The sequence below is a fragment of the Pacificimonas aurantium genome (genome assembly GCF_020092905.1).
In the GTDB taxonomy this organism is placed as follows: Bacteria; Pseudomonadota; Alphaproteobacteria; order Sphingomonadales; family Sphingomonadaceae; genus Pacificimonas; species Pacificimonas aurantium.
In genome coordinates this window covers 1,189,267-1,302,107 of the sequence record NZ_JAGSGB010000001.1, presented here as the reverse complement: position 1 = coordinate 1,302,107, position 112,841 = coordinate 1,189,267, and the positions used below count along the sequence as shown (strand labels likewise).

Below are 112,841 nucleotides of genomic sequence, written 5' to 3'. Positions count from 1 at the left end.
CGGAGCTACCAACCCCGAACAGCTGTTCGCAGCGGGCTACGCGGCCTGCTTCGGCAATGCCGTCATCCATGCGACGCGCGCCGACGACAAGAAGGTCAGGGACGATGATGTGGATGTCACGGCGACGGTCAGCATGAACCCCGCCGGCGCTGGCGGGTTCGCGCTCGCAGTTGCGCTCGATGTCGTCATTGCCGGACTGACATCGGAGGAGGCCGAGGACGCCGCTGCGCGGGCCCATGCTGTCTGCCCCTATTCGAACGCGGTAAAGGGGAATATTGACGTGGAGATCAATATAGCGGTCAAATAGGCCGCAGAGGGGAGGCGAACATCGCAAAGCAGCAGATGAGCGGAGTCAGATCCGGACCGGAAGAGCTGGATATCGAAAACCGGCCGGACCAGGCGGAAGAACTGTTGAGGCTCGACCGGCAGGTCTGCTTCCCGCTCTACGCCGCCTCCAACCTCATAAATCGGCTCTACCGCCCGGTTCTGGCCGAGCTGGGGCTGACCTATCCGCAATATCTGACCATGCTTGTGCTTTGGGAACGCAGTCCGCGCACCGTCGGCGAACTCGCCGCCGCGCTGCATCTCGACGGCGGCACGCTCACACCACTGTTGAAGCGTCTGGAAGCCAGCGGTTTCGTGACGCGGACGCGAGACGTGGAGGATGAACGGCGCGTTCTGATCGAGTTGACCGCGCAGGGGCGGACGTTGAAGACCCGCGCCGCCCAGGTACCGCTTACCCTGATGGAGGGGTTCGAATATTCCGAAGAGGATGCGGACAATTTGCGCGAGACCGTTCAGGATCTCGTGGCTATGCTCGCCGATCGTTCCCAGCGGCGGGAACGCAGCTGAGCCGAAGCGCAAGGGGGACGCGCCAGGGACGCATTCGGCCTCTTTGAAAGAGAGGCGCGATGAGCAAGAATATCGTTATCCTGATGGACGGGACGTCGAACCAGATCTCCCGCGACCGTACCAACGTGCTGCGCATGTACGGCATCCTCAGAAAGAGCGACGAGCAGCTGGTCTACTACGACCCCGGCGTGGGGACGTTCGCCCGCGACCATCCCTATTTTGCCCGTCTCGCCAAAATGAAGGAGGTGCGCGACCTGGCGACCGGCTGGGGCCTCGATGAGAATGTGAAGCAGGCCTACCGCTTCCTGATGCATAACTATAGCACCGGACCGCGTGTGGACGGCGGGCATCCCGACCGCGACCGAATCTACCTGATCGGGTTCAGCCGGGGGGCCTATTCCGCCCGGGTACTTGCAGGTTTCATCAACGCGGTCGGGCTGATCGAACCCCGCAACGAAAACCTGCTCGACCATGCGTACAAGGCGTACAAGCGGATCGGCGAACAGGACGACGACAGTTTCGCCGAGGTCCGCCTCTATGAGCGCGTCCTGGCTCCGGACCGCCCGCCCATCCGCATGCTGGCGCTATTCGATACCGTCTCCTCGGTCATCGAACATTTCGCGCTGAGAACCCCCTATGCCTACACGAGGACCAATCCCAGCGTGCAGACGGTGGCCCATGCCGTCGCGCTGCACGAACGGCGGCGCATGTTCCAGCCGGAGCTGTGGCCTGTCGGCCAGCCCTATCGCGGCAACCCGTTTGCGCCGCCTCTGGGCGAACAGGATGTCCGCGAAGTCTGGTTCGCCGGCGGTCACGGCGATGTCGGCGGCGGGTATGCCGAGGCTGAAAGCGCGCTCGCCAAAGTGCCGCTGGTGTGGATGATAGAGCAGGCCCGCGAATGCGGTCTGGACTTCGTCACCAGCAGCGTGAACGCCGTCGTGCATGGCACTGACGACAGGCATATCGCTCCCGATCCACTGGGAGCCGCACACGATACCATGACGACATTCTGGAAGGCTGGCGACGCTCTTGTTGCGGCTTTGGGCGCCTTGGGAGCGATCGAGCCGCGACCTGGCGGACCCCGGCACGTGCCGGACGGCGCCATCGTCCACGGCAGCGTTCCGAAGCGCCTGGCAGAGCTGGGCGAGCCGACGCCCAACCTGCCGCAACACTACGACGTGGTGGCCTGAGCCCGCTCGGGATCCAAAGGCATGTCGATCGCCACCTCTACACCGGTGGGCGGGTACTCGACTGCCACCGTGCCGCCGAGCTGGCGGGCGAGAAGCCGTTCCAGCAGCACCGAGCCGAACCCTTGCTGCGTGGGAGCGCTGACCGGGGGGCCATCCGATTCGGTCCAGGAGATGTGCAGCGTACGGCCCTCCTAGTCCGGGTGGACATGCCAGTCCACCTCGACATTACCCTTATCGCTGCTGAGCGCCCCATGTTTCAGGGCATTGGTCGTGAGCTCGTGGACAGCGGTCGAGAGCGCCGCCGCGCGATCCGCGTCGAGTTCGATGTCGGGTCCGCTCAGACGGACGCGCAGGCCATCGTCATAGGCCTCCGTCTCGGTCCTGAAGATGGTCTCGACACTGACCGTGGTCCACTCCCCGCGCGCGAGAAGGTCGTGCGTCCGGCTTAGCGCGGCGATTCGCGCGGACACGCTTTCCTGCAGCTCGTCGATCGTGGAGGAAGTGCGCAGGGCGTAGCGGATGATCGACTGCACCGTCGCGAGATTGTTTTTCACCCGGTGGTGCAGTTCGCGCACGAGAAGCGCCTGCTTCTCTTCCGCGTTTTTGCGATCCGTCAGGTCTACGGACACGCCGGGAAACCGCACCGGGCGGCCGGTGTCGTTCGTTTCGCAGCGTCCCTCGGCCAGGACCCAGCGAACGGTCCCATCCTTCTGCTGCAACCGATATTCGGCCGAAAACTCTCCGCGCCGCTCGATCGCCTGCTCAATCCGCTCTTTCACCCAGCCGCTGTCGTCGGGGTGCAGGCTGCCGAGGAAATTATCGAGCGACAAACCCTCGCGCGCCGCGGCCGGCTCTACCGAATAGAGTTCCGCGAAACGCTCGTCGGTAAAGATGAGATCGTTGACGAGGTCCCAGTTCCAGGTTCCCACGATGGCCGAGGCGTTGACCGCCATTTCGAAGCGGGCGTCGCTCTCCCGCAGGCGCGTGCGCGCGTTCGCGAGTTCGATCGCGTTCCAGACCCGCTCGGCAATTTCGGCGACCAGCCGAATGTCGGCATCGCTCCATATCCGCGGCTCTCTCGCCGTGACGAAGAAGGCGGCAACGAACTCACGATTCTGCAGGATGGGCGCGGCAAGGAGGGCTGCGATGTTCTTCTCGCGCATCTTCGCAGTGCCTCGTTCGCCGAGAGCATCCAGGTGGCGCTCGTCATAAACGACGGTACGCCCGGCCCGCAGCGTCTCGAGGAGTTTTTCGTCCATGGTCCTGGCGCGCTGCAGCGCCAGCCGTCGCGGCAGTGCGGGCTCTCCCGGGCCCAGAATTTCGTACCCGCCATCCTTCTGGTGAGCGAGGGCCACCGAAACGCCGGGCATGGGTTCGCTCAGGACTTCGGCGGCGCCTTCGACAATGCCCTCTGCCGACATCTCCTGTCCCAGCCGGTCGACAAGCTGAAACAGCAGCGACAGGCGGCGCTCCTCCTGCACCTTGTTCGTGGTCTCGCTTCCGGAGTTGAAGACGCCCACGACGCTGCCGTCCTCACCGCGGATCGGCGTGAAACTGTAATTCCAGAAGGTTTCCTCGGCGAAACCGTAGCGCTGCATCGGCAGCAGCTGGTCGAACGTCGCGAACCCCTCCCCGTCCAACACCTGGCCAAGCTGCGGTTCGATGATGTGCCAGATATCGGACCAGACTTCCTTGGCCGGCTTTCCAAGCGCTGACGGGTGACGGGGGCCTGGAATTACGGACCAGGCATCATTGTAGAGAAGCCGCAGCTCTTCGCCCCAATAGATGGCCACGGGAAAGGCGGAGTTCAGGCAGATGCTGAGCGCGGACCGTAGCGATTGGGGCCAGCTTTCCAGCGGACCGAACGGGGTCGAGGCCCAGTCATGGGCTCGCATGATCTCGCCCATTTCCCCACCACCGGAAAGAAACGGAAACTTCCTGTCCACCTATCGTGCCTACTCAATTCGGACGCCAGCAGCCGCATACCCCGCGGCCGAGGGAAATCATGCAGCTAAGGGCTTAACGCAGGTTTACGTCTCACCCTAGCGCAATCTTTCCCGATGATCCGTGGGCGGAGGCTCAGCGAGCCGGCCTCAGGCGCAGCAGGCGCCCGCCTTCGCCGCCACGTTCATCCTCCAGCACATATAGCAGGCCGTCGGGACCCTGCTCGAGTTCGCGTATGCGCTGGCCCATGTCGTAGCGGTCGAGTTCCCTGACAGCGCCAGGCTCGAGGGCAACATTGATGATGGCCCGGCTCGAAAGGCCGCCGATCAGCCCCGTGCCCTGCCAGCCGGGAAAGGCCTCTCCGTCGTAAATGACGAAACCGGCCGGTGAGATGACGGGCGTCCAGCTTTCCTCCGGATCGTCATATTCGCTGGTGGTATCATGGTCGGGAATGTCGCGGCCGTCATAATGCTGGCCGTTCGAAACGCGCGGCCAGCCGTAATTGTGGCCCGCTTCGACCAGGTTCACCTCGTCCCCGCCGCGCGGACCCATTTCGTGAGTCCATAGCCGACCCGCCTCGTCGAAGGCGATGCCGAGCAGGTTGCGATGGCCGTAGGACCAGATCTGCGGCGTCACTCCGGACTGGCCGGCGAAGGGATTGCCCTCTGGAACCGAGCCGTCTTCGTTCAGGCGGATGACCTTGCCCAGATTGGCCTCGAGATCCTGTGCGGGCTCCAGTTTCTGGCGGTCGCCGGAGGTGATCCAGAGATAGTCCTCGGGACCGAAGGCGAGCCGGTGGCTGTAATGGCCGCGCCCGGTCACCTTGGGAGCCTGCCGCCAGATGACTTCGGCGTTCGTAAGGGAGCAGCCTTCGACACCCTCGCAGTCCAGCGTACCGCGCATAACGGCGGCGCCCCGCGTATCGCCATCGCCGGCCTCGGCGAATGAAACATAAAGGATATTGTTGTCGGCGAAGTCCGGGTGCGGAAGCACGTCGCCCAGGCCGCCCTGCCCGCCATAGTCGACCGTTGGCATACCGCCGACGCTGCCCATCTGCAGCCCGGCATAGCCCGAAAGCTGCACGATCTTCATCGTGCCGGGCTTTTCGGTGACGAGAAGCCGGCCATCCGGCAGGAAGGTCATGGCCCAGGGTTCGTCGAAACTGCCCAGCTCCTCGATGGAAAAAGGATCACCGTCCGCGACCTGGTCCGTTTCCTCTGCGCTCGGCGGATAGGTCAGACTGGTCTCGGAATCCTGCGCGGCGACGTCTTCGCCACCATTGCATGCCGCCAGCGCGAGCGCTGCCATCGATGTGATCGTGCGAAGCATTGGGGGTTCCCTCCGGCCTTATGGATAGTCTTGCCGAACTGAACGCCTGCGCCTATATTCGGTTCATCTTCCACATGGGTAACCTTCTGGAAGTCGGCCCGGAGCCCCGGACCGGCACCAGAGGCGCTTGCCCGCACAACGGTTGGAAACGAGGCACGCCCTGGCCGATATCGAGGCCCTGACAGCAATGATCGAACCCGTTGTCACGCGGCAGGGATTCGAACTCGTGCGCGTGCAGATGATCAATACCGAAGCCGGTCCGACGCTGCAGGTCATGGCGGAGGACGAAGCCGGCCTGCTGCACATCGATCAGTGCGCCGCGCTCAGCCGCGAGATTTCGGAACTTCTCGACGAGACCGATCCCATCGAGGGCGAGTATAATCTCGAAGTGTCCTCTCCCGGCATCGACCGACCGCTGACGCGCGCCAAGGATTTCTCCCTCTGGTCGGGCCACAAGGTGCGGATCCAGCTGGTCGAGGCGGTCGAAGGCCGCAAGAAGATGCAGGGTACGCTTCTGGGCATCGACGGCGATGCTGTGAAGGTGCGCCTCGAGGATGGCAGCGGACAGGAATTCCTGATCCCCCGCAGCGAGATTCACAGCGCGAAGCTCGTGCTGACCGACGACCTAATCGCGGCGACGCAGCCGCAGCAGATGAACTGAGGACGAGACGACCATGGCAAGCTCAGCCGTTACCGCGAACCGCGCCGAACTCCTGGCGATCGCCGATGCCGTTGCGCGCGAGAAGTCGATCGACCGCATGATCGTCATCGAGGCGATGGAAGAGGCCATTCAGAAGGGCGCGCGCGCCAAATACGGCCAGGAAAACGACATTCGCGCCAAGATGGACCCGAACACCGGCGAAGTTCGCCTGTGGCGCGTCCTCGAGGTCGTCGAAGCGCCTGAAGAGCCGTTCACGCAGGTGACCCTCGAAAAGGCTAGGAAGATCGATCCGGAAGCCGCGCTCGGCAGCCTCGTCATCGACCCGCTGCCGCCCATCGAGTTCGGCCGCATCGCAGCCCAGGCGGCCAAGCAGACCATCGTCCAGAAGGTCCGCGATGCCGAGCGCGAACGCCAGTTCGAAGAGTTCAAGGACCGCATCGGCGAAATCACGACGGGCATCGTGAAGCGCGTCGAGTTCGGCCACATCGTCGTCGACCTGGGGCGCGCAGAGGGCGTCATTCGCCGCGACGAACAGATTCCGCGCGAGAATCTGCGCGTCGGCGACCGGGTGCGCTGCTACATCAAGGATGTGCGCCGCGAACCGCGCGGGCCGCAGATCTTCCTCTCCCGCTCGGCCGGCGAGTTCATGAAGAAGCTGTTCGCGCAGGAAGTGCCGGAAATCTACGACGGCATCATCGAGATCAAGTCGGTCGCCCGCGACCCGGGCAGCCGCGCGAAGATCGGCGTCATTTCCTATGACGGCAGCATCGATCCCGTCGGCGCGTGCGTCGGCATGAAGGGCAGCCGCGTGCAGGCCGTCGTGCAGGAACTTCAGGGCGAGAAGATCGACATCATCCCCTGGTCCGAGGACACCGCCACCTTCGTCGTCAACGCGCTGCAGCCGGCCGAAGTCGCGAAGGTCGTCATCGATGAGGACGAGAACCGCATCGAAGTCGTCGTTCCGGACGACCAGCTCTCGCTCGCGATCGGCCGCCGCGGCCAGAATGTGCGTCTCGCCAGCCAGATTTCCGGTCACCAGATCGACATCCTGACCGAGGACGAGGAATCCGAGCGCCGGCAGAAGGAATTCACCGAGCGCTCCGAGATGTTCCTGGAAGAGCTGGAACTGGACGAAACACTCTCGCAGCTGCTCGTTGCGGAAGGCTTCGCCGAGCTGGAGGAAGTCGCCTATATCGAGCGTGACGAACTCGCAGCCATCGAAGGGCTGGACGAGGAAATCGCCGAAGAGCTGCAGAGCCGCGCGCATGAGGCGCTGGAGCGGCGCGAGGCCAATTATCGCGAGAAGCGCCGCGAGCTCGGCGTGTCGGACGACCTGGCGGAAATCGACGGACTGACCGAGAAGATGCTCGTCACTCTCGGCGAAAACGGCATCAAGACGCTCGACGATCTTGGCGACCTAGCGACCGACGAACTGATCGGGCGCGGCAGTCGCAATGCCGGCATTCCGGAAGGTTTCCTGCGCGGCTACGACCTTAGCGAGGAAGACGCCAACCGCATGATCATGGCGGCGCGCGCGCACTGGTTCGACGATGAGGAGGAGGACACGTCGTCCTCCGAGGAGGTCGCTCATGCGGACAGCGACCAATGACCCCCAGCGAACGTGCATATTAAGCGGTAGGCAGGCCGGCCCGGATCAGCTGATCCGGCTGGCGCTCTCTCCTGACGGGCATGTGCTCCCCGATCCGGCCGCGAAGGCGCCGGGGCGCGGGGCCTGGATCGGCGTGAGCGCCGAAGATGTTCGCAGCGCGCAGGGTTCGGGCAAGCTTCGCGGTGCGCTCGGCAGGGCGTTCAAGGGCGATGCGCGCTCGGTTCCCGACGACCTGGCCGCGGCGATCGAGGAAGAACTCGCACGCCGGGCGTTCGACCGCATCGGTCTCGAAACCCGCGCCGGACATCTGAGCTTCGGCTTCGAACGCGTGCTGTCGGCAGCGCGCAGTGGCGATGCTCGCCTGCTGCTCCATGCGGCTGATGCCGCCGATGACGGCGTGCGCAAACTGGACAGCGCCTTGCAATCGGGCCGTCCGGGGGCCAAGTCAATCCGCCTACCGGCCGGCCGGGAGCGTCTCTCCATGGCGGTCGGGCAGGCGAACGTGGTACATGCTGCTTCAACGAACGCTGGAGCGGCGACGCGTATCGAGGCTGCCACCGATCGGTGGCGAGCCTTTTGCGGCCTTGAGGAAAGAAATGGCGGGCGCCCAGCGCCGGCCATGTAGGTTATGTGAAGGACTGTATGAGCGACGAAAAGAAAACCCTCGGCACCCGCAAACCCCTCGGCGTCAAGAAGACCGTCGATGTGGGCAAGGTGCAGCAGCAGTTCTCGCACGGCCGCAAGAAATCGGTAGTCGTGGAACGCAAGCGCCGCTTCGTGAAGAAGCCGGGCGAGCAGGAACAGGCGAAGGAAGAGCCGGCGCAAGACGCCGCACCTGAGGCGGCACCCGAGCGGCCGAAGATGCCGGAAGCGCCGAAGCCGCCTTTCACGCCGAATCCGTCCGCGCCGCCCGCGCCGCCGAAGCCGGCTCCCAAGGCGAAGGAATCCGAGGAGGCACCGGCCGCCAAGCCCGAGACGGCGCCCGAGCCTTCTCCCCAGCCCTCCGAGGACGCGAAGCCCGCGGCCGAAACCGCAGCTACCGAGGCGCCTGAGAAAAAGGCCGAGGCAGCGCCCGGGAAGAAGGCCGAGGCAGCGCCCGCTCCGGCGTCGCGCCAGCGCCGTCCCGCCCCGACGCCGCCGCAGACGCAACTGTCGCGCCGCGAACTGCAGGACAAGCTGCTGCGCGAGGCCGAGGAAGAGCGCCTCCGCTTCGCCGAGGAAGCGCGCCGCCGCGAGGACGAACGGCGCCAGAATCAGCAGGAAGAAGAAGCCCGCCGCGCCGAAGAGAATCGCCGCCGCGAGGAAGAGGAGGCCCGTCTCGCCGCCGAGCGCGAGAAGGCCGAGCGCGAAGCTGCCGAACGTGCTGCCGCGCAGCCCGAACCGGCGGCAGAGCCTGAGCCCGACCGCAAGAAGGAAAGCCGCAAGAAGGACGACCGCAAGCCGGCCCCGTCCCGCGGCGGACGCGGCGAGCGCAAGTCCGGCAAGCTGACCATCTCCTCCGCCACGCGCGGCGAAGACAGCCGCGTGCCGTCGATGGCCCGGCTGCGCCGGATGCGCGAGAAGGAAAAGCGCGAAGGCCAGTTCAACCCCGCCGAGGCGAAGAAGCAGGTTCGCGAAATCGTTGTTCCCGAAGCGATTACCATTCAGGAGCTTGCGAACCGCATGGCCGAACGCGGTGCGGACCTGGTCAAGAAGCTGTTCGAGCAGGGCGAAATGGTCACGGTCAACCAGACCATCGACCAGGACACTGCCGAACTGCTGGTCGAGGATTTCGGCCACAAGGTGAAGCGCGTCAGCGATGCCGACGTCGAACTCGGCCTCAGCCGCAGCGAGGATGACGAGGCCAGCCTGCAGCCGCGTCCCCCGGTGGTGACGATCATGGGCCATGTCGATCACGGCAAGACGTCGCTGCTCGATGCCCTGCGCGGCACCGACGTCACGCGCGGCGAAGCCGGCGGCATCACGCAGCATATCGGCGCCTATCAGGTGACCCCGAAGAATTCGGGTCCGATCACCTTCCTCGATACGCCGGGCCACCAGGCCTTCTCCGAGATGCGCGCGCGCGGTGCGAACGTGACCGACATCGTCGTGCTGGTCGTGGCCGCCGACGACGGGCTGATGCCGCAGACGATCGAGGCCATCAACCACACGAAGGCCGCCGGCGTGCCGATGATCGTGGCCATCAACAAGATGGACAAGGAAGGCGCCGACCCCACCCAGGTCCGCACGCGCCTGCTCGAGCATGAAGTGATCGTCGAGGAAATGTCCGGCGACGTGCAGGACGTCGAGGTCTCGGCGCTGAAGAAGCAGAATCTCGACAAGCTGATCGAGGCGATCAACCTGCAGGCCGAACTGCTCGAACTGAAGGCGAACCCAGACCGGGATGCCGAGGCCACCGTGGTCGAGGCGAAGCTGGACAAGGGCCGCGGGCCGGTTGCCACCGTCCTCGTCAACAAGGGCACGCTGCGCCGCGGCGACATCTTCGTCGTCGGCGCCCAGCAGGGCAAGGTCCGCGCTCTGGTCGACGAGCATGGCAAGCAGGTTAAGGAAGCCGGACCGGCCAAGCCCGTCGAGGTGCTCGGCCTGTCGGGCGTTCCCATGGCCGGCGATACGCTGACCGTCGTCGAGAATGAGAGGCGCGCCGCCGAAGTGGCGGAATACCGCGCCGAGCAGCTGAAGAAAAAGCGGCTGGCGACGGCGCCCACCAGCGTCGATGCCATGTTCGGTGCGCTTGCCGACAAGACCGAGGAATATCCGGTCGTCGTCAAGGGCGACGTCCAAGGCTCGGTCGAGGCGATCGTCTCCGCGCTGCACGAGATTTCGACGGACGACATCAAGGTTCGCGTGCTGCATTCCGGTGTCGGTGCGATCACCGAGTCGGATGTCACGCTTGCTGCCGCCTCGGGTGCGCCCATTTACGGCTTCAACGTCCGCCCGAACGCCAATGCGCGTCAGGCGGCGGAAAAGCAGGGCTCAGAGCTGCGTTACTACGATGTCATCTACGACCTGATCGACGAGACGAAGGCCGCCATGGCCGGTCAGCTGGGTCCGGAGCGGATCGAGAATGTCGTCGGCCGCGCCGAGATCAAGGAAGTCTTCCCCGCCGGCAAGACCGGCAAGGCCGCCGGCATGCTGGTGACCGAGGGCGTGTTGAAGCAGGGCATCCGCAGCCGCATCACGCGCGACGACGTCATCATCTATAACGGCAAGATCGACAGCCTTCGCCGGTTCAAGGACGATGTCGACGAAGTCCGGGCGGGTCTGGAATGCGGCGCCGTGTTCGAGAACTTCAAGGACATCAAGGCAGGCGACTTCCTCGAGACGTTCGAGATCGAGGAACGCGAACGGGTCCTCTAGTCGATGCCGCTTTATGCCGCCCTGTTCGGTAGCCTGAACACGGGCGGCAACCGGCTCAAGATGAGTGAACTCGTGACTTGCTGTCAGGCGATTGCGGGCTTTCGCAACGTCTCCTCCGTGCTTGCGAGCGGCAACCTGCTGTTCGATCATGAAGGGGGCTCGCTCGCCGACCTTCAGAAAGACCTGACCGAAGCGGTCCGGGCGGAGTTCGGCTTCGACAGCCATGCGGTGGTTCGCGACCGGGACGGCCTTGCGGCGGGCCTCACGGGCAATCCCTTTGCGGCGGATGGCGATCCCAAGTTCGTCCACACGCACTTCCTGCAGGAGGAGGTGGACGAGGCCCGTCTCGCGAAGCTGGCTGAGGCCAATCCAGGGCGGGAGCGACTGGCGAGGGGCGGCGCTGACATCTACATCGATTTCGTCGATGGAGTGGGACGCAGCAAGCTGACCCGCCCCTTCCTGCACCGCCATCTGGGAACCGAAGGCACCGCCCGGAACATGAGCAGTATCGGGAAAATTCTCGCGAAGCTGGACGAATAGACATGCGGCACAATGAATCCGAACAGGGCCGGTCGGTCCGCCTGCTGAAGGTCGGCGAGCAGATCCGCCATACCCTTTCCGAGGTCCTTCAGCGGCGCGAAACAAACGACCCCGATCTCGACGCCATGATTATTTCCGTCTCCGAAGTGCGGGTCTCGCCCGATCTTCGCCATGCCACCGCCTTCGTGAAGTCGATCGGCGGCGATGACGAGGCCATGCTTGCCGCGCTGAAGCGCAACGTGAAGCCGCTGCGTGGGCAGGTGGGCCGGTCACTGACGACGAAATACACGCCCGAGCTGAAGTTCCTCCTCGACGAAAGCTATGAGGAAGCCAGCCGCATCGACGCGCTCCTTCGGTCACCCGAAGTCGCCCGGGACCTCGACGACGACGAAGACGAGGAGCCCGGTCACGGCGCCGCCTAGTCCGGCGGGTCGGTGGAGGTCCGGTCACGCTGGGTTCAGCCCCTGTCTGTCATGACAGGATCATGAAGACGATCCTCGCTTGCGCGGCCGCGCTGGCCGTACTTGCCGTCTCCCCGGCAAGCGCCGAGACAGGAGACCCGGCGTCACCTTACGGCGAAGAAGCCCGTATCCCCTTCGCCAATCATGGCGGCATCCGGAATTTCCGGGTCGTGGACCGCGAAACACTGCTGATCGAAGGACGCGGCGACCGCTGGTACCGGGCCGAATTATTTGCCCCCTGTTTCGGCCTCCGCCATTCGCTCGCTTTGGGCTTCGACACCGACTTCAGCAGCAGTTTCGACCGGTTCGGCAAAATCGTCACCCGCGATCAGACCTGCCAGGTGCGCAGCCTGGTGCGCATTCCCGATCCCGACCTGCCGCGAGATGCCGCGGAGAACGACCCGAAGGCGGGATAACGGCTCCGACCGTCTCATCCGGCGCTTGACCGGCGAGGTGCGGCGGGCCACCTCGCCCGCCTGATGAGCGCCCCTTCACCCCCTCCCACCGGCTCTCCGGCCTCCCTTCACGGCTGGATCATCCTCGACAAGCCGCTCGGCATCACCTCTGCCCACGGTGTGGCGAAGGTGAAGCGGCTGATGCGCGCGGAGGGACTGAAAAAGCCGAAAGTCGGCCATGGCGGCACGCTCGATCCTCTGGCGACCGGCGTCCTTCCCATCGCGCTCGGTGAAGCCACCAAGCTGACCGGGCGCATGCTGAACGGCGACAAGGCCTACGACTTCACCATCGCATTCGGGACGGCGACCGCGACCGACGATGCCGAGGGCGAAATCGTCGCGACGAGCGATGTTCGGCCGACATGTGCTGAGGTCGAGAGCGTCCTTCCCAGCTTTACCGGACCGATCCGGCAGCACCCCCCGGCCTATTCGGCGCTGAAGGTAGACGGCGAACGCGCCTATGCCCGCGCGCGGCGGGGCGAGGATGTCGACCTGCCCGCCAGAGAGGTAACGGTGCATGCGCTCGGAACCGGTGACGCTTTGCCCACTGGCCCTCTCGACGCGATCACGCTCTCGGCGCGGGTCTCGAAGGGCACCTATATCCGGTCGCTGGCGCGCGACATTGCCGATGCGCTCGGGACCGCGGGTCATGTGTCGATGTTGAGACGCACGCAGTGCGGCCCCTTCGACCTTGAAAATGCGATTTCAGTGGACATGTTGGAAAGGCGCGCTAGGGAGCGCGGCCTTGGAAGCATGGTGCTTCCGATGACGGCAGGGCTGGACGACATCCCGGCTTTATCCGTCACCCCCCGAGAGACCGACAGGCTGATGCACGGCCAGCGGCTCGAGGGACGTCCCGAACCGGACGGCAGCTACATCGCGATGGACGGCAACACGCCCGTCGCGCTGGTTTCGCTTTGCGAAGGCACCGTCAGCATCGACCGGGGCTTCAATTTCTAGCTTATGTAAGGAGGCACGATGTCGATCACGCCGGAGCGCAAGGAAGCGCTGATCAAGGAACATGCCCGCGAAGAGGGCGACACCGGGTCCCCCGAAGTGCAGGTCGCGATCCTGACCGAACGGATCGCCAACCTGACCGAGCATTTCAAGGACCACCACAAGGACAACCACTCGCGCCGCGGTCTTCTGATGCTGGTCAACAAGCGCCGGAAGCTGCTTGACTATCTGAAGAAGAAGGACGAGGCGCGCTACCAGGCGATCCGCCAGAAACTGGGTCTGCGCCGCTAGGGCGAGACCGACGAATTCCGACGGGCGCCCCCGCGTGAGGGCGCCCGTTTCGTATCCGATCACGCGAATGTGAAGGCCGGCGCCGCCATGGGGGCGCGCACCGGTAGTAGGCAGCCGGGCGGGCATATCAGCTTCGTTTTCCCGGCTAACAGGAAAGACGAAGACATATGTTCGATATCCATAAAGTAGAGACGCAGTGGGGCGGCGAGACGCTGACCCTCGAGACGGGCCGTATCGCCCGTCAGGCCGACGGCGCGGTGCTCGCGACGCTCGGCGAAACCGTCGTCCTTTGCGCCGTGACCGCCGCCAAGTCGGTGAAGGAAGGCCAGGACTTCTTCCCGCTGACCGTCCACTATCAGGAAAAATTCTCCGCTGCGGGACGCATTCCCGGCGGCTTCTTCAAGCGTGAAGGCCGCCCGACCGAGCATGAGACGCTCACCAGCCGCCTGATCGACCGTCCGATCCGCCCGCTGTTCCCGGAAGGTTTCTACAACGAAATCAACGTGATCTGCCAGGTCATGTCCTATGACGGCGTGAACGAGCCCGACGTGGTTGCCATGGTCGCCGCCTCTGCCGCGCTGACGATTTCCGGCGTGCCCTTCATGGGCCCCATCGCCTGCGGCCGCGTCGGCTATGTCGACGGCGAATATGTCCTCAACCCCAGCCGCGACATCGAGGGCTCCAGCCTCGACCTGGTCGCCGCCGGGACGCAGGACGCCGTTCTGATGGTCGAGAGCCAGGCACAGGAACTGCCCGAAGACGTGATGCTCGGCGCGGTCATGTTCGCCCATGAACATGGCAAGGGCGTCATCGACGCGATCATCGAGCTTGCCGAGAAGGCCGCCAAGGAACCCTGGGAGCTGACGCTGCGCGACGAGCAGGCCGAAGCCGACAAGGAAACCATGCGCGCTGCCGTCGGCAGCAAGATCGCCGACGCCTACAAGCTGACGGCGAAGCAGGACCGCCAGGACGCGCTTTCGGCTGCCAAAGAAGAGGCGATGGCCGCTCTCGGCGACGACCTCGACGCCAACCGCAAGTCGAAGGCGAACAAGAGCTTCAAGAAGCTCGAAGCCGAGATCGTCCGCGGCGGTATCATCAAGGACAAGACCCGCATCGACGGCCGCAAGCTGGATCAGGTTCGCCCGATCGAGGCCGAAGTCGCCGTCCTGCCGCGCACCCACGGCTCGGCGCTGTTCACCCGCGGCGAAACGCAGTCGATCTGTACGACGACTCTCGGCACGGCCGATTCCGAGCAGATGATCGACGCCATTTACGGCATCAGCCACGAGCATTTCCTCCTGCACTACAACTTCCCGCCCTATTCGGTCGGTGAAGTCGGCCGCTTCGGGGCGCCGGGCCGCCGCGAAGTGGGTCATGGCAAGCTGGCGTGGCGTGCGCTGCGCGCTGTCCTGCCGACGAAGGAAGAGTTTCCGTACACGATCCGCGTGATCTCCGACATCACCGAGTCGAACGGGTCTTCCTCGATGGCGACCGTCTGCGGCGGATCGCTCGCCATGATGGACGCCGGCGTGCCGCTGAAGCGGCCGGTCTCCGGCATCGCCATGGGCCTGATCCTGGAAGAAAGCGGCGAATTCGCCGTGCTTTCCGACATCCTGGGTGACGAGGATCACCTTGGTGACATGGACTTCAAGGTCGCCGGCACGTCCGAGGGCATCACCAGCCTGCAGATGGACATCAAGGTCGCGGGCATCACCGAAGAGATCATGAAGACGGCGCTCGACCAGGCGAAGGGCGGCCGTGCGCACATTCTCGAGAAGATGGAAGATGCCCTCGGCGGCGCCCGTGAAGGCGTGTCGAAGCATGCTCCGCGCATCGAGACGCTGACGATCGCCAAGGAGAAGATCCGCGACGTCATCGGCACGGGCGGCAAGGTCATCCGCGAAATCGTCGCGGAAACCGGCGCCAAGGTCGATATCGAGGACGACGGCACGGTGAAGGTCTCCTCCTCCAATGCCGACGAAATCGAAGCCGCGATCAACTGGATCAAGGGCATCGTCGAAGAGCCCGAAGTCGGCCACATCTACAAGGGCAAGGTCGTCTCCATCGTCGACTTCGGCGCGTTCGTGAACTTCATGGGCCAGAAGGACGGCCTGGTTCACATTTCCGAGCTGAAGAACGAGCGCGTCGGCAAGGTGACCGACGTCCTCGAGGAAGGCCAGGAAGTCTATGTGAAGGTGCTCGCCGTCGACGATCGCGGCAAGGTGCGCCTGTCCATGCGCGTCGTCGATCAGGAAACCGGTGAAGAGCTGGAAGACACCCGTCCGCCGCGTGAGGAAGGCGACCGCGAGGGCGGCGACCGCAAGCGCCGTGGCCGCGGTGGACGCGGCAATGACCGTGGCGGCGACCGCGATGGTGGCGACCGTGGAGGCGACCGGGGCCGTGGCCGCGGACGCCGCGACGACAAGAAGAGCGATGACGACGGCGCCGATGCGCCGCTGCCGGACTTCATTTCCGGCGGCGACGACTAAGCGTCAGCCCCGCAGCTGAAACGAAGAAGGGGAGGCCTCACCGCCTCCCCTTTTTTGTGAATTCCGCTCGCGGTCTAACCGCGCAGCCGCGCCCGGGCATCGTCCATCAGCGGGACGAAGCCGGACAGGAACCCGTCGAACTCCGCGTCCGACACGCTGCGACCGTCGAGGAAGCGCGGAATGTTGTAGGGATCCGTCTCAGGCGTAGTCAGGCCGCTCTCGCAGGTCGTGGCCGACACGACCCCGAACTTTTCCAGTGCACCGCGCACATCTTCGCGCAGGATCCCGCTCGGAAAGCAGAAATGGCTGAGCGAGTTGCCAGGCACACCCGCCCGCACCAGCGCATCGCGATTGTCGGCAAGCTCCGTCACCACATCCTCGCCCAGCTTATGACGATGGGTGTGGAGCTGGATATCGAGCCCCTTGGCGCGGACCTCTTCCAGTTCGGCGGGCGTCATCAGGTGAAACTGCCGCCGATGATACCAGTCGAGCGGCACACCCACCGCCTCGCTATAGGCAAGAAGCGCGCGCTCTTGCTCTTCGGCGGAGCGGCTGTTCAGGTCGCTGGGCGGCTCGACGGCAGTGGCCGCGGCAGAGGTCAGAAACTCCAGCGTCTTGTTCGGGATGGGCGCTTGCCGCTCCATATACCAGGTCGTCATGTAGAGCGTGGCCGGCAGCCCGTAGCGAGCGAGCGTGTCGGCCATGATCGGTGTCGCCGCCCAGCCGTCGTCGATCGTGATCGCCGCCGCTCCGCTGGGCAGGCTGCCATCCTGCAAGCGGGCAAGAGCCTCGCCCAGCGGCAGGACCGGGCGACCGCTTGCCGACAGCCGCTTCATGCGGCGGTCGAACAGCCTGGGCGGAATGAACAGCCTGTCGCCGAATTCATAGCCGGGAGTCACCCACAACCCATGATAGCACAGGACTCTCAGGGACCGCCGGGTCAGCCGGTTCGTCAGGGCATAGACGCCCGCTGCGCGCCCTAGGTTGAAGAGAAGCTGCTTCACTTGATCTCACACCTCGTGCGGCGGTTCCGGGCGGCGATGGCTCACCGCCCAGTTTGGCCGCCCCTCAGCGGAGTTCAAGCCCTTCCATGTCCCCAGCCTTGCGCCACTCGGCGAGCAGCTTGTTGAAGGCGTTTATGCCCCCGGGATAGGGCGTGTTCTGCAGCGCCGCGTCGTCAGGCTGGCCTTCATGATTGTAATAGCCGGGCGTACATTCGGCGAGGAAGTCGCGGTTCGGCGCCGCAGCCGCCATTTCGCGGATCATGTCGACCCAGGCCGTCTCGGCCTCCTTCGACACCTCGACGATATGCGCCTGCCGCTTCTGCGCTTCGTCGATGATATAGCCGATATGGATGGCAAGATCGTCGAACATGTTGGTCATGTTCGGGGAAAAGCCATTCTGGTTCACGCCGATGTTGAACCAGTTGGGGAAGCCGTGGCTTGCCACGCCGTGCAGAGTGCGGATGCCCCCGCCCCAGTGATCGAACAGCGACACGCCCCCGCGACCTTCGATCTCGAAATCCATGCGGCGCGTAGCAGCCGTCGTAATCTCGAAGCCGGTCGCATAGATAATGCAGTCCAGCTCGATCTCCTCGCCATTCGCGACGACGCCCGTCTTCGTAATGCGCTCGACGCCCTTTGCGTCGGAGACATCGACCAGGTGGACGCTGTCCTTGTTGAAGGCGGCGAGATACTGGTCGTTGAACGTCGGCCGCTTGCAGAACAGGCGGTACCAGGGTTTCAGCCCCTCGGCCTTTTCCGGGTCGCCGACCTCCTCGTCCACGCGGGCACGGATGTCGTTCATCTTCTGGAAGTCGGCGATCTCGGTCATTTCCCTGACCGTCTCCGGGTCAAGCTTGCCGCCCTCGGCGATCCGCTGCTGGGCGATGAAGCCGATCCGGTGGGCAAGGTCGGTCCAGCCATCATTGACCAGATCTTCCTGCTGCGGCTCCCCGAAGATGATCGCGGCGAAATTCTCGCGCCGCTTCCGCTGCCAGCCGGGCTCCAGGCTGTCATACCAGTCCGGATCGGTCTCGCTGTTGCGGCGCAGGTCGACCACCGACGGGGTGCGCTGGAAAACGTACAGTTCCTTCGCATGTTCGGCGACGTGCGGCACGCACTGGATCGCCGTCGCGCCGGTGCCGATGACCCCCACCCGCTTGTCCGCCAGCTTCGTCAGCCCGCCGGAATGATCGCCGCCGGTATAGTCATAGTCCCAGCGGCTCGTGTGAAAGCTGTGCCCTTCATAGTCCTCGATGCCCGGGATGCCCGGCAGCTTCGGGCGGCTGGCCGGCCCCACGGCGGTCACGACGAACCGGGCGCGGATGTCGTCGTCGCGGTTCGTCTCGATGCGCCAGCGCTTCAGGTCCTCGTCCCAGCGCAGCGCCTTCACGCGCGTCTGGAAGATCGCATCCTTGTACAGGTCGTAATATTTCCCCACCGCCTGGCTGTGCGCGAAGATTTCCGGAGCGAAGGAATATTTGTCCTTCGGCATGTACCCCATCTCCTCGAGGAGAGGCAGGTAGCAGTAGCTCTCGATATCGCACTGGGCCCCGGGGTAGCGGTTCCAGTACCAGGTGCCGCCGAAGTCCGACCCGGTTTCGATGATCTTCAGATTGTCGAAGCCGCGCTCGCGCATCCGCGCCGCCGCCATCATGCCCGAAAAGCCGCCGCCGATGATGGCGACGTCGATCTCAAGGTTCAGCGGATCGCGGGTGAAATCCGGGTCGGCATAGGGATCGTCCTCGGAATAGGACGCGAACTTCCCCCCCGCCTCGACATATTGATTTTCGCCGTCCTGCCGGATGCGCTTGTCGCGTTCATGCCGGTACCTCTTTCTCAACTCGTCCGGATCGAAGTCGAGAGATTCCTTGAAATCGGTGGCCATCTTCATCCTCCCCAGGATGCTGCGTACAGGGAGGAGCATGCGCCCGGTGGGCCGCGAAGGTCACCGCGCGGAAATGGCAGCCCTCACTAGAAAGTGAGGCGCAGTCTTCTAATCCCTACTCCGAGGACGCCGAGGGCGAACAGGCCGAGAGGGTAAGGCGCCGGGACGTTCGACAGGCGCCCGACGGCGATGCCGCTGATCGAGGAGAGGTAGGACGAGGTAACGAACGGCGACAGAGCGCCCGTGCTGCCGTCGATCCGGTAGACGGTGCTGCTGGGGCCGACCGAGAGGAAATCGCTGCCGAAGGCGTCGACATCCTCGGTAATGATCGATTTGAAGACCGCCGCTTGCTCCACCACGCCGTTGTCGCCGAGTTCGTAAATCAGGCCATTGCCGTTGGCTGCCACGTAAAGCTGCCCGGACTTGGGATCGACGCCGAGACCATGGGCGTGAAAGGACAGGCGCCCGCCCGGCAGGTCCACCGCCTGGCCGGTCGCCAGATCGTAGGCCTCGACCGTCTGCTCGGCCTCCAAGATGCCGTAGAGCCGGCCGCCCGAGACCGCCCCGCCCTGGAACCCATATTGGCCGGACAGGACGACGCTGGTCGCGCCGGTCGCCACGTCCATGCCGATGACCTTCGATCCGTAGCGGTCTAGGAGCAGAAGACGGCCGAGGTCGACGTCATAGGCCATGCCCATGACCTGGCTGACCGGAATTGCCGGACCGACAGACCCGATGACACGCTCGACGCCGGTGAAGCTGTCATACTCGGTGACATTGCCCGCCTGGTCGGAAAGATAGACGATCGCCGCAGACGCGGGACCGCCCGTCGCCAGCGCGGCAAGCGCCGCCAGGGCCAGCCAGACAATCTTACGCACGAACAGCATATATCCGCTGACAAGCAAGAATCTTGCCACGTCGAGAAAACAACGCCTTAGGCAGGATTATCCTGGTCAATGGTAAACCCTGCCGACGGTCTAGCGGCCCTCGAAGCTCGGCTTCCGCTTTTCCAGGATCGCGCTGACGGCCTCCTTGTGATCCTCCGTCTGTTGCAGCACCCCCTGCATGACGGCGGCCTCGGCGAGACTGTCCGCCAGCGACTGAACCTGGGCCTGCCGCATCAGGCGCTTCGCCTCGCGCAGCGCGCCGGGTGGCTGGCTGGCAATCGCCTCGGCAATTTCATGCGCGCGGGTCAGGAGAGCTTCGTCCTCGACCATTTCGGTCACCAGCCCCCAGTCGAGCGCCTTCGGCGGCGCGACGCCCTCTGCCGTCAACAGCATGTGCATGGCGCGCGGATAGCCGATGACGCGGGGAAGCAGCCAGGCTCCGCCGTCGCCGGGAATGATGCCGACGCGAAGGAAGCTTTCCGCAAAGCGTGCGCTCTCCCCGGCAATGCGAATGTCCGCCATGCAGGCAAGGTCGCAGCCCGCGCCGATCGCATGGCCGTTGACCGCCGCGACGACGGGAACGGAAATCTTCTCGAAGGTCAGCGGAATACGCTGGATGCCGCGCCGATACCATTCGGCGATCTCCAGCGGCGTCTTTTCCGCCGACAGCTTGCGGATCTCGTTGAGATTGCCGCCGGCGCAGAAGCTCTTGCCCTCGCCCGTCAGCACGACGCAGGACACGCCCTCGTCGGCATCGGCCCGCTCGAGCGCCGCGATCAGCGCTTCGATCACATCGCCTGCGAGAGGATTGCGCATGTCGGGGCGGTTCAGCGTCACCCGGACCACCTTGCCGGACTGTTCGTAGAGGACGGGATCGGCGGTCGCTGCACCGGCGTCGGACATGGGCGGGATACCTTTCGGGCGGGGATTGGTGAAGACGCTGCCTATAGGAGGCCGTGCGCCCAGCGGTCCACTGGCGCTTTACCGGGTGAGCCGCAGGGCGGATGCCGCCTCCGCCTCAGTCGGCGGGCTTTACTCGAAGCTGGCGCTCGGGTCGGGTTCCCACAACTCGATGGCATTGCCCTCGGGGTCATGGATGCGGGCGAACCGGCCGACGCCCGGCGCATCCCATTCCGGATCGGTCAGCACCTCTATGCCGGCAGCGTTGAACTGCTCCAGCAGGCTGTCGAGGTCCGATACGCGCAGATTGATCATGAACTGGCGGTCGGCGTCGAAATAGTCGCTGTCCGCCTTGAAGGGCTGGAAGACCATCGGGCCGGCCAGCGTATTCCAGACATATTCATTGCCGTGACGTTCGCCCGCCGGGCCGAACCCGCCGCCCATCCCCAGATGCTCGCCGTACCAGGCCTGCAAAGCCTCCGGATCCTTCGCGCGAAAGAACAGGCCCCCTAGTCCCTCAACCGGCATGTTCCGCCTCCCCAGCCAGCATAAGCGTGCGCCGCGCCTCCTCCAGGTGGAGCCGCTCCGTCATGCGTCCCTTCACCTTTAGCACACCCGCTTCGGGCTGGGCAGCGAAAGCCGCGACGACCGCGCGCGCATGCTCCAGCTCTTCTTCGGACGGCGAAAAGGCGCGATTCGCGATCTCGAGCTGAGAGGGATGGATCAGCGTCTTGCCGTCAAATCCGAGCAGGGCGCCGTCGGCACATTCGGCGGCGAGTCCCTCATCGTTGCCGATATCGTTGTAGACGCCGTCGAGCGCCGCGATGCCGTTCGCCCGCGCGGCCAGCACCGTTTGCTGAAGGGCGACGCGAAAGGCATCCCGTCCCGGGGTTATCGGCGCGTGCATCTCCTTCGCCAGGTCGTTCGTGCCGACGACCAGCGCCGCAAAGCCGGAGGCCGCAATCCGGTCGGCCTCGAGGACGGCGCGCGGCGTCTCGATCATGGCCCATTGCACCATCCCGTCGAAGCGGTCGGCGGCGGCCTCCACCTTCGGAAAGAGGACGGCATCCGGCCCGGCATCGCGCGCCATGATCAGGTCCTCTCCGTGCCAGGGGGTGCCCGCGCCGTTGATACGGATGACGACCTCGCGCGGACCATATCCGCCCGCGCGAACCGCCTCCGCCACCAGCCGGCGCGCCTCGGCTTTCTGATCGGGAAGCACGGCGTCCTCCAGGTCGAAAATCACGACGTCCGCGTCCAGCGTCTTCACCTTTTCCAGCGCACGGGCATTGCTGCCGGGCATGTAGAGGCAGGACCGGCGGCGGCGAAAGGAAGCGGAAGTCTGGGTCATGCGCTGGCCTTTTGGGGGGCTGGCTGTTGGCGGCTACCCCCGTTTAGGGCAGGGCGGCACAGACAGAAAGCCACAGCGGAGCAGCAGCCATGAAGACTCGCATTACCGAAATGTTCGGCATCAAGCATCCCATCGTCCAGGGCGGCATGCACTATGTCGGCTTTGCCGAAATGGCAGCCGCCGTCTCCAATGCTGGTGGCCTGGGCATCATCACCGGCCTGACGCAGGGAACGCCCGAGAAGCTGGCGAACGAAATCGCGCGCTGCAAGGACATGACCGACAAGCCCTTCGGTGTGAACCTCACCTTCCTGCCCGCGGTGAACCAGCCCGACTATCCGGGCCTCGTGAAGGCGATCATCGACGGCGGCGTGAAGATCGTCGAGACTGCGGGCAACAATCCGCAGCAGGTCGTCGGCCCGCTCCACGATGCCGGCATCAAGATCATCCACAAATGCACCAGCGTGCGTCACAGCCTGAAGGCGCAGTCGATCGGCTGCGACGCGGTCTCCGTCGACGGGTTCGAATGCGGCGGCCATCCGGGCGAAGACGATGTCACCAACTTCATCCTGCTGCCGCGCGCGGCCGATGAGCTGGAAATTCCCTTCGTCGCCTCGGGCGGCCAGGCTGACGGCCGCAGCCTCGTCGCCAGCCTCGCCTTCGGTGCGGACGGCATCAACATGGGCACGCGCTTCATCGCCACCAAGGAAGCGCCGGTGCACGAAAATGTGAAGCAGGCGCTCGTGGAGGCCTCCGAACTCGACACCCGCCTTGTCATGCGTCCGCTGCGCAATACCGAGCGCGTCCTCACTAACGATGCGGTCGAACGGCTGCTGGAGAAGGAAAAGCAGCTCGGCAGCGACATCAAGTTCGAGGACATCGTCGAGGAAGTGGCCGGCGTCTATCCGAAGATCATGTCGGACGGCGAAATGGACGCGGGCGCCTGGTCCTGCGGTCAGGTCGCGGGTCTGATCTACGACATCCCGACGGTTCAGGAGCTGGTCGACAAGATCATGAGCGACGCCGAGAGCATCATCCGCGAGCGGCTCGCCGGCCTGCTCTAGAGACCTCCATCCGCGGGGTGAGCGGCGCATGGCCGCTGCCCCCCCGCGAAAGGAGAGGTTCAACACGGTTCCCTTTCGCGCACAGTCCGGCCGCGAAAGGGGATCCTATATGAAAACGCTCGAACTGGAGCGGGATGGCGGCGTCGAACGCGTGACGCTCGACCGTCCGGACAAGCTGAATGCACTGAACAGGACGATGGTGGACGAGCTGCGGGACTATTTCCGCGGGCTCTCCGACCGGCCCGAGGTGCGGGTCGTCGTCCTGCAGGCGAACGGCCGCGCCTTCTGCGCGGGGCTCGACCTTGCCCCCGAGGGCCGCGAGGAAAAGGGCGTCGGCACAAACGGGCCGCACCAGGGCCTCGCCTGGCAGCGCCGCATCGCGGAAATCTACATGGCGATGCGCTACTGCCCGCAGCCGATCATTTCGCTGGTCAACGGCGCGGCCTGCGGCGGCGGCTTCTCGCTGGCGCTGGCCTCGGACATCCGCATTGCCAGCGAGAGCGCCCGCATGAACTGCGCCTATATCCGCATCGGCCTCGGCGGCTGCGACATGGCTTCCTCCTATTTCCTGCCGCGGCTCGTCGGCGCTTCGCTCGCGTCCGAATTGATTCTCACCGGCAAGTTCATCGACGCGCAGCGCGCGCATGCCCTCGGCCTTGTCTCCAAGGTGGTTCCCGATGCCGAGCTGAGATCTGCAGCAGACGAGGACATCGACCTGATGCTGACGACGAACCCGCTCGGACTGCGCATGTCGAAAGAGGCGATGCGCATGAACTTCGACGCACCCAGTCTCGAACATGCCATCGCGCTCGAGGATCGGCAGCAGATCCTCTTGTCGCAGACCGAAGACGCAAAGGAAGCCGGCCGCGCCTTTTTCGAGAAGCGCCGCCCGAACTGGAAAGACGCCTGACATGACCGACTATGCCCTACCCAACGTCAGCCACGATCTTAGCGGCGAGGTCGCCATCGTTACCGGCGCCACGTCCGGCCTTGGCCGCCGCTTCGCGCGCACTCTTGCAGCCGCCGGCGCGAAAGTCGCGATTTCCGGCCGGCGCGAGGACCGGCTTTCCGAAGTGAAGGCGGAGATCGAGGCAGATGGGGGCACCTGCCATGCGGTTCGCTGCGACGTAACCGATGCCGACGATCTGAAAGCGCTCGTTCAGGCCGCGGAAGACGCGCTCGGACTGGTCACCATCCTCGTCAACAATGCCGGCATCCCCGATGCCCAGTTCGCAACCAAGATGGAAGTGGAGCTGATCGACCTCGTCCTCGACACCAACGTGCGCGCGCCCTTCATCCTGTCGGCCGAGGTCGCGAAGCGGCTAATCGCGGCGAAACGAACGGGCCGTATCGTCAATATCTCCAGCGCTGCGGCCTTCAGTTATGGGGGGCACGGCGCGGCGCTCTATTCGGTCAGCAAGGCGGCGGTGGTTCGCATGACCGAGACCCTGTCGGTCGAGTGGGCCCGCTTCCGCATCAACGTCAATGCCATCGCGCCGGGCGCCTTCCATTCGGAAATGCTCGCCGGAATGCTGGAGCGCGTCGGCGACATGTCGAAGAGCTTCCCGCGCGGCCGTATCGGCGAACCGCCCCAGCTCGATTCCACATTGCTGTTTCTCTGTTCACCCGCGTCAGACGTGGTAACGGGAACGGTGGTACATGCGGACGACGCACAGGGCCCGCGCTAACCGGCGCCGACTTGCAAGGGGACTTTGACCGATGCTTACCAGTCGCCTCTCCACCATCGCGCTGATCGGCGCGCTGGTTGCCGCCGGGATCGTCGTTCTGGCCGGCCCTCTCCACCGGTTCGGGGTCCCCTTCGGCACGGTGTTTTCCGCAATGCAGATCGCCGCGATTGCCGCGGCAGCTTTCGCGATTCTGGGCATTATTGCCCTGATCCTCGCCTTTGCGCGGAAGAGGCCCAAGACCGCCGCCATCGCCGCGATCCTGATTGGCGGCGCCGGGTTTCTCGCCCCCGCCTCGATGGCGGCGCAGGCCGGCAACCTGCCCTTCATCCACGATATCACGACCGACACCGACGACCCGCCGGCCTTTGTGGACGTGGTTCCGCTGCGCGCCGATGCGCCCAACCCGGCCGCATATGATCCTGCCGTCGCGGAGCAGCAAAAGGCCGGTTATCCCGACATCGTCCCCCTGCACCTCGACATGCCGCCCGAAGAGGCGTTTGCCCGTGCCCTGGCGGCGGTCGAGGAGTCGGGCTGGGAACTTCACGCCGCCGAACGCGATGAAGGACGTATCGAAGCGACGGCAACGACAGCCTGGTTCGGCTTCAAGGACGATGTGGTCGTACGTGTGCGGCCCGAATCGGGTGGCTCGGTCGTCGACGTCCGGTCCAAGTCCCGCATCGGCCAGAGCGACCTGGGCAAGAATGCTGCGCGTATCCGCGACCTCCTGACAAGGATCGAGACTGGCTGATGCTGAACGACGCGACGACGAACCTCGCTGACCCGCCCCGCTTCGTGTTGCAGGAGAACGGACCGAAGCATTTCGATCCCGACATTGCGGGTGAGCATTCGCAGATCCACCCGGACCTCGACACTCTGAGCGTGGCGGCTCCGAGAGAGGCCGTCTACGATGCGGCCCTGGCGCTTGCGAAGGAAGAAGGCTGGCAGGTCATCGCGCGCGACCCGGCGGCGGGCCAGTTCGAAGCTGTGGCGACGACTCGCATTCTCCGCTTCAAGGACGATGTCGTCGTCCGTGTGCGCGGCGACGAAACGAGTGCCGAGGTGGACATGCGGTCGAAGAGCCGGGTCGGCAAAGGCGATTTCGGCGCCAATGCCAAACGGATCGGCGCGTTCCTGTCGAAGCTCGACGGGAAATTTCCCTGAGCCGCAAATTTCCCTGAGGCCGGGCCGTGAGCCCGAAACGGGCTTCCGGAAAGTCGTCGGCGTCGGGGATCTGGGGTCTCGCGGCGCTGGTCGGGCGCCGGTTGCCGATCGCTAGTCGTCGATCAGGTCGGCGTCGAGATCGTCCTCGTCGGTCTCGGGCAGCGAAATCATGTCCTCGGACCCGAAGCCGCCCTCGCCCTGCTCATAGCTTTCGAGATCCGCCTGCTGATCGAAACCAGCAAATCCGTCTTCCTGCTCGGTCCAGAAGCCGTCGTCGAACATGGGCATACACTCCCTGACAGCCCGCTCGCTTCAAGAACCGGCAGGTACGGGCGGGGGTTGCGCAGTTCGTCGCAAAGGCAGGTGTTTCACGCCCGGGCCAGCTACCTCATGCAGCGAACCGTCATTCCATATTCCGGCGGCAGGGGCTCCGGGCGCGGCAGCAGGAATTGCACCGCCTCCGGCGTCACGGTGTGATAAATGGTGCCGTGAAAGAGGTCGGGCCGCGGATTGATGCAGATGCCTTCGCCTTCGGGCAAAGCTGCCGCGAAACGGACGAACCCCTCGCTGGTCGCGCCGCCTTCATTCGCCGTTGCGAAATAGAGCGGGGGCCGCTCGCCGCCGCTTGCAAGTAGCTCTGCCGCCCCGCGCGCAAGCGCCTGGTCGGACCATTGCAGGCTGGGACTGATCGCTGCGTAGGCATCGAACATGCCGGGATCGCTCAGCCAGGTTTCCACGACGAAGTGCCCCGCTGCGCTCTCTCCGATCAGCACGTTCGGACCGTCGGCCCGGAAATTGGCCTCGACGAGAGGGACGACCTCCTCGCGCAGGAACGTGCGAAACTCCGCGCTATCGCCAGCGGTCGGCCAGCGTTCGCGCTCGCTTGCGTCTTCGGTTTCCGGCAGCAGTTCGCGCTGCCTGTCCTGCGTCTCCACGCCGACCACGATGGCCTCGGCGTTGCGACCCCAGAGGGCGCCCAATTGCACCGTACCGGCGACATGCAGCAGGTCCTGCGCCGTGCCGCCATCCAGCAGATAGAGCACCGGATAGCGCGCATCGGGATCCTCGCCATAGGTCGCGGGCAACACGACGTTCACCTCCCGGCTCTCGCCCAGGGCCACCAGTTCGAACGTCTCCCCGATGACCAGCGGATCGGAGGCGGGCGCTGCCGCCGCCTCGCCATCCTCGCGCGCGATGTCGACGATACGCCGTTCGGTCAGGTCCCACAGGCAGGTCGCCTCGATCAGCGGCCGGATCGACCCGCCCGCATAGGCTTCGCCCTCGGCAGCGCATTGCGCATCGCGAAAGCTCAACCAGGCGCGCTGGGCCGGCAGGAGGCGGGCGCGCTCTTCCTCGCCAAGTTCGGTCCACGCGTCGTTGAGACGCGCATCCGCATCCCGGTAGGCCCGCGCCGCGCAGGCATTCATCTGCAGCTGGGTCTGCGCATCCTCGCAGGCCAGGCTGGGCTGGGCGGCAAGCGCCGCCAGCGCGGCAGTCAGCGTCGCCAGGATCATTCGGCGGCTTCCTCCAGCCCTTCGGGCGGCACATTATGGCCGAGCAGGCGCAGCACCTCTCCCGCCGCGTCGACCAGGTTCGTACCTGGCCCGAAGATCGCCTGCACCCCCGCCTCGCGCAGGAACTCGTAATCCTGGGACGGGATGACGCCGCCCGCGATGACCTTGATGTCGGAGCGGCCGCGCTTCTCGAGCAGCTTGATGAGTTCCGGGATCAGCGTCTTGTGTCCGGCGGCGAGACTAGAGGCGCCGACCACGTCGACATCTCGCTCGATCGCCATGTCGGCCGCCTCTTCCGGCGTCTGGAACAGCGGCCCGGCAGTCACGTCGAAGCCCAGATCGCCGAACGCTGAGGACACCAGATTCGCACCGCGGTCATGACCGTCCTGACCCATTTTCGCGACGAACAGGCGGGGGCGCCGACCCAGGCGGCGCTCGGTCGAATCGACGCCTTCCTTCAGGTTCTCCCATTTCTTCTCGCCCGCATAGGCACCGCCATAAATCCCCTTCACCGGCGTCGGCATGGTGTCATAGCGGCCGAACGCATCCTCCATGGCGTCCGAAATCTCGCCGAGCGTTGCGCGTTCGCGCGCCGCATCTACCGCCAGCGCTAGGAGGTTGCCGTCGCCCTTCGCGCCGTCGCGCAGCGCGTCGAGTGCAGCCTGGCACTTCGCTTCGTCGCGGCTCTCGCGGACCCGGTCGAGACGGGCGATCTGGGACGCCCGGACCTTGTGGTTGTCGACGTCCAGGATGTCGATGTCGTCTTCGCCCGGCAGGCGGTATTTGTTGACGCCGACGATAACGTCTTCGCCGCGGTCCACGCGGGCAGCGCGGGCGGCTGAGGCCTCTTCGATCATCGCTTTCGGCCAACCGGCGGCGACTGCCTTCGCCATGCCGCCTTCGCGTTCGACGCGCTCGATGATCTCCCACGCCGCGTCGACCATCTCCTTGGTCAGCGCCTCGACATAGTAGGAGCCGCCGAGCGGATCGACGACGTTCGTCATCCCCGTCTCTTCCTGCAGGATGATCTGCGTGTTGCGGGCGATGCGGGCGGAAAAGTCGGTCGGCAGGGCGATGGCCTCGTCGAGCGCATTGGTGTGCAGCGACTGCGTGCCGCCGAGCATCGCCGCCATCGCCTCGACCGCCGTCCGCACGACGTTGTTGTAGGGGTCCTGCTCCGTCAGCGACACGCCGGAGGTCTGACAGTGGGTACGCAGCATCTTCGAGCGTTCCGACTGCGCGCCCAGCTGCGTCATCGCCCGGTGCCACAGCGTCCGCGCCGCCCGCAGCTTCGACACCTCCATGAAGAAGTTCATGCCGATGGCGAAGAAGAAGCTCAGACGCCCGGCGAACTTGTCGATGTCGAGACCCGATTCGACGCCCGCTTTCACATATTCCATGCCGTCGGCGATGGTGAAGGCCAGCTCCTGCACCTGCGTCGCGCCGGCTTCCTGCATGTGATAGCCACTGATCGAGATGCTGTTGAAGCGCGGCATGTGGTCGGCGGTGTAGGCGAAGATGTCGGAAATGATCCGCATGCTCGGCTCGGGCGGGTAGATATAGGTGTTGCGGACCATGAACTCCTTCAGAATGTCGTTCTGAATGGTCCCCGAAAGCTTCTCGGGCGCAACGCCCTGCTCCTCCGCGGCGATGATATAGAACGCCATCACGGGAATTACCGCGCCGTTCATCGTCATCGACACCGACATCTCGTCGAGCGGAATCTGGTCGAACAGGATCTTCATGTCCTCGACGGAGTCGATCGCCACGCCCGCCTTGCCGACGTCGCCCGAAACGCGGGGGTGGTCGCTGTCATAGCCCCGGTGGGTGGCGAGATCGAAGGCGACCGACAGGCCCTTCTGACCGGCGGCGAGATTGCGGCGGTAAAAGGCGTTCGATTCTTCCGCGGTCGAGAAACCGGCATATTGCCGGATGGTCCAGGGGCGCCCGGAATACATCGAGGCATAGGGCCCGCGCGTATATGGCGGAAATCCGGGAAGCCCGGGGTCGAGCCCTTCGACATCCTCCGCCGTGTAGAGCGGCTTTACGGTGATGCCCTCCGGCGTTTCCCAGTTAAGGTCCTTGCCCTTCACTTCCTTGTCGGCCTGGGCCTTCCAGTCCTTTACGGTCGGCTTGTCGGACATGGCGAATTCTCCACAACTTCGTTTCTCGCGTCGGCATATCGGGCCGGCACTCTCCCCACTACCCCAACTAAAGAAGGGTGATTGCGGCTCCGGCCTGTTTCCGACAGAAGCGGTAGCTGGGGGCTTTGTGAGGCGTAACAGAGGGTTTTTAGAGATCCGTCCCACGGTCGTCATAGCCGCGCTAGCCGTCCTCGGCCTGCCCGTCGCGCCTGGAGCCGCGCAGCAGCCTCTTCCTGACGCGGAGGTAGAAGGCGACGTTCCGGCGTCTGAACCGGGTCCCGGCACAAGCGGAACGGCGGACGCTGACGACGTGCCCGAACCGGTCGAGCCCTCCATCGGCGACGACGAATTCGGCGACGCGCTGCCCGACCTCGACGACGATGCCTTCAGCGACTTCTCGCGCTCGCTCGAGCGGGCCGAGCGTCCCATCCCCGTCGCAGAAACCGAGCTCGCCGCGGAGGAGAGTGAGGCAGAGGCGGCAGCGGCGGAGGAGAATGGGGCTGAGGAAGTGGACTCCGCCTTCGAAACGATCGAGCCGGTCGAGATTCGGGAGGACGTTCTCGCACAGCCCCTCGTTCCCCTGCAGGAACTCCAGGTCACGGACCTGGCGGAGGCGGAGGCCGTCGAGGAAGATGCTCCGCTGCCCGAGGTGCGCTACTATCTCGCCATCGAGGGGCTCGAGGATGTCGGGCTGGAAGGCGAATTTCTGGACGCCTCCGCACTCGATGAAGGCGACGGATCCGCCGACAACGCGGCAATGCTCCGCGCCCGCGCGAATGCGGACGAGGAGCTGGCAAAGCGGCTGCTGGATTCGCGCGGCTATTTCGACGCAGCGGTCGGCGCCGAAGTCATTCTGCCGCCCGAGCCCGATGGCCGCTACCGCGTGCTTCTCGCCGTCAGCCCGGGCGAGCAATATACCTTTTCCGACGTCAGCATCGTCGGCGAGGACGAGGCGATCCCGCCGCGCCTCGTGTCCGACAACCTGCCGATCGAGGCGGGCGATCCGATCGTCGCCGACGAAGTCATTTCCGCCGAAGCCTCCATCGACCTTGTCTTTCCGTTCAACGGGTATCCCTTCGCCGAGGTGGAGCAGCGCGCCATCCTGCTCGACGAGGAAACCAAGACGGGCGACTACGTCCTGCCGGTCGATCTCGGCCCGCGGTCCCGCTTCCGCAACATCGAGACCGAAGGCGACCTGGCCTTCGACCAGGAGCATGTCGAACTGCTCGCGCGCTTCGACGAGGGCGATCTCTACGATGTGCGCATGGAGGACGACCTTCGCGAGGCGATGATCGCCACGGGCCTGTTCAACAGTGTCAGCATCGAACCTCTGAACACGCGCGACTATAACGAGGACGGCACCATGGCCGTCGACCTTCTGGTCCGCCAGGATGCCGGGCCGTCCCGGACGCTGTCGGCGGAGCTCGGCTATGGCACGGGAGAAGGCGCTCGCATCGAGGGCGGCTGGACCCACCGCAACCTGTTCCCGCCGGAGGGAGAGCTGGACCTGCGCGCGACCGTGGGCACGCGCGAGCAGGGCGCCGCGGCGATCTTCCGCCGCTCGAATGCCGGTGAGCGGGATCGCACCGTGCTGCTTGGCGTCGAAGCCGGTCGCAGCGATTTTCCGGCCTATAACGCCTATACCCTGTCGCTGCGCGGCCGGGTCTCGAAGGAATCGACGCCGATCTGGCAAAAGCGCTGGTCCTACGCCTATGGCGCCGAACTGATCGCGACGAACGAAAGCCAGGACGGCGACCCCGCGATCTTCGATTTCGACACGGCCTTCCTGATCGGCGCCGTAAGCGGGCTGGTCACCTACGATGCCTCCAACAGCCTTCTCAACCCGACGAAGGGCTGGAAGGCGTCGCTGCGCCTGTCGCCGGAGGCGGCTCTCGGCGGCGGCGATGTACGGCCCTATATCGTCAGCCAGGTCGACCTGTCCGGTTATTTCCCGGTCAGCCAAGACCTTACCATCGCCGGACGTGTTCGGATCGGCAGCATCAACGGCATCTCGCGCGACGAGATCGCGCCGTCCCGGCGTCTGTACGGCGGCGGCGGCGGCTCGGTCCGCGGCTACGGCTTTCAGGAGATCGGACCGGCGCGGGTCGAGATCACGCCGCCGGACCCGGACGATCCCGACGATACCGAGCCGGATATCGATTATCAGCCTATTGGCGGGCGCAGCGTCAACGAGGCGGCAATCGAAGCGCGCTACCGCTTTGGCAATTTCGGCGTCGTGGGCTTCGTCGATGCCGGCCAAGTCTATACCGAACAATATCCGCAGTTCGGCGACCTGCAATATGGCGCGGGTATCGGCGGCCGATATTACACCAATTTCGGCCCCTTTCGCCTCGATCTTGCCATTCCTCTGAACAAGCAGCCGGGCCAGAGCGACTGGGCCGTCTACGTTTCTATCGGGCAAGCCTTCTGATGGCGGAGACCGATATCTCTCCGGCCGAAGATCCGCGCCCCGACGAAGCCGAGGACCGGGAGGGGCCCGCCCTTCTGAAATGGGTCTTGATCGTCGTCGGCGGGCTCGTGGTTCTGGCGGCACTCGCAGCAGCCCTGATCGACACGGCGGCGGGCCGCCGCTTTCTCGTATTGCAGCTCGACGGGTACACGCTGTCCAGCGGTCTCACCATCAATCTCGAGCGGATCGACGGCTCGCTCTACGGCGACGCCCAGATCGAGGGCCTGCGCCTCTCGGACCTCGACGGCGAGTTTCTGGAAGTGCCGCGCGCACGGCTCGACTGGAACCCGTTCAGGCTTGTGTCGAACCATGTCGACATCGATGCGCTGGAAGTGCCGCAGGCCCGCCTCGACCGCCTGCCCCGGCTCAATCCGTCGGAGGATCCCGACGCACCCCTGCTTCCCAATATCAACATCGACATCGACCGGCTGGAGATCGGAAGTCTGGTCCTCGGCCCGGAAATCACCGGCCAGACTCATGCGCTCGCCGCGGAAGGCGAAGTCCATATCGCCGGCGGCCGGGCCCAGACCGACCTTCTGATCGAGGCGCTGAGCCGGGAGGGCATGGCCGGGGGCGATCGTCTTTCGCTGGTTCTCGACGCTGTGCCCGAAGAGAACCGCCTCGACGTCGATGCGTCGCTCGACGCTCCTGCAGACGGGCTGCTCGCCGCATTCACCGGCCTGTCAGAGCCGCTGTCGCTGCGGGTCGATGGTGAGGGAAGCTGGCAGGACTGGGAAGGCGTGCTGGCGCTGGAAACGGGCGGCAACGAAACCGAGCTGGCGCTGACCGCTGCCGACGGGACGATCACCGCCGAGGGAACGGCCGCGCTCGCCCCCTTCCTGCCCAACTCCGTCCTACAGAGGCTGGCGGGCGATACGACCGAGGTCGACCTGACCGCGGCGCTCGGCGAGCGGCGGGCGGATATCGAGTTTGCGCTCGCCTCGTCCGCATTGACGGCGAGCGGCGGCGGCGGGCTCAATTTCGCCGACGGCCGGTTCGAGGACGGGTTCTCGCTGTCGTTGAACCTCCTTGAGCCGCAGGCGCTCAACGACAATGTCCGCGGAACCGACGTGCGCGCGGATGTCGGGCTGTCGGGCCGCCTCTCGCGCCCCGAAATCGACTTCGACGCCAGCGCGTCCCGTTTCGGCCTCGAGAGCGTGGGCTTCTCCGGCCTGCGCGCAGTGGGCCAGGTGCGCATCGACGAAGGCGGGGCGGCCATCCCGGTCACCCTGACCGCGAACACCGCCACGGGCCTGACCGACTTCCTGACGCCCCTGACGCGCGACCTGGAAGTCGCAGGCACGTTTCGCGTCACCGGCACGGCGGCGACCGCGCCCAATCTCAGCGTTCGCTCCGACAATGCCGCCGGGCGCCTGGCGCTGGCCGTGGACCTCAGGGACGGCAGCTATGACGGCAATTTCACCGGGCGCGCGCCGCGGTTCACCTGGGATGTTTTCGGTATCTTCGATGCGCGGGCGGATATCGACTTCGGCTCTACCGACTCCGGTGAGTTCGCGCTCAGCGGCCCGATCAGGGCGCGTTCGCTTCAGCTCAACAACGCGATCCTGGCGCAGCTCGCCGGCGGACCTGCGACCGTCACAGGACGGCTCGTAGCTCCCGGAAACGGCCGCTACGGCCTTGAGAATATGCGCGTCACCGGCCCGGATATCGAGGCGGAGGGGTACGCGAGGTACCTGCCGAACGGGCAGCTCGACGTGGTCCTTTCCGGCGAAAGCGCGGCCTACGGTCCGTTCACCGCCACGGTCGGCGGTACGGTGGATGCCATCGCCATCGACGTGAACGCCGCCAACCCTGTTTTCGGCCTGCCCTTCCGCGACGTCACGGCAGCAATCCGCGGAACGCCCGACGGATATCGTATCAGCGCACGGGGAATGAGCGATTTCGGTGAAGCCACCGTCGAGGCGATTTATACGGATGATGGTCGCATCCTGTTGGAGTCGGCAAGTCTGGCCGGCATCACGGTCACGGGCGAGCTCGAACAGACGCCGGGAGGGGCCTATGCCGGCACCTTGCGCGCCAGCGGGAACGGCCTGCGCGGCAGGATCGCACTGGACGAGCGCGCCGGCGGCCAGTTCGCCGATATCGAGTTGACCGGTCGCAACCTCAATTTCGAAGCCGCAGGCGAGCTTCCCGATCTCGCCATCGGCCGGCTCGGTGTCGACATGACCGTGCAGATGACGGACGGCGTTCCGGTCATCGAGGGGCAGGCAAATCTCGCCGACCTCATCTACGGCACCACTCTCGTCGAGCGGGCGCGGGCCATCTTCGACTATGAAAACGGTCGCGGCGCCGTCGGGCTGGTCGCCGATGGAGAGGCGGGCCTCCCCTTCGAACTGGCAGTGAATGGCCGCTTTACCCAGACTGCCTTTCTGGCGGCGATCGAGGGCGAGCTGTCGGGCCAGGACTTCCGCACCGCCGAGCCGCTCCGTCTGGTGGCACAGGACGGCGGCTACCGGCTTCTGCCGACGCGAATCGTCACCGACAGCGGGGAAATCAGGCTGGCGGGCCGCTATGACGAGGGGCTTGTCGCCAAGCTGCGAACCGACGATTTCGACCTCGCCATGATCAACGCCTTCCTGCCGTCGGGTGGCTTTGGCGGTCGCATGAGCGCGAGTGTCGACTGGCGGCAGGAGACGATGGCGTCGTTCCCGGAAGCCGAACTGCGCATCGCTCTGGACGACTTCCAGAGGTCCGGCACGGTGGCCGTCTCCGAACCCGTCGACGCCAGCTTCCGCGGCCAGCTCGATGCGGATGGCGGCCGCATGACGGGCGAAATCAGCGAGCGTGGGCTCAACATCGGCCGGGTGCGCGTGGCGCTAGAGCCCCTGCCGGCCGACGAAGGGCCATGGCTTGAGCGGCTGATGGGCGCACCGCTATCGGGCGGACTGCGTTATAACGGTCCGGCGAGCGCACTGTTTTCCTTCGCCGGGCTGGCGGGCCAGTCGCTCGACGGCCCGCTTGCCGTCGCTGCCGACTTCACCGGCCAGGTCGAGGCACCCGAGCTGAACGGGTCGCTGTTGGCGAACGGCCTGACCTATGAGAACGAGACCTACGGCACGCGCATTCGCGGCATCGAGGCGCGCGGTACCTTCACCAATGACGGCTTCGTGCTCGAACGGCTGCGCGGACAGGCCGGCGAAGGCACGGTCAGCGCAGAGGGGCGCGTAAGCCTCTCCGCCGCCGAGGAATATCCGATCGACATCACGCTCAGCTTCGACGAGGCGCAGCTTGCCGAGGCGGACAATCTCGCCGCCAGGGTCTCGGGCGACCTCAGCATCGTCAACGCTCCCGGACAGCAGGCCATGATCAGCGGCGAACTGACGATCCCGGAGGCGCGCTACCGTCTGGTACGCGGCGGAGAGGCCGAGATCGCCACGTTGGAGGGTGTGCGCCGCCGCTCCGAATCCCGCCTCCTTGCCGATGCCGGCCCGACGGTGGAGGCGCCCACCGATCCGGGCGACTGGGCGCTCGACATCACGATCAGCGCGAACAACCGCATCTACGTCTCTGGCATGGGCCTCGAATCCGAATGGGGCGGCCGCTTCGATATTGGCGGCACGGCCTCCAATTTCCGTGTGGGCGGGGAAGTGAACCTGGAGCGGGGCACGTTCAGCTTTGCCGGACAGCGCTTCGAACTGGTGCAGGGCGCAGTCCGTTTCGTCGAGGGCGAGGACCTCAACCCGATCATCGACATCCGCGCCGAAACCGACATCGACGACATTACCGCGATCATCGACATTACGGGCCGCGCCTTCAATCCGCAGATCAGCTTCTCCTCGTCCCCCGCCCGGCCGGAGGAGGAGGTCCTGGCGCTGATCCTCTTCGGCGGCCCGCCGTCGGAACTTGGCGCGATCGAGGCCGTGCAGCTTGCCGCATCCTTGAACAGCCTTCGCGGGTCGGGCGGCGGTCTCAACCCGCTGGGCGAACTCCGCCGCGCCACCGGATTTGACCGCCTGCGCGTGCTCGGCGCGGACGAGGCCACGGGCCGCGGCACGGCGCTCGCCGTGGGCGCCTATCTCGGCGAGGATGTCTATCTGGAAGTGATCACCGACGCGGAAGGCTTCACCGCGACGCAGATCGAGGTCGCGCTGTCGCGTGCCTTCAGCATCCTGTCGACCATTTCGACGAGCCGGGGCCAGAGCGCTGGCGTGCGCTACTCGAAGGACTATTAGCGGGGAAAACTGCTTACAAAGTCCGCGTCCCTAGCGGGCGTTAATATCCCCGCTCGGTGTCGACGAAGTTGATGAGTTCCTTGCCCGCGCGGAAGCGCGACAGGTTTTCGAGGAACAGGTCGGTAAGCCGATCCGGCATGGTCGTCTGGCTGCGGCCCGACAGATGCGCGGTGATGATCGTATTTTCCGCATCCCACAGGGGATCGTCACCGGGCAGCGGCTCGGGCTCGGTCGGATCGAGCAGGCCTCCGGCGATCTCGCCCCCGTCCACCGCGGTCTTGTAGGCTGTCTGGTCGATCAGCGAGCCGCGACCGATGTTGATCAGGTGGGCGCTCTTCTTCATCGCCCGAAGCTCGTCGGCACCGATCATCCCGCGATTTTCTTCCGTGCCCGGCGCTGCCAGGATCACGAAATCGAAATCGCCGAGCCGCGCGCGCCAGTCGTCCGGACCCAGCACCCCTTCGGTCGGATCGGGCTTCGAGCGCACGACGGTGACGTCCGCGCCCACACCGCGAAGTTGGCGGGCAATCTCCTTGCCGATGTGGCCGTAGCCGATCAGCAGAACTTTCGCCGACGAGACTTCGACCGTGCCGAAGGGCTCTTCGCGCCACTCCTTGCGGTCGTGCATGCGCACCACGCCGGGAAAGCCCTTGGCAAGGGCATAGACGCCCATGACGGCCCACTCGGCCACCGGCACCGCGACCAGTCCGACCCCATTGGTGAAGGTAATTCCCTTCTCCTGCATCAGGTCCAGCGGATAGCGGTCCACGCCCGCGAAGCAGCACGAGATCCACCTCAACCGGTCCGCCCCCTCGATCACCCGCCGGACATCGTTTTCGGGCGCGAGCAGGTCGAGTTGTGCCGCATCGGCGCCCTTCACCGCCTCGGCGGCTTCGTCGACGGTCTGGAACCACGCCGCCTCCACGTCGGAGGGCAGGCGCGGTTCCATGGCGTGACGCCAGAAGGCGGACAGGGCGAGCTTCATTGGCCTAGTATCCCGATTCCCGGGCCAGCAGATTGGCGTGGTAATTGGCGTCGCCGAACAGTTCGGACAGGACGCGGCCACGCTTCATGTAGAGACCGATGTCATATTCGTCGGTCATCCCGACACCGGCATGGAACTGGACGCCCTCCTGCACCGCCAGTGTGGTTGTCCAGCCGGTCATGGCCTTGGCAACATGCACCGCGCGGTAGGCCTTCGTGCCGTCGGGCTGCTCGTCCAGTAGCTGCTGCGCCTTCAGGACCGCGGCCCGCGCGACTTCCAGTTCCGCATACAGATGTGCGGCCCGGTGCTGCAGAGCCTGGAAACTGCCGATCGGCACGCCGAACTGCGTCCGCTCCTTCAGATAGGTGTAGGAGATGTCCGCAGCGCCCTGCCCCACGCCGAGCATTTCGGCCGAGGCGCCCGCGCGTCCCGCCGCCAGCATCGCGGACAGCGGCCCCCAGCCCTGGTCGACCTCGCCGATGACCGCATCGGCATCGACTTCCACACCGTCGAACTCGACGACGGAGGCGAGGCTGGCGTCGGTCAGGCGGCGGGCATCCGCGCTCATCTTCGCCGCGCCCTTTTCGACCGCGAACAGCGTGATCCCGTCGGTTTCGCCGGCCGATCCCCCGGTCCGGGCCGCCACGATCAGCAGGTCGGCGACATGCCCGTGCACCACGAACTGCTTGCGGCCCGACAGCTTGAAGCCGTTACCGGAGCGTTCGGCGCTCATCCGCGTCATGGCGGGATCGTGCTTCGCCGTTTCGTCGATCGCGAGCGCGGCGACAGCATCGCCGGCGGCGATCTTCGGGAACCACTTCTCGCGGTGATGTGCCCCGCCTTCCTTCAGCGCGGCGACCGCGGCGATCCCCGTTGAGAGCAGCGGGGACGGGGTCAGGTTCTTGCCCACCTCTTCTAGCACGACGCCGGCCTCGACATGGCCTAGGCCCAGCCCGCCATCATCCTCGGACATGAGGATCGAAGAGAATCCCATCTCCGCGAAATCCTTCCACAGGGCAGGGTCGTACCCGGTCTTGTCGTCACCGTCGCGCAGCTTGCGCATATGGGCAACGGGCGCCTTTTCGCGGACAAATCCTTCTGCGCTGTCGCGCAGCATTTCCTGATCTTCGGTAAGGTAAAGTGCCATCTCGATCTCCTTCCCCTCTCGGCGAGGGGGCGGGGTGCGTCCCCCGGTTGCAATGGGTTCACATCCTGCGGCGGGGGTGCGGGAGGCCCGGGGCGCGGGCCTTTCTCGCTCCCCTGCGCAGGGAGGAAAGAAGCGCTACGCCGCTGGCAGTTCCAGGATGCGCTTCGAAATGATGTTCAGCTGGACTTCGCTGGTGCCGCCTTCGATCGAATTGCCCTTCGAACGCAGCCAGTCGCGCGCCTTCTTGCCGCCATTCGACTCTTCCGACTCCCATTCCAGCGCGTCGGTGCCGCCGGCCGCCATGACCAGCTCGTTGCGGCGCTTGTTCAGTTCGGTGCCGTAATATTTCATCATCGACGGCTGGGCGGGGTTCGCTTTGCCCGCCTTCCATTCGTCGGCGAACCGCTCCGCCTGCGCCCGGTAGGCAGCGGCGCGCACTTCGAACATGGCGATTTCCGCGCGCATCAGCGGATCGCGCAGGCGACCGTCATCCTCTTCGCCGATGGCGGCGAGCGCCACCTCGGGAAGCGTCTGGCCCTTGCCGCCGCCGCCGAGACCCATGCCCGAAATCATCTCGCGTTCGTGGCCCAGCAGATATTTGGCGACGTCCCAGCCCTTGTTCTGCTCGTAGACTAGGTTCTTCTTTTCCGCGCGCGCGTCGGAAAAATAGGTCTCGCAGAAAGGCGAGGAGCCGGAGATCAGTTTGATCGGCCGCGCCTCGACGCCCGGCTGGTCCATGTCGAACAGGACGAAGCTGATACCCTTATGCTTCGGCGCGTCGGGGTCGGTGCGCACCAGGCAGAAGATCCAGTCGGCCTTGTCGGCATAGCTGGTCCAGACCTTCTGGCCGTTGATGATGAAATGATCGCCCTTGTCGACGGCCTTCGTTTGCAGCCCGGCCAGGTCCGACCCGGCCCCCGGCTCCGAATATCCCTGGCACCAGCGGATCTCGCCGCGCACGATGGGCGGCAGATGCTCTTTCTTCTGCGCCTCCGTGCCGAATTTCAGCAGCGCCGGGCCCAGCATCCAGATGCCGAACGAGGAAAGCGGAGGCCGCGCGTTGATGCGGCTCATTTCCTGCTGCAGCACTTTCGCTTCGCCTGCCGACAGGCCGCCGCCGCCATATTCGCTCGGCCACATCGGGGCGGTCCAGCCCTTCTCCGCCATGCGCTCCAGCCAGACCTTCTGCGCCTCGCTCTGGAAGGTGAACTTGCGTCCCCCCCAGCACTGGTCCTCGTCGCCGCGCACCGGCTCGCGCATTTCCGGCGGGCAGTTGTCTTCCAGCCAAGCGCGCGTTTCTGCGCGGAAGGTTTCCAGGTCAGCCATCTTCATATCTCCCAAGTTTTGGCGCGGACCATAACGATACGGATCGCTGCGCGCGCCCGTTCTATTTTGCTAGCGCCGCGGCAATCATACGCGCCGCCCCAAGCGTCGTGAAATCCTCGTAGCGCGGCCCGATCACCTGTATCCCGATGGGGAGTCCATCAGACGACCGGCTCACCGGCATCGCCGTTCCCGGCAGGCCAGGATAGTTGCACAGCCCCGCATAGGCGAGTTGCAGCCCCCAGGGGCTCGCCTCCCCGTTCACCTCCACAAGTCGCGACTCGCTATTGCCGTCGTCGATGGGGAAGGCGGTAATCCCTGCGACCGGCGCCACCACGATGTCCACGTCTTCGAACAGGCGGTCCCAGGCTCGGCGTGCGCGCGCCTGCTGGTCCAGTTGCTGCCACCAGTCCTCCACCGACGGCATGGCAACGCCGTCTGGCAGCGGCTGGCCCCGCCCCAATGTGGTGAGGAGGAGGCGCAGATAGTCGGAGTGAAGGGCAGCGAGATCGGGCCAGGCAGCGTCGCAAACGATGGTTGCGCCGGCATCGCGGGCGGCGCGCGCCGCTGCCTCGACGGAGGCGAGAATTTCGTCCCCGCACGGCGCGGTCGGATGCACCCCCAGCACCGCGATCCGCGTCCCGGCAAGGGTTTCGACGGCGGCGGGCGCCAGGGGATGCCGGGCGGTCAGGCGCAAGGCGAGTTCCAGATCGGCAGGGTCGCGGGCAAGCGGCCCGCCCACCCCCATGTCCGGCTCATGACCGTCGGTCCCCGGGAACAGATGCCCGTCCATCGGCACGACGCCATAGGTCGGCTTATGGCCCCACACACCGCAGAAATGCGCGGGCACGCGAATGGAGCCGCCGATATCGCTGCCGAACTCCAGCGGCACGTAGCCTGCGGCCAGCGCCGCGGCGGCACCGCCTGAGGACCCGCCGGGGCTGAAGCCGTGGCGATGAGGATTGTGAGTCGTGCCGTAAATGCCGTTCTTCGACTGCCAGTCGGCCAGCATCGGCGGGACGTTGGTCTTTCCCAGGATGATCGCGCCGGCAGCCCGCAGACGCCGCGCAACGAGCGCATCCTCGACCGCCGTGAAGCCTGCCAGTGCGTCCGAGCCCCAGGTGGTGGGCAGCCCGGCAAGGTCGTAGCTTTCCTTGATCGTCATGGGCACGCCGGCGAGCGGCAAGTCCGCCAGGGCTCCCTGTCGGTCCAGCGCATCGGCCTCTCGCCTTGCGTCTTCGAACCGGCGGACGACGACGGCGTTCAGCTCATCGTCGCGGGCTTCGATTCGGGCAATCGCGGCATCCACCTCGGCGCGCGCACTCGTCTCGCCGCGCTGCACCGCCGAGGCGGTTTCGATCGCCGTCATCTCCATTGCGCCCTCCCCAGGGACTGTCCGGCAAAGGCGCCGCCCGTTGGCGGACGGCGCCTCTCCGTTCATCAGTTGAAGGTCTCGCCCTTTGCCGCCTTGTCCTTCAGCAGCGCGGACATCTTCAGCTCGGGCATCTTGTCCGCGTGCTTTTCCAGGCCGCCGACGATGGTATCGAGACCTTCCAGGTCCGCCCAGAACATCGGTCCGCCGCGATAGCGCGGCCAGCCATAGCCGTAGACCCAGACCACATCGATGTCGGAGGCGCGCTGCGCCATCCCTTCCTCCAGGATCAAGGCGCCCTCGTTCACCATCGTGTAAATGGTGCGTTCGCGGATCTGCTCGTCGCTGATCTCGCGCTGCTCGACGCCTTCCTTGTCGGCCCACTTGCGGATCAGGTCTTCGACGTCCTGGCTCGGCGTCCCGCGGCGGTTCTCGTCATAGTCATAGAAGCCCGCCCCGGTCTTCTGGCCGCGCCGGTCCATCGCGCACAGTTCGTCGCGCAGAGACTCGATGCGATTGGGATCGCGGTGCCAGCCAATGTCGAGCCCGGCGAGATCGGCCATCTGGAACGGACCCATGGGCATGCCGAATTCCTGGTGCACCCGGTCGATGTCCCACGGCTTCGCACCCTCCAGGATCAGCTTGTTCGCCTCGCGCTGACGCGGGCTGAGCATGCGATTGCCGATGAATCCGTGGCAGACGCCGGCAACGACGGCGACCTTGCCGATCTTTTTCGAGAGCGCCATCACCGTCGCCAGCACGTCGCCGCGCGTTTCCGCGCCGCGCACCACCTCGAGCAGCTTCATGACGTTCGCCGGCGAGAAGAAGTGCATGCCGAGTACATAGCCCGGCCGTTTGGTGGCCTGCGCGATCTCGTCGACGTTGAGGTAGGAGGTGTTGGAGGCGAGGATCGCCCCGTCCTTCACATGCGCGTCGAGCTTCCCGAAGACATCCTTCTTCACGTCCATGCTCTCGAAGACCGCTTCGATGACGAGGTCGCAGTCGGCAAGGTCGGCATAGTCGAGAGTCGTCGACAGGCGGTCCATGGCCGCTTTTGCCTGCTCCTCGGACATGCGCCCGCGCTTCACATTGCCGGCATAGTTCTTCTGCATGACGCCGGTGCCGCGGTCGAGCGCCTCCTGCTTCATCTCCAGCATGGTGACGGGAATGCCGGCCGACAGGAAGTTCATCGCGATGCCGCCGCCCATCGTGCCGGCGCCGATGATGCCGACCTTCTTGACGGGGATCAGCGGCGTGTCCTTAGGCACGTCATCGATCTTCGCCGCCTGGCGCTCGGCGAAAAACAGGTGCCGCTGGGCTTTCGACTGATCGCCCTGCATCAGCTTCATGAACTCCTCGCGCTCGACCTTGATGCCCTCCTCGAAGGGCAACGTGGCGGCGGCGTGGATGCAGCGGATGTTCGCGGCCGGAGCGTCGAAACCCCTGATCTTCCTGTGGTTCTTCTGCTTGAAGTCCTCGAAGATCTGCTCGACCTCCGTTGCGTCGGGCAGCTTGTCGGTGCGGGCGGAGGTTGCCGGATGGCTGTCCTTCTTCGCCATCTCCTTCGCGAAGGCGATGGCGGTTTCGGCGAGGGCATCCTCGTCCGCCAGCTTGTCGACCAGCCCGATCGCTTCGGCCTCCTTCGCGCCGATCGGCTTTCCGAAAACGATCATGTCGAGCGCCTTTTCTACGCCCACGACGCGCGGCAGGCGCTGCGTGCCCCCGGCGCCCGGTAGCAGCCCCAGATTGACTTCCGGCAGGCCCAGCTTGGCCGACGGCACGGCGACCCGGTAGTGACAGGACAGCGCGACCTCCAGGCCGCCGCCGAGGGCGGTTCCGTGGATCGCGGCGACCACCGGCTTCGACGAAGCCTCCATGGCATCCAGCGTCTCCGGCAGGTTCGGTCCCTGCGGCGGTTTGCCGAATTCGGTGATGTCGGCGCCGGCATGAAAGGTGCGACCGTCGCAGCGGATTACGATCGCCTTCACGGCGTCGTCCGCAAGGCCTTCCTCGACGCCGTCCTTCAAACCTTGCCGGACAGCTGCACCCAAGGCATTGACGGGCGGGTTGTCGCTGACGATGACGAGGACATCGTCATGGCGCTCGGTTCTTACGGGACTGGTCATGTTCGGGCTCCCTTCGGAAAGTTGTTTGGGCCCCTTCATGTGCGGCGCGCGGCAAGAGTCAACGGGAAGAGGCTGAACCTGGCTCTCTGATCCACGTTGATCCGCCAGACGATTCATCCGCGCCAGGTTCGGCCCTTCAGGATTACCACTATGCCCCCATATCCCTTTCTTCGCCGCTGCATGCTGCTTCTGCTCGTCCTGCTTCCGGCAGGCGCGGCGGCGCAGAATTTCAGCGGCGTGTCGTCGCCTACGGTCAGACCCGGAGAACGCGGTTTCCAGCTGCGTAGCTCGTTTCTTCCTGCCGATGACGGCGCGGACGCGCGCTACGGTTTTCGCGTGCATTATCAGGAGGCCCTGACCGACACGCTGCGTGCACGGGGCAGCGTTGCGGTCGCCGACCGCGGCGCGGGGTCGCTCGACGTCGACGCTGTGAAGCTGGAGCTGCAGAAGCAGCTGTCGGCCAATTTCGGCATGCGGCTCGATGGCAGCCTTGGCGGTAGCGGACGGAACGACGCCGCCGCGCTGAACTTCTACGCCCAGCTACCCGCCACCGACGCGCTGACGCTGCGCGGCGTTGTGCAGGTCGCCCGAGAGTTCGGAGACACACGGCGCGACGGCCTGCAATTCCAGACACGCGGCGCGGCGGTCTACCGCCTCTCGGACAGCCTGACATTGTCTGGCGAAGCGTTCGCGAGACACGGAAAGCTTGGCAGCGGCGGTGCCGACGATTCGATTCAGGCGGGCCCGCGGCTGGCCGCCGTGCTTGGCGACGGCTGGACGGTCGAGCCGCAATGGCTATGGGGCGCGACAGGTCCCGTCCCCGACAACGAACTGCGCCTGTGGATCGGCCGCCGCTTCTGACCTGCGACCGATCCGGTGCCAGCCGTCAGGCGTAGCTTTCCGTCATGGCTGCGTAGATCAGCGTCGTCAGTTCACGGCGCACGTTGAACTGCATCGACGGGCCGACCTGGGTCATGAAGACCATGATCACCCGCTCGACCGGATCGATGAAGAAGGCGGTGGAGAAATAACCACCCCAGGAAAATTCCCCCGGCGACCCCGGAACTAGGCCGCGGTGATTGTCCAGCTTCACGGCGAAGCCCAGGCCGAAGCCCGTGCCGTCATTCTGCGTTTCCGAGAAGAGCGACTGGGAAATCTGCGGCAGGTCGACCCCGCCCGGCAGATGGTTCGACGTCATCAAGCCGATGGTCTTGGGCGACAGCAGGCGATGCCCGTCCAGTTCGCCGCCGTTGAGATAGGCCAGGCAGAAGCGGTGATAATCCTCCGCCGTCGATACCAGGCCGCCGCCGCCCGACAGCAGCTTGGGTTTCTTCGCCCACGCGCTCGACCCGCGCTTATCGAAGGCGTGATTCTTGCCGTCCGGGCCGATGGCGTAGCAGTCGGTCAGCCGGTCCGCCTTGTCGCCCTCGGCAAAGAAGCCGGTATCATCCATGCCGAGCGGGCCGAAAATCCGCTCCTTGAACACCTCGTCGAGCGGCTTGTCGGCCACGCGCTGGACGACCGCGCCCAGCACGTCGGTGGCTACCGAATAATTCCAGGCACTGCCGGGCGAGAATTCCAGCGGAATCTGCCCCAGCGCCTTCACGAAGCCGTCGAGATCGAAATTGCCGTGCGTGTTCTCCAGCTTGGAAACACGGTGGGCATAGTCGACCGCCGAGCGGTACTGGAAGGAATAGGTGAAGCCAGCGGTGTGGCGCAGGAGATCGACCATCTGCATCTCGCGCTCCGGATGGCGCGTGATGAACGGTGCATCGAAGCCGCCGGACACGAGGACGCCGGTGTCCTTCAGCTCGGGAAGTACGCGCGCGACGGGCGTGTCGAGCTGAACCCGCCCCTCTTCGAACAGCGACATGAATGCCGTCGATGTAATCGGCTTCGTCATCGAGGCGATGCGGAAGATCGTGTCCTCGGCGAGCGGCGACCCATCCTCGTTCAGCGAACCCTGGGTATGGAAATGTACCGGCTCACCGTCTCGGCTCAGCAGCAGCTGCACGCCGGGCAACCGGCCCGTGTCGACATATTTTTCCTTCAGGAAGCTTTCCAGCCGCCCGAGGCGCTCGGTGTCGAAGCCTTGGCTTTCCGGATCGACGGTCGTGATGGTCATTCTGCTCCCCTTTTTATCCGAACAAAGCGATCGACTGCATGCCTCGCGCCAACAGCTTCCCGTTTCTGTCCCACACACTCATGTCCTGGCTCGATGCGCCATGGCGCGCATGATCCGAAGTTGCCTGCAACAGCCGCCAACCATCGTCCGCCGGTGGCGGCAGATGAAGAATATTGTACAGCCATGTTAACGAGGAAATGTTCACTCGCTCGGTCATCACAGCCATAGCCGCCGGTGGTAGTCCGTCGCCAATCAGTACCATCTCGGTAACCGGGTCGAGCCCTTCGCGCTCGATGGGCCGGAACCAGCGCAGCATGTCAGCGGGCCGCTGCCCCGGGTAGGTCTCGAAGGAGGTCATTTCGAAATTCGAAATGAACTGCGGCGCTTCACCGAGAGGGGCTGTACCCTGTTCGATAGGCCGAGGTTCCGGCACCTCCGGCATGGGATAACCGGTGAAGTCCACGTGGCTGTCCAGATCGCGCATGAAGACGAAGGTTGCGAGCGTTCCCGTCCCTGCCTCACCGTCCAGCCGCGCCGTCACGAAGGCCGCGTTCCGGCCCTGGCGCTCCAGCTTTGCGGTTACGGTCACCCGCCCCGATACCGGACCGACGAAGCTGACCTGCGCGGAGCGGAGCGGAGGCAGGTCCTTACCCGCGCGTTTCGCGGCTTCGTAGCATAGCGCCGCGGTCAGGCCGCCATAGGCCGTCCGCCCCTGCAGCCATGCTGGCGGGATGTCGGCGCGAAAGCCGGTCTCGCTGTCCTCGCGTGCGGCGAGGATCGCCGGCAGGCTCATACCGCGACCTGTCCGTAGGCTTGGCGCGTCACCGGATGCGAAGCGGATAACCCGCCATCGACTGCAATCGACTGCCCGTTCAGGTAGCTCGCCTCGTCAGAGGCGAGGAACAGGGCGACGCGGGCTATCTCGTCGGCGACGCCGTACCGCTGCAGCGGGTTGAGCCTGCCAACCCGGTCCAGCTTCCCGGCCTCGCGCGCGAAGTCGAACACGGGCTTCGTCATCCCGGTTTCGATAATGCCCGGACACACGGCATTCACGCGGATCTTGGCACCGGTCAATTGCTGGGCGGCCGTCTTCACAAGGCTCATGACGCCGGCCTTGGAGGCGGAGTAGTGCGCAGAGCCCGCTCCTGAATTGATGCCGGCCACGGAGGCCGTGCAGACGATCGCGCCGCCGCCCCGCTCCTTCATCACCGGCGCAGCATGCTTGATGGCCATTGCGGGTCCGACCAGGTTCACGCGCAGCACCTCGGCCCACAGGTCGGGGGAGGCCTCGAGGATACTGTCGCGGCCACCGGAAATTCCCGCATTGGCAAAGAAAACGTCAAGCCCGCCGAATTCGCCCAGTGCCGCCTCGATGGCCCCGCGCACGTCTTCCTCGGCACCGGCATCCATCTGGCGTCCAACCGCCTTGCCGCCGGCAGCCTTGATCTCTTCCGCGGCTGCCTCCGCGCCCTCGGTTACGTCGCACAGCAGGACGCTCGCCCCTTCCTCGGCGAACAGCCGGGCGGCGGCGCGGCCGATACCGGATCCGGCGCCGGTGACGATGACGGACTTGCCTTCGAAACGGGGCATGATGTCTCCCAAGGATTTGCGCGTCGGGCTATTCGACGCGCCGCGCGGCGTCCAGCCTGTCAATTGCAGCCGGGCGCGCGCCCGCTGAAGCCTTGCGCCTAGTCCGTGTCGGTGCTGGCGGGCGTGAAGCGGCCGGTAACGCGGCCACCGCCGATGGAAGAACTGCCGCTGTTCAGATCGATGACCAGCCTGTCGCCGGTCAGCGTATCGCCCCCCCGTGCAAGACGCACGTCGCCAAGCAGCGTGACGATGCTCCGCGGCACATCGTAAATGGCCCGGCTTGCGCGCGCGGTCTCGCTCGGCGTTCTCACCGAAACGCTACCTTCCGCGATCAGCCGGCTGACGGAGAGGTCGCGGGAACTGTCGTAGAGGACGCGCACGCTCGCGGCGCTTAGGTCGAGCGTGCCCTGCGACACCTCGACATTTCCGGTAAACAGGGCCTGCTGTTCTGTTTCCAGTACTTCGATCCGGTCGGCGGCGAAATCTATGGGCGCCGAGCGGTCGTAGCTCCGCAGCGAATTGCCCACCAGTTGCGCACTGCCGGGAAAGGCGGCGATGCCGACCAGGATGGAAAGCAGGAGGGCCTTTGCGGTGTTCACGGGTTGATCCTCATACGGACATCCCCCTCCAGCAGAACCCTGCGCGTTTCAAGGTCGGCGCGCAAGCGATCGCCGGAAAATGTGCCGAGCGGGAGAGACCCATCGATCCTGCCCTCTCCCACAACGGTGCGGCCGGGAATGCTGACGAGGACGTCGGAGGTTGCCAGCCCGTAACCATCGTCGCGGCTGACCAGCACCGGGCCGTCGATAAACAGCGTTTCGTCAGCCAAGTCGTAAACCCCGCGCTCCGCCGTGACGGTCGCCAGCCCCTCGTCCATCTGCAGGCGCGCCGACAAGTCCACCAGATAGACGCGCGGGTCCGCGCTCGTTTCCTGCACGCCGCGACTGGCGCGAATCAGGAAGGGGCGGCCCAGATCGTCTTCGCCGCGATACACGGCTTCGCCCAGGCGCATCCGGTCACCGGCCATTTCGACCTCGTCCTTGGACAGGATGAAGCTGAACTCGCGGTCCTGCGTCAGCGGCCAGATCAGCCCCGCCGCAAGCAGCAGGGCCGCAAGCACCGGCAGGACCGCCGCCATGATTTTCGTGAACCGGTCCCACGCGGACCCCGGTAGCGCCCAGCGCGCGCGGCTCGCTCTCAACTCGTCGGCCGCGCGGCTCATCAGCTATGTGCGAAAATATCGACCTCGTTCCAGCCGAGGAGGTCGAGTTCCGCGCGCATCGGCAGGAAGTCGAAACAGGCCTGGGCCAGTTCGATACGCCCTTCGCGCGCCAGCCGCTCGTCCAGTACCTGCTTGATCTCGTGCAGGTAGCGAACGTCGGACGCCGCATATTCGACCTGGGCATCCGACAGACGCGGCGCGCCCCAGTCGCTGGACTGCTGCTGCTTGGAAATATCCTGGCCAATCGTCTCGCGCGCCAGGTCACGCAGCCCGTGCCGGTCGGTATAGGTCCGCACCAGCTTCGAGACGATCTTGGTGCAATAGACGGGCGCCATGGTAACGCCCAGCCACTTGCGCACGGCGGCGATGTCGAACCGGGCGAAATGAAGGATTTTAAGGCGGCTGCGGTCGGCCAGCAGCGCCTTCAGCACCGGCGCTTCGTAGCAGCCCTTGTCCAGGCGCACGAGGTGCTCATGCTCCCCGCCGTCGGACAGCTGCACGACGCACAGGCGGTCGCGATGGGGGTTTAGCCCCATCGCTTCGCAATCCACCGCTATTGGCCCCGTATGGCCGAGCGCACCTTCGGGAAGGTCGCCCTCATGAACATATGCGGTCAAGTCTCAGGTCAAATCAGCTCGATATTGTCGGCGGACACCCGGCCACGGCGGTCGCGTGCCAGCTCGAAGGAGACGCGCTGCCCCTCGTCGAGGCTCTGCATGCCCGACCGCTCGAGCGCACTGATGTGAACGAACGCATCGGGCTGGCCGTCGTCACGGGACAGGAAGCCGAAGCCCTTCATGGCGTTGAAGAACTTCACGCTGCCTTCCAGACGTTCGCCGGGCGTGAAATCGACGTCCTGGTCCTGGTGCTGCCGTTCCGGACGCGGAGCAGGCGCAGGCGCCTCGCCGTCGATCTCAAGATTGGCTGCCGACAGGCGTCCGCCCCGGTCCATCAGTTCGAAGCGCAGCTTCTGCCCTTCTGCCAGGGCCTGGTGCCCGGCGCGTTCCACGGCGCTGATGTGCACGAACACATCCTCGCCCTCGTCGCGCGCGATGAAGCCGAAACCCTTGGTGGGGTTGAACCATTTGACGGTGCCCTCGGCCGTGCCGAGCGACATGCCGGCATCACGCCCGCCGCCGCCGCGGAAGCCACCACCACCGCCGCCGCCGCCGCCGCGGTATCCACCGCCGCCGCCACGATCCTGGTTATAGCCGCCCTGGCCGCCGCCATAGCCGCCACCCTGATCGCCGAATCCGCCGCGATCCTGGTTATAGCCGCCGCCGAATCCGCCACGATCGAAATCGCCGCCGCCAAAGCCGCCACGGTCATATCCGTGGCCACCGCCGCCAAACGGATCGTCACCGTAGAAATCGTCGCCGCCGCCCCGCTTGCGATCCCGGCCCTTACCGCGCCGGCGTCCCTCAGAACTCATTCAATTCCGTCCACTTACCTTGATACCCGCCCGCTGTACGGAAGGGCCCGCCCCCTGACGGCCACCCGCACGAAGGCATTCACCTCATTCGCCGGCCCTGCAGGCAGGCACTCGTCAGCGCAGGGAGAATCACCCCCCATGCTTGCCCCTGCATAGCCGCTTGGCCGCTGGAATGACAGGCTTAAGTAACGCCCCCGGCCTCGTGCCTGCGCCGGTCGGTCTGTTCGCGAAATAGAATCACGCCGGCGGGAATGAGGGTGATCGGCAGGATGACGATCCATACCGCCTCCAGCCAGAACAGCGCCTCGTCGCTGTTACGGCTACCGGGTTCGGGATCGAATCCGGCCAGCGAGAGAAGCGGGAACAGGACGCCCACCGGAACGGCATATCCCAGCTTCTGCGCCGTGGTGAGGACCGCGTTGAGCAGGCCGATCCGGTCATTGGCGCCGGCGGCCTTCGCATCGTCGTTATAGTCCGCCAGCATCGCCCGCAGCAGGAAGGTCGGCGCCGCGAATCCCGCCCCGGCGATGAAGATCGCCAGCATGCTGATCCAGAATCTCTCGCCGTCCATGATGAAGAAGGCGGCGCAGTGCATCGCCATCTGGAAGAACACGGCCGCCCCGGCGGCGCGGGCCTTGCCGATCTTCTTGGCGATGCCGAGCCACACCGGCAAAAAGACGAAGCCGCTGATGAAGAATGCCAGCAGCATCAGCGAGGAGCCGGTATCGTCGAACCCGCGGCTCTGCTCCAGGAAGAACCGCAGCAGCGTGCCCAGCGATCCGCCAGCCAGGCTGAACAGGATGTCGACGATCAGCAGGCGGCGAAGCTCCTCCTGAGCGAAGAACGCCTTCAACTCCTTCCAGCCGATTCGCGGATGGTCGCTGCGGCTGTTGCTGCGCGGCACGAGCGCCACGGCGAGAAGGATCGTCAGCGGCAGCGCCACGACCGTGAAGATGCCCATCGCCTGCACCGCCCCGGGCGCAGTCTCTCCCATAAGCTGCGCCAGGACGGCCGGAAGGATAAGCACGAGGATCAGGCCCGCCAGATGCCCCCCCTGCCAGAAACTGAAAATGCGGCTGCGCTCGTGATAGTCGGAGGAAATGGTCGCGCCCCACGACGTGTGCGGGACGTTGATGCAGCTTTGCCCCACATAAAGGAGGATCAGCGAGACCAGCAGGTAGAGCGGACCGACGCCGTCCGGCGGGAAGAAGACGGCGCCCACGCCGACAGTCGCCAGCAGTCCGCCGCCCAGAAGCCAGGGCTTGAAGCGCCCCAGACGGGTCTTCGTATTGTCCGCCCAGTGGCCGACCAGCGGATCGAAGGGCACGTCGAGAGCGCGCACGATGAAGAAGATCACGCCCACCGTCGCCAGGTCGAGGCCCAGCTCACCGGCGTAAAATGGCGGCAGGAACGCCACCAGCGGCAGGCCCATTGCCGCGACCGGAACCCCGGGGCCGGCATAGACGAGAAGACGTCCGACGGAAAAACTCATCGCAGCGGAGGATAGGGTCCGGGGGGCGATGCGAAAGCCTAGAACTTGAAACAGTTTCGGCGGCGGGTAAGCGGAACCGACAAATTGGGGAGATTTAGCTTGCTCTTCGCGCGCCTCGTTCTGATCGGGTGTCTCATCGCGCCCGCCACCGCCCAGGCGGCAACCCTCGTCTACGCCGGCACATTGATCGCCGATCCGTCTAAGGCCGCCCGCGGCCCTTCCACGGTGGTGGTCGAGGGCGGACGCATCGAAGCCGTGGAGGATGGCTTTCGTTCACCCGGCGAAGGAGACGAGGTTATCGACCTTCGCGACCGCACTATCCTTCCCGGCCTGATCGACGCGCATGTTCACCTGACCGGTGATCATGACGATCCCTTCTACCAGGGGTTCATCGATACCGATGAATATGCCGTTGCCGTCGGCCTCAAAAATGCCGAGCTGACGCTCGAGGCAGGCTTCACGACCGTCCGCGATCTCGGCGGCGCGCCGGAAGCGGTGTTTGCCGTGGGCCGGGCGATCGAGGAAGAAATGCACCCCGGCCCGCGCCTCGTGGCAGCGGGGACGGCGGTCTCGATCATCGGCGGTCACGGTGACATGACCGGCGTTCGCCCCGAGATCGTCGAGCTCGGCGGCGACAATACCTGCACCGGCCCGGTGCAGTGCGCGGAACGCGTGCGCGAATTCTCGCGCGCCGGCGCGGACGTCATCAAGATCGCCGCGACCGGCGGCGTGCTCTCCCAGCAGGGACGCGGTCTCGGGGCGCATTTCACGCCGGAGGAGATGGAGGCGATCGTCGCAACGGCCCGTTCGCTGGGCCTGAAGGTCGCCGCACACGCCCATGGCGCGCGCGGGGTCGAAGCCGCCGTTCGCGCCGGCGTTTCCTCCATCGAGCACGGCACCTTCATCGACGATGCCGGGATCGAGGCCATGCGCCAGCGCGGCAGCTATTATGTGCCGACCCTTCTGGCGTTCCGCGGCATCGAGGAGCAGCTGGGCACCGGCATCTACACCCCGGTCGTTGAGAAGAAGATTCGTCAGGTCATCTCGCATACCGGCGCCGGACTTCGCGCTGCCTATGCCGCCGGCGTCCCCATCGCCTATGGCACCGATGCCGGGGTCTTCGCGCACGGCCGCAATGGCGAGGAAGCGGCCATGATGGTCGAGCTGTCCGGCCTGCCGCCCCGCGCCGTCCTGGAAAGCGCCACCGTGAATGCGGCTGACCTTCTCGGGATCGCAGACGAGACCGGCACGATCGAGCCCGGCAAGGCAGCCGATCTGATCGCCGTTGACGGCGACCCGATGGAGGATATCACTGCGCTGGAGCGTATCCGCTTCGTCATGGCGCGCGGGCGGGCCCACGACCTGCCGTCCGCCGCCGAATAATGTTTTACCGTTACCGTCATCAGTCGAGGGGCCGTTCCATGATCCGTACCGTATCCACCGCTGCGCTGGCCGCAGCACTTGCCGCCTGTGCAACCACCGAACCGTCGCCTCCGCCCACACCCGTGGCGGCCGTGCCCGAAGAGACCATGATGTCTCAGGAGCAGGCGCATGAGGAACTGTTCGCCCTGTTCCAGAGGAGCGACGAGGACAGTCTGCGCCGCAATCCGATCAGCGCGCTGTTCCGCGGCGACATGCGCTATGCCGACCAGCTCGGAAACTATCTGACCGACGAATATTATGACGCCGAGCGCGCCGCGGCGGAGGCCGAACTCGCGGCCCTTCGTGAAATCCCGCGCGAGGCGCTCAGCGAAACCGACCAGCTCGCCTACGACGTCTTCGAATATCAGAAGAAGCAGTCGATCGCCGGGCTCGTGGACGAGCTCGTGGCCTTGCAGGTCGTGCGCCCGGTCAACCACTTCCAGGGCTTTCACACCTTCTACCCGGTTCTGGCGAGCGGTCAGGGCGCCGCGCCGTTCAACACGGTCGAAGACTACGAGAATAATCTGAAGCGCCATGCGCAGTTCGTCGAACTGACCGACCGCGCCATCGCCCGCTTCCGCGAGGGGCTGGAAAGCGGTGTTCTCGAAACCAAGCTGACCATCAACAACGTGATCGGCCAGCTCGACACGCAGCTTGCGCAGCCGGTCAAGGACACGCCCTATTACGCGCCGGCCCGCAATTTCCCCGAGGATTTCAGCGAAGCCGACAAGGCGCGGCTCGCAGCGGAATATGAGCGCGTGATCGAAGAGGACATCTTCCCGGCCTACCGCCGCCTGCGCGATTTCCTTGCTGACGAATATGTCGACAATGCCCGCGACGAAGTCGGGCTGTCGTCGATGAAGGGCGGCGAAATGCTTTATCGCCAGTTCATCGAGGACACGACGACCCTGCCGCTCGACCCCGCCTATATCCACGACCTCGGCCTTAGCGAGGTTGCGCGCATCACGGCGGAAATGGAGGCCATCAAGCAGGAGGTCGGCTTCGACGGTACGCTGCAGGAATTCTTCACGTTCATCCGCGAAGACCCGCAGTTCAAGCCGCCGTCGCGCGAATGGCTGACCGAAAAATATTACGAGATCGGCGAGCAGGTCGACCAGACCATCGATACGCAGTTCTCGCTGACACCGAAGAGCCCGCTGGAAATCCGGCCGGTCGAGCCGTTCCGCGAGAAGAACGCCGCGGGCGGGTCCTATAATTCCGGTACGCCGGACGGCTCGCGGCCTGGCGTGTTCTACTTCAACGCCTACAACCTTCCCGAGCGTCTGACCCCCGGGATGGAAACCCTCTACCTGCACGAGGGCGCGCCCGGGCATCACTTCCAGATCAGCCTAGCGCAGGAGAATGCCGACCTGCCGAACTTCATGCGGTTCGGCGGCAACACGGCCTTCGTCGAAGGCTGGGCGCTCTATGCCGAGACGCTGGGCTCCGAGCTTGGGCTCTTCACCGACCCCTATCAGCGCTTCGGCCATCTGAACGATGAAATGCTGCGCGCCATGCGCCTGGTGGTCGACACCGGTCTCCACAGCAAGGGTTGGACCCGCGACCAGTCCATCCAGTACATGCTGGACAATAGCGGCATGACCGAGACCGAGGCGATTTCCGAGGTGGAGCGCTACATCGCGATCCCGAGCCAGGCAGTCGCCTACAAGATCGGGGCGCTGAAGATCCAGGAACTGAAGGCGAAGGCCCAGCAGGCCTTGGGCGCACGCTTCGACCCGCGCGAATTCCATGCCCAGATTCTGAATACCGGCGCCCTTCCGCTGCCGATTCTGGAGCGGAAGATCGACGACTGGATCGCCTCGAAGGGGTGATCTAGCGATGCCGCACTCGAACGGACGCCGGACCTAGTTTTCAGCGGTCCGTTCGCTGCGGCTGAACGACCCGAAGGCGCTTTCGCGTTCCAACGCGGTGGCCCGGTCCTCCGCAACATCGAAGCGAACGCGCCGCTCCGGCTGTCCCTCGGGATAGAAACTGTCGCCTCCAAGGGGGCGTAGCCGCACACTACGAACGCCGCGCCGAAGGGTAAGCGCACCCTCCTCGACCGTGACGTCGCTACTGCCGAAGTGTCCGGAATAGGCAGCAAGCGGCCTCGCAGGCGCAACACCCCTTTCCTCAGCTTTCAGCGCCTCCAGCACCCATGCCGTTTCCGGACCGGCATTCTCTGTTTCCATCAGGGTCTCGAACGCCGCCTTCTGCGCCGTCGCCAGGGCCTCGTCCGCCGCCACGGCGATATCGACCGCAACGCCTGTCCCCTCCCAGTTGCCGCCGGTCACCGGGTTCACCGGCGTCCCGAACGGCACGAAGACGAAGTATCCGGAGGCCGTTTCGATCTCGCCGCCGGGATTGGCCGCCCCGCGCGTGGCCTCGCCTACGATCGTCGCCCGGTCCGCAGCCTGCAAAGTGTAGGGAAAGGCTTCCGCGGCCGACGCCGTCAGCTTGCTGGTGAGGATGTAGACGGGTCTTTTCAGGTCGGGTCGGGGATGGAATTCGCCGGGCGCCTCGCTTTCAGTCCCCTCGCGGGAGTGGAAGACATTGTAGATATCGGCGTCGGCTGACGTGAACGCACTGACCAGATAGCCTACCATGGCGGGCGACCCGCCCCCATTCTGGCGCAGATCGAAGATCACCGCATCGGCATCGGCGGTCAGCTTCAGGGCCGCATCGGCCGCGCCCCGGGCCGGATCGGCGGGGTCGGCGAAGTCGATATCGGCAAAGCCCGACATTTCGATCAGCGCGATATTGCCCGGCAATATCGATGCTTGGGTGAACCCCCAGCCCGCGCGCCGCTCCCGCTCCCGCCAGGAGACCGCGGGGCGCCGGGGCTCGGTCTGCGTCGCATCGGCCTGCGCCGCCGAGGGCTCAGTCCAGCGCACGCGCAGATGACCGTCCAGCGGGCCAAGCTCCGCAGACAATGCTTCGGCGACGGCATAGCCGCTGGTGAGGCCATCGAATTTCCCTTCCGAGGCTGCGTCCCTCAGGCCCTCTCCGATCTGCCGCCCCAGCGCGGGATCGTAGAAATTCTCCTCGATTGCCTGCGCCACCTCGCTCGCGCTCTCGCGCGGATCGACCGAGGGCGCAGCGGCAAGCAGTAGCGGCAGGGACAGGAAAAGCGCGAATTGGCGCAAGCCGACGTTCATGGAGCAATCCTTATGACTGTGCTGCCGCTTCGGGGGTGGCAGCGGTCCTGTTGTCTGAAGATCTGAATGGCGCCGCAGAACTGATGCGCTTCTCGAACGATTTCGCGTCGAGAGCGCGAATGGCCTCTTCCACTGCGCCAATCAGCGGGGTCGCCAACTCCGCATCGAGCGCGGCGGTGGCGGCCGTGGTTGCCGCCCAGATTTCTTCCAGCGCAGGCAGTGCGGCCTCGGTCCGCGACGACAGGCTGATCAGCCGTTCGCGCCCGTCGTCGCCGGGTGTGCTCGTCACCAGCCCCTCTTTCAGCATCTTCGCGACTGTCTGGCTGGCTGCGGAATGCGTGATCCCGGCATCGGCGGCGACCGCGCCGATCGTGCAGGGCTGGTGCTTCAGCAATGCCCGGACCACGGGGGTGTAGCGCGGACGGTACCCGGGAGCCACGCGTGCGTAGATGGCTTCCAGATCGCCGTCGAGCAGGTCGATGAGGTGACGGAGCATCGTACCGAGTTTGAAGGAGGAGGCCGACATATTAGCGCTGTTATAATAGCGCTAATATTTCTGCAACTGCTGAAGCTCTCCAAATGCGCCGGGGCGCCAGAGATGCCTGTTGGGCGCTAACAGGGAGTAGCGGCTCTTCGCTGGATGCGGCCAAGGGCGGGCAGCCCGCGCCGCCCGCCGAACATGCTCCGATCCCGAACTTTACAGGTCGAGAACCAGCCGGGTCGGATCCTCGATGGCTTCCTTGACGCGAACGAGGAAGGTTACGGCTTCGCGTCCGTCGATCAGGCGGTGATCGTAACTGAGCGCCAGGTACATCATCGGCCGCACGACGATCTCGCCGTCGACCACGACGGGGCGCTCCTCGATCCGGTGCATTCCCAGAACGGCCGACTGCGGCGGATTGATGATCGGCGTCGACAGCAGAGATCCGAAAACGCCGCCGTTCGAGATGGTGAACGTGCCGCCCTGCAGCTCATCGAGCTTGAGCTCGCCGTCGCGGGCGCGCTTGCCGAAGTCGCCGATCTTCTTCTCGGTGTCGGCGAAGGTCAGCTTGTCCGCATTCTTCAGGATCGGGACAACCAGGCCGCCCGGCGACGACACGGCTATGCCGATATCGGCATAGTCGCGGTAGACGATCTCGTCGCCTTCGATGGACGCATTGACCGCCGGCACGTCCTTCAGCGCAAGCGAGCAGGCCTTGGTGAAGAAGGACATGAAGCCCAGCCGGACGCCGTGCTTCTTTTCGAACATGTCCTTATATTCGTTGCGAGCCTTCATCACCGCCGTCATGTCGACGTCGTTGAAGGTGGTCAGCATCGCCGCGGTATCCTGCGCTTCCTTCAGCCGCTTGGCGATGGTCTGGCGCAGGCGCGTCATCTTCTTGCGCTCTTCGTTGCGCGGATATCCGTCTTCGGACGTGCTGGACGACGTCCCGAGCGGCGTCGAACCGCCAGCGCCGGCAGGCGCGCTGTCGGCGATCTTCGTCTTCTTGTCGCCCGCACCCTCGGCGGCGCTCTTCTTCTTCGCAGAGCCCGACTTCACGGCGCGCTGCACATCTTCCTTCAGCAGGCGCCCGCCCTTGCCCGTGCCCTTGATCTCGTTCGGGTCGAGATGATGCTCTGCGAGCAGCTTCTTGACCGCGGGCGACAGCGGCATGTCCGTCGTGGCCCAGTCGTCCCCGCCGGCATCTTCGGCTTCTGCGAGGTCGTTTTCCTCGTCCTCATCGGGCTCGGGCTCGGCGGTCTTCGGGGCCGCGTCCTTGGCAGCCGCGGTACCGGCCTCGTCGATGCGGGCAATGACCGCCCCGACCTCGACGTCATCGCCCTCTTCGAAAAGCAGCTCGGCGATCACGCCGCTCGACGGCGCCGGGACTTCCACCGCGACCTTGTCGGTTTCCAGGCTGGCGATGATCTCGTCCGCCTCCACCGCGTCGCCTGGCTGCTTCAGCCATTCGCCGACAGTGGCTTCGGTGACGGATTCGCCGAGGGTGGGTACGACGACATCGGTAGGCATAGGGAGCTTCGTCCTTCTTGGGTCGGGTCAGGCGGTCAGCGCGTCTTCGACGAGCTGCTTCTGTTGCTTGGCGTGGCGCGGCGCAAGTCCGGTGGCGGGCGCCGCCGCCGGATCGCGGCCCGCATAGACCGGGCGGTCGGGTCCGACACCGGCGTCGCTGAGCGCGCGTTCGAGATAGGGCTGGACGAACAGCCAGGAGCCGTTGTTCTTCGGCTCCTCCTGTGCCCAGACCACGGTTTCAAGGTTCTTCATCCGCGACATGCGCAGCGTCAGCGGCTCCAGCGGGAAGGGATAAAGCTGCTCGATCCGCACGATCGAGGTGTCGTCGAGACCCTGTTCGTCACGCTGCTCGGCAAGATCGTAATAGACTTTGCCCGAACAGAGGATCAGGCGCTTCACCTTCTCGTCGGCAATCTCCGTCCGGTCCGACAGGATGCGCTTGAAGTGGCTGTCGCCCGACAATTCGGCGAGCGTCGAAACCGCAGCCTTGTGCCGCAGCAGCGACTTCGGCGTCATGATGACCAGCGGCTTCCTGAAGTCGCGGTGCATCTGCCGCCGCAGGATGTGGAAATAATTTTCGGGCGTCGTGCAGTTGGCGACCTGCATATTGTCGTTGGCACATAGCTGCAGGAAACGCTCGAGACGGGCGGAGGAATGCTCCGGACCCTGCCCCTCATAGCCGTGCGGCAGCAGCATCACGAGGCCGTTCGCCCGGTTCCACTTGGCTTCGCCGGACGCGATGAACTGGTCGATCATGATCTGCGCGCCGTTGGCGAAATCGCCGAACTGCGCTTCCCACATCACCAGGCTCTTCGGGTCGGTCAGCGCATAGCCATATTCGAACCCGAGCACGGCATATTCGCTCAGCGGGCTGTCGTAGACCTTGAACTTTCCGCCATCCAGCGTCTTCAGCGGCAGATATTTGTCGGCGGTTTCCTGGTCGACCCAGACGGCGTGGCGCTGGCTGAACGTGCCGCGGCCGGAATCCTGCCCCGACAGGCGCACGCCATAGCCTTCTTCCAACAGGGAGCCGAAAGCGAGCGACTCCGCCGTCGCCCAGTCGATTCCTTCGCCGCTCTCAACCGCCTCGATGCGCGCTTTCATCACGCGCTTCAGCGTCTTGTGCATGGAAAAACCGTTCGGGACGTCGGAGATCCTGTTCATGATCTCCTTCAGCTTGTCCTCGGGTACGCCCGTTTCGGCGGCACGCCGGTCGCCTTCCTCGCCGCCCGGCAGCCCCAGGCCCGCCCAGCGGCCCTCGAACCAGTCCATCTTGTTCGGCTTGTAGCCCGGCGCGGCGTCGAACTCGTCCGACAGCATCGCCTTGAACTCTTCGCCGCGGCTCTTGGCCCAGTCGGCGTCGACGACGCCCTCGTCCACCAGCCGGTCGGTGTACATCTTCGCGACAGAGGCCTTCTTCTTGATGGCCTTGTACATCAGCGGCTGGGTAAAGCTCGGCTCGTCGCCTTCATTGTGACCGAAGCGGCGATAGCACCACATGTCGATGACGACGTCGCGGTTGAACTTCACGCGATATTCGCAGGCCAGCTTCGTGGCGAAGGTGACCGCCTCGGGGTCGTCCCCGTTCACATGCAGGATCGGCGCCTGCACGATCTTCGCCATGTCGCTGGGATAGGGCGAGGAGCGCGCGAATTGCGGGCTCGTCGTGAAGCCGATCTGGTTGTTGATGATGAAGTGGATGCAGCCGCCGGTGGAATAGCCGTCGACGCCCATCAGGCCGAAACATTCCGCGACCACGCCCTGCATGGCAAAGGCGGCGTCGCCGTGCAGCAGCAACGGCATGACCTGATCGCGCGACGTGTCGCCGCGAAGCTGCTGCGCCGCGCGCACCTTGCCGAGAACGACGGGATCGACCGCTTCCAGATGGGATGGGTTCGGCGTCAGCGACAGGTGGACTTCATTTTCGTCGAAGGTGCGGTCGGTCGACGTGCCCAGGTGGTATTTCACATCGCCCGAACCGCCGACATCCTCGGGGCTGGACGATCCGCCGGCGAACTCGTGGAAGATCGCCTGGAACGGCTTCTGCATCACATTGGCAAGGACGTTCAGCCGGCCGCGATGCGACATGCCGATGACGATTTCCTTCACGCCGTCGGCGCCGCCATATTTGATGATCGATTCCAGCGCCGGAACCATCGCTTCGCCGCCGTCTAGGCCGAAGCGCTTCGTGCCGACATATTTGCGGCCGAGGAAGCTTTCGAACTCCTCGGCTTCGATCAGCTTGTTAAGGATGGCCCGCTTGCCGTTATCCGTGAAGTGGATTTCGTTTTCGCGGCCTTCGATGCGATCCTGGATGAAGCGGCGCTCCTCCAGGTCGTTGATGTGCATGTATTCGACGCCGACATGGCCGCAATAATTGCGCCTCAGGATCGGGACCAGCTCGGCAATGGTCGAGGCTTCGAGGCCCATGACGCCGCCCAGATGCACCACGCGGTGCTGATCGGCGCCCGTGAAGCCGTGATATTCGGGCGTCAGCTCTTCGGGCAGTTCCCGGTTGACGAGGCCGAGGGGGTCCAGCTCCGCCGCCAGATGGCCGCGCACCCGGTAGGTACGGATCAGCATCATCGCGCGCAGCGAATCCTCCGCCGCGCGGCGGACGTCTTCGCCCGTCACGCCCCGGCCCGGTTTCGGCTGCTCGGTGGCAACCGTGCCCGTCACCTTCGGCGGCGCGACCTTCTCGACCGACATCTGCGTGGGATCGAGCGCGGCCGTCAGATCGTCGGTGGCCGCGACCGGCCAGCCGTCGCGCTGCCACGACGGGCCGTTCGAATCGGCAACCCGCTCCAGCCCCTCGAAATAGCGCTGCCAGCTCGCGTCGACCGCTGACGGGTCGTCGGCATATTTGCGATAAAGCGCCTCGATGAACCCGGCGCCTACATTTTCAAGAGCTTCCGGCACTTCGCCTTCGAAACCCATGCGGCCATGTCTCCTGCTGCGTACCGGTCTTTATAGCACGCAAATAAGGCAGCCGGTCCGCCCCCTCCCAACGCGGGCGACCAAGATGGTTTCCAAATAACGGGGCGAGCGCGCGGTTCAACCGCCACATTTCCCCTTTTTTCCCTCAACTTTCTCAGGGCGAGCGCATGTCGGCGGCAGCGGAAAAACCGGTCCGGGCGGATACATCGACGGCGGCAGCCGTTGAGAAGGGAAAGACAACCGGAGGTAAATCTATGTTATTCAACAAGGCCTTATCGACCCGAACGCCCCTGTTCGCTGCCATTGCGTCCACCGTCGCCCTCGCGGCCTGCGGCAGCGGCGCCGACGAAGCGGATACGGTGCCCGACGATACGATCGGAATGGAAGACGAAAGCGGCATGGACACCGAAGACGCCATGCTGGGCAACGACCTCGACGGCGAAATGCAAGACGGCATGATGGCCGGCGAGGAAACCACCTACCTCGTCGATGAGACCGACGAAGACGAGGTGACCGTCGCGGAGGCACGTCCGTCTTCCGATCTGGAGGCGATGCGCGCGACGCCGATGACCGCTGAGCAGACCGAGCGCCGTTCCGAGATCGACACCGATGAAGTGTCGGCAGACACCTCGGCCGAAGTACGCGCCCGCAGCGAAGCCGGTGAGCCGCTCTATGATCCCGCGATGGACGGCGATGCGAGCTTTGCCAGCCTCGACCGCGACAATAACGGGCGTCTCTCGATTGCCGAATTTGCGGTCTACGACCTCGCCAACGTCAATCCGACGATGAAGGAAGGCGCCGACGACCAGACGCGTCCCTATGTGAGTACGGAAGCCATCAATATGGCGACCGACGACTTCGTCCGGCTCGACACCGACGGCGACTATTTCCTCAGTCGTGAGGAATTCCGCCCCGCCGGCGGCTAAGCGCCCGACCCGAACGCCAACGAATAAGGGCCGCCCCTTGCCGGGACGGCCCTTTTTTCATGCGCGCCGTTAGCGAGCGGCTGGGGGCTTAACCCTTCAGCACCTGCTCCAGCGTCGTGCCGAGCTCGGAGGGCGAGTCGGCTACGCGGATGCCGGCATCTTCCATCGCGGCGATCTTCGATTCCGCGCCGCCCTTGCCGCCGGAGACGATCGCCCCGGCATGACCCATGGTGCGGCCCTTCGGCGCGGTGCGGCCCGCGATGAAACCGACCATCGGCTTTTTCTTCGGGTGGCTCTTCAGGAATTCGGCGGCCTCTTCCTCGGCGCTGCCGCCGATTTCGCCGATCATGATGATCGATTCGGTCTCGTCGTCCTCGAGGAACAGCTCCAGCACGTCGATGAAGTTCGTCCCGTTCACCGGATCGCCGCCGATGCCGACGGCGGTCGTCTGGCCAAGGCCGACGTCGGAGGTCTGCTTCACCGCTTCATAGGTCAGCGTCCCCGAGCGCGAGACGACGCCGACCGACCCGTCCTTGAAGATGGAGCCGGGCATGATACCGATCTTGCACTCGCCCGGCGTCAGAACGCCCGGACAGTTGGGGCCGATCAGGCGCGACTTCGAACCGCACAGCGCGCGCTTCACCTTCACCATGTCGAGCACCGGAATGCCCTCGGTGATGCAGATGATCAGCGGCACTTCGGCCTCGATCGCTTCCATGATGGAATCGGCCGCGAAGGGCGGCGGCACATAGACGACGGACGCGTCTGCCTGCGTTTCCTTCATGGCCTCGCTCATGGTGGAGAAGACCGGCAGGCCCAGATGTTCCTGCCCGCCTTTGCCCGGCACCACGCCGCCGACCATCTTGGTGCCGTATTCCAGCGCCGCTTCGGTATGGAAGGTGGCCGTGTTGCCGGTCAGGCCCTGGCACAGCACCTTCGTATTCTTGTCGATCAGGATGCTCATCGTTCGTCCTGTTCCCTCTAAGGTGATCCGGGCTCCGCGCCGGGATCAATTCATGTCATTCGGTTGGCGGGGAAAGGCGCTCAGGCCTTTTTCACCTCGGCAACGATCTTCTTCGCGGCGTCGCCCAGACTGTCGGCGGACACGATGGGAAGGCCGGAGGTCTCCAGGATCTCCTTTCCCTTCTCCACATTCGTGCCTTCCAGGCGTACGACCAGCGGCACCGACAGGCTGACTTCCTTCGCCGCGGCGACGATGCCGTCGGCGATGATGTCGCAGCGCATGATCCCGCCGAAGATGTTCACCAGGATGCCTTCGACCGCCGGGTCGGACAGGATGATCTTGAACGCCGCGGTCACCTTCTCCTTGGTGGCGCCGCCGCCGACGTCGAGGAAATTGGCCGGCTCGGCGCCGTTCAGTTTGATGATGTCCATCGTCGCCATGGCGAGGCCTGCGCCGTTCACCATGCAACCGATATTGCCGTCCAGCTTGACGTAGGCGAGGTCGTATTTACCGGCTTCCAGCTCGGCTTCGGCCTCTTCGCTTTCGTCCTGCAGCTCGGCGATGTCCGGGTGGCGATACAGCGCATTCCCGTCGAAGCCCATCTTCGCATCGAGGACGAGCAGGTCGCCGTCACCGGTTTCGACCAGCGGGTTCACTTCCAGCAGCGCCGCGTCGGTGGCCAGGAACGCCTCATAGAGGGTCTTGCCCAGCTTCGCGGCCTTCTTCGCCGTATCGCCCGACAGGTCGAGCGCCGCCGCGACTGCACGGCCGTGGTGCGGCTGGTAGCCGGTGGCCGGATCGACCGTGATGGTGTGGATCTTCTCGGGCGTCGACGCGGCGACTTCCTCGATGTCCATGCCGCCTTCGGTCGATACGACGAAGGCCGGCATGCCGCTGGCGCGATCGACCAGCAGCGACAGATAATATTCCTTCGCGATGTCGGCGCCGTCCTCGATGTACAGGCGGTTCACCTGCTTGCCCTCGGGGCCGGTCTGGTGCGTGACGAGCACGCGGCCGAGCATCTCCTCGGCGTTCGACTTCACCTCGTCGACCGACTTCACGACGCGCACGCCGCCCGCCGCGTCGGCACCCAGGCCTTCGAACTTGCCTTTGCCGCGGCCGCCGGCGTGGATCTGCGACTTCACCACATAGACCGGCCCGGGAAGCTTCTTGGCTGCCTCGACGGCCTCGTCGGCGGTGAAGGCGGGATAGCCGTCCGAAATCGGCGCCCCATGCTTGGCGAGCAGCTGCTTCGCCTGATATTCGTGAATGTTCATATAGTTGCGATCCTCACAGCCTCAATTTTCCGCAGTCTTAAATTCAAGTCCTTCGACGAGAAGCCAGCCGAGGAAGTTCTGAGCTTCCTTGCCTTTATCGGTCGAGGTCAGCTTCACCTGGGCCTCGTCACAGGGCCGTCCCATCATCTTATCCGGGTCCGTCACCCGCTCGGCGTCCAGCAGCCCCGCATCCACCAGGCGACGAAAATACGAGAAGCGTTCGCTCTCGCTCTCATACTGGTTGGCGCAAAGAAGCTGCGTCTTGCCGGCTTCGAGAAGAAGCCGCAGCCGCTCCTGCGATGACAGCGAGAACAGGACGTCGGCAACGGAGGAAGAAATCGGGAAGCTCTCGGCAGCATCGGTACGGAACACGATCTGGGCCCCGTTCCCATAGTCGGCGATGCCGCCGTCTGCAGCCGCGTCGCTCGAGCAGCCGGGCATGGCTACGGCCGCCCCGAGCGCGAAAAGAATGCAGAGAGTCCTGATCTTGTCCTCCGATACCAGTGACGAAGCCCGGGCCGCCGATCAGCCCAGCGAGCCGTCCAGCTTCTTGCAGGCGTCCATCAGTTCCTTCACGGCGTCGACACTCACGCCGAAATTCTTCTTCGCCTCGTCGCCCAGATCGATCTCGACGATCTTCTCGACGCCGTTCTGGCCAATGACGATAGGCACGCCGACATACATGCCGCTTTCGCCATACTCACCCGACAGCCAGGCGGCGGCGGGAAGCAGGCGGCGCTTGTCCTTCAGATAGCTGTCCGCCATCGCGATCGCCGAGCTGGCCGGCGCATAATAGGCGCTGCCATTGCCCAGCAGGCCGACGATCTCGCCGCCGCCCTTGCGCGTGCGGTCGACGATCGCGTCCATCTTCTCCTGTGTCGACCAGCCCATCTTGATCAGGTCGGGAACCGGAATGCCCGCGACGGTCGAATATTCCAAGACCGGGACCATCGTGTCGCCATGCCCGCCGAGGACGAAGGCGGTGACGTCCTCGACCGACACGTTGAACTCCTGCGCCAGGAACAGGCGGAAGCGCGCGGAATCGAGCACGCCCGCCATGCCGACGACCTTCTCGTGCGGCAGGCCGGAAAATTCGCGCAGGGCCCAGACCATCGCGTCGAGCGGGTTGGTGATGCAGATGACAAAGGCGTCGGGGGCATGCGTCTTGATGCCCTCGCCGACCGCCTTCATGACCTTCAGGTTGATCTCGAGCAGGTCGTCGCGGCTCATGCCCGGCTTGCGCGGCACACCCGCCGTGACGATGCAGACGTCGGCGCCGGCGATGTCGGCATAATCGTCGGTGCCCTTCAGGTCGGAATCGAAGCCTTCGACGGTGCCCGACTGCATCAGGTCGAGCGACTTGCCCTTGGCAGGATCGGCGGCGATGTCGAACAGGACCGCGTCTCCCAGTTCCTTGAGGCCTACGAGGTGGGCGAGCGTGCCGCCGATCATGCCTGCACCGATGAGAGCGATCTTGTTGCGTGCCATATGCGTTCGTCGAATCCTTCTTGGCTTGGAGGCTTTGCCGCGGGCGATAGCGGGCGGCAGGAGTCGGGGCAAGCGGGCGGGCACTGCAAACGGGCCGCCCCCCGCAAATTCGCGGGTTCGAGACGTGCCGCGCTCGCGCCTGCCGCTTCGCCGGGTCTTCCCCTCGCCCGGCCGCTGTGTCACCCAGCGCCGCCATGAGCGGACAGATTGCCGATATCGTCTCCTGGGCCGGCCTGATCGGCGGGCTGGGCCTCCTCATCCTGCTGACTGTGCGCGGCGTGAACATTCTCATTGCGGGGCCGGTCGCCGCGCTGCTCGTCGCCGTCACCGCGGGCCTGCCGCTGCTCCCGCCCTTCGCCGCGCCCGACGCCGCCGACTTCGCCACCAGCTACATGGCCGGCTTCACCAGCTTTTTCGGCGACTGGTTCTTCATGTTCCTGCTCGGCGCGATCTTCGGGGAGGTGATGGCCGCCTCCGGCGCCGCGGCGTCGGTCGCGCACTGGATCACCGCCCGGCTCGGCAGCCGCTTCGCGCTCCTCGCGACGGTGCTGGCCTGCGCCGTCCTCACCTATGGCGGGGTCAGCGTCTTCATCGTCGCCTTTTCCGTCTATTCGCTGGCGGTCGGCCTGTTCCGGGAGGCGAACCTGCCGCGCCGCTTCATTCCCGGCGCGCTCGCCTTCGGCTCCGTGACGTTCACCATGACGAGCGCGGGCAGCCCGGAAATCCAGAACCTCATTCCGATGCAGTATCTCGGCACCACCGCCTATGCCGCCTGGGAGGTCAGCCTCGTCGTTGCCGTCCTGATGGCCGGACTCGGCTATGCCTGGCTCAGCCATATGGTGCGCCGGGCCGTTGCCGCCGGTGAGCGGTTCGAGGCGCGGGCGAGCGACGACGCCCGCGCCGACACCGCGGCGCTGCCGAACCCGCTCCTCTCGATCCTGCCGCTGGTCGCCGTCCTGGGGGTGTTCCTGGTAACGCAGGACATGGGGAAATGGGCGCTGATCGCGGCGCTCGGTAGCGGGCTCCTCGCCGGCGTTCTCGTCGGCTGGCCCTTCCTGCGCGACATGCCGGCCGCCTTCTCCGCCGGGGCCACGGGCGCGGTCGTCGCCATCACCAATACCTGCGCCGTGGTCGGCTTCGGGTCGGTGGCGAAGCTGACCCCCGCCTTCATGCAGGCGCTCGAGATGGTTCAGACCATTCCGGGATCGCCGCTGATCGGCGCGGCCATCGCGGTCACGGTGATCGCGGGGCTGACCGGGTCGGCAAGCGGCGGGCAGACCATCGCCCTGCCGCTGATTTCGCCCTTCTATCTCGATGCCGGCGCCAACCCGGCAGAGCTGCACCGCACGGTGGCAATCGCGTCCGGCGCGCTCGATAGCCTGCCGCACAACGGCTATGTCGTGACGACCATCCGCGCCGTCTGCGGAGAAACGCATGCAAGGGCTTACGGCGCGGTAGGCGCCACGACGGTCGTCGTTCCCATCATCGGCCTTTGCCTCGCCCTCGCGCTCTTCACTATCTTCTGACCGCCACTCCCCCCGGCAGAGCTTCGGCATAGTCGACACCGCAGTCTGGCAAAGCAACGCGGCACCAATCACTTAGCCCGCCACTCCCGCACTTCTTGGAACCCGAAGCGTCGGCTGTCCGTTGATGGGACAGTATTAGGAGTAGTTGTAATGCGTACTTTGCTTGCTCTTGGCGCCGCGTCTTTGGCACTCTCTTTTGCTCCGGCTGCGGCTCTCGCGGCACCGCCTGCTCACGCGCAGGCCAAGCAGGTGCCGCCGGGCCTCGCTAAGAAGGGCGGACTACCGCCCGGGCAGGCAAAGAAAATCTACGGTGTCGGGGAGCGTCTGCCGACCTCCTTCGACTACCGCATCGTCGAGCCGTCGCTCTACGACCGCTACGATCTGCGCGAGCGTGACGGCTATGTGTACGGCTATTCGGACGGCCGCGCATATCTGATCGACCCCGAAACACGCCTTGTGGCGGACGTTGTCAGGGTCCTGATCGACTGACGGATCATATCGAAATGGGCGCCCCGCCCGGAAAGGCATTCCCGAATGCGTAATATCCTGATCGCAGTTGCTACCACGCTCGCCTTGGGCGCGGCCGGTTCGGCCGCTGCGCAGGAGGGTGCCGCCGATGCGAACATCACCGACACGAACGCCGAAGATAAGAACGCCGAAGGCATGGGTGGTCCCTTCATTCCCAGCGCCACCGATGCGTTTCAGATCGGCGACGTGCTGCCAGATACCGGCGACTTCGCCTATCTCGATCCGGAAGGGTATGAGTCGCTCCCCGATCGCGACGGCAAGCTCTACGCCTATCTGGGCGGCTTCGCCTACCTTCTCGATCCCCGGACGCGTACCGTCATCGACGTCTACGTCGTGGATACCGCCGAGCGCTGAGGTTGCGCGTTCCTGTTCCGGGGGGCCTAAGGCTCGTCCCCCCTATGTCTCCGCGGCCTCGTCGAGGCCGTGACCGGCAGCCATATAGTCCGCGGACTTCATTTCCATCAGGCGGCTGACCGTGCGCTTGAATTCGAAGCTGCCGTCGCCGGCCGGGTAGAGATTTTCCGGTTCGGCATCGGCGCTCATCAGCAGCTTCACGCGGTAATTGTACAGCGCATCGACCAGCTGGACGAAGCGCGCGGCTTCGTTGCGCATGTCCGGCCCCATGACCGGAACGCCGACCAGAATCACCGTGTGAAAGCTTTGCGCCACGGCGATATAGTCGGCGCTTCCCCTGGCCTCCCCGCACAGCCTTTTGAACGAGAACACGCCGACGCCCTTCAGCGCCTTCGGGACGTGCAGCGTACGTCCGCCGCCGACTTCGATATCGCAGCCGCCGACATGCGCCCGGTCCTCGGGCGGATAGTCGGTCAGGCGAAAGAACGCTTCCGACAGGGCTTCGGTCGCCGCTTCGCCGTTCGGCACATAATAGGTCTGCATCCCGGCCAGTCGTTCCAGCCGGTAGTCTGTCGGCCCGTTCAGGCAGACAATGTCCAGCCGCGCTTCCAGAAGGTCGATGAACGGCAGGAACAGCTGCCGGTTGAGCCCATCCTTGTAGAGGTCCTTCGGGGGCCTGTTGGATGTCGCAACGACCGTCACGCCCGCCTCGAACAGAGCCGTGAACAGGCGCGACAGGATCATGGCGTCGACCACGTTCGTGACCTGCATCTCGTCGAAACAGAGCAGCCGCGCCTCGCCCGCCACCTTCTCGATGACCGCGCTCATGGCGTCCTGGCCCTCGCCGCGCGCCGTCTTCATGGCCGCATGCGCCTCGAGCATGAAGGCGGCGAAATGAACCCGCCGTTTCCGCTCGATATCGGCCTCGGCAAAGAACAGGTCCATCAGCATGGACTTCCCGCGCCCGACCTCGCCCCACATATAGATGCCGCGCGGAACCTTGGCGGCAGACCCGCCGCCGAACAGCCGCTTCATCAGGCCGGGCGTTTCATGCCCCGCCTCCAGCTCGCCTTCCAGCTCGTCGAGCCGGACGGCCGCGCCTTCCTGGTCCGGGTCCGGACGCAGTTCGCCGGCCTCTACCAGCGCCTTGTAGGCCGACAGCGTCCCCGTCACTTGCGCGGGAATTTTCTCAGAACGCCGGAAAAGGCACAGATCAGGTTATCGGGCTGATAGAGTTCGCCGCGAATGAAGATGGTCTTGCCGGTTTCCTTGACGATCTCGCCGCTTCCATCGAGCGGCGTACCGACCTTGCCCCCGCCGACGAATTCGGTGTTGCAGGTCAGCGTCACGGCAGAATGCTCGCGCAGCGAGGGCATGGCGACGGCGAACAGCACCTGGTCGATGAATGCCATCAGGAAGCCGCCGTGCAGATAGTCCTGCCAGTTCGCATGGCGCTGCTCGGTCGGGATGCGGCAAACCACCTTTCCCTCGCCGATCCCGCCGCCGTCCCACTTGAACCAGGAAGGGCCGATCAGGTCGGAAAATCGGTTGTAGTTTTCGGCGTGCCAGCGCGTCCAGCCTTCGAACGGGCCTTCGGTTTCGACAAGCGTTCGCCGCTTCGTGCGCTCAGTTGACATGTTGCGGGACGGATAGACACGCGGCCCTTTCTGTCAACCGACGCTGGCGTAAGCCCTGCCGATAAGGGTAAGGATATCCTATCCGGTCGGAGTCCCGGGGATGCCGCACGCGTCGTCTTGCGACACAGCGCCGAAACATTGGGGGAGGTTTGGATCATGACGAAATTCTCGAAGGCCTTGAGGCTGATTTCCGCCGCGCCCGTCGCAGCCCTGCTGCTTGCCGGCTGCGCCCAGACCGGGGCACCGACGTCTACGGCCTCCGCCCCCGCCCCTACCGCTGAGCCAGCGCAGGCGCAGGCGCCCGAACTCGACCAGCTCTCCGCCCTGGCAGCGCGTTACGTCGCTGAGGGGAAGGTCGCCAATATGGTGATCGGTGTTTCCCTCCCCGGCGGCGAAACGCGTTACGTCAGCAGCGGGACGCTCGCGCTGGGCGGCGACCAGGCGGCCGACGAGCAGAGCCTCTACCGCGTCTACTCCATGACGAAGCCGATCATCGGCCTGGCGACCGCCATGCTGATCGACGAGGGCAAGCTGCAGCTCGACCAGCCGCTCAGCGACATCTACCCGGCCTTCGCCGATGTCAGGGTACTGGCCGATCCTGATACGCCGGGCGAGACGGTCGCGCTCGCATCGCCGATCACGATCCGTCATCTGGTCACGCATACGTCCGGCTTCGGCTATTCCATCGTACCGAGCGGGATTTCCCAGCAATATAGCGACGCCGGCATCGTGCCCGGGCTGCGCCGTCCCAATCCGCTGATGCCGTCGGGCGAGCAGCCCCAATCCCTCGATGCCTTCATGGAGCGCCTCTCCGGCCTTCCCCTTCGGCACCAGCCTGGGACGGACTGGAGCTATTCCATCGGCCTCGACGTGATGGGCGCGGTCATTCAGAAGGTCTCCGGCATGCCGCTCGAAACCTTCCTGCAGCAGCGCATCTTCGGCCCGCTCGGTATGGACGATACCGCGTTCACCGTGGCCCAGGACGATCTCGACCGGCTGACCACCAACTATTTCCTGATGAACGGGTCGATGGTTCCCGTCGATACGCCCGCCGACAGCGAATATGCGACGCCCGCGCCCTTCCCGGCAGGCGGCGCCGGTCTCGTCTCGACGACGGAGGACTATCTGCGCTTCATGACCGCCATGGCGAATGGCGGCATGATCGAGGGCCGGCAGGCGGTTCCCGCCGACGCGGTTGCGCTCGCCACGTCGAACATCCTGCCCGACAGCGCGACCTTCACCCTGTCATCTGCCGGCGGGATCAACGAGGCGGGTAGCGCGCAGGGCTACGGCGCGGGCGGCTATGTCATTACCGGCAGCGCCGGTGCGCTTCCTGACGGCGCTTATGGCTGGGGCGGCGCGGCGGGAACGCTGGCGAGCGCCTTTCCGCTGCAGGGTGTCGGTCTGGTGATGATGACGCAATATATGCCGTCCGGCACCTACCAGATCGCACCCGAACTGCAGCAGGCCGTCGCAGCGGACCTTTCTGCCCTCATGGGGAGCGACAGCGATAACTAACCGCGCACATCTCCTGCTGCTGATCGGGCCGACGCTCCTTCTGGGCGGCGCGCTCATCAGCCAGCACGTCTTCGGCCTCTACCCTTGCGAGATGTGCGTCTGGCAGCGCTGGCCGCATGCCATCGCGCTGCTCTTGGCAACGCTTGCCTTCATGCTCGCGCAGGGGCTGCGCTGGCCCGTCCTCGTCCTGTCCGCGCTGTTCGTCCTTGCCAGCGGGGTCATCGGCGTCTTCCACGCAGGGGTCGAATATGGCTGGTGGGACTCGCCCCTTGGCTGCACCGCGGTCGAGATCGGCGGCAGCGGCGATTTCCTGCGCGACATCGCCGCGGCTCCGCTGGTGCGCTGCGACGTCGCGGCCTGGGACCTGTTCGGCATCTCGCTCGCTGGCTACAACGCCATCTTCTCGTTCCTGATTGCCGGAGTTTCCCTATGGTGGATGCGAACACGCGGCCTGAGCCGCTAGCCGACGCCGATCCCGCCCGCACGCCGGTCGACACCAAGTCGATGATCCGGGTCGATCAGGCCGGCGAGTTCGGCGCGGCGCGCATTTACGCCGGGCAGCTCGCGGTCATGGGCGCGCGCCATCCCGACGCCGCCGAGATCGAGCGCATGCGCCGGCAGGAGCAGCGCCACCTCGAGACCTTCGATCGGCTGATGGTCGAGCGCGGCGTGCGCCCGACCCTCCTCTCCCCCTTCTGGGACGCGGCCGGTTTCGCTCTCGGTGCGGCAACCGCGCTCATGGGACCGCGTGCTGCCATGGCCTGCACGGCGGCGGTCGAGACCGAGATCGACCGGCACTATGCCGAGCAGGAAGACGCGCTCGGCACGCAGGACCCCGAGCTATCGGGACATATCAGCCAGTTCCGCGCCGAAGAGCTGGAGCACAAGGAAACCGCCATTGCGCATGGTGCCGAGGACGCCCCCGGCTATCCCGTGCTCAGCCGCGTGATCCGCGCCGGCTGCCGCGCGGCCATCGCGGTCGCGAAGCGGGTCTAGCGGAGCAGCCCGGCCGCCCTCGCATCGGCCGTGCGCGCGCGGGCGACGGGAACCCTGGTCCCGTTCGTCAGGGTCAGCACCGCGCTGCGACCGTCCCTGACGGCCTCCGCCACGCCGTGCGCGGCCACCCACCAGGACCGGTGGACGCGGCAACCGGGCGTCGCGCCCATCTCCCTGACGGCGTCGTCCAGCCGCATCAGGATCATGTCCTCTCCCGCCGCGCCGTGAACGCGGACATAATGGTCCTCGCTTTCCAGCGCGAGGATATCGCCGGGCGCGGAGGCGCGGACCCGCTCCAGGAGCGGCACGTCAGGCGCGCTGCCTGAATTTTCCCTGGGCATTGCGAGCGATGCTGAGTCTGCATCGGAATCGGCTGCGACACCGGCTCTATCCTCTGGTGAGGCCGGGCCTGCGTCGGCAAAGGGGACCGTTTCCGGGCGTTCGCGGTACAGCCACCAGAAGATTGCCTGCATCCCCAGCCCGATCATGAGCACGTTCGGATAGCCCGCCGCGAACCTGCCCAGCGGCATGCCGAGCGCCGCAAGGCCGCCGCCCGTCAGCATGGCGACGACATAGGTCATCGGCACCGCCATCACGGCGGTCGCAACGGTGATCAGCGGCCACAGCCACAGGTCTAGCTTTTCCGAAATGCGGACCGTGACGGGGATGACCGGCAGAAAGACGAGATAGCCTGCGCAGATGACGCCGACCCAATAGATCAGCCGCTCGCCCAGCGACTGCACGGCATAGCTGCCGAAGGGGCCGAGAAAGGCGAGGACCACGCCAACCGACGCGCACACGCCCATTCCGATAAGAAGGCGGCGAACGAACTCCCTCAAGGCCCGGTCCCTTCCACGAATTCCCTTCCCATTCGCGCTTCGTGAACGGGCAAGCGCCCGCTTTCACGAAGAATTGCGCCCTTCCCGCGAAGTTGCGCTTGAGCGCGGACGGCGGCCTGCAATCCCTATGGCCATCGACCCGAGAGATAAAGCGAGACGGACCCGATGACAGCTCTTTCCCTTCCCTTCCTGCCCGGCCGTACCGGGGCGCCGCGTACAGCGCGCCGCCTGACGCTTGTGCAGACCGGCATCCTGATCTGCGGCAGCCTGCTGACGCTGCTGATAGCCGCCGCCATCCTGCGCGGATCGACCGGCAGCGCCCCTTTCAGCCTTTGGCAGCTGCCGCCTGCGGTAATCGTCCATCTGCTGACGCTTCAGGTTGCGGCCCCGCTCGGCACCTATGTCTTCGTGGCGCGCAAGGGCACACCCCGGCACCGGCTGGCCGGCCGCATCTGGTGCGCGTTCATGCTGGCGACCGCGCTGTCGGCCTATTTCATCCGCACGTCGCCCGACGGGTCGATGAGCCTGATCCACCTCTTCATCCCGGGAACGATACTCAGCATCGCCGCGGGAATCTGGCTGGCGCGCAGGCACCGGGTGAAGGCGCACGAGCGCATGTTCCTGCAGCTCTATGTCGGCGCACTGCTCGTCGCGGGCTTCTTCGCCTATCAGGGCGACCGCACCATGGCGGTCCTCACCTTCGGTTGACCCTCGGCGGGAAAGGCAGGCGGCATGACCAGGAGTGTCTGGATTTCGGTCGGCATAACCGCAGCCGTGACGGCGGCGATCACCCTCTGGTTCACCTATCTCGCGGTCAGCGGGAGCGATCCGCGCCCCGCCGGTCCCGCTCCCGTCCTCGCGCCCGCAGACGTCCCCTGGCTGGTCTGGCTCCACCTGGCGACCGTCGTGCCCTCCGTGCCTCTTGGCGCCTATATTCTCTGGCGCCGCAAGGGGACCGCGCGGCACCGGATACTCGGACGGGTCTGGGCAGGCATGATGTTCGTGACGGCATGCACCGCCTTCTTCCTCCGCTCGACCTCCGAAGGCTTCAGCCCGATCCACCTGTTCGCGGTGCTGACCTTCCTGTCGATCCCCTATGCCGTGGTGCAGGCAAGGCGCGGCCATATAGAGGCGCACATGCAGGCGATGCGCGGCACTTATATCGGCCTGATCGTCGCCGGCGCCTTCGCCCTATTACCGGGCCGCACCATCTGGGGCCTGCTGTTCGCCTGAACGTCAGCCGAGGTGCGCGGCCTAGTGGGCGTGGGTCGTGCCGTCCTCGTGGCTGTGGGCCGCAGGTTCGGTCAGGCTGTCATAGACGAAGCCCACGAACCGGTCCTCAGAAATGAACCCGCCCGATCGTGCATCGGCATAGGCGGCGGCCGGGCGCGCGGCGACGATCTCGTCGCGGCTGCGGCCCTCGTCGATCATCGCCTGTACCGCGCCGATCATCTCGGCGAGGAAGTCGCGATAGGCGGCGAGCCCCGCCCTGTCGGTCACCTTGCCATGGCCGGGAATGATCTTCGTCTCCTCATTGGCCAGCTTCAGCCCCAGGTCCGCGGCGTTCAGCAGTCCCTGCGCCGATCCGCCCGACGCGCGGTCTATGAAGGGAAAGGTCCCCGCCGTCTCCGCGAAGAAGGTGTCGCCCATGTGGATGACGTTCTGGTCGACGAAGTGGATCAGCGCATCGCCGTCGGTATGCGCGTTGGCGGCATAGACCGCACGCAGCGTGCCGCCGTTGATGTGAAAGCTCTGCCGGTCGCGAAACGTCATGACCGGCAGCGCCGCCTTCGGCGCCGGCGCGACCTCGCGCTCGCCCTCCGACCCCGCGGCCATGCGGCGGCGCACATTGTCATGCGCCACGATAAGAGCGCCGGCCTCGCCGAAATTCTCGTTCCCGCCGGTATGGTCGCCATGCCAGTGCGTGTTGACGAGGAAATCCACCTCGGCGCCCGCGCCTGCAAGTTCGCTTACCTTGGCCTGAATCCTGTCCGTCAGGGGGGCAAACTGGTCGTCGACCAGGAAGACGGCATCCTCACCAAAGCTGAGGCCGATGTTGCCGCCTGCACCGTAGAGCACATAGACGCCGTTCGCGACCTCCTCCGCCTCGATCTCGACGCTCGAGAAATCGCGCTGCGCCGCCGCCGGCGCCGCGATGCAGATTGCCGCTCCGGTCAGCGCCGCCGCTGCCATGCCCAGTGTCTTCATCGGTTCTTCTCCCCTTGCCGTGTATCGAGGCGCAGGGGCATCAGCCGTCCCCCCGCCGTCAGCTTTGCCACCACAACCATCGGCTCCTCGCGAAGTTGCCGTTCCCAGCGTGCGGCACGTTCGCCGTCCATGAAAATCCGTCCGCGCAGCACCAGGCGGTTCTGCCGCTCCGGACCCTGCACGAACCTCACATCCTCGTCGATGTCCCTGACGGCATAGGGGCACTCGGCGCTGCCGGGCCGGATGGCGCCCCGCCGCCCATCGGGTGGAGGCCCCTCCAGACAGATGATGCAGCCTTCGGGCGCGGCGCATTGTTCGGGGTCTCCCGCCAGCGTCCAGTCATAGGCATAGTCGATATACTGGCCCCGCACGGGATCGCGCGGATCATAGCCGGCGATCGGAATGCGCCACTCGTCCGCGCCCGCAAGCGAGACTTCGTTCGCGGCAATCCCGGCCGCGAGACCCGCCAGCGGCAAAAGCAGCGTCAGGGCGAACAGGCGCCTCATCCGGCCGCGCCTTCCCGGAACATGCGGCGCCCGGCGAATGCCAGGCCGATCAGCAGCAGCCCCGCCACGATCAGGCCGAGGCCGGTCGTCGCCAGCGTTCCGAACAACTCGAAATAGACGATGAACAGCCGGATCGCGAGCGCGGCGATGGCGATCCCGTACAGCCCGCGCCAGCCGGCCCGCGCGCTGGCGAAGGCGATCCAGATCCACATGGCGGCAAAGACGAACACACCTGCGAGGCGCGGAAACGTCGCGTCGGGATGCGGGATCAGCGTGGCCAGCAGCAGCGCGCCGAGCGGCCCCAGAAGCAGCGGCGCCACCAGCGACTTCGGAATGACGCCGCGCCGCAGCGCCGGGAGGGTGGCCCCTGCCGCCACGGCCAGGACCGGCAGGCAGCGCACCAGATTGGCGCCGGCATCCTCCACCGTCAGCCGGTCGGCCCAGGTCAGGTGCACCAGGCTGGCGAAGGGGAGCAGCACCGTCAGCCCGCCTTCCCGCAGCCCCTTGGCGAACTCGCTGTTGGTCAGCGCGCCCACCGCCACGAGTGCCCAGGGGACGCTTGCGGCAAGGCCCTGCGCCAGCAGTTCTCGCGTGGTCGAGCCGTCCATCGCGGCTGCGACGCTGGCAAACGCCCAGACAGTCATTCCGGTCACGGCATAGGCAGTCAGGCGGGTCCGGCCCGCCAGCAGCAGCGGCCAGACGGACAGCCCCAGCCAGGTCATCAGCAGGCGCCATATGTCGCCCGACAACTGGTAGATCTGTGCCTGCAGGGCAAGGCCGCCGAGAACCAGCCCGGCGAACAGGAACAGTGCCACCTCCAGCGCCCAGGGCCAGCCCTTCTCCCGCGCCTGCCAGGCGGTTCCCGCAGCGGCGGCCAGCAGCAGGGCGTGAACCCCCAGCTTCACAGCCTTCGGAATATCCTGCCAGTTCGCCGCAATCAGCGCGACGATTCCAAGTGCCAGCGCCAACGCACCCAGGCCCGCCATGGCCCAAAGCCAGACCGGCCGCGCCCGCTCCGCCTCATAAGCGCGAATTTTTTCTGCCGCCGCGGAATCGATCAGGCCCTGCTGCCGCCAATCTGCCAGACGATCTTCGATGCCCATGCCTGCCCTCTTGGAACGCCGAGTCGGGGAAGTCGATGGTCCACAGGCTCAGGAATTTTATCCACAGGCATTCCACAGCTTGTTTGCGAAGTTTGGCCACTTCTACGCTGCCGCTATTCTGATAACCAATGTCGATGGCCAGCAATCCCGTCTCCCTATTCGCCGAATCGACCGGCCACGAACTTCCCCAGAATCTGGACGCGGAAGCCGCGCTCCTCGGCGCCATCATGCTCGACAACCGGCTTGCCGAGGATGTGCAGATGAAGCTGCGACCGGAGCATTTCTTCGAGCCGCTTCACGCGCGCATCTACGAGCAGATCCTGAAACTGATCGATCGCGGTATGCTGGCGAATCCCGTCACGCTTCGGCCGACGTTCAAGGACGACCCGGCGCTGAAGGAGCTGGGCGGCCCGGCGTATCTCAACGCGATGACCGAGCAGACCGCGGGGCTGATCGCCGCGCGCGACTTCGCCCAGCAGATCTACGACCTCGCGCTCCTGCGTGCCCTTGTGTCGGTCGGGCGCGAGATGGTCGAAAGCGCGTCCGACACCAGCGAGGATGTCGATCCGCAGCGCAAGATCGAGGATGCCGAGATGGCCCTCTACCGCGTGGCGGAGGAGGGCGATGCCACCGGCCAGGTGCGCCAGTTCAAGACCGCTGCCACCCAGGCCCTCGAAATGGTGAACGCCGCGCTGAAATCGGGCGGCAACCTGTCGGGTCTGACGACCGGGCTCGACGGCCTCAACTCGAAAACCGGCGGCATGCACAGGTCCGACCTCGTCATCCTCGCCGGGCGCCCTGCCATGGGCAAGACGGCGCTGGCGACGAACATCGCCTTCGCCTGTGCCGAACGCTTCATGAAGGACCGCGAGGGCGACGACCCCGACAAGAGCTCAGGCCGCCCGGTCGGCTTTTTCAGCCTCGAAATGTCCGCCGACCAGCTCGCGACGCGTATTCTCGCCGAGCAGGCCGAGGTGAATTCCGAGGATCTGCGCATGGGCCGTATCAGCCAGGAGGATTTCCGCCGCCTGACGCGCGCCTCGGCCAAGCTGGAGAGCCTGCCGCTCCTTATCGACGACACGCCCGGCCTGTCGATCGCCGCGCTGCGCTCGCGCGCGCGCCGCATGAAGCGCCAGCACGGCGTCGGGATGATCGTCGTCGACTATCTGCAGCTGTTGCAGGGCACGAACCGCAAGTCCGCCGAGAACCGTGTGCAGGAAATCTCGGAGATCACCCGCGGTTTGAAGACGCTGGCGAAGGAACTGAACGTCCCCGTCCTCGCCCTGTCGCAGCTCAGCCGTCAGGTCGAACAGCGCGAAGACAAGCGCCCGCAGCTTGCCGACCTTCGCGAATCGGGCACCATCGAACAGGACGCCGACATCGTCATGTTCGTCTACCGCGAGGAATATTATCACGCCGCCAAGAAGCCCGAGGATGGCAGCGAAAAGTTCAGCCAGTGGCTGGAAAAGGCCGAGGCCATTCGCGGCCATGCGGAGGTCATCGTGGCAAAGCAGCGCCACGGTGCGACCGGCATTGTCCCGCTGATGTTCCAGGCGAACGTCACCCGCTTCCGCGACCGTGCGCCCGACGGCTATGCGGAGAGCTACGAATAGCTCTCCGCACGGCGCGTAGGTCGATTAGAAACGCGCCGAGACGGCCACGCCGTAAAGCGCAGGCTCACCCGGAATGAAGGTCGCGGTTCCGAAGGTGGAGCCGGTATTGCCGGCGTCGATCAGATATTCCTCGTCCAGCAGGTTCGTCACGAAGCCGGTGACGGCGTAGCGGTCGTCGTCGAAGCTGACACCGCCGCGCAGATTCACCAGCCAATAGCCGTCCTGGCTCAGCGCCTCGTCGTTCGGCTGGGTGAAGTAGACCTTGCTGCGATAGGTCGCCGTCGGCGTCAGGCTGAGCGCCGTGCCGCCACCGAGGTCGTAGGAGAAGGCGGCACCTACCGCGCCGCTATGCTTCGGCTGCAACCGGAAACGGTCGCCGGCGAACTGCGCACCTTCCGACCCGGGGTCGTTCGCCTCGGACACTTCGGCATCGATGAAGGCATAGCTGCCGAACAGGTTGAGCCAGGGGGCAATCCGCAACTGGGCTTCCGCTTCGACGCCCAGGCTTTCGGCCTGGCCGGCGTTGACGCTGCGCAGTTCGCCCGTCGCTTCGTCGACCAGCGTGACCTGGAAGTTGGTATATTCCTGGTAGAAGACGCCGACCGATCCGCTGAACGGCCCCGTGGCCGTTTTCACGCCGCCCTCATAGTTCCAGACCCGCTCTTCCTCGATCAGGTTCAGGTTCGTGGCGGGCGGTCCGTCGAGATCGAGAACGGGCGCCCGGCGGCCTTTCGACACGGTGCCGTAGACGCTGACATCCGGGCTCACGTCGAACCGGGCGGCGAAGCGCGGCAGCCAGGCGTCGAAATCGTCGCTGGCGGTGAACACCTGCCCGTTGGTATTGGGCAGCGTCGGAATCAGCGGCAGCGACAGGCCGGGCAATCCGGCCTGCTGGCCGAGTAGGTTGAAGAGGAAGCTGTCCGGCTGGATCGAGCTGAACTTCGACGTCCGCTCTTCGTACAGATAGCGCACGCCCGCCGTCAGTTCGAGCGCCGGGGTCGGCACCACCGTGACGTCGGCGAACAGCGAATAGACGTTGTTCTCGCCGAAATTGGTATATTCGCTGTCATAGGGAATGACAGTTGCCGCGCCCTGGGTGAGGATCGCGGACGCATTCTGGCCCAGAAGCGTGCCGTCGGGCGCCACGCACGACCCGAGACCGCCTTGCGCCTGGCTCAGCAGCCCCTGGATCTGCAGCACGCCGCTGTTCAGCGGTTCGGGCAGCAGTCCCGACGGCAGACAGGCGAAGAAGGTGCCCTCGTCCGAGGAGAAGGGCACGCGCTGGAAGCCGTCCTCCATGAAGATGTTGCCGCCGAAAAAGCCGCGGATCATACCGCCATCATCGTAGGACAGGCGCAGTTCGGAGGAGAGCTGGTCGCCCTGCGCATCCTCGGCGAATTCGAGGAAGTAGAGCGCACTGCCGTCGGCGTCGAAGGTTTCGAGCGCCTCGAAGCGGCGATAGCCGTTCACCGACGTCAGGGTCAGCGCGTCGGACAGCGGCAGTTCGACGGTCAGGTTGACGTCGAACACGTCGCGCTCGAGCTTCAGCTTGTCGATGCCGAGAATTTCTCCGCTCACCGGCGAGCCGCCCAGCTCCACCTCGGTATAGGGGGAGGTGTCGCCGCCGGTTGCCGGGATCGTGCCCGAAACGAACGCCGTTCCGGGGTTGTTCTGCTGTTCATATGTGACCACCAGGTCGATGACGCCGATATCGGGCGTGACGCGAACGGACCCGCGCAGGCCGAACTGATCCAGCCCGTTCAGGTCGTCCTGGTCGGTACCGACGATGGCGGCACTGGCCGTCCCGGCTTCGCCGGCGATGTTCTCGACATAGCCGCGGCGATATTCGTAAAAGCCGGCAAGGCGGGCCGAGACCATGTCGCTGCCGCCGTTCACCATGCCCTGCACCTCGACGGCGTCGTAATTGCCGTAGGACGCCGTCACGAAGGCGGCGGGTTCGGGTTCCGGCTTGGCGGAAACGACCGAAACGGCGCCGATGGTGGCCGCGGTGCCGAACAGGGTGGCCTGCGGGCCCTTCACCACTTCGATGCGATCGAGATCGTAAAGCTTGAAATAGGATCCGCGAGAGCGCGAAACGTCGACGCCGTTATAGTAGATGGTAACGCGCGGCCCCTGCTGGGCGCTGCCCGAATCCGAGGTGATGCCGCGGATGACGAAACCGGGATTGTTGGCGCTCTGCTCCTGGACGTTCAGGCCCGGAATGAAGGCGGACAGTTCATCGAACTCGTCGACGCCGATCCGCTCCATCTGCTCGGCCGAGATGGCGCTGATGGTCAGGGGGACGTCGGTGATCAGTTCCTCGCGCTTCTGCGCGGTAACGACGATCACATCATTGCCGATGTCGTCGACGACCGGCTCGGCGGCCTGGGCGAAAACGGGTGTGGCGGCCGCACTGGCGAGCGCAGCGGCGCCGGCGGCGCCGAGGAACAGGGATTTCATCTTGTGACTCCGGTCTCAGAAAGGGACCGGCTGCGGCTAGGATCGAATTCTTACAGAAAAAATTCCGCTGCGTTGCAGCTTCGTGAATTTTGCGGAATTCCGCCTATTTCGAACAAGGAAGTTGCATTGCAGCAACGTTTTCCCGCCCCGTTCTTCAATTGGCGAGATAGGCGCTTTTCAGAAGCTGCCGCCGCTCCTCCGTCAGCGGGATGTCAATCTCGTAGGAACCTTCCGCATAGGGCCCCGCGACATAGGGCGGCAGCAGGACCTTCAGGTTCAGCGCGCGCATCCCCGCGCCGCTATCGAGCACCACCGTCTGCTCGCCTAGCGGCGGACACTGCCAGAAGGGCTCGTCGTCGGCATCATCCGGGATTTCCTGTCCGCGGCGTTCGCGCCGCATGTCGTCAAGTTCGCGGCAATAGACGGTCTCCAGCTCCTCGCGCGCCGTCGGCCAGTTGACGAACAGGGCGGGCAGTTCGATCGCGCGGTTCTCGGTGCGGTCCCAGAGAACGCCGTCGAAATAGCGGTTCGGATGCGCGCCGCCGTCGTAGCGTTCGGTCGCCGCACTGAGGTTGAGCAGCGTCGGCGAACTATAGGCCAGCGACCATTCCTGGTCGAAATAGAGCGGGCGCGGGTCCTGGCCCGTTTCCACCAGGCGCTGCGCGAACTCGCGCGCATTTTCCCGCATTTCCGCAAGCGAGTCCCGGGCGTCCGCACGCAGCCGGTCCAGCAGGCGCGGATGCGCGGCAATCTCGGGCGGCGCATGCCAGCTGAACTGCAGCGTCGGCGAGCGCTCGCGGATGAACAGCTCTTCCGCCAGCACCTGCCGGGGTTCGTCCGCCGCCGCCTGGCGCGTCTTGAAGGTTGCATTGTCCAGCACCGGCTCTTCCGTCTCCGCCGTGCCGCCATTGTCTCCGCACGCGCTCAGGCCCACCGCCAGCGCCGCCGCGATCATTCCGACTCTCATCGGCCGAATACCCCCAGTTGTCCGCACGCCCGTATTCTCCGCGGTCCTATTTGCGCCGCCAGGTCGTGCCATTTGGTCCATCTTCCAGAATGATGCCCTCGGATTCAAGCTCATCGCGAATACGGTCGGCGGCGGCGAAATCCTTCTCGCGCTTCGCCGCGGCCCGTTCGGCAATCCGCGCCTCGATCTCCTGCCGTGCCTGGGCAGTTCCAGAACCATACGGAAGGCTGAAATAATCTGCTGGCGAAGACTGCAAGAGTCCCAAGAGCGCCCCAGACGCGACGATTTTATCTCGGCTGCAATCTTCGCCATCCAGCGCCCAAAGCCGAGCCAATGCTTTCGGAAAGTTCATGTCATCGCGAAGAGCCTCGACGAGCTCTTCATCGGGTTCGGCGCCTTCCTCGACGAACGCATTGTTGGACAGCTTGCTATACTGCCGGTTCAGCACGTCCCTGCACTGAAAGAGTAGCTCGTCCGACCAATCGAGCGGTTTGCGGTAGTGCGCCGAAAGCAATGCCAGCCTAATGCTTTCTTCCTTGTGTCCGTCCGCCAGAAGATCGCGCACGCCGACGATATTCCCCAGCGACTTCGACATCTTCTCCGAATTCATCGACAGGAAGCCATTGTGCATCCACACGCGCGCCAGCGGTGCCCCGTCGTGCAGGCAGCGGCCCTGCGCCGCCTCATTCTCATGATGCGGAAAGACGAGGTCCTGCCCGCCGCCGTGAATGTCGATCGTCTCACCCAGATGCGCGCGGATCATCGCAGTACATTCGGTATGCCAGCCCGGTCGCCCCCGGCCCCAGGGCGAGTCCCAGCCCGGTTCGTCCGCCGCGCTGGGCTTCCAGAGCACGAAGTCGGCGGCGTGTCTTTTATAGCCCGCGACCTCGACCCTCGCGCCGGCGATCATCTCGTCGAGTGCGCGCCCCGACAGCGAGCCATAGTCTGCGTCCGAGGTCGTATCGAACAGCACATGCCCCTCGGCGGCATAGGCGTTTCCGCGCTCGATCAGCCCCTGCATCAGCTCGATCATCTGCGGCAGGTTGTCGGTCGCATGCGGCGCAAGGTCGGGCGGTTCGACGCCGAGCGCACCGGCATCTTCCAGATACCAGCCCTCGGCTTCCGCGGTGATCTCCTCGATCGGCCTGTTCTCGGCGGCGGCGCGCTCCATGATCTTGTCGTCGATGTCGGTAATGTTGCGCGCATAGACGACGCTGTCCGCGCCATATTCGTGGCGCAGCAGCCGGCGCAGCACGTCGAATATGACGGGCGGGCGGAAATTGCCGATATGGGCGCGGGCATAGACCGTCGGCCCGCACACATACATGGTCACGCGCTTGGGGTCGGCGGGCGAGAAGTCGACCTTCTCGCGCCGCTTGGTGTCGTACAGCCGGATCACAGGTTCAGCCGCTCCGCTTCCTCGAACAGCATGTCGAGCGCATCGCGCTCCTCCTCGTCATAGCCTTCTTCCTCGGGCGCTTCCCCGTCTACCGCGTCCGGGGTTTCGCTTCGCTCGCGCCGCGCCTCGACGAACTCCTCCACCTCGGCGGCGAACAGCGCCAGCACAGGGCCCGAGCGGGCGTCGGCCAGCCAGTCGGGACGTTCGCCCGGAACGACGTCGATCACCAGCGTCAGCAGCATCCAGGTCAGCACCGCCAGCAGCAGGCCCTTCACGGCGCCGAAGCCCAAGCCGAGCAGCCGGTCGAGCGGGCCGATCACGCTGTTCTTCACGCGCCCGCCCAACGCCTTCGCCACCGCGCTCAGCAGGCCGAAGGCGACCAGGAAAATGGCGATCACCGAGATGACGGATGCAGCGGTTACGCTGTCGACGAAGCGCAGCGCGAACTCGACGCCCGTATCGAAATAGAGATTCACGGCGATGATGCCGCCCACCCAGGCGAACAGCCCCAGGATCTCGGTCACGAAGCCGCGCTTCAGTCCCAGCAGGGCGAAGATGACGAGGACGCCGAAAAAGAACAGGTCGAAGAGGGTCAGGTCGGACATGGACCGCGCCTGATATACGCCTTCTGCGCTCTCGTCACCTTCCCGCCTTTGCCGGGCCGGTCGTCACGCACCCCCGCCGGCAAGATGGGCGACCAGGTCGGCGAGGTGTCCGAAGCTTTCTACCCGCATGCCGCCGGGCGCTTTCGCCGTCTTGGGCGCAAGGGCGCGGTCGAAACCCAGCTTCTTCGCTTCCTTCAGGCGCAGGGGAAGGTGCATGGCGGGACGGATTTCCCCCGACAGCGACAGCTCGCCCAGCGCCACCGCGCCGAGCGGCACGGGGGTGTCCGTCAGCGAACTGACCAGCGCCGCCGCCACCGCCACGTCCGCCGCCGGGTCGGAGACCCGCAGCCCGCCGGCAATGTTGAGATAGACTTCCGCATTCGAAAAACTCATGCCGCAGCGCGCTTCCAGCACGGCGAGGATCATGGCGAGGCGTCCCGAATCCCACCCGACGACCGCCCGCCGCGGGGTGGCTCCGGACGCCAGCCGAACGACCAGTGTCTGCACCTCGACCATCACGGGCCGCGTTCCTTCCAGCGAGGGGAACACGACCGATCCCGGCACCGCCTCCTCCCGCTGGGTCAGGAACAGGCTCGAGGGGTTCTTCACTTCACCGAGGCCCGCCTCTTCCATGGCAAAGACACCGATCTCGTCCGTGCCGCCGAAGCGGTTCTTCACGGCGCGGAGGATGCGGTACTGGTGCGAGCGCTCGCCTTCGAAATAGAGCACGGTATCCACCATGTGCTCCAACACGCGCGGACCGGCGATATTGCCCTCCTTGGTGACATGCCCGACCAGGACCAGCGCGGTGCCGCTCTGCTTGGCGAAGCGGATCAGTTCCTGGGCGGAGGCCCGCACCTGCGCCACCGTGCCGGGTGCGCCCTCCAGCATGTCGGAGTGCATCGTCTGGATCGAATCGATGATCAGCAGCGCGGGTGGCGCTCCCTCGGTCAGCGTCGTCAGGATGTCGCGCACTGAGGTGACGCTCGCCAGCTCGACGGGGGCATCGCCCAGCCCCAGCCGCCGCGCGCGCAGCCGCACCTGGTCCGCGGCTTCCTCGCCCGAGATGTAGACGATGCGCCGGCCTTCCTTCGCCAGCGTCCCCGCCACCTGCAGCAGCAATGTGGACTTGCCGATGCCCGGATCGCCGCCGATCAGGACCGCGGACCCTGCGACCAGCCCGCCGCCCAGCGTCCGGTCGAGCTCGCCGATCCCGGTTTTCGCACGCTGAGGAAGCGGCGTTTCGACCGCCAGCGTCTCCAGCGCGATGCGCGTCCCGCCCGTGCGCAGGGAATGCTTCGCGCTGAACGGCGTCATGACGGCATCGGCGTCCTCGACCAGCGAGTTCCACTCGGCGCAATCGGGGCATTGCCCCTGCCACTTCGTCTGCACGCTGCCGCAGGCCGTGCAGGAATAGCGCGTCTTCGCCTTTGCCATGGAATCGCCATACCGGAACGAACCGGGAACGGGAAGATATGGCGGGACCTTTTTTCTTTTCGCGAAGGGCTTAAGGGCGGATGCGGATGACCGCGCCGCTCCGCCTCCGCATCGATTTGGACGCCCTTGCCGCGAACTGGCGCTGGTTCGCGCGGATGAGCGCCTCTGCCCGCACAGGCGCGGCGGTGAAGGCGGACGGCTACGGCCTCGGCGCACGCGAGGTCGTCGGCCGGCTGGCCGAGGAGGGCTGCCGCGACTTTTTCTTCACCACCTATGACGAGATCGCCGCCTTCGGTGCCGTACCCGACGGTCTGACCTTCTACGCCCTGCATGGCTTTCGCGACGGGGACGGTCTCCGCGCCGGGGTGGTGCCGATTCTCAACACGGCCGCGCAGGTGGCCCGCTGGCGCGAAGTCGCGCCGGACCTGCGCTGCGACGTGAAGGTAGATACCGGCATGAACCGGCTCGGCTTCGGCTGGAAGGACTTCGACCCGTCCATCCTGGGCGGGCTGCAGCTCGGGACTCTGCACTCGCATCTTGCCTGCGCCGACGATGTCGACGATCCGCTGAACGAAGCGCAGCTCGGCCGCTTCCGCGCGCTCGTTGCCCAGGTCGGCCCGCCCGCCGCCTCGCTTGCCAGTTCGGGCGGCATCTGCCTCGGTGGGGACTATCATTTCGACCTCACCCGCCCGGGGCTCGGCCTTTATGGCGGCATTCCGAACGCGGCGGCGGCAGGCCATGTGCGGCCTGTCGTCTCGGTCCAGGCACAGATCCTTCAGGTGCGCGACATGGAGGTCGGAGACAGCGCGGGCTACGGGGCGACATGGACGGCGCAGCGCCGCACGCGGCTCGCGACGGTTAATATCGGTTATGCCGACGGCTATCTGCGCGGTTTCTCCGTTCCCGGCCCGGCAAAGGGCGGATCTGCGAGCGCTGGCGGCGAAACCTTTCCGGTTGCCGGGCGTGTCTCCATGGACATGACAATCTTCGATATCGGCGCCGCGGACCTTGGCGAGGGAGACTGGCTGGACATGACCTACGACCTGCCCACTGCCTCTGCGCAATCGGGTCTCAGTCAATATGAGTTGCTGACCGGCCTCGGTCACCGCTATCAGCGCGATTACGCATGACCGAAGGGTTCACCCGCCTCTTCTCGCCTCTCGGGGCGGGCACGCTCGGCCTGTTCGCCGCGATCGGCCGGACGGCCGTATTCGCCTTCCGTGCGCTCATCGCCGCGGTCACGCCGCCCTATTACCCGGCGCGGCTGATGCAGCAGCTGATCACCATCGGTTATTTCTCGCTGCCGGTCGTCGGCCTGACGGCGCTCTTCACCGGCGCGGCTCTGGCGCAGCAGATCTATGTCGGCGGCGAGCGCTTCAATGCTGCCAGCACCGTTCCGGCCGTCACGGTCATTGCCATCGTTCGCGAGCTGGCACCCGTTCTCGGCGGCCTGATGGTGGCAGGCCGGGTGTCGTCGGCGATGGCGGCGGAACTGGGCACGATGCGCGTGACCGAGCAGATCGACGCGCTGCAGACGCTCCGGACCGATCCGTTTCAGTTCCTGGTCGCGCCGCGCCTGCTTGCAGCCGTGATCGTGCTGCCGCTTCTTACGCTGGTCGCCAACGCCATCGGCGTCATGGGCGGCTACCTGCTGGCGGTGTACCGGCTCGGCTTCAACGCCGCGAGCTATCTCGATACGACCCGCGCCTATCTTGAGCTCGACGACATCGTCTCGTCGCTGGTGAAGGCGGCCGTCTTCGGCTTCGTCCTCGCGCTCATGGGCTGCTATCACGGCTATCATACGAAGGGCGGCGCGGCGGGCGTCGGCACGGCCACGACCAATGCGGTCGTCAGCGCCTTCCTCCTGATCCTCCTTGCCAACCTCGTCATCACGGTTCTGGTCTTCGGATGACGGAACGGCACGGATCCTCGCTCGAAATTGCCGGGCTCAGGAAAAGCTTCGACGACAAGATCGTCCTCGACGGCGTCAATCTCGGCGTCCGCCCCGGCGAATCGCTCGTCATCATTGGTGGCTCGGGGGCCGGCAAGTCGGTCCTCCTCAAATGCATCCTCGGCCTGATCCAACCGGACAGCGGCACGATCCTGATCGACGGCGTCGACATGACCGACCAGCGCAGTGACCGTACAGATGCGGTCCGGGAACGGATCGGCATGCTGTTCCAGGGCGGCGCGCTGTTCGATTCGATGCCGGTCTGGCGCAACATCACCTTCGCCCTCACGCAGGGCCGTGCGCGCGATTCGAAGAAGATGCACGCCCTGGCGATCGAAATGCTGGAAAAGGTGGGCCTGGAGCCGCGGGTCGCCGATCTTCGTCCGGCCGAGATTTCCGGCGGAATGCAGAAGCGCGTGGCCCTCGCCCGGGCGATCGCCGCCAATCCGGACCTCATCTTTTTCGACGAGCCGACCACCGGCCTCGACCCCATTCGGGCGAATACGATCAACCAGCTTATTCGCGGCCTCGTTACCGATCTGGGCTGCACGGCCGTGACGATCACTCATGACATGGCGAGCGCCCACCACATCGCGGACCAGGTCGCGATGCTGCACGAGGGGCGGATCGTCTGGGCGGGCCCTGTCGACCAGCTCGACAAGAGCGGCAACGAGCTCGTCGACCGCTTCATACACGGGCGCACCGACTGAGCCGGATCATCGGCCTCGACCATATCCAGCTCGCCATGCCTGCTGGCGGCGAGGACCGTGCCCGAAGCTTTTTCGCGAGTATTCTTGAAATGGCCGAACTCGAAAAGCCGGACAGCCTTGCCGCCAGCGGCTGCTGGTTCGAAAGCGCGGGCGTTCAGATTCACGTTGGGGCCGACCCCGATTTCGTACCCGCAGGGAAGGCGCACCCTGCCCTGCGGGTCACCGGCCTTGACGATCTCGCGGCCCTTCTGGCGGCAAAGGGTTATCCGGTCGACTGGGACGACCGTCTCCCGGGCATTCGCCGCTGTTTCACGCGCGATCCGTTCGGCAATCGCATCGAACTGATGGAAGCCGCGGGCTGAAGCGCCTACATCGCCGGTCATGAGCGAACCGCTTTACAACACCCGGATCCTGCGCCTCGCGGCGGAGATCCCGCATTTCGGCCGCCTCGACGAGCCGATGGGAACCGCGCGCAAGGTCTCGCCCGTCTGCGGCAGCCGCGTCGACGCCGATGTCGACCTCGACGACGAGGGCCGGATCAGCCGCTTCGCGCAGGAGGTGCGCGCCTGCGCTCTGGGGCAGGCATCGTCCTCGCTTCTCGGCGCGCGTGTGGTCGGCATGTCGGCTGCCGAGCTGCGGAGCGCCGAGACGGCCCTGCGCCGCTTTCTTGCCGAGGGGGACGCGCTTCCCGCCAATTGGTCGGAGCTGGAGATCTTCGCGCCCGCCCGCCCGCACAAGGCTCGCCACGCCTCCCTCCTGCTGGCGTTCGAGGCGGCGGCCGCGGCGGCCGAGAGCGCTGCGGCGAACCGGGCGGCCTGATGCGGCGCTACCTGCTCTTGCTTGCCGCGCTGCACGGCGCCTGCGGCGTCGCATTCGCCGCGATCGGCGCGCATACCGGCGTGGCGGCCAGCGTCACCACCGGTGCCCAGTTCCAGCTCTTTCACGCTGCCGCTGCGTTCGGCGCCCTCGCCGCCATCCGCTCGCGCTGGACCGGCGCCGGCGTTCTCGTTCTGCTGGCCGGGACGCTGCTCTTCTCGGGGGCGGTCTATCTTTCCGGTCTGGCGGGAGTGTCGCTTGGCCCTGTGGCGCCCACGGGCGGCCTTCTCATGATCGCGGGCTGGTTCATTCTGGCGGCGGCGGCGCTTCGCCCAGATCCACCTCGACCGTAAACGGCCCGCCTGCGCGGATGTTGGTGTAACGCGCGTCGGTGACGATGACCCGGCTGCCCTCGAAGCGGGCAAAGGGCATGCGCGCCCAGAACAGGAAGTCGCGAAGCGCCTTCGACTTCGACGCCGCAAGCGCAACCCTCGGGTCGTCCATATTGTCAGGGGCCGGCGCGTCGAGAACGAGGCTCTCTCCGCCGAACAGCTGCGCGCGGCCCCAGCCGACCTCGCGGCTGTCCGCCAGATAGGCGATGTCGCGGCGGAAGGGGTTGATGGGCGGCGGGCCGGTCGAGATCGCCGCCACGTTCAGCCCGCGCGCGCCCAGCTCCTCCGCCGCTGCGGCCTTCACCCGCTGGCTGCCGCCGAACATCAGGCCGATATAGGAAAGGAGGGCCACCAGCGAGACGAGGGCCGGCCAGTGCGCGCCCTGCAGGCCCCGGCGGCGCCGCCGCTGCGACCACACCACGCCGATGGTCAGCATCGTCCACAGCCAGACGTCGATGATGAACAGCGTGTCGCCGTAGAACCACCTCTCCGTGAAGGGCGACAGCAGGCGCACGCCATAGGTGTTCAGCCAGTCGAGCGCCGGATGGCTGAGGGCGCCGACATAGGCGAGAACGAGCAGCCAGCCGAACCTGACCGGCAGGCGCGCTTCGGGCCGCTTGCCGCGCCGCGTCTGCCAGCGGTCGAACCAGACCATCGCCGCGACAAGCAGGGCAGGAAGGATCAGCAGGCCGATGGGGCCATGAGTGACCCCGCGGCGAAAGGCGAGATTCTCGCCGAACGCCAGCGCGATCACGTCCACGTCGGGTAGGTTCGCCGCGATCATCAGCGTGGCGAGACCCAGGCCCGTTTTCTCTTTCAGGCCGGCCTCCGCCAGCGCGGCGCCTGCAAGCGTATGAGCAAGATTATCCATCTGACCTCCGCGCCGTCTCCTGCCGCGCTCAGGAACGAATTGCCATGCGTCATCGGCGGTTTATGGTCCCCGCCATGTGGCGTACGGCAGAATTGAGATGGTGGTGGCGGGGCGAGCGCACCCGACCGCTGACGGAATGGCTCCTGCAGGGCGCCGAACCGCTGGTCGACAGACGCACCGACCTTTATCTTGCACATGCCGAGGCAACGGACATCGGCATCAAGCAGCGCGGCTACGGCGCCACCGAAGTGAAAGTCCTCGTCGACCTCCCCGACCTGTCGCTGCCGCCGCAGATGGGCTGCCAGGCCGAAATCTGGGTCAAGAGCAGCGGTCTGCCGCTGTCGCTGACGACCGGGACCACCCTGCCCGTGGGCAAAACGCGCTTCCGGCGCCTCCTGGAGTTTGCCGGGGGCGTCTGGCACGGCATCGATTCCGAAGAGGCCGCCGAGGAAGGCGTCGGCCTCGAGATATCCGATGTCGAATGTGCCGGCTCTGCCTGGCATACCGTCTGTATGGAGGCGTTCGGACCGGCGGACCGGATCGAGCCGCTGCTTCAGGCGGCCATTACGCTGCTCGGTCCCTGGCCTTCCGGCACGTCCGAACCCTGGCTATGCGGCGGCTACCCGCTATGGCTGTCGCGCCTGTCGAGCCATGCGGCGGCGGCGGAATAACTTCGCGCCCGGATTGCCGGGAGAGGGGCTGGCCCCTCCCCCTTTCGCGGGCTTAGCTCGCACTTCCCCCGCGTTAAAGCGGACCCCACAGCTCACTACTGCCGCAAGGGACCGACGACATGGACTATGAGAACATCCTGCTGGAGAGCGAAGACAGCGTTGCGACGCTGACGATCAACCGTCCGAAGGTCCTGAACGGCCTCAATCTCGCCACGGTCGAGGAGATGATCGACGCCGTGCAGCGCGTTCGCGACGACGAAACCCTGCGCGCGCTGATCCTTACCGGCGCGGGCCGGGGCTTTTCTTCCGGCGCCGACCTATCCGGCGACGGGACAGGCGACCGCGGCACGGGCAAGCCCGACGCGGGCAAGGTGCTTGAGACGCACTATAACCCGCTCCTTGAAAATCTTATGGCGCTCAACGCGCCCATCATCACCGCGGTCAACGGCCCGGCGGCAGGCGCGGGCTGCTCGCTCGCCATTTGCGGCGACTTCGTCATCTGCGCCGAGGAGGCCTATTTCCTGCAGGCCTTCGTCAATATCGGTCTCGTGCCCGACGTCGGTTCGACCTGGCTGCTGCCGCGCATCGTCGGCCGAGCGCGCGCGCTCGAGATGATGATGCTGGGTGAGAAGATTCCGGCCGAGAAGGCGCTCGACTGGGGCCTTGCCTACAAGGTTGTGCCCGGCGACACGCTCATGGACGAGGCGAAGACGCTCGCCCAGCGCTTCGCCAAGGGACCGACCCAGGCCTATGCGATGATCCGCCAAGGCGTGCGCGACTGCATGGACCGGACGCTGTCCGAGGGTCTGCGCGTCGAGCGGATCAACCAGTTGAAGGCCGGCCGTACCGAGGACTTCAAGGAAGGCGTCTCCGCCTTCCTCGGAAAGCGCAAGGCCGACTTCAAAGGTCTCTGATCGGCAAGACAAAGGGAGGCGGCGACGCCTCCCTTCCCTTCCTGCCGGCGGCCGTTTGCCGCTCCGATTCCCCGTTTAGCTCTTCTGGGCGCGCCCGCGCGCCTGCACGCCGGCAATGCGCGCGCCGACATCGTCGGCCGTGACCGAGCGGTTGCGCTCGGAGGCGCGGCTCTCCAGCTCCATCCCCTCGGCAAACGTTGTGGCATAGCCGTCGTCGATCAGCGCGAGATAATCCTTCAGCATCTGAGGGTCCGTGGACAGCATGTCCTCCGCCAGTTGGCGGCAGGTCGGCAGCAGGTCGCCCGCCGGGACGACGCGGTTGACGAGGCCCCATTCGGCCGCCTGCGCCGCACCGATGAAGTTGCCGGTCAGCGACAGTTCCTTCGCCCGGTTCACGCCGACGATGCGCGACAGTTTCTGCGACAGGCCCCAGCCGGGCATGATGCCGACCCGCGCATGGGTATCGGCAAAGCGGGCATTTTCGCTCGCGATCAGCACGTCGCAGGCCAGCGCCACTTCGAAACCGCCCGTGATCGCGACGCCGTTGATGGCGCCGATGATCGGGCCGGAAAACTGGTTCAGCGACTGCACCGGGTCTTCTTCGTCCACCGCCGCGCCGACGCTGGCACCGCCTGCAAGCTCCTTCAGGTCCAGCCCTGCGGTGAAGGCGCGCTCACCGGCTCCGGTCAGAATCAGCACGCGGATATCTTCGTCGTCTTCCAGCTCGCGCACGGCCCGCGCCAGATCGCTGCGCAGCTCCTGCGACAGGGCGTTCATGGCTCCCGGGCGGTTCAGCGTGACGACAGCATAGCCTGCCGGATTCCTCTCGACGTCAACCAGTGCCATTCTTCGTCCTCCCATATCTCGTCGTGAATTCGGCAGCGAAGGTGCCGAAGCGTGCCTCCTCGATGGCGGCGCGCATGCCTGCCATCAACTGCTGATAGAAGGAGAGGTTGTGCTCCGTCATCAGCATGGCGCCGAGGATTTCACCGCTCCGCACCAGATGGTGCAGATAGGCGCGCTCGAACGTTTCGCAGACCGCACAGCGGCAGTCGCCGTCGATCGGCCCGCGATCCTCGGCAAAGCGCGCATTCTTGATATTGATCGGGCCGTCATGGGTAAACGCCTGCCCCGTACGGCCAGAGCGCGTCGGCAGGACGCAATCGAACATGTCGATGCCGCGCGCCACAGCGCCGACCAGGTCGTCTGGCTTGCCCACGCCCATCAGGTAACGCGGCCGGTCCCGGGGCAGCAGTTCGGGCGCATAGTCCAGCACCGCGAACATCTGCTCCTGCCCCTCACCCACGGCCAGCCCCCCGACCGCATAGCCGTCGAACCCGATGTCCTGCAGCGCGTGGGAGCTTTCCCACCGCAAATCCTCGAACATCGAGCCTTGCTGGATCCCGAACAGGGTGGCGCCGGCAGCGTGCGCTTCGCCGCTGTCGAAGCCAGCCCGGCTTCGCGCGGCCCAGCGCATCGACCGGTGCATGGAGGCTGCCGCTGCGTCACGCTCGACGGGCCAGGAGGTGCACTCGTCGAAGGCCATGACGATGTCGCTGTCCAGATTGCGCTGGATCTCCATCGAGCGTTCCGGCGACAGCAGGTGGCGGCTGCCGTCCAGATGGCTCTTGAAAGCAACGCCCTCTTCCGACTGCTGCGTCAGTTCGGACAGACTCATCACCTGGAAGCCGCCGCTGTCGGTCAGGATCGGCCGCTCCCATTTCATGAACTCGTGCAGCCCGCCCAGGCGCGCAATCCGCTCGTCGCCGGGACGCAGCATCAGGTGATAGGTATTGCCGAGCAGGATATCCGCGCCCGTATCGCGCACGGCTTGCGGCTTCATCGCCTTCACGGTCGCCGCCGTGCCCACCGGCATGAAGGCAGGCGTTCGGATCTCGCCGCGCCGCATGCGGATCGTGCCGCGCCGCGCGCGGCCGTCGGTTGCGGACAGTTCGAAGGCGAAACGGGGGGCCATGGCGCCGCCTTGCCGCAGCAGGCGGTGCGTTTCAATCGCTCCGCAGGTCGCGCTAGTCCTCGGAAATCGCCGTCAGCTCGCCGACGGTGCCGCCGTCCTCGCCTTCCGACAGGGTGATGGAGAAGGCGTTTTCGCCCTCGGTCACGCCGGTAATGCGATCGCCCTGCTCCAGCAGTTCGACACCTTCCTCGGCAAAGGACGAGCGGAAATAGTCGCGCACCGTCTCGACATCGTCGTCGCTCTCGAAGCTGATCGACAGCTGACCGCCGCCGCCCGAGGTGGAGACGTCGAAGCCAGCATTGGTAATGCGGCTGCCGGGATACAGGTCGACGCCGTTCACCGTTACGTCGTCGGCGGACCAGGAGTCGGTGCCCGCCATCACTTCGGCCACGATACGGTCACCTTCCTTCGTCGCCGACCAGTCGCCGTCCGCGTCGCAGGCGGCCAGGCCGGGGGCCGCGACCAGGGCGGCAAGCAGCAACAGGCGCATGAACATTCTCCTTCAGCTGTGTTGCTACCGCAATACAGCTCGGCGTTCAAGCCTCTTCAGGGCATCAGCAGGCTGGAATCGCCATAGGAGTAGAAGCGGTACCGCTCCTTGATGGCGTGGTCGTAGACCCCGTGCATGCGCTCCAGGCCCATCAGCGCGCTCACGAGCATGAACAGGGTCGAGCGCGGCAGATGGAAATTGGTCATCAGCCCGCCTACGGCGCGAAAGCGGTAGCCCGGGGTGATGAAGATGTCCGTGTCGCCGGCAAAGGGCGAGAGCAGACCGTCATCGCCCGCGGCGCTTTCCAGAAGGCGCAGCGAGGTCGTCCCGGCCGCCACGATGCGCCCGCCCCGCGCCCGGACCTCGTTCAGCCGCGCGGCGGCATCCGCGCCCAGCTCGCCCCATTCGGCATGCATGCTATGCTCTTCGGTATCTTCCGCCTTTACCGGCAGGAACGTCCCCGCCCCCACATGCAGGGTCAGCGTCTCGGTCAGCACGCCCCGGGCTGCGATGGCCTCGAGCAGGCGCGGCGTGAAATGCAGAGAGGCGGTCGGCGCCGCCACCGCGCCTTCGCGGCGCGCGAACATGGTCTGGTAGTCCTCGCCGTCCCGCTCGTCGATCCGCCGCTTCGACGCGATATAGGGGGGCAGCGGCATGGTGCCCGCTGCGGCGATCTCCGCCTCCAGCGGACCGTCCGCCTCGAAGCGCAGCCGCACACCCTTCTCGCTCTTCTCCTCGACGAGGGCGGCAAGGGTAGGGCTGATCTCGATACGGTCGCCCAGGCGGGCGCGGCGTGCATTTTTCAGAAAGGCGAGCCAGGTTACGGCATCCTCCCGCTTGTGCAGCGTGATGCCGATCGTGGCGTCGCCGCGCCGTCCCGTCAGCTGCGCGGGAATGACCCGCGTGTCGTTGAACACCAGCGCATCGCCCGGCTGCAGCAAGTCGGGAAGATCGATGACCGTCCGGTCGGCAAGCGCATCGGGTGTAGCATGGAGAAGCCGCGCGCTGTCACGCGGAACCGCCGGACGTAGCGCGATCAACTCTTCCGGCAGGTCGAAATCGAAGTCGGAGACCCGCACAGAACTCTCCCTAGCGCGAGGGGTCCTCGGTCTCGGGCCCCGACGCCGGCTCCTCGGCTCGCGCGTCCACCCCGACGGGCTCGTCCTGGCCTTCGCCATCGGCGCTATCGGCGGGGCCGTCCGCGCTGGGCTCTACCGGCGGCGTCCGAGCGGGCGCATCCGGCGTGGGAGTGTCGCCGAAGCCTTCCGGCATTGCCGAGGTCAGCGCGTCCATGCCCGCTGACGCCTCCCGGGAGGCGGGCGCGGCGGCGAGCATATCGGATGACGGCTGCGGAACGTTCCTGCCGATGCGGGCCTGGACGATGCGGTCGGGATTGGCGGGCGGCTCCCCCGGAGCGATGGCATCGACGAATTGCATGCCGTCGAAGACCCGGCCGAAGACGGTGTAGTTCTCGTCGAGCGTCGTCGTGGGCATGTAGACGATGAAGAACTGGCTGTTCGCGGAATTCTCCGCCTGCGCCCGCGCCATGGAGACGGTGCCGCGCAAGTGCGGCGTGCGCGTGAACTCCGCTTCCAGGTCGGGAAGGTCGCTGCTCCCCTGGCCCGTTCCCAGCGGGTCGCCGGTCTGCGCCATGAACCCCGGGATCACCCGGTGGAAGACGACGCCGTCATAGAATCCCTGTTCTGCCAGGGTGCGGATCCGCTCGACATGGTTGGGGGCGATGTCGGGTCGCAGGATGATTCGCACGCGCCCCCCGGTCGACAGGTCGAGGTTCAGGATATTCTCGTCGGGAACGATGTCGGGCACCGCGCGGTCCTGCGCCGCCGCGGCGAAGGACATGATCAGGCTGAGAAGCAGGGTCGTGAATAGTCGCATGGGCGCCTTACTAGCCGAAACTCGCCTGAACGGAAGCTTAGGACCGGGCCGGGCGGCATAAAAAGGGGCGGCAAACCCTGTGTGGATTGCCGCCCCTTCCCCCTTTTTATCCCGTCGTGCCGCCCTTTTCGCGGCCAGGGCCCGCTAGAAGCGGAAGCCCACCGCGGCGCCGTAACGCTGCGGCTCGGTCAGGTAGATGTTGGTGAACAGGCCCGACGACTGGTCGGTCACGTACCGGCCCGTCTGCGCCTCCACGTCGAACGCGTTCGTGATGAAGCCGCGCACGTAGAAGCGATCGTCGGGCGACGTCAGTGTCAGCTGCGCGTTCACGATCTCATAGGCACCGATCTTGTCGACAGGCCGGTTGTAGTTGGTCGCGAAGGCGTTTCCGACGAAATTGAGATCGGCACGCGGGGTCAGGACCCATCCACCGGCCAGGTCGATTTCGTACTGCGCACCAACGGAGAATTTCCAGTTCGGCGAGTTGAGCAGTTCGTTGCCTGAGAGGTCGAACGGCACGCCGTCGGGAAGGATCGGCGTTCCGTCATTGAGGACGTCCAGCGAGATCAGGTCGGAGGCGGGCCCCAACTCACCTGTGGCCGCCGCACCGGCGAGCGCACTACAGATGGAATAGGCACCCAGTGCCTGCGTGCCCGGTACCGGTACCGCGCCCTGAAGGCCCAGCGCTGAGTTGAACCCACTGACGAGCGCGCCGAGCGTGGCCTGGTCGAGCGTGTCCGAGGTGAACACGCAGTTGCTGGCCGTCGTGATGTCCTTGATGATGACCGCGTTCGAACGCCCGCCCGACGGATCGCGGGTGTCCTGGACCACCAGATCCTTGATCTCCGTCTTCTGGTACGACCCGGTAAGATTGATCGTCAGAGCGTCGGTCGGGTTGAAGACCGACTCCAGCTCGACGCCGTAGATCTCTGCGTCCGTATTGTCGTTGAACGACGTGCGGTTGAAGATGCGGCTGACCTGGAAGTCCGAATAGTCATAGTAGAAGGCGGTCAGGTTGATGACGGCCACGCCGCCGCCGAAGGTATTCTTCGTGCCGATCTCGAAGGCCTTGATGATTTCCGAGTCGAAGGTCTGCGGCGCGTTGAACAGCGAGCTGTCGAACGGCGGGTTGATGCCGCCCGGCTTATAGCCGCGAGAGAAGCTGGCGTAGACCAGCGTGTCGTCGGAAAAGCTGGTATACGGGTTCCAGGACAGCAGCGCCCGGCCCGTCACTTCCTCGAACGAGGCTTCGGACCGGCGGAAGGTCTGCAGGCCCGGCGTGTCGGGATCGGCATCATATCCGCCGGCCTCGAGCAGCTCCGGCGTCAGCGTCGTCGTTCCGAACGGGATGGGCACGTTCGCCAGCAGCTGGCGGTCGGCGACCGACTTGTCGTCCTTCGAGTAGCGCAGGCCCAGCGTCAGCGACAGTTCGTCGGTGAAGTCGACATAGGCTTCGCCGAACAGGCCATAGCTATCCAGCTCATAGTCGTTTGTTTCCGACGAGAAGGTCGTCGGACCTGTGGCCGCGGCAAAGCCGCTCGCGGGACCGCCAAGCAGCAGGTTCGCATAATCGAGGCCCGACGCCGCCACATAATAGTTCGTGTCGACCTTGGCGTGCAGGTAGATGCCGCCGAGGAGGAAGTTGAACGGACCGTCGAAGTCGGACGCGATGCGGGCCTCGGCGGACCACTGCTCCACATCGTCGGTGTCGCGGTCATATTCGGTCGTGTTGTCGGCGCAGCCATAGATGTCGCCGCCGATGAACCCGACATAGTCGCGGTTCGCGTCCGACACGCAGATCTGTCCGTTCTGGAACAGCGGCGTGGCGAGGATTCCCTGTGCGATGCCTGCCAGCGGGAATGCGGGATTGGCCGGGTCGGTGATCGACGCGAAGGCCTGCAGCTGGGCGATCTGCGGCAGGACGCTCGACGTGACGTTGAGGTTATAGTCGCCGTAGGAGTCGGTTTTCGCCGTCGAGTAACCGCCGTTCAGCGTCGCTGTCAGGTTGCCGAAATCATGCTCGAGCTCGCCCTGCGCCACGAAATATTCGGACTCGTAGGTCGGCTCGAAGTCGATCGAGACCGCGCGCAGATTCTCGGGCGTCACAGTATCGGCGAACGGGTTCGGCCCGTACAGGCTTCCAAGCGCGAAGGGCGCCAGCGCCGGCGAGGCGGCGACCGTCAGGAATTCGGCACTCGACAGGATCGTCGCGAGCGTCGCGTTGCCGTTCACGGGCTGAGTATCCAGCCGGTCGGGACGGCAGCCGAGAACGCCGGTCGGATCGGTCGCGCACAGCTGCTTCTGGTTGCGCGCCCGGCTCGAATCCTCCTTCTGATACTGCACCGTGACATAGCCCGACGTGTTCGAGGTCGGCTCGAACCCGATCGTGCCGCGCAGCGAATAATTGTCGCGTCCGTCGATATCGTCGCCGGTGAACAGATTGTCGGTGAAGCCGTCGCGGTTCAGGTAGAGACCGGCCAGGCGGACGCCCACTGCATCGCCCAGCGGCACATTCACCATGCCGCGCGTGCTCAGCGCATTGTAATTGCCATATTGCACCTCGCCGCTCGCGCCGAAGCCGGACAGGTCGGGCTTCGCGGTGATCAGGTTGATGACACCGCCGGTCGCGTTGCGGCCGAACAGCGTCCCCTGCGGGCCGCGCAGCACTTCGATACGTTCGATGTCGAAGAACTCGGTGTCGAACAGGCCGCCCGATCCCAGCAGCGGCATGTCGTTGATGTGCACACCGACGCCCGCGTCGCCGGACGCGGCAACCACCGGTGAGCCGATACCGCGAATGGTGATGTTCGCGCCGCCGAAATTGCCGCCGGTGAAGGTCGTGTTGGGCAGCGCCTGCTGCAGGTCGAGCGTGTTCTCGATCTGCTGAGCCGCCAGCGATTCGTCGGAGAAGGCGCTGACCGCGACCGGCACGTCCTGCAGGCTTTCCGCCCGCCGCTGTGCGGTGACGACGATGGTCGGAATGCCGCGCGTGACTGCGGCTTCGGGAACGCCCCCGGCAGCTGGGGTACTCGCGGCTTCTGCGGGCGTCTGGGCAACTTCCTGTGCCGCCGCTGGATAGGCAGCGACAAGCGCGGCAAGGGACACGGTGGCGGCAAACGCACTTCGGGCGCGCACGGTCTTCGACATATTCGGCATCCTCCCCAGGATTATGTTGGTCTCGCCCGCCCGTTTCTTTTGTGAAACGTAGCTGGCACCTGCCGGGGAGTGGTGTGCTTCTTGAAGTCCCCCGGATTAGCGTCTCGATCTTCCGAGCCTGCGACAAACTTGTCCAGCCTCTACAGCCTAGCAAAACTGCGAAATCTGGCGACTTGCCGCCCCGACCGTCACTTTCCTGCAACGGTCGCTCTTTTTCCCGAAGGGCGGTAGGGGCCGCGCCATGGACGATCGGTTGAAAGAGGAGTTTCGCGCCGCCGCGGGCGGCCAGGCGATCGATCCCGCCTCCAGCCCTGCCGATGCCGAACGCTATCTGACCGACTGGCGCGGGACCAAGACCGGCGCGGCCTCTCTCATCCTGCGCCCCGGCACGACGTCCGAGGTTGCAGACGTCGTTCGCCTTGCCGCGCGCGAAGGCGTCCCCCTCGTCCCTCAGGGCGGCAATAGCGGCCTTGTGGGCGGCTCGGTTCCGGAAGGGGACGGCACCGCGGTCCTTCTTAGCCTCGAACGCATGAACGAGATCCAACTGGTCGATGCCGAGGGCGCGACGGCGCGCGTGCAGGCGGGCGTCATTCTACAGACCCTCCATGAGGCCGCCGCGGAAAGCCAGCTGATGTTCCCCCTGTCGCTCGGCGCCAAGGGCTCCGCGACCATCGGCGGGCTCATCTCGACCAATGCGGGCGGCACGCAGGTGCTGCGCTACGGTGCCATGCGCGCGCAGGTGCTGGGGCTGGAGGCCGTGCTTGCCGGCGGCAATGTGCTGAACCAGCTTGCTCCGCTCAGAAAGGACAATACCGGCTACGACCTGAAGCAGTTGCTGATCGGGGCCGAGGGGACGCTCGGTATCGTCACCCGCGCCTCGCTGCGCCTGCTTCCGGCCCCCGCCGAAACGGCGACGGCGCTGGTCGGTCTTTCCTCGCCGGCAGCTGCGCTTCAGCTGCTGGCAAGGCTGCAGGCCGCCACCGGAGGTCAGGTGGACAGCTTCGAGCTGATCCCCCGCATCGCCGTCGATCTCGTGACGGCACATGTCGACAACACCCGCGACCCCCTCGCCGCCGGGCATGCCTGGTACGTCCTCGCCGAACTGACGGGAACAGGCGCTGAGGGAACCCAGCGCGGCCTTCTCGAAACCGCCCTTGCCGCAGCCATCGAGGATGGGCTTGCCGCAGACGCGGTTCTCGCGGGGTCGGGGCGCGAGCGAGAGGAGCTCTGGCGCCTGCGCGAAACCATTGCCGAGGCCGAGCGCGCCGACGGCCTCGCCATAAAGCACGATATTTCCGTGCCGGTATCGGACATGCCCCGCTTCGTCACAGAGGTCGGCGCCGAAATCGAGCGGCGCTGGCCCGGCACCAGCATGATCGCCTTCGGTCATCTGGGCGACGGCAATATCCACTTCAACGTGCGCTCGACCGACGCGCTCGACCGCGACGATCTCATCGCGCTCCGGCCCGAGATAACCGGGTTCGTTTACGAGCAGATCGCAGCAGCAGGCGGCTCGATCAGCGCCGAACATGGCATCGGCACGCTGAAGGCGGAGGCTCTCGCCCGGCTCGGCGACCCCGGGAAGCTGGCGGCCATGCGGGCTGTGAAGCGCGCGCTCGATCCGCACGGCATCATGAACCCGGGCAAGGTCTTCGCATGAACATCCGTCCGCGCACTCCCGATGACGACGAGGCGATTGCGGAGGTGACCCGGTCGGCATTCACCGCAGGCCCGCGCGGACATGCGGGCGAGGCGGAGCTGGTAGAGGCCCTGCGGCGGGACGGCGATGCCGCCATCGAGCTTGTCGCCGAAATGGACGGCAGGGTCGTCGGCCATGTCATGCTCTCCACCATGCGGGACCCGACAGGTGCGCTCGGCCTCGGCCCCCTCTCCACCTCGCCGGAGGCGTGGCGCCGCGGGATCGGCTCCATGCTTATGGACGCCGCGATCGCCCGCGCGACGGGCTACGGCGCGACCATGATTTTCCTGCTCGGCAATCCGGACTTCTACCGGCGCTTCGGCTTCGCCTCGGAAACGGCGGCAGCCTTCGACAGCGCCTATGACCCGCCCTATTTCCAGGCTCTCCGCCTTACGAAGGACGCGCCCCGCTCGGGACGCGCCCGCTACGCCCGGGCCTTTGGCGAGGACTGATTCGCGCCCGGACCCGCGCCCTACAGCGCTTCGTCGGCGATCGCGTAAAGCGGACCTTCGCCGGCCATGACCGCCCCCAGCAGCGCCATGCCGGTGGGCACCAGTTGCAGGATGAAGAAATCCGCGCTGGCGATCTTGGCCTTCAGGAAGTCCGCGTCCCCTTCGCCGGCATCCAGGCGCCGCCGTGCTTCCTTCGCCTGCTGCGCCATCAGCCAGCCGCCGACGACATAACCGGAAAGACGGGTGAAGGGCTGCGCCCCGGCGGCGGGATCGTTGGCGCCGCGATCCGGATCGGTCAGCCAGTTCGCGCCCGTTTCGAAGGTGGCCGCGGCCGCGGACATGACCGCGCGCTGATCCGGTTCCAGGTCCGGCAGGTCGGCGCGGATGTCGTCCAGCAGCGCTTTCCAGTGCGCGCCGCCCGCCATGTTCAGCTTGCGGCCGACCAGGTCGAGCGCCTGGATGCCGTTCGTGCCCTCGTAGATCGGCGCGATGCGCGCGTCGCGGTAATGCTGCGCCGCGCCGGTTTCCTCGACGAAGCCCATGCCGCCATGGACCTGTACGCCCAGCGAGGCGAGTTCGACGCCGAGGTCGGTGCACCAGGCCTTGGTGATGGGGGTCAGCAGGTCCGCGCGCCCCTGCGCGGCAACCTGCTCGTCGCCCTCCGGCAGGGCGTGCGCCCGGTCGACCGCCGCGGCATTGGCATAGGCCAGCGCCCGCATGGCCTCGGTACTCGTGCGCATGGTCATCAGCATGCGGCGCACATCGGCATGGTCGACGATGGCGACGGGATCGCGCGTCGTCGCGCCGATCTTCGCCGACTGCACGCGCTCCTTGGCATAGGCCAGGGCCTGCTGGTACGCGCGCTCGCCGATGGCGACGCCCTGCAGGCCAACATTGATGCGGGCATGGTTCATCATCGTGAACATGGCGCGCATGCCGCCCATCTCGCGGCCGACCATGAAACCCACGCACGCATCTTCGTCGCCGAAGCTCATCGTGCAGGTCGGCGAGGCATGGATGCCCAGCTTCTCTTCCAGCCCGACGCAGGTCAGGTCGTTGCGGCGCGTGAAATTGCCCTCCGCATCGGGCAGGAATTTCGGCACCACGAACAGGCTGATGCCCTTGGTTCCAGCCGGGGCATCGGGCGTCCGCGCCAGCACGAGATGGACGATATTGTCGGCCACGTCATGCTCGCCCCAGGTGATGTAGATCTTCTGGCCCTTGATGCGCCAGCTGTCCGGAAAGTGGCTATCCTCTGCCGGCGTCGCCGTCGTTCTCAGGGCGCCGACGTCCGATCCGGCCTGCGGCTCGGTCAGGTTCATCGTGCCCGTCCACTCGCCCGAAATCAGCTTTGTCAGGTAGGTCTGCTTCAATTCTTCGGAGGCGTGTGCGGTCAACGCCTCGATCGCGCCCAGCGTCAGCATCGGACATAGTGAAAAGGCCATGTTGGCGCTGGTCAGCTGTTCCTGGCAGGCCGTCGCCAGCGCAAAGGGCAGACCCTGCCCGCCATAGTCGGGATCGCCGCCCAGCGAGCCCCAGCCGCCGTCGACATATTGGCGGTAGCCGTCGCGAAACCCCTCGGGAAGCGTAACGACCCCGTCTTTCAGGACCGCTCCCTTTTCGTCGCCCACCCGGTTGAGCGGTGCCCAGACTTCGCCGGCCAGCTTCCCGCTTTCGGTCAGAATGGCCTCGACCAGATCCTCTTCGACGGCCTCGAAGCCTTCAAGCCTGGCAAGGTCGAACAGGCGGGCGGAGGTCTCCAGCGCGAAACGCTGGTCTTTCAGGGGGGCGGTATAGGTCATGGCGGCCAGATAGACGCTGCGCGCGGAAAAATCATCCGCGTCGGGTGAACCTTTTGCCGCGGCGTGCGCACCTCGCTTGCCTTTCGCGCAGGTTTCACGTCAGAGCGCCGCCATGCGGCTGCAACGCCCTCTTGTCTGGGCTCTCCCCTTCGCGCTTCTCGTCCAGCTCTGGGCGATGGCGACTTGCTGCCTGCCGTCCTCCGTAACCGCCGAAAGCGTCTTCGCGCCCGGCGGTACGCTCGTCATCTGTTCGGGTGCGGGCACCAGGACCCTCGACCTGGCGGACGAGACCGGCGATCCGTCCGGCAAGAAGTCCTCGCATGGCGATCTGTGCGGCGGGCTGTGCGCACCGGCCCTGCTGGCCGTCGTCCTGCTTGCCGCCCTTCTCTTCCATTCCGACGCGCGCCTGTTCGGAATTCGCCCACCCCGCGATGTGCGCCCCCGCGCGCCGCCCCCGGCCTATCTCGCACGCGGACCGCCCCTGTTCGCCTGACACCACCCGGTTGATCAGACGAAGAAGGATTTTTGAAGATGAAGACCAGTTTTCCCGTCGCGGCGCTTGCCGCGGCGCTGCTCCCGTGCGCGGCTTTTGCGCATGACGTGTCCGCGCTCGACCACGCCCCGATCGGCGTCATGGGCGACCATCGCCATGCCGCCGGCGAACTCATGTTCAGCTACCGCCTGATGCATATGGAGATGAGCGGCGTGCAGGTCGGCACGGGCGACATCTCCGCCGACACGGTCGCCACCACCATTCCCAACCGCTTTTCCGGCATGGCCGGCCAGCCGCCGACCCTCCGCATCGTACCGAAGTCGATGCGCATGGATATGCACATGCTGGGGGGCATGTACGGGCTCAGCGACCGCGTCACGCTGATGGGAATGGCGAACTATGTCACCAGGGAGATGGACCTCATCACCTATCAGGGCGGCATGGGCACAGCCGTCCTCGGTGACTTCGGAACGGCGCCCGGCGGCTTCGGCGACACCAGCCTCACCGCACTCATCGGTCTTGGCGAAACGGTGCATCTGAACGCCGGGATTTCGATCCCGACCGGTCCGATCACGAAGAGCGGGGACGTCCTCACCCCCATGGGCATGCGCCAGGAGATGCGCCTGCCCTACCCGATGCAGCTTGGGTCCGGCACCTGGGACCTCCTCCCCGGGATTACCTATACCGACCGGACCGGTCCTTTCGGCTGGGGCGGGCAGGTGAAGGGCACGCTGCGTCTGGGCGAGAACGACGAGAACTATCATCTCGGCGACACGGTCACGGGAACCGCATGGGCAGCCTACGCTCTCGATCCGGCCGTATCCGTTTCGCTGCGCGCCGAAGGGGAAAGCGTCGGACGTATCGAGGGGATCGACCCGGCTATCATGGGTCCGGTGCAGACGGCCAACCCCGACTTTTCCGGCGGCGAACGTGTCACCGCGTTTGCGGGCCTCAACCTCGTCGCGACGCACGGACCTCTGGCCGCGTGGCGGCTGGGACTCGAGGCGGGCATGCCGGTCGTCCAGGACCTGAACGGCCCGCAAATGCCGCGCGACTGGTCTTTGACGCTCGGCATTCAGAAGGGCTGGTAGCTTTTCGCGGCATGCGGGGACGGCTATGGCCGGTCCGCATGCCGCGTCTCCTTTCCGCCAGCGATCCCGAAGCCATCTCCGAAGCCGTCTCTGCCCTCGGACGCGGAGCGCCGGTCGTGCTGCCCACCGAAACCGTCTACGGTCTTGCTGCCGACGCTGCGAACGGGGAGGCCGTCGCGAAAGTTTACGCCGTCAAGGGGCGCCCCGCCTTCAATCCGCTGATCGCCCATGTCTCCGGTCCCGGCATGGCTGCCGACCATGCCGACCTGTCTCCGCTCGCCGAGCGGCTCATGGCGGAATTCTGGCCCGGACCCCTCAGCCTGGTCCTTCCCCGGCGAAAGGAAAGCACCATCGCCGCGCTGGTCACCGCCGGGCTGGACACGGTCGCGCTGCGCATGCCGGCGCATCCCGTGCCGCAGAAGGTGATCACCGCGCTCGGGCGGCCGCTCGCAGCGCCGAGCGCGAACCGCACGGAAACGATCAGCCCGACCACCGCCGCGCATGTCGTCCGCAGCCTGGGCGAGGATGCGCCGCTGATCATAGACGCTGGGCCGTGCGACGTCGGTCTGGAATCGACGATCGTCGCGGTCGAGGGGGACCGTCTCGTTCTCTTGCGCCCCGGAACGGTCACGGCGGACCGGCTGTCCGCCCTGGCACCTCTCGGCTTCGCACAGGAGGATGGCGGCGTCCGCGCCCCCGGCATGACCAAGCGTCACTATGCGCCGTCAAAGGCGCTGCGCCTCGACGCGAAGACCGCGAAACCCGGAGAGTTCCTGATCGGCTTCGGCGATGTCGAAGGAGACGAGACGCTCAGCGAGACCGGCGACCTTGCCGAGGCGGCGGCGCGGCTCTTCGCGCTGCTCCATGTCGCCGACCGGTCGGACAGCACCGCCATCGCCGTCGCTTCCGTGCCCGGGGAGGGGCTCGGCGCGGCCATCAACGACCGGCTGCGCCGCGCGGCGAGCGCATAGCGCGCCGGGGCCGGGATTGAACCTTGCCCTCTCGACGGTCCGCGACCCTGCGGCTAGCCATCGGCAAACAGGATCGTCGAGAGGGACATCGGGTAATGAAGAATTCCACTGCCGCGGCACTTGGCGCCGCCTTGCTCCTCCCGGTCATCGCAACCGCCGCGTCCGCGAGGCCCGACGACGGCGCGGACGATATCGTCCGTCATGAGAGCGAGGCGTTTCGCGCGGGCGGCTATCCTTTTTCGGAAGCTGTCGAAGCGGGCGGCTTTCTCTTCCTGTCGGGCATGATCGGGACGCAGCCCGGAACGGCCGGCGGGCTCGAGGAGGGGATCGAGGCACAGTCGAAGCGGGTGATGGACAATATCCAGGCTGCGCTCGCAAAGCACGGCCTTGGCATGGACCGCATCGTGAAATGCACCGTCATGATCGACGACATGGACGACTGGGCGGCGTTCAACGAGGTCTACCGCACCTATTTCGACGGCAGCTATCCGGCCCGGTCCGCGTTCGGCGCCGACGGGCTTGCGCTCGGCGCTCTGGTCGAAGTCGAATGTATCGCTCTTGCCGGTTCGAACTCCGGCTGAGCGTCCTGTCCGTTGCGGTTTGGCATTGCCGGAGTGCGGAACGTGGGGGGACAGGTTGGGGGTGTCCCGCACTCCGGCGCCAGCTAGAGGACGCTAGAACGCCCTGTAGCCAAGCTGTACGGCCGCCTTCTCGTCGGCCTGTTCGAAGGCGGCGAGGATCGCCTCCTTCTTCTGTTCGATGCATTGCCGGCGCAGGCGCCGTTCGGTGATCCGGCTGCCGGTCGGGGTCGGGCAGGCACGGCGCGCCCAGCGCTCGGCCCGCGCGGTGCGCACCTCGTCGCTTTCGCCCGCATCATGTTCGATTTGGTGTTTCGGCGGCTTCGCCACCGCGGCATCGAAGCTTCCCAGCGCGAAGGCCGAAGCCAGGCACGCTGCGGCGAGGAGGACATTCCGTCCCGGTCTCGCCGTCGCAAAGTTGGTCATCTCGCTACATCCTCTGATCTGAACCTGTTTTCATTGGGGCCGCCGGGGGCATCAGCGCCGCCAGCGATGGGCGAGCTTCTGACCGAACGCGGCGCCGAAATCCTGCGGCGCTCGTGGAATTCTCCTGATTTCTGCGCGCGCCCTTCCGCAGCCGCGACATGGCCATTTTATCCTGTTTTTACGGCTGGTTATCCTGCTCCGAGTCACCGAAAAGGCGCGCTGAAATTCTGAAAAAGTTCTGAGGGCCGGCGGCCGGCACCGTCCTTAGGCCTCGCGGACTCGGCTCGGCGGCGACGCCGCTTGCCAAGCGGCGAACGACAGACAAGGACGAAAAGAAAATGATTGGGGAGGTCAGCCCTCTTCGGCGCTCTCGAGCAGCCCGAAGGCGTCATCGACATCGTGACGCCCTGAACCCGGATGCGACACGCCGTTTCGCAGGCGCCGCCCCGCCTTTCAAAATAGGACCGAATGCGCGATGAGGGCGGCGATGATGTTCCCCGGCCCGCCCCTAGCGTCCAGATTCTCTCCAACCCCGCCGGCGCCCCATGCGCACGCGTCACACGCGCGCCCGCCCGCGCCCGGCGCACGCGCGTTCGAGTGTGACCTTTGTGACCTTTCGCCGGGCGCGGCGCCCCGCCGGAACGCCCGATGAGCGAGCAGAAGCATCTCTACCTGGTCGACGGCTCCAGCTTCATTTTCCGGGCCTACCATGTGCTCCCGCCGCTGACGAACAGCGAGGGGATTCCCACCGGCGCGGTCTACGGCTTCGCCAACATGCTGTGGAAGCTGATCGACGAGCTGAACGACACCGACGGGCCCACGCATCTCGCGGTGATTTTCGACGCCTCGTCGCACACGTTCCGCAACGAGATGTACGACCAGTACAAGGCGAACCGTCCCGATCCGCCCGAGGACCTCGTCCCGCAATTCCCGCTGGTCCGCGACGCCACTCGCGCCTTTTCTGTCCCGTGCATCGAGGAAGAGGGGATCGAGGCCGACGACATCATTGCGTGCTACACCCATGCCGCCCGCAAGGAGGGGTGGAAGGTCACCATCGTGTCCTCGGACAAGGACCTGATGCAGCTCGTCGACGACGGGCAGGTCGACATGCTCGATACGATGAAGAACAAGCGCATCGGTCCTGCCGAGGTCGAGGAGAAGTTCGGCGTCCCGCCCGCAAAGGTCGGCGAGATCCTCGCGCTTATGGGCGACAGCGTGGACAATATTCCCGGCGTGAAGGGCGTGGGCGTGAAGACCGCCGCGCGCCTGATCACCGAATATGGCGACACCGAAACGCTGATTGCCCGTGCTGACGAGATCAAACAGCCCAAGCTGCGCGAGAACATCCAGAATTCGACCGAGGAAATCCGCATCTCGCGCAAGCTCGTGGACCTCTATTGCGACTGGAATCTGACCGAACCGCTCGACTCGCTTGAACTGAAGGACCCGCCGAAGGAGCCGCTGGCCGAATTTCTCGGCAAGCACGGTTTCAAGTCGATGCTGACGAAGCTGGGCGTGCGCTCCTCCGGCACGCCCAAGCCCGCAACGCCGCAAACCCCGGTGAATGTCGAGCAGGTCCCGTTCAAGCATGAGGACTATGAGACGGTAACGACCGTCGAGGCGCTCACTTCCTGGGTCGAGGAAGCGCGGACCTGCGGCTGCCTTGGCTTCGATACCGAAACCAACGACCTCAATTGCATGCGGGCCGAACTGGTGGGCATCAGCCTCGCCACGCGGCCCGGCCGCGCCTGCTATGTCCCCCTGGCGCATGTTTCCGACGAGGGGCTCCTCGGGGAAGCCCCCGAGCAGGTCGACTGCGAGGAGGCCCTCGCCCTGCTCAAACCGCTGCTGGAAGACCCGGCCGTGCAGAAGGTCGGCCACAACATCAAATATGACCTGCTGGTCCTCAGAAACCGGCACGGCATCGACGTCGCGCCGATCGAAGACACGATGCTGATGGGTTATGTGCTCGACTGCGGCAAGCATGTCGGCGGCCAATATGGCCTCGATCCCGCCGCCAAGCGCGAGCTTGGACATGAGACCATCCCCTTCAAGGAGGTGGCCGGAACGGGGCGAAACCAGGTGACCTTCGACAAGGTTCCGCTCGACAGGGCGACCGAATATGCCGCCGAGGATGCCGACGTGGCGCTTCGGCTCTACCAGGCGTTCAAGCCGCGTCTGTGGCGCGACCGGATGACGACGGTCTACGAGCGGCTCGAACGGCCTCTCGTGCCCGTCCTCGCCCGCATGGAAGAGCGCGGCATCGCCGTCGACCGGGCCGCCCTCTCGCGGCTCAGTGCGGACTATGCCGACCGTATGGCGGCTCTCGAAACCGAGATTCACGAGCTGGCGGGCGAGGAGTTCAACATCGGCTCGCCCAAGCAGCTCGGCGAAATCCTGTTCGGCAAGATGGGCCTTCCCGGTGGGCGGAAATCGTCCAAGACCGGCGCTTATTCGACCGATCAGGACACGCTGGAAACGCTCGCGGTCGACGATTTCGAATTGCCCAAGAAGGTGCTCGACTGGCGCCAGCTCGCGAAACTGAAATCGACCTATGCGGATGCGCTGGTAGCCGCTGTGAACCCGCGCACGAACCGCGTCCACACCAGCTTTACCCTCGCCGCGTCCACGACAGGCCGGCTCGCCTCGTCCGATCCCAATTTGCAGAATATCCCGATTCGGACCGACGAAGGCGCGAAGATTCGCGAAACCTTCATTGCCGAGAGCGGCAACGTCCTCCTTTCGGCCGACTATTCGCAGATCGAGCTCAGGCTGCTGGCGCATATCGCCGATATTCCGCAGCTGAAGCAGGCCTTCGAGGGCGGGGTCGATATCCACGCCATGACGGCATCCGAGATGTTCGGCGTGCCGGTCGAGGGCATGGACCCGATGATCCGGCGCGATGCGAAAGCGATCAATTTCGGCATCATCTACGGCATCTCCGCCTTCGGTCTGGCGCGTAATCTGGGCATCCCGCGCGACAAGGCCGCGGACTACATCAACCGCTATTTCGAACGCTTCCCCGGTATTCGGGAATATATGAACCGGACGAAGCTGATGGCGCGCGAGAAGGGCTATGTCGAAACGCTGTTCGGCCGCCGCACCTACACGCCGCTCATCAAGTCGCAGCGCCAGAACGAGCGCGGCTTTGCCGAGCGCGCCGCCATCAATGCACCGATCCAGGGATCGGCGGCCGATATCATCCGCCGCGCGATGACGCGTATCGAGCCCGCGCTTCAAGGCGAAGGGCTCGAAGCCGCGCGCATGCTCCTCCAGGTGCATGACGAACTCATCTTCGAAGTCCCCGCCGACAAGGCCGAGGCCGCGGGGACCGTCATCCGCAAGGTGATGGAGGAGGCCTGCGCGCCGGTCCTTGAACTCGACGTACCGCTCGTGGTCGATGTCGGCACGGGCGCCACATGGGCTGCCGCACATTAAGTGCGAGAAGGAATTACAGAATGACCGAAGACACCGAAAACCCCGAAGCTGGCTCCGAGACCTCGCCGGCGACCGCCGACACGCCCCCCGACCGGCTGAGCGTCAACCCGCACAGCGACTATTTCGAACCGGAGGTCCTGCAGCGCGGGATCGGCATCCGGCTGAACGGCGTCGAGAAGACGACGATCGAGGAATATTGCGTGTCCGAGGGATGGGTGAAGGTCGCGGCCGGCAAGTCCCGCGACCGGCACGGAAACCCCATGATGCTGACGCTGAAGGGGAAGGTCGAACCCTATTTTAAGGACGCGGCGGAAACCGACTAGCGCTTAAGCGCTTTATTTACGTGTGGCCCCTAGGGTCGTGACCCAGGGGAATCGGGCAGACACGTGTTTTCAAAGCGCTTGAAGTTCAAACTGATTCTGGTCCAGGGCTGGCTGATGCTGGTGGGCCTGGTCGGCGCTCTCGCGCTCTCCTCGATCGTGCCGCGCCCCCTGCCCAGCTGGTATCTGGCAGCGATCGTGGTCCTGCTCGGCCTGACCCTGTCGATTGCCTCCTATGTGGTCATTGCCCGGCTGCTGCGCCGGCTGACCATGGCCATTTCGGACATCGAGGCGGCGATGCGGACCTCCGCGGTCACGATGGACATGCCCGCCTTTTCGGTGACCGCGCGGCGCTCGCTGCCGCATGTGACGGAGGCGCTGGACCGGACGGTGGACCGGCTGCGCAGCGCCTATCAGGGCATGGCCGGGGTGGCGCGCAAGGACGCCGTCACAGGCCTCGCGAATCGCCTGCATTTCGCAGAGACGGTAACCAGCCATTTTTCCGGCGGCGCTAGCGACGCCGCGCTTCTCTTCATCGATCTCGACCAGTTCAAATCGGTCAACGACAGCCTGGGTCACAGCGCGGGCGACGAAGTGCTGCGCTGCTTCGGCAAGCGGGTCGGGCAGACCCTGGCCGGCAGCGAAGAGCATGCGGACAGCTTGCTGGCCCGCATTGCCGGCGATGAATTCGCCATCTTCCTGCCGGGCGTTTCGGACATAGAAACGGCGCGCCGGACCGCGGGGGCCATTCTCGACTGCCTGGAGGATCCCTTCCACATCGGCAACGATCACCGGCTCGGCATCGGCGCCAGCGTCGGCATCGCCCTCAGCGGTCCGGACTGCCGCACGCTCGACTGCCTGCTGCAGCATGCCGACGCCGCGATGTATGAGGCCAAGGAGGCGGGGCGGAATACCTTCCGGGTCTACGCCGACGAAATGCGGGAAGAGGCGAAGAGCAGGCTCGAGCTCGAGGCCCGGCTTCGCGGCGCGGCCGGCAGAGACGAGTTCGAGCTGTTCCTCCAGCCCCTCGTTTCGCCCTATGGACGCGAGGTGCTGTCGGCCGAGGCGTTGCTGCGCTGGAACGACCCCAAACGAGGCATGATCCTACCTGGCGGGTTCATCGAGCTTGCCGAGGACCGCGGCCTGATCGGCGAGATCGGCAACTGGGTCCTTGGCGAAACCTGCCGCCTCGCCAGGCTGCTCCAGGCCGAACGCCAGCCACTCCGTCTCGGCCTCAATATCAGCATGCGCCAGCTGGAAACCCCCGGTCTTGCCGACCGGGTCGAACGGGCCGTCGCCCGGGCCGGTGCCGACCCGAACCTTCTGGAGGTGGAGATTGCCGAATCGCTGCTCATGCGCGCTTCGGCGGGCGCCGTTCGCACACTCGAGCAGCTTCGCGAACTCGGACTTTCGGTCGCCGTCGACGATTTCGGCATGGCCTATTCGAACCTGCAGCGGCTGCGCGACCTGCCCATCGACCGCGTGAAGATCGACCGCTCCCTGGTGAAGGACATCGCCAACTCCGACAGCGCGTGCGCGATCCTGCAGGCCGTCCTCCGGCTGATAGAGGGCATGGGCTATGACTGCGCGGTCGAGGGCATAGAGAATGACGAACAGGCCCAGATCGTCTCGGTCATCGGCTGCGAGGCCATGCAGGGCTTCGGAATCGCGCGGCCCATGCCTGCCGATGCCTTCCTGGCCTGGGCACGCGAACGCCGCTCAGACGGCGCGGCGGAGTGTGAGGGTCAGCCCCTCCCCCGGCAGATCGCCTTCTCCCAGGGGCAGGACCGCGGCGTCGCGCCGCGCCCTGTCTAGAACGGCGCCGGAAATCCCGGCCTCGTAAAGGATCAGGTCGGCCTGGGAAAGCAGCCGAAGCTGTCGCAGGGTCAGGTCGTCCGGATCGTCGCTGGTCAGGACGATTTCAGCCTTGCCTGCTGCTGCGTCCCCGCGATTTTCGAGCGCGGCGCGGATGGCGGCTCCGGGATCATCGGGTAGCTTGCCGGTCGGATCGAGCGTCCCGCCGCGCGCCATCAACCTGTCCCAGAAGCGCCGCCGCTCCGCGCCGCTTCGAAGACGGGCGTTCACCTCTGCCCGCGCCGCGCGCACGGCGTCCGCCACCTTGCCAAGCTTCGCCGGCAGCAGCGCTTCCAGCCGTTCGCGCAGCACTTTGCTTAGCGTGGCGGAGGCGCCGCCCGTGCCGATGGCCAGGATGACGGGCGACCGGTCGACGATGGCCGGAAAGCTAAAGTCGCAAAGGTCCGGTTTATCGACGACATTGACGAGAACGCCGCGCTCTTTCAGCACGGCTGCGGCGCGCGCCGCCTCGTCGGGGTCATCGATTGCCAGCACAGCAAGCCGCACCCCCGCTTCGTAGCTGCCCACCAGCTTGGCCCCCGCCGCCTCAAGCAGACGCTGCTTCGGCACGAAGCCCTCACCGCCTCCGGCGAGCAGGATCTTTCTTCCCTCGAGCTTCATGAACAGCGGCAGACTATGCACGGCGCTCAGCCTTCCGGCGGCAAATTGCGAACGAGGCGCACCGCGCCGACCAGCGAAACGCCGCGTTCCTCAGCCGTCTCGGCATAATCTGCAAGAGCCTCGGCGGTCACTGGAAGCGCGCGGGCATAGCCGATCGCGTAACCCCGC

General features: G+C 65.7%; 103 protein-coding genes and 1 pseudogene (2 of these 104 only partly in view). 50 read left to right on the top strand and 54 right to left on the bottom strand.

Going from position 1 to position 112,841, the window contains the following annotated elements:
- The 3 genes in view from KCN53_RS06285 to KCN53_RS06275 are tightly spaced (at most 59 nt apart) and all read left to right on the top strand, a layout consistent with a single transcriptional unit that may run on beyond the window.
- Nucleotides 1-307, top strand: the 3' portion of a protein-coding gene (locus KCN53_RS06285; protein WP_088710936.1) for an Ohr family peroxiredoxin. Its footprint begins 119 nt before the window's first position; the window shows 307 of its 426 coding nt (coding positions 120-426); the start codon falls outside the window, past its left edge; its stop codon occupies nt 305-307.
- A 35-nt stretch (nt 308-342) separates the two neighbouring features.
- The gene (locus tag KCN53_RS06280; protein WP_088710937.1) at nt 343-852 is read left to right on the top strand and encodes a MarR family winged helix-turn-helix transcriptional regulator; all 510 of its coding nucleotides are present in this window, start codon (nt 343-345) and stop codon (nt 850-852) included.
- A 59-nt stretch (nt 853-911) separates the two neighbouring features.
- Nucleotides 912-2,042: a T6SS phospholipase effector Tle1-like catalytic domain-containing protein gene (locus tag KCN53_RS06275; protein ID WP_088710938.1), complete on the top strand. Its 1,131-nt coding sequence runs from the start codon at nt 912-914 to the stop codon at nt 2,040-2,042.
- A 191-nt stretch (nt 2,043-2,233) separates the two neighbouring features.
- Here the strand turns inward: KCN53_RS06275 and KCN53_RS06270 are convergent, their stop codons facing one another.
- Nucleotides 2,234-3,988, bottom strand: a complete 1,755-nt coding sequence (locus KCN53_RS06270; RefSeq protein ID WP_143712149.1) for a PAS domain-containing sensor histidine kinase — start codon at nt 3,986-3,988, stop codon at nt 2,234-2,236.
- Between the two features lie 133 nt (nt 3,989-4,121).
- Nucleotides 4,122-5,315: a PQQ-dependent sugar dehydrogenase gene (locus KCN53_RS06265; protein WP_207790583.1), complete on the bottom strand. Its 1,194-nt coding sequence runs from the start codon at nt 5,313-5,315 to the stop codon at nt 4,122-4,124.
- A gap of 127 nt (nt 5,316-5,442) precedes the next feature.
- Between KCN53_RS06265 and rimP the strand changes: the two genes are divergently transcribed.
- From rimP to pnp, 10 genes are all read left to right on the top strand, one after another.
- Nucleotides 5,443-5,976, top strand: coding sequence for a ribosome maturation factor RimP (gene rimP / locus KCN53_RS06260; RefSeq protein ID WP_317988407.1), 534 nt, complete (start codon nt 5,443-5,445; stop codon nt 5,974-5,976).
- Nucleotides 5,977-5,989: 13 nt separating this feature from the next.
- Entirely contained in the window at nt 5,990-7,585 is a 1,596-nt protein-coding gene (nusA, locus tag KCN53_RS06255) for a transcription termination factor NusA (protein WP_088710940.1), read from the top strand.
- Entirely contained in the window at nt 7,566-8,210 is a 645-nt protein-coding gene (locus KCN53_RS06250; RefSeq protein ID WP_172406132.1) for a DUF448 domain-containing protein, read from the top strand. Before nusA ends, KCN53_RS06250 begins: the two co-directional genes overlap by 20 nt.
- Before the next feature lie 17 nt (nt 8,211-8,227).
- Nucleotides 8,228-10,942, top strand: a complete 2,715-nt coding sequence (gene infB / locus KCN53_RS06245) for a translation initiation factor IF-2 (protein ID WP_088710942.1) — start codon at nt 8,228-8,230, stop codon at nt 10,940-10,942.
- Nucleotides 10,943-10,945: 3 nt separating this feature from the next.
- Nucleotides 10,946-11,482, top strand: coding sequence for a DUF1697 domain-containing protein (locus KCN53_RS06240; RefSeq protein ID WP_088710943.1), 537 nt, complete (start codon nt 10,946-10,948; stop codon nt 11,480-11,482).
- A 2-nt stretch (nt 11,483-11,484) separates the two neighbouring features.
- Nucleotides 11,485-11,904: a 30S ribosome-binding factor RbfA gene (gene rbfA / locus KCN53_RS06235; protein ID WP_088710944.1), complete on the top strand. Its 420-nt coding sequence runs from the start codon at nt 11,485-11,487 to the stop codon at nt 11,902-11,904.
- A 62-nt stretch (nt 11,905-11,966) separates the two neighbouring features.
- Complete coding sequence (locus tag KCN53_RS06230; RefSeq protein WP_088710945.1) at nt 11,967-12,359, top strand: DUF6491 family protein; 393 nt, start codon at nt 11,967-11,969, stop codon at nt 12,357-12,359.
- Between the two features lie 63 nt (nt 12,360-12,422).
- Complete coding sequence (truB, locus tag KCN53_RS06225) at nt 12,423-13,358, top strand: tRNA pseudouridine(55) synthase TruB (RefSeq protein WP_088710946.1); 936 nt, start codon at nt 12,423-12,425, stop codon at nt 13,356-13,358.
- An 18-nt stretch (nt 13,359-13,376) separates the two neighbouring features.
- The gene (gene rpsO / locus KCN53_RS06220) at nt 13,377-13,646 is read left to right on the top strand and encodes a 30S ribosomal protein S15 (protein ID WP_088710947.1); all 270 of its coding nucleotides are present in this window, start codon (nt 13,377-13,379) and stop codon (nt 13,644-13,646) included.
- A 167-nt stretch (nt 13,647-13,813) separates the two neighbouring features.
- A complete protein-coding gene (gene pnp / locus KCN53_RS06215) occupies nt 13,814-16,135 on the top strand; it encodes a polyribonucleotide nucleotidyltransferase (RefSeq protein WP_088710948.1) in 2,322 nt (773 codons plus the stop codon).
- 74 nt (nt 16,136-16,209) lie between these two features.
- Here pnp and KCN53_RS06210 read toward each other — a convergent pair whose 3' ends face one another.
- The 6 genes from KCN53_RS06210 to KCN53_RS06185 all read right to left on the bottom strand — a co-directional run bounded on the left by KCN53_RS06210 (nt 16,210) and on the right by KCN53_RS06185 (nt 22,162).
- Nucleotides 16,210-17,139, bottom strand: coding sequence for a polysaccharide deacetylase family protein (locus tag KCN53_RS06210; protein ID WP_088710949.1), 930 nt, complete (start codon nt 17,137-17,139; stop codon nt 16,210-16,212).
- 64 nt (nt 17,140-17,203) lie between these two features.
- The gene (locus tag KCN53_RS06205) at nt 17,204-19,024 is read right to left on the bottom strand and encodes a flavin-containing monooxygenase (RefSeq protein WP_088710950.1); all 1,821 of its coding nucleotides are present in this window, start codon (nt 19,022-19,024) and stop codon (nt 17,204-17,206) included.
- 86 nt (nt 19,025-19,110) lie between these two features.
- On the bottom strand, nt 19,111-19,941 hold the full coding sequence (locus KCN53_RS06200; RefSeq protein ID WP_143712150.1) for a hypothetical protein: 831 nt from the start codon (nt 19,939-19,941) through the stop codon (nt 19,111-19,113).
- A 60-nt stretch (nt 19,942-20,001) separates the two neighbouring features.
- Nucleotides 20,002-20,814, bottom strand: a complete 813-nt coding sequence (locus tag KCN53_RS06195; RefSeq protein ID WP_088710952.1) for an enoyl-CoA hydratase-related protein — start codon at nt 20,812-20,814, stop codon at nt 20,002-20,004.
- A gap of 129 nt (nt 20,815-20,943) precedes the next feature.
- Nucleotides 20,944-21,339: a VOC family protein gene (locus KCN53_RS06190; protein ID WP_088710953.1), complete on the bottom strand. Its 396-nt coding sequence runs from the start codon at nt 21,337-21,339 to the stop codon at nt 20,944-20,946.
- Complete coding sequence (locus tag KCN53_RS06185; RefSeq protein WP_088710954.1) at nt 21,329-22,162, bottom strand: HpcH/HpaI aldolase/citrate lyase family protein; 834 nt, start codon at nt 22,160-22,162, stop codon at nt 21,329-21,331. The genes KCN53_RS06190 and KCN53_RS06185 overlap by 11 nt, the downstream gene beginning before the upstream one ends.
- A gap of 74 nt (nt 22,163-22,236) precedes the next feature.
- On the opposite strand from KCN53_RS06185, the pseudogene KCN53_RS06180 reads away from it, so the two are divergent.
- From KCN53_RS06180 to KCN53_RS06160, 5 genes and pseudogenes are all read left to right on the top strand, one after another.
- Nucleotides 22,237-23,223: pseudogene (locus KCN53_RS06180) on the top strand (NAD(P)H-dependent flavin oxidoreductase); the annotation flags it as partial.
- Between the two features lie 109 nt (nt 23,224-23,332).
- Nucleotides 23,333-24,133 (top strand): enoyl-CoA hydratase/isomerase family protein, encoded by an 801-nt coding sequence (locus tag KCN53_RS06175; protein WP_088710956.1) that lies wholly within the window; start codon nt 23,333-23,335, stop codon nt 24,131-24,133.
- A 1-nt stretch (nt 24,134) separates the two neighbouring features.
- A complete protein-coding gene (locus tag KCN53_RS06170; RefSeq protein WP_088710957.1) occupies nt 24,135-24,911 on the top strand; it encodes an SDR family NAD(P)-dependent oxidoreductase in 777 nt (258 codons plus the stop codon).
- 31 nt (nt 24,912-24,942) lie between these two features.
- Nucleotides 24,943-25,659, top strand: a complete 717-nt coding sequence (locus tag KCN53_RS06165) for a DUF1499 domain-containing protein (RefSeq protein WP_088710958.1) — start codon at nt 24,943-24,945, stop codon at nt 25,657-25,659.
- Entirely contained in the window at nt 25,659-26,072 is a 414-nt protein-coding gene (locus KCN53_RS06160; protein WP_088710959.1) for a DUF1499 domain-containing protein, read from the top strand. The genes KCN53_RS06165 and KCN53_RS06160 overlap by 1 nt, the downstream gene beginning before the upstream one ends.
- 111 nt (nt 26,073-26,183) lie before the next feature.
- Here KCN53_RS06160 and KCN53_RS06155 read toward each other — a convergent pair whose 3' ends face one another.
- The 3 genes from KCN53_RS06155 to scpA form a co-directional block, all read right to left on the bottom strand.
- Entirely contained in the window at nt 26,184-26,354 is a 171-nt protein-coding gene (locus KCN53_RS06155; RefSeq protein ID WP_172406133.1) for a hypothetical protein, read from the bottom strand.
- A gap of 101 nt (nt 26,355-26,455) precedes the next feature.
- A complete protein-coding gene (locus tag KCN53_RS06150; RefSeq protein ID WP_224199391.1) occupies nt 26,456-27,586 on the bottom strand; it encodes an alpha/beta hydrolase-fold protein in 1,131 nt (376 codons plus the stop codon).
- Nucleotides 27,583-29,730 (bottom strand): methylmalonyl-CoA mutase, encoded by a 2,148-nt coding sequence (gene scpA / locus KCN53_RS06145; RefSeq protein ID WP_088710960.1) that lies wholly within the window; start codon nt 29,728-29,730, stop codon nt 27,583-27,585. The genes KCN53_RS06150 and scpA overlap by 4 nt, the downstream gene beginning before the upstream one ends.
- A gap of 127 nt (nt 29,731-29,857) precedes the next feature.
- Here scpA and KCN53_RS06140 point away from each other — a divergent pair, with 127 nt between their 5' ends.
- Nucleotides 29,858-32,161, top strand: coding sequence for an autotransporter assembly complex protein TamA (locus tag KCN53_RS06140; RefSeq protein WP_224199390.1), 2,304 nt, complete (start codon nt 29,858-29,860; stop codon nt 32,159-32,161).
- Complete coding sequence (locus KCN53_RS06135) at nt 32,161-36,393, top strand: translocation/assembly module TamB domain-containing protein (protein WP_088710962.1); 4,233 nt, start codon at nt 32,161-32,163, stop codon at nt 36,391-36,393. The genes KCN53_RS06140 and KCN53_RS06135 overlap by 1 nt, the downstream gene beginning before the upstream one ends.
- A gap of 40 nt (nt 36,394-36,433) precedes the next feature.
- Here the strand turns inward: KCN53_RS06135 and KCN53_RS06130 are convergent, their stop codons facing one another.
- The 5 genes from KCN53_RS06130 to KCN53_RS06110 form a co-directional block, all read right to left on the bottom strand.
- On the bottom strand, nt 36,434-37,378 hold the full coding sequence (locus KCN53_RS06130; protein ID WP_088710963.1) for a D-2-hydroxyacid dehydrogenase: 945 nt from the start codon (nt 37,376-37,378) through the stop codon (nt 36,434-36,436).
- A 4-nt stretch (nt 37,379-37,382) separates the two neighbouring features.
- Nucleotides 37,383-38,525: an acyl-CoA dehydrogenase family protein gene (locus tag KCN53_RS06125; protein ID WP_088710964.1), complete on the bottom strand. Its 1,143-nt coding sequence runs from the start codon at nt 38,523-38,525 to the stop codon at nt 37,383-37,385.
- 135 nt (nt 38,526-38,660) lie between these two features.
- Complete coding sequence (locus KCN53_RS06120; protein WP_088713269.1) at nt 38,661-39,851, bottom strand: acyl-CoA dehydrogenase family protein; 1,191 nt, start codon at nt 39,849-39,851, stop codon at nt 38,661-38,663.
- A gap of 61 nt (nt 39,852-39,912) precedes the next feature.
- Complete coding sequence (locus tag KCN53_RS06115; RefSeq protein ID WP_224199389.1) at nt 39,913-41,223, bottom strand: amidase family protein; 1,311 nt, start codon at nt 41,221-41,223, stop codon at nt 39,913-39,915.
- Between the two features lie 65 nt (nt 41,224-41,288).
- Entirely contained in the window at nt 41,289-43,346 is a 2,058-nt protein-coding gene (locus KCN53_RS06110) for a 3-hydroxyacyl-CoA dehydrogenase NAD-binding domain-containing protein (protein ID WP_088710965.1), read from the bottom strand.
- Between the two features lie 150 nt (nt 43,347-43,496).
- Here KCN53_RS06110 and KCN53_RS06105 point away from each other — a divergent pair, with 150 nt between their 5' ends.
- Nucleotides 43,497-44,207, top strand: coding sequence for a hypothetical protein (locus KCN53_RS06105; RefSeq protein WP_143712151.1), 711 nt, complete (start codon nt 43,497-43,499; stop codon nt 44,205-44,207).
- A 25-nt stretch (nt 44,208-44,232) separates the two neighbouring features.
- Here KCN53_RS06105 and KCN53_RS06100 read toward each other — a convergent pair whose 3' ends face one another.
- The 8 genes from KCN53_RS06100 to KCN53_RS06060 all read right to left on the bottom strand — a co-directional run bounded on the left by KCN53_RS06100 (nt 44,233) and on the right by KCN53_RS06060 (nt 51,207).
- Nucleotides 44,233-45,471 (bottom strand): serine hydrolase domain-containing protein, encoded by a 1,239-nt coding sequence (locus KCN53_RS06100; protein ID WP_088710967.1) that lies wholly within the window; start codon nt 45,469-45,471, stop codon nt 44,233-44,235.
- 13 nt (nt 45,472-45,484) lie between these two features.
- The gene (locus KCN53_RS06095) at nt 45,485-46,264 is read right to left on the bottom strand and encodes a thioesterase family protein (protein ID WP_088710968.1); all 780 of its coding nucleotides are present in this window, start codon (nt 46,262-46,264) and stop codon (nt 45,485-45,487) included.
- Entirely contained in the window at nt 46,261-47,061 is an 801-nt protein-coding gene (locus tag KCN53_RS06090) for an SDR family NAD(P)-dependent oxidoreductase (RefSeq protein ID WP_088710969.1), read from the bottom strand. Before KCN53_RS06090 ends, KCN53_RS06095 begins: the two co-directional genes overlap by 4 nt.
- Nucleotides 47,062-47,159: 98 nt before the next feature.
- Nucleotides 47,160-47,660: an LptA/OstA family protein gene (locus tag KCN53_RS06085; protein ID WP_088710970.1), complete on the bottom strand. Its 501-nt coding sequence runs from the start codon at nt 47,658-47,660 to the stop codon at nt 47,160-47,162.
- Nucleotides 47,657-48,283, bottom strand: a complete 627-nt coding sequence (gene lptC, locus KCN53_RS06080) for an LPS export ABC transporter periplasmic protein LptC (RefSeq protein WP_088710971.1) — start codon at nt 48,281-48,283, stop codon at nt 47,657-47,659. Before lptC ends, KCN53_RS06085 begins: the two co-directional genes overlap by 4 nt.
- Nucleotides 48,283-48,900 carry a ribonuclease D gene (locus KCN53_RS06075; RefSeq protein WP_088710972.1) on the bottom strand — a complete coding sequence of 206 codons (618 nt, stop codon included), beginning with the start codon at nt 48,898-48,900 and terminating at the stop codon, nt 48,283-48,285. The genes lptC and KCN53_RS06075 overlap by 1 nt, the downstream gene beginning before the upstream one ends.
- A gap of 8 nt (nt 48,901-48,908) precedes the next feature.
- On the bottom strand, nt 48,909-49,715 hold the full coding sequence (locus KCN53_RS16155; protein ID WP_088710973.1) for a cold-shock protein: 807 nt from the start codon (nt 49,713-49,715) through the stop codon (nt 48,909-48,911).
- 181 nt (nt 49,716-49,896) lie between these two features.
- Nucleotides 49,897-51,207: an MFS transporter gene (locus tag KCN53_RS06060; RefSeq protein WP_088710974.1), complete on the bottom strand. Its 1,311-nt coding sequence runs from the start codon at nt 51,205-51,207 to the stop codon at nt 49,897-49,899.
- 99 nt (nt 51,208-51,306) lie between these two features.
- On the opposite strand from KCN53_RS06060, the gene KCN53_RS06055 reads away from it, so the two are divergent.
- Entirely contained in the window at nt 51,307-52,590 is a 1,284-nt protein-coding gene (locus KCN53_RS06055) for a metal-dependent hydrolase family protein (RefSeq protein ID WP_088710975.1), read from the top strand.
- 38 nt (nt 52,591-52,628) lie between these two features.
- The gene (locus tag KCN53_RS06050) at nt 52,629-54,461 is read left to right on the top strand and encodes a DUF885 domain-containing protein (RefSeq protein ID WP_088710976.1); all 1,833 of its coding nucleotides are present in this window, start codon (nt 52,629-52,631) and stop codon (nt 54,459-54,461) included.
- Between the two features lie 33 nt (nt 54,462-54,494).
- Here KCN53_RS06050 and KCN53_RS06045 read toward each other — a convergent pair whose 3' ends face one another.
- The 4 genes from KCN53_RS06045 to KCN53_RS06030 all read right to left on the bottom strand — a co-directional run bounded on the left by KCN53_RS06045 (nt 54,495) and on the right by KCN53_RS06030 (nt 60,735).
- Complete coding sequence (locus KCN53_RS06045) at nt 54,495-55,787, bottom strand: S41 family peptidase (protein ID WP_088710977.1); 1,293 nt, start codon at nt 55,785-55,787, stop codon at nt 54,495-54,497.
- A 10-nt stretch (nt 55,788-55,797) separates the two neighbouring features.
- Nucleotides 55,798-56,313 (bottom strand): MarR family winged helix-turn-helix transcriptional regulator, encoded by a 516-nt coding sequence (locus KCN53_RS06040; RefSeq protein WP_088710978.1) that lies wholly within the window; start codon nt 56,311-56,313, stop codon nt 55,798-55,800.
- A 171-nt stretch (nt 56,314-56,484) separates the two neighbouring features.
- A complete protein-coding gene (gene odhB, locus KCN53_RS06035) occupies nt 56,485-57,798 on the bottom strand; it encodes a 2-oxoglutarate dehydrogenase complex dihydrolipoyllysine-residue succinyltransferase (protein WP_088710979.1) in 1,314 nt (437 codons plus the stop codon).
- A 27-nt stretch (nt 57,799-57,825) separates the two neighbouring features.
- Nucleotides 57,826-60,735, bottom strand: coding sequence for a 2-oxoglutarate dehydrogenase E1 component (locus tag KCN53_RS06030; protein WP_088710980.1), 2,910 nt, complete (start codon nt 60,733-60,735; stop codon nt 57,826-57,828).
- A gap of 254 nt (nt 60,736-60,989) precedes the next feature.
- Between KCN53_RS06030 and KCN53_RS06025 the strand changes: the two genes are divergently transcribed.
- Entirely contained in the window at nt 60,990-61,661 is a 672-nt protein-coding gene (locus KCN53_RS06025) for an EF-hand domain-containing protein (protein ID WP_088710981.1), read from the top strand.
- An 88-nt stretch (nt 61,662-61,749) separates the two neighbouring features.
- On the opposite strand, the gene sucD is transcribed toward KCN53_RS06025, so the two are convergent.
- The 4 genes from sucD to mdh form a co-directional block, all read right to left on the bottom strand.
- On the bottom strand, nt 61,750-62,625 hold the full coding sequence (sucD, locus tag KCN53_RS06020; RefSeq protein ID WP_088710982.1) for a succinate--CoA ligase subunit alpha: 876 nt from the start codon (nt 62,623-62,625) through the stop codon (nt 61,750-61,752).
- Between the two features lie 80 nt (nt 62,626-62,705).
- Entirely contained in the window at nt 62,706-63,902 is a 1,197-nt protein-coding gene (gene sucC, locus KCN53_RS06015) for an ADP-forming succinate--CoA ligase subunit beta (protein WP_088710983.1), read from the bottom strand.
- A gap of 21 nt (nt 63,903-63,923) precedes the next feature.
- Nucleotides 63,924-64,343 carry a hypothetical protein gene (locus KCN53_RS06010; RefSeq protein ID WP_088710984.1) on the bottom strand — a complete coding sequence of 140 codons (420 nt, stop codon included), beginning with the start codon at nt 64,341-64,343 and terminating at the stop codon, nt 63,924-63,926.
- An 84-nt stretch (nt 64,344-64,427) separates the two neighbouring features.
- Entirely contained in the window at nt 64,428-65,390 is a 963-nt protein-coding gene (gene mdh, locus KCN53_RS06005; RefSeq protein WP_088710985.1) for a malate dehydrogenase, read from the bottom strand.
- A 194-nt stretch (nt 65,391-65,584) separates the two neighbouring features.
- On the opposite strand from mdh, the gene KCN53_RS06000 reads away from it, so the two are divergent.
- The 3 genes from KCN53_RS06000 (at nt 65,585) to KCN53_RS05990 (ending at nt 67,798) form a co-directional block, all read left to right on the top strand.
- The gene (locus KCN53_RS06000) at nt 65,585-66,916 is read left to right on the top strand and encodes a GntP family permease (protein WP_088710986.1); all 1,332 of its coding nucleotides are present in this window, start codon (nt 65,585-65,587) and stop codon (nt 66,914-66,916) included.
- Nucleotides 66,917-67,066: 150 nt separating this feature from the next.
- Nucleotides 67,067-67,405, top strand: a complete 339-nt coding sequence (locus KCN53_RS05995; protein WP_143712152.1) for a hypothetical protein — start codon at nt 67,067-67,069, stop codon at nt 67,403-67,405.
- Between the two features lie 45 nt (nt 67,406-67,450).
- Nucleotides 67,451-67,798 (top strand): hypothetical protein, encoded by a 348-nt coding sequence (locus tag KCN53_RS05990; RefSeq protein WP_088710988.1) that lies wholly within the window; start codon nt 67,451-67,453, stop codon nt 67,796-67,798.
- A gap of 42 nt (nt 67,799-67,840) precedes the next feature.
- Here KCN53_RS05990 and zapE read toward each other — a convergent pair whose 3' ends face one another.
- Nucleotides 67,841-68,971: a cell division protein ZapE gene (gene zapE / locus KCN53_RS05985; protein ID WP_088710989.1), complete on the bottom strand. Its 1,131-nt coding sequence runs from the start codon at nt 68,969-68,971 to the stop codon at nt 67,841-67,843.
- Entirely contained in the window at nt 68,968-69,435 is a 468-nt protein-coding gene (locus tag KCN53_RS05980) for a PaaI family thioesterase (RefSeq protein ID WP_088710990.1), read from the bottom strand. Before KCN53_RS05980 ends, zapE begins: the two co-directional genes overlap by 4 nt.
- A 156-nt stretch (nt 69,436-69,591) precedes the next feature.
- On the opposite strand from KCN53_RS05980, the gene KCN53_RS05975 reads away from it, so the two are divergent.
- From KCN53_RS05975 to KCN53_RS05965, 3 genes are read left to right on the top strand one after another with little or no spacing between them, the layout of a single operon-like run.
- Nucleotides 69,592-70,953 carry a serine hydrolase domain-containing protein gene (locus tag KCN53_RS05975; protein WP_088710991.1) on the top strand — a complete coding sequence of 454 codons (1,362 nt, stop codon included), beginning with the start codon at nt 69,592-69,594 and terminating at the stop codon, nt 70,951-70,953.
- Complete coding sequence (locus tag KCN53_RS05970) at nt 70,859-71,416, top strand: disulfide bond formation protein B (protein ID WP_317988411.1); 558 nt, start codon at nt 70,859-70,861, stop codon at nt 71,414-71,416. The genes KCN53_RS05975 and KCN53_RS05970 overlap by 95 nt, the downstream gene beginning before the upstream one ends.
- Nucleotides 71,417-71,457: 41 nt before the next feature.
- The gene (locus KCN53_RS05965; RefSeq protein ID WP_088713271.1) at nt 71,458-71,949 is read left to right on the top strand and encodes a demethoxyubiquinone hydroxylase family protein; all 492 of its coding nucleotides are present in this window, start codon (nt 71,458-71,460) and stop codon (nt 71,947-71,949) included.
- Here the strand turns inward: KCN53_RS05965 and KCN53_RS05960 are convergent.
- Complete coding sequence (locus KCN53_RS05960; RefSeq protein ID WP_088710993.1) at nt 71,946-72,788, bottom strand: LytTR family DNA-binding domain-containing protein; 843 nt, start codon at nt 72,786-72,788, stop codon at nt 71,946-71,948. The genes KCN53_RS05965 and KCN53_RS05960 overlap by 4 nt on opposite strands.
- A gap of 165 nt (nt 72,789-72,953) precedes the next feature.
- Here KCN53_RS05960 and KCN53_RS05955 point away from each other — a divergent pair, with 165 nt between their 5' ends.
- Nucleotides 72,954-73,496, top strand: a complete 543-nt coding sequence (locus KCN53_RS05955; RefSeq protein ID WP_088710994.1) for a DUF2306 domain-containing protein — start codon at nt 72,954-72,956, stop codon at nt 73,494-73,496.
- Nucleotides 73,497-73,520: 24 nt separating this feature from the next.
- Complete coding sequence (locus KCN53_RS05950) at nt 73,521-74,021, top strand: DUF2306 domain-containing protein (protein ID WP_088710995.1); 501 nt, start codon at nt 73,521-73,523, stop codon at nt 74,019-74,021.
- A 21-nt stretch (nt 74,022-74,042) separates the two neighbouring features.
- On the opposite strand, the gene KCN53_RS05945 is transcribed toward KCN53_RS05950, so the two are convergent.
- The 3 genes from KCN53_RS05945 to KCN53_RS05935 are packed head-to-tail and all read right to left on the bottom strand — an operon-like array spanning nt 74,043 to nt 76,605.
- Nucleotides 74,043-74,996, bottom strand: a complete 954-nt coding sequence (locus tag KCN53_RS05945) for an MBL fold metallo-hydrolase (protein WP_207790584.1) — start codon at nt 74,994-74,996, stop codon at nt 74,043-74,045.
- Nucleotides 74,993-75,502, bottom strand: coding sequence for a GDYXXLXY domain-containing protein (locus KCN53_RS05940; protein WP_172406134.1), 510 nt, complete (start codon nt 75,500-75,502; stop codon nt 74,993-74,995). The genes KCN53_RS05945 and KCN53_RS05940 overlap by 4 nt, the downstream gene beginning before the upstream one ends.
- Nucleotides 75,499-76,605 (bottom strand): DUF2157 domain-containing protein, encoded by a 1,107-nt coding sequence (locus tag KCN53_RS05935; protein ID WP_088710996.1) that lies wholly within the window; start codon nt 76,603-76,605, stop codon nt 75,499-75,501. Before KCN53_RS05935 ends, KCN53_RS05940 begins: the two co-directional genes overlap by 4 nt.
- A 134-nt stretch (nt 76,606-76,739) precedes the next feature.
- Here KCN53_RS05935 and KCN53_RS05930 point away from each other — a divergent pair, with 134 nt between their 5' ends.
- Nucleotides 76,740-78,218, top strand: a complete 1,479-nt coding sequence (locus tag KCN53_RS05930) for a replicative DNA helicase (RefSeq protein ID WP_088713274.1) — start codon at nt 76,740-76,742, stop codon at nt 78,216-78,218.
- A 24-nt stretch (nt 78,219-78,242) separates the two neighbouring features.
- On the opposite strand, the gene KCN53_RS05925 is transcribed toward KCN53_RS05930, so the two are convergent.
- The 5 genes from KCN53_RS05925 to radA form a co-directional block, all read right to left on the bottom strand.
- Entirely contained in the window at nt 78,243-80,678 is a 2,436-nt protein-coding gene (locus tag KCN53_RS05925; protein WP_088710997.1) for a TonB-dependent receptor, read from the bottom strand.
- Between the two features lie 154 nt (nt 80,679-80,832).
- A complete protein-coding gene (locus tag KCN53_RS05920; protein WP_088710998.1) occupies nt 80,833-81,645 on the bottom strand; it encodes a polysaccharide deacetylase family protein in 813 nt (270 codons plus the stop codon).
- A gap of 46 nt (nt 81,646-81,691) precedes the next feature.
- Entirely contained in the window at nt 81,692-83,044 is a 1,353-nt protein-coding gene (gene cysS / locus KCN53_RS05915; RefSeq protein ID WP_088710999.1) for a cysteine--tRNA ligase, read from the bottom strand.
- A complete protein-coding gene (locus KCN53_RS05910; RefSeq protein WP_088711000.1) occupies nt 83,041-83,649 on the bottom strand; it encodes a CvpA family protein in 609 nt (202 codons plus the stop codon). Before KCN53_RS05910 ends, cysS begins: the two co-directional genes overlap by 4 nt.
- A gap of 63 nt (nt 83,650-83,712) precedes the next feature.
- Nucleotides 83,713-85,086 carry a DNA repair protein RadA gene (radA, locus tag KCN53_RS05905; protein WP_088711001.1) on the bottom strand — a complete coding sequence of 458 codons (1,374 nt, stop codon included), beginning with the start codon at nt 85,084-85,086 and terminating at the stop codon, nt 83,713-83,715.
- A gap of 86 nt (nt 85,087-85,172) precedes the next feature.
- On the opposite strand from radA, the gene KCN53_RS05900 reads away from it, so the two are divergent.
- From KCN53_RS05900 to KCN53_RS05875, 6 genes are all read left to right on the top strand, one after another.
- The gene (locus KCN53_RS05900) at nt 85,173-86,216 is read left to right on the top strand and encodes an alanine racemase (RefSeq protein WP_088713275.1); all 1,044 of its coding nucleotides are present in this window, start codon (nt 85,173-85,175) and stop codon (nt 86,214-86,216) included.
- The gene (locus KCN53_RS05895; protein WP_088711002.1) at nt 86,213-86,998 is read left to right on the top strand and encodes an MlaE family ABC transporter permease; all 786 of its coding nucleotides are present in this window, start codon (nt 86,213-86,215) and stop codon (nt 86,996-86,998) included. The genes KCN53_RS05900 and KCN53_RS05895 overlap by 4 nt, the downstream gene beginning before the upstream one ends.
- On the top strand, nt 86,995-87,747 hold the full coding sequence (locus KCN53_RS05890; protein ID WP_088711003.1) for an ABC transporter ATP-binding protein: 753 nt from the start codon (nt 86,995-86,997) through the stop codon (nt 87,745-87,747). The genes KCN53_RS05895 and KCN53_RS05890 overlap by 4 nt, the downstream gene beginning before the upstream one ends.
- Before the next feature lie 89 nt (nt 87,748-87,836).
- Nucleotides 87,837-88,109, top strand: a complete 273-nt coding sequence (locus KCN53_RS05885; protein WP_224199388.1) for a VOC family protein — start codon at nt 87,837-87,839, stop codon at nt 88,107-88,109.
- A 19-nt stretch (nt 88,110-88,128) separates the two neighbouring features.
- Entirely contained in the window at nt 88,129-88,566 is a 438-nt protein-coding gene (locus tag KCN53_RS05880) for an iron-sulfur cluster assembly scaffold protein (RefSeq protein WP_088711005.1), read from the top strand.
- Nucleotides 88,566-88,916, top strand: coding sequence for a DUF423 domain-containing protein (locus KCN53_RS05875; protein ID WP_088711006.1), 351 nt, complete (start codon nt 88,566-88,568; stop codon nt 88,914-88,916). Before KCN53_RS05880 ends, KCN53_RS05875 begins: the two co-directional genes overlap by 1 nt.
- On the opposite strand, the gene KCN53_RS05870 is transcribed toward KCN53_RS05875, so the two are convergent.
- The gene (locus KCN53_RS05870) at nt 88,870-89,826 is read right to left on the bottom strand and encodes a metal-dependent hydrolase (RefSeq protein ID WP_088711007.1); all 957 of its coding nucleotides are present in this window, start codon (nt 89,824-89,826) and stop codon (nt 88,870-88,872) included. The genes KCN53_RS05875 and KCN53_RS05870 overlap by 47 nt on opposite strands.
- Nucleotides 89,827-89,900: 74 nt before the next feature.
- Between KCN53_RS05870 and KCN53_RS05865 the strand changes: the two genes are divergently transcribed.
- Nucleotides 89,901-90,497, top strand: a complete 597-nt coding sequence (locus KCN53_RS05865) for a hypothetical protein (protein WP_143712153.1) — start codon at nt 89,901-89,903, stop codon at nt 90,495-90,497.
- 119 nt (nt 90,498-90,616) lie between these two features.
- Complete coding sequence (locus tag KCN53_RS05860) at nt 90,617-91,411, top strand: enoyl-CoA hydratase-related protein (RefSeq protein ID WP_088711009.1); 795 nt, start codon at nt 90,617-90,619, stop codon at nt 91,409-91,411.
- Between the two features lie 75 nt (nt 91,412-91,486).
- Here KCN53_RS05860 and KCN53_RS05855 read toward each other — a convergent pair whose 3' ends face one another.
- From KCN53_RS05855 to KCN53_RS05830, 6 genes are all read right to left on the bottom strand, one after another.
- Nucleotides 91,487-92,257, bottom strand: a complete 771-nt coding sequence (locus tag KCN53_RS05855; RefSeq protein WP_088711010.1) for an enoyl-CoA hydratase — start codon at nt 92,255-92,257, stop codon at nt 91,487-91,489.
- Entirely contained in the window at nt 92,244-93,386 is a 1,143-nt protein-coding gene (tgt, locus tag KCN53_RS05850) for a tRNA guanosine(34) transglycosylase Tgt (protein WP_088711011.1), read from the bottom strand. Before tgt ends, KCN53_RS05855 begins: the two co-directional genes overlap by 14 nt.
- Nucleotides 93,387-93,438: 52 nt before the next feature.
- Entirely contained in the window at nt 93,439-93,876 is a 438-nt protein-coding gene (locus KCN53_RS05845) for a hypothetical protein (protein WP_143712154.1), read from the bottom strand.
- Between the two features lie 56 nt (nt 93,877-93,932).
- Nucleotides 93,933-94,955, bottom strand: a complete 1,023-nt coding sequence (gene queA, locus KCN53_RS05840; protein WP_088711013.1) for a tRNA preQ1(34) S-adenosylmethionine ribosyltransferase-isomerase QueA — start codon at nt 94,953-94,955, stop codon at nt 93,933-93,935.
- A 10-nt stretch (nt 94,956-94,965) separates the two neighbouring features.
- Entirely contained in the window at nt 94,966-95,772 is an 807-nt protein-coding gene (locus KCN53_RS05835) for a peptidylprolyl isomerase (protein WP_088711014.1), read from the bottom strand.
- A gap of 144 nt (nt 95,773-95,916) precedes the next feature.
- Nucleotides 95,917-98,919, bottom strand: coding sequence for a TonB-dependent receptor (locus tag KCN53_RS05830; protein ID WP_172406135.1), 3,003 nt, complete (start codon nt 98,917-98,919; stop codon nt 95,917-95,919).
- A 250-nt stretch (nt 98,920-99,169) separates the two neighbouring features.
- On the opposite strand from KCN53_RS05830, the gene KCN53_RS05825 reads away from it, so the two are divergent.
- Nucleotides 99,170-100,588 (top strand): FAD-binding oxidoreductase, encoded by a 1,419-nt coding sequence (locus tag KCN53_RS05825; RefSeq protein ID WP_088711016.1) that lies wholly within the window; start codon nt 99,170-99,172, stop codon nt 100,586-100,588.
- Nucleotides 100,585-101,079 (top strand): GNAT family N-acetyltransferase, encoded by a 495-nt coding sequence (locus tag KCN53_RS05820; protein ID WP_088711017.1) that lies wholly within the window; start codon nt 100,585-100,587, stop codon nt 101,077-101,079. The genes KCN53_RS05825 and KCN53_RS05820 overlap by 4 nt, the downstream gene beginning before the upstream one ends.
- Nucleotides 101,080-101,099: 20 nt before the next feature.
- Here KCN53_RS05820 and KCN53_RS05815 read toward each other — a convergent pair whose 3' ends face one another.
- Nucleotides 101,100-102,881, bottom strand: a complete 1,782-nt coding sequence (locus KCN53_RS05815) for an acyl-CoA dehydrogenase (protein WP_088711018.1) — start codon at nt 102,879-102,881, stop codon at nt 101,100-101,102.
- A 112-nt stretch (nt 102,882-102,993) separates the two neighbouring features.
- Here KCN53_RS05815 and KCN53_RS05810 point away from each other — a divergent pair, with 112 nt between their 5' ends.
- The 4 genes from KCN53_RS05810 (at nt 102,994) to KCN53_RS05795 (ending at nt 106,017) form a co-directional block, all read left to right on the top strand.
- Nucleotides 102,994-103,374 (top strand): hypothetical protein, encoded by a 381-nt coding sequence (locus tag KCN53_RS05810; protein ID WP_088711019.1) that lies wholly within the window; start codon nt 102,994-102,996, stop codon nt 103,372-103,374.
- Between the two features lie 38 nt (nt 103,375-103,412).
- A complete protein-coding gene (locus KCN53_RS05805; protein ID WP_088711020.1) occupies nt 103,413-104,465 on the top strand; it encodes a transporter family protein in 1,053 nt (350 codons plus the stop codon).
- 38 nt (nt 104,466-104,503) lie between these two features.
- Nucleotides 104,504-105,436 (top strand): L-threonylcarbamoyladenylate synthase, encoded by a 933-nt coding sequence (locus KCN53_RS05800; protein WP_172406137.1) that lies wholly within the window; start codon nt 104,504-104,506, stop codon nt 105,434-105,436.
- 95 nt (nt 105,437-105,531) lie between these two features.
- Entirely contained in the window at nt 105,532-106,017 is a 486-nt protein-coding gene (locus tag KCN53_RS05795; protein WP_088711022.1) for a RidA family protein, read from the top strand.
- A gap of 93 nt (nt 106,018-106,110) precedes the next feature.
- On the opposite strand, the gene KCN53_RS05790 is transcribed toward KCN53_RS05795, so the two are convergent.
- Entirely contained in the window at nt 106,111-106,440 is a 330-nt protein-coding gene (locus KCN53_RS05790; protein WP_088711023.1) for a hypothetical protein, read from the bottom strand.
- Nucleotides 106,441-107,088: 648 nt separating this feature from the next.
- Here KCN53_RS05790 and polA point away from each other — a divergent pair.
- The 3 genes from polA (at nt 107,089) to KCN53_RS05775 (ending at nt 112,013) form a co-directional block, all read left to right on the top strand.
- Nucleotides 107,089-109,878, top strand: a complete 2,790-nt coding sequence (gene polA, locus KCN53_RS05785; RefSeq protein WP_088711024.1) for a DNA polymerase I — start codon at nt 107,089-107,091, stop codon at nt 109,876-109,878.
- A 20-nt stretch (nt 109,879-109,898) separates the two neighbouring features.
- A complete protein-coding gene (locus KCN53_RS05780) occupies nt 109,899-110,201 on the top strand; it encodes a DUF3297 family protein (RefSeq protein WP_088711025.1) in 303 nt (100 codons plus the stop codon).
- A 78-nt stretch (nt 110,202-110,279) separates the two neighbouring features.
- On the top strand, nt 110,280-112,013 hold the full coding sequence (locus KCN53_RS05775; protein ID WP_143712155.1) for a putative bifunctional diguanylate cyclase/phosphodiesterase: 1,734 nt from the start codon (nt 110,280-110,282) through the stop codon (nt 112,011-112,013).
- On the opposite strand, the gene KCN53_RS05770 is transcribed toward KCN53_RS05775, so the two are convergent.
- Entirely contained in the window at nt 111,918-112,694 is a 777-nt protein-coding gene (locus tag KCN53_RS05770; RefSeq protein ID WP_088711027.1) for a precorrin-2 dehydrogenase/sirohydrochlorin ferrochelatase family protein, read from the bottom strand. The two genes, KCN53_RS05775 and KCN53_RS05770, sit on opposite strands and share 96 nt — an antisense overlap.
- Nucleotides 112,695-112,699: 5 nt before the next feature.
- A protein-coding gene (locus KCN53_RS05765) for a divergent polysaccharide deacetylase family protein (RefSeq protein ID WP_088711028.1) crosses the window boundary here: on the bottom strand, nt 112,700-112,841 show its final stretch. The gene runs 785 nt beyond the window's last position; the window shows 142 of its 927 coding nt (coding positions 786-927); its start codon lies off the right edge, out of view; the stop codon is at nt 112,700-112,702.

What these genes read in the sequence shown, in the direction of transcription:
- KCN53_RS06280 (WP_088710937.1), top strand. Translation starts at nt 343, where the DNA reads ATGAGCGGAGTCAGATCCGGACCGGAAGAGCTGGATATCGAAAACCGG.
- KCN53_RS06275 (WP_088710938.1), top strand. Translation starts at nt 912, where the DNA reads ATGAGCAAGAATATCGTTATCCTGATGGACGGGACGTCGAACCAGATC.
- KCN53_RS06265 (WP_207790583.1), bottom strand. Translation starts at nt 5,315, where the DNA reads ATGCTTCGCACGATCACATCGATGGCAGCGCTCGCGCTGGCGGCATGC.
- nusA (WP_088710940.1), top strand. Translation starts at nt 5,990, where the DNA reads ATGGCAAGCTCAGCCGTTACCGCGAACCGCGCCGAACTCCTGGCGATC.
- KCN53_RS06250 (WP_172406132.1), top strand. Translation starts at nt 7,566, where the DNA reads ATGCGGACAGCGACCAATGACCCCCAGCGAACGTGCATATTAAGCGGT.
- infB (WP_088710942.1), top strand. Translation starts at nt 8,228, where the DNA reads ATGAGCGACGAAAAGAAAACCCTCGGCACCCGCAAACCCCTCGGCGTC.
- KCN53_RS06240 (WP_088710943.1), top strand. Translation starts at nt 10,946, where the DNA reads ATGCCGCTTTATGCCGCCCTGTTCGGTAGCCTGAACACGGGCGGCAAC.
- rbfA (WP_088710944.1), top strand. Translation starts at nt 11,485, where the DNA reads ATGCGGCACAATGAATCCGAACAGGGCCGGTCGGTCCGCCTGCTGAAG.
- KCN53_RS06230 (WP_088710945.1), top strand. Translation starts at nt 11,967, where the DNA reads ATGAAGACGATCCTCGCTTGCGCGGCCGCGCTGGCCGTACTTGCCGTC.
- truB (WP_088710946.1), top strand. Translation starts at nt 12,423, where the DNA reads ATGAGCGCCCCTTCACCCCCTCCCACCGGCTCTCCGGCCTCCCTTCAC.
- rpsO (WP_088710947.1), top strand. Translation starts at nt 13,377, where the DNA reads ATGTCGATCACGCCGGAGCGCAAGGAAGCGCTGATCAAGGAACATGCC.
- pnp (WP_088710948.1), top strand. Translation starts at nt 13,814, where the DNA reads ATGTTCGATATCCATAAAGTAGAGACGCAGTGGGGCGGCGAGACGCTG.
- KCN53_RS06205 (WP_088710950.1), bottom strand. Translation starts at nt 19,024, where the DNA reads ATGGCCACCGATTTCAAGGAATCTCTCGACTTCGATCCGGACGAGTTG.
- KCN53_RS06195 (WP_088710952.1), bottom strand. Translation starts at nt 20,814, where the DNA reads ATGTCCGACGCCGGTGCAGCGACCGCCGATCCCGTCCTCTACGAACAG.
- KCN53_RS06190 (WP_088710953.1), bottom strand. Translation starts at nt 21,339, where the DNA reads ATGCCGGTTGAGGGACTAGGGGGCCTGTTCTTTCGCGCGAAGGATCCG.
- KCN53_RS06185 (WP_088710954.1), bottom strand. Translation starts at nt 22,162, where the DNA reads ATGACCCAGACTTCCGCTTCCTTTCGCCGCCGCCGGTCCTGCCTCTAC.
- KCN53_RS06175 (WP_088710956.1), top strand. Translation starts at nt 23,333, where the DNA reads ATGAAAACGCTCGAACTGGAGCGGGATGGCGGCGTCGAACGCGTGACG.
- KCN53_RS06170 (WP_088710957.1), top strand. Translation starts at nt 24,135, where the DNA reads ATGACCGACTATGCCCTACCCAACGTCAGCCACGATCTTAGCGGCGAG.
- KCN53_RS06165 (WP_088710958.1), top strand. Translation starts at nt 24,943, where the DNA reads ATGCTTACCAGTCGCCTCTCCACCATCGCGCTGATCGGCGCGCTGGTT.
- KCN53_RS06160 (WP_088710959.1), top strand. Translation starts at nt 25,659, where the DNA reads ATGCTGAACGACGCGACGACGAACCTCGCTGACCCGCCCCGCTTCGTG.
- KCN53_RS06155 (WP_172406133.1), bottom strand. Translation starts at nt 26,354, where the DNA reads ATGTTCGACGACGGCTTCTGGACCGAGCAGGAAGACGGATTTGCTGGT.
- KCN53_RS06150 (WP_224199391.1), bottom strand. Translation starts at nt 27,586, where the DNA reads ATGATCCTGGCGACGCTGACTGCCGCGCTGGCGGCGCTTGCCGCCCAG.
- scpA (WP_088710960.1), bottom strand. Translation starts at nt 29,730, where the DNA reads ATGTCCGACAAGCCGACCGTAAAGGACTGGAAGGCCCAGGCCGACAAG.
- KCN53_RS06135 (WP_088710962.1), top strand. Translation starts at nt 32,161, where the DNA reads ATGGCGGAGACCGATATCTCTCCGGCCGAAGATCCGCGCCCCGACGAA.
- KCN53_RS06130 (WP_088710963.1), bottom strand. Translation starts at nt 37,378, where the DNA reads ATGAAGCTCGCCCTGTCCGCCTTCTGGCGTCACGCCATGGAACCGCGC.
- KCN53_RS06125 (WP_088710964.1), bottom strand. Translation starts at nt 38,525, where the DNA reads ATGGCACTTTACCTTACCGAAGATCAGGAAATGCTGCGCGACAGCGCA.
- KCN53_RS06120 (WP_088713269.1), bottom strand. Translation starts at nt 39,851, where the DNA reads ATGGCTGACCTGGAAACCTTCCGCGCAGAAACGCGCGCTTGGCTGGAA.
- KCN53_RS06115 (WP_224199389.1), bottom strand. Translation starts at nt 41,223, where the DNA reads ATGGAGATGACGGCGATCGAAACCGCCTCGGCGGTGCAGCGCGGCGAG.
- KCN53_RS06110 (WP_088710965.1), bottom strand. Translation starts at nt 43,346, where the DNA reads ATGACCAGTCCCGTAAGAACCGAGCGCCATGACGATGTCCTCGTCATC.
- KCN53_RS06105 (WP_143712151.1), top strand. Translation starts at nt 43,497, where the DNA reads ATGCCCCCATATCCCTTTCTTCGCCGCTGCATGCTGCTTCTGCTCGTC.
- KCN53_RS06100 (WP_088710967.1), bottom strand. Translation starts at nt 45,471, where the DNA reads ATGACCATCACGACCGTCGATCCGGAAAGCCAAGGCTTCGACACCGAG.
- KCN53_RS06095 (WP_088710968.1), bottom strand. Translation starts at nt 46,264, where the DNA reads ATGAGCCTGCCGGCGATCCTCGCCGCACGCGAGGACAGCGAGACCGGC.
- KCN53_RS06090 (WP_088710969.1), bottom strand. Translation starts at nt 47,061, where the DNA reads ATGCCCCGTTTCGAAGGCAAGTCCGTCATCGTCACCGGCGCCGGATCC.
- lptC (WP_088710971.1), bottom strand. Translation starts at nt 48,283, where the DNA reads ATGAGCCGCGCGGCCGACGAGTTGAGAGCGAGCCGCGCGCGCTGGGCG.
- KCN53_RS16155 (WP_088710973.1), bottom strand. Translation starts at nt 49,715, where the DNA reads ATGAGTTCTGAGGGACGCCGGCGCGGTAAGGGCCGGGATCGCAAGCGG.
- KCN53_RS06060 (WP_088710974.1), bottom strand. Translation starts at nt 51,207, where the DNA reads ATGAGTTTTTCCGTCGGACGTCTTCTCGTCTATGCCGGCCCCGGGGTT.
- KCN53_RS06050 (WP_088710976.1), top strand. Translation starts at nt 52,629, where the DNA reads ATGATCCGTACCGTATCCACCGCTGCGCTGGCCGCAGCACTTGCCGCC.
- KCN53_RS06045 (WP_088710977.1), bottom strand. Translation starts at nt 55,787, where the DNA reads ATGAACGTCGGCTTGCGCCAATTCGCGCTTTTCCTGTCCCTGCCGCTA.
- KCN53_RS06040 (WP_088710978.1), bottom strand. Translation starts at nt 56,313, where the DNA reads ATGTCGGCCTCCTCCTTCAAACTCGGTACGATGCTCCGTCACCTCATC.
- odhB (WP_088710979.1), bottom strand. Translation starts at nt 57,798, where the DNA reads ATGCCTACCGATGTCGTCGTACCCACCCTCGGCGAATCCGTCACCGAA.
- KCN53_RS06030 (WP_088710980.1), bottom strand. Translation starts at nt 60,735, where the DNA reads ATGGGTTTCGAAGGCGAAGTGCCGGAAGCTCTTGAAAATGTAGGCGCC.
- KCN53_RS06025 (WP_088710981.1), top strand. Translation starts at nt 60,990, where the DNA reads ATGTTATTCAACAAGGCCTTATCGACCCGAACGCCCCTGTTCGCTGCC.
- sucD (WP_088710982.1), bottom strand. Translation starts at nt 62,625, where the DNA reads ATGAGCATCCTGATCGACAAGAATACGAAGGTGCTGTGCCAGGGCCTG.
- sucC (WP_088710983.1), bottom strand. Translation starts at nt 63,902, where the DNA reads ATGAACATTCACGAATATCAGGCGAAGCAGCTGCTCGCCAAGCATGGG.
- KCN53_RS06010 (WP_088710984.1), bottom strand. Translation starts at nt 64,343, where the DNA reads ATGCCCGGCTGCTCGAGCGACGCGGCTGCAGACGGCGGCATCGCCGAC.
- mdh (WP_088710985.1), bottom strand. Translation starts at nt 65,390, where the DNA reads ATGGCACGCAACAAGATCGCTCTCATCGGTGCAGGCATGATCGGCGGC.
- KCN53_RS06000 (WP_088710986.1), top strand. Translation starts at nt 65,585, where the DNA reads ATGAGCGGACAGATTGCCGATATCGTCTCCTGGGCCGGCCTGATCGGC.
- KCN53_RS05995 (WP_143712152.1), top strand. Translation starts at nt 67,067, where the DNA reads ATGCGTACTTTGCTTGCTCTTGGCGCCGCGTCTTTGGCACTCTCTTTT.
- KCN53_RS05990 (WP_088710988.1), top strand. Translation starts at nt 67,451, where the DNA reads ATGCGTAATATCCTGATCGCAGTTGCTACCACGCTCGCCTTGGGCGCG.
- KCN53_RS05980 (WP_088710990.1), bottom strand. Translation starts at nt 69,435, where the DNA reads ATGTCAACTGAGCGCACGAAGCGGCGAACGCTTGTCGAAACCGAAGGC.
- KCN53_RS05975 (WP_088710991.1), top strand. Translation starts at nt 69,592, where the DNA reads ATGACGAAATTCTCGAAGGCCTTGAGGCTGATTTCCGCCGCGCCCGTC.
- KCN53_RS05965 (WP_088713271.1), top strand. Translation starts at nt 71,458, where the DNA reads ATGATCCGGGTCGATCAGGCCGGCGAGTTCGGCGCGGCGCGCATTTAC.
- KCN53_RS05955 (WP_088710994.1), top strand. Translation starts at nt 72,954, where the DNA reads ATGACAGCTCTTTCCCTTCCCTTCCTGCCCGGCCGTACCGGGGCGCCG.
- KCN53_RS05950 (WP_088710995.1), top strand. Translation starts at nt 73,521, where the DNA reads ATGACCAGGAGTGTCTGGATTTCGGTCGGCATAACCGCAGCCGTGACG.
- KCN53_RS05945 (WP_207790584.1), bottom strand. Translation starts at nt 74,996, where the DNA reads ATGAAGACACTGGGCATGGCAGCGGCGGCGCTGACCGGAGCGGCAATC.
- KCN53_RS05940 (WP_172406134.1), bottom strand. Translation starts at nt 75,502, where the DNA reads ATGAGGCGCCTGTTCGCCCTGACGCTGCTTTTGCCGCTGGCGGGTCTC.
- KCN53_RS05935 (WP_088710996.1), bottom strand. Translation starts at nt 76,605, where the DNA reads ATGGGCATCGAAGATCGTCTGGCAGATTGGCGGCAGCAGGGCCTGATC.
- KCN53_RS05930 (WP_088713274.1), top strand. Translation starts at nt 76,740, where the DNA reads ATGGCCAGCAATCCCGTCTCCCTATTCGCCGAATCGACCGGCCACGAA.
- KCN53_RS05925 (WP_088710997.1), bottom strand. Translation starts at nt 80,678, where the DNA reads ATGAAATCCCTGTTCCTCGGCGCCGCCGGCGCCGCTGCGCTCGCCAGT.
- KCN53_RS05920 (WP_088710998.1), bottom strand. Translation starts at nt 81,645, where the DNA reads ATGAGAGTCGGAATGATCGCGGCGGCGCTGGCGGTGGGCCTGAGCGCG.
- KCN53_RS05910 (WP_088711000.1), bottom strand. Translation starts at nt 83,649, where the DNA reads ATGTCCGACCTGACCCTCTTCGACCTGTTCTTTTTCGGCGTCCTCGTC.
- radA (WP_088711001.1), bottom strand. Translation starts at nt 85,086, where the DNA reads ATGGCAAAGGCGAAGACGCGCTATTCCTGCACGGCCTGCGGCAGCGTG.
- KCN53_RS05900 (WP_088713275.1), top strand. Translation starts at nt 85,173, where the DNA reads ATGACCGCGCCGCTCCGCCTCCGCATCGATTTGGACGCCCTTGCCGCG.
- KCN53_RS05895 (WP_088711002.1), top strand. Translation starts at nt 86,213, where the DNA reads ATGACCGAAGGGTTCACCCGCCTCTTCTCGCCTCTCGGGGCGGGCACG.
- KCN53_RS05890 (WP_088711003.1), top strand. Translation starts at nt 86,995, where the DNA reads ATGACGGAACGGCACGGATCCTCGCTCGAAATTGCCGGGCTCAGGAAA.
- KCN53_RS05885 (WP_224199388.1), top strand. Translation starts at nt 87,837, where the DNA reads ATGGCCGAACTCGAAAAGCCGGACAGCCTTGCCGCCAGCGGCTGCTGG.
- KCN53_RS05880 (WP_088711005.1), top strand. Translation starts at nt 88,129, where the DNA reads ATGAGCGAACCGCTTTACAACACCCGGATCCTGCGCCTCGCGGCGGAG.
- KCN53_RS05875 (WP_088711006.1), top strand. Translation starts at nt 88,566, where the DNA reads ATGCGGCGCTACCTGCTCTTGCTTGCCGCGCTGCACGGCGCCTGCGGC.
- KCN53_RS05870 (WP_088711007.1), bottom strand. Translation starts at nt 89,826, where the DNA reads ATGGATAATCTTGCTCATACGCTTGCAGGCGCCGCGCTGGCGGAGGCC.
- KCN53_RS05865 (WP_143712153.1), top strand. Translation starts at nt 89,901, where the DNA reads ATGTGGCGTACGGCAGAATTGAGATGGTGGTGGCGGGGCGAGCGCACC.
- KCN53_RS05860 (WP_088711009.1), top strand. Translation starts at nt 90,617, where the DNA reads ATGGACTATGAGAACATCCTGCTGGAGAGCGAAGACAGCGTTGCGACG.
- KCN53_RS05855 (WP_088711010.1), bottom strand. Translation starts at nt 92,257, where the DNA reads ATGGCACTGGTTGACGTCGAGAGGAATCCGGCAGGCTATGCTGTCGTC.
- tgt (WP_088711011.1), bottom strand. Translation starts at nt 93,386, where the DNA reads ATGGCCCCCCGTTTCGCCTTCGAACTGTCCGCAACCGACGGCCGCGCG.
- KCN53_RS05845 (WP_143712154.1), bottom strand. Translation starts at nt 93,876, where the DNA reads ATGCGCCTGTTGCTGCTTGCCGCCCTGGTCGCGGCCCCCGGCCTGGCC.
- KCN53_RS05835 (WP_088711014.1), bottom strand. Translation starts at nt 95,772, where the DNA reads ATGCGACTATTCACGACCCTGCTTCTCAGCCTGATCATGTCCTTCGCC.
- KCN53_RS05830 (WP_172406135.1), bottom strand. Translation starts at nt 98,919, where the DNA reads ATGTCGAAGACCGTGCGCGCCCGAAGTGCGTTTGCCGCCACCGTGTCC.
- KCN53_RS05825 (WP_088711016.1), top strand. Translation starts at nt 99,170, where the DNA reads ATGGACGATCGGTTGAAAGAGGAGTTTCGCGCCGCCGCGGGCGGCCAG.
- KCN53_RS05820 (WP_088711017.1), top strand. Translation starts at nt 100,585, where the DNA reads ATGAACATCCGTCCGCGCACTCCCGATGACGACGAGGCGATTGCGGAG.
- KCN53_RS05815 (WP_088711018.1), bottom strand. Translation starts at nt 102,881, where the DNA reads ATGACCTATACCGCCCCCCTGAAAGACCAGCGTTTCGCGCTGGAGACC.
- KCN53_RS05810 (WP_088711019.1), top strand. Translation starts at nt 102,994, where the DNA reads ATGCGGCTGCAACGCCCTCTTGTCTGGGCTCTCCCCTTCGCGCTTCTC.
- KCN53_RS05805 (WP_088711020.1), top strand. Translation starts at nt 103,413, where the DNA reads ATGAAGACCAGTTTTCCCGTCGCGGCGCTTGCCGCGGCGCTGCTCCCG.
- KCN53_RS05800 (WP_172406137.1), top strand. Translation starts at nt 104,504, where the DNA reads ATGCCGCGTCTCCTTTCCGCCAGCGATCCCGAAGCCATCTCCGAAGCC.
- KCN53_RS05795 (WP_088711022.1), top strand. Translation starts at nt 105,532, where the DNA reads ATGAAGAATTCCACTGCCGCGGCACTTGGCGCCGCCTTGCTCCTCCCG.
- KCN53_RS05790 (WP_088711023.1), bottom strand. Translation starts at nt 106,440, where the DNA reads ATGACCAACTTTGCGACGGCGAGACCGGGACGGAATGTCCTCCTCGCC.
- polA (WP_088711024.1), top strand. Translation starts at nt 107,089, where the DNA reads ATGAGCGAGCAGAAGCATCTCTACCTGGTCGACGGCTCCAGCTTCATT.
- KCN53_RS05780 (WP_088711025.1), top strand. Translation starts at nt 109,899, where the DNA reads ATGACCGAAGACACCGAAAACCCCGAAGCTGGCTCCGAGACCTCGCCG.